Source organism: Pseudomonas sp. NPDC087612 (assembly GCF_044743505.1).
Classification (GTDB): domain Bacteria; phylum Pseudomonadota; class Gammaproteobacteria; order Pseudomonadales; family Pseudomonadaceae; genus Aquipseudomonas.
Genome location: NZ_JBIUWO010000005.1, coordinates 240,689 through 350,853, shown reverse-complemented (window position 1 = coordinate 350,853; position 110,165 = coordinate 240,689). Strand labels below are relative to the sequence as shown.

113 protein-coding genes, 4 pseudogenes and 1 riboswitch (2 of these 118 running past the window's edge) are annotated in these 110,165 nt (G+C 62.7%); of the genes and pseudogenes, 78 read left to right on the top strand and 39 right to left on the bottom strand.

Features of this window, described 5'->3' with window-relative positions:
* The 4 genes from prmC to ACIOVF_RS12905 all read left to right on the top strand — a co-directional run.
* Positions 1-388 carry the end of a peptide chain release factor N(5)-glutamine methyltransferase gene (gene prmC / locus ACIOVF_RS12920; RefSeq protein ID WP_401289825.1) on the top strand. Its footprint begins 443 nt before the window's first position, so the window shows 388 of its 831 coding nt (coding positions 444-831); its start codon lies beyond the left edge, outside the window; its stop codon occupies positions 386-388.
* Positions 382-1,137, top strand: a complete 756-nt coding sequence (locus ACIOVF_RS12915; protein WP_195885663.1) for a molybdopterin-synthase adenylyltransferase MoeB — start codon at positions 382-384, stop codon at positions 1,135-1,137. The genes prmC and ACIOVF_RS12915 overlap by 7 nt, the downstream gene beginning before the upstream one ends.
* Positions 1,130-1,930: a glutamate racemase gene (gene murI, locus ACIOVF_RS12910; RefSeq protein ID WP_045195986.1), complete on the top strand. Its 801-nt coding sequence runs from the start codon at positions 1,130-1,132 to the stop codon at positions 1,928-1,930. The genes ACIOVF_RS12915 and murI overlap by 8 nt, the downstream gene beginning before the upstream one ends.
* A gap of 115 nt (positions 1,931-2,045) precedes the next feature.
* Positions 2,046-2,564, top strand: coding sequence for an acyloxyacyl hydrolase (locus ACIOVF_RS12905; RefSeq protein WP_045195988.1), 519 nt, complete (start codon positions 2,046-2,048; stop codon positions 2,562-2,564).
* Between the two features lie 24 nt (positions 2,565-2,588).
* Here the strand turns inward: ACIOVF_RS12905 and ACIOVF_RS12900 are convergent, their stop codons facing one another.
* From ACIOVF_RS12900 to ACIOVF_RS12880, 5 genes are all read right to left on the bottom strand, one after another.
* Positions 2,589-3,311, bottom strand: a complete 723-nt coding sequence (locus ACIOVF_RS12900; protein WP_045195990.1) for an SDR family oxidoreductase — start codon at positions 3,309-3,311, stop codon at positions 2,589-2,591.
* Complete coding sequence (gene phrB / locus ACIOVF_RS12895) at positions 3,308-4,750, bottom strand: deoxyribodipyrimidine photo-lyase (RefSeq protein ID WP_045195993.1); 1,443 nt, start codon at positions 4,748-4,750, stop codon at positions 3,308-3,310. The genes ACIOVF_RS12900 and phrB overlap by 4 nt, the downstream gene beginning before the upstream one ends.
* Positions 4,751-4,759: 9 nt before the next feature.
* The gene (locus ACIOVF_RS12890) at positions 4,760-5,665 is read right to left on the bottom strand and encodes a MerR family transcriptional regulator (protein ID WP_045195995.1); all 906 of its coding nucleotides are present in this window, start codon (positions 5,663-5,665) and stop codon (positions 4,760-4,762) included.
* Positions 5,655-6,623 carry a DUF523 and DUF1722 domain-containing protein gene (locus tag ACIOVF_RS12885; RefSeq protein WP_045195997.1) on the bottom strand — a complete coding sequence of 323 codons (969 nt, stop codon included), beginning with the start codon at positions 6,621-6,623 and terminating at the stop codon, positions 5,655-5,657. Before ACIOVF_RS12885 ends, ACIOVF_RS12890 begins: the two co-directional genes overlap by 11 nt.
* 155 nt (positions 6,624-6,778) lie before the next feature.
* Positions 6,779-7,765 (bottom strand): NAD(P)/FAD-dependent oxidoreductase, encoded by a 987-nt coding sequence (locus tag ACIOVF_RS12880; RefSeq protein ID WP_045195999.1) that lies wholly within the window; start codon positions 7,763-7,765, stop codon positions 6,779-6,781.
* Between the two features lie 186 nt (positions 7,766-7,951).
* Here ACIOVF_RS12880 and ACIOVF_RS12875 point away from each other — a divergent pair, with 186 nt between their 5' ends.
* Together ACIOVF_RS12875 and hemH are read left to right on the top strand one after the other, a co-directional pair.
* Positions 7,952-8,857, top strand: a complete 906-nt coding sequence (locus ACIOVF_RS12875; protein WP_093387946.1) for a TIGR01777 family oxidoreductase — start codon at positions 7,952-7,954, stop codon at positions 8,855-8,857.
* Between the two features lie 13 nt (positions 8,858-8,870).
* Positions 8,871-9,884: a ferrochelatase gene (gene hemH / locus ACIOVF_RS12870; protein ID WP_045196002.1), complete on the top strand. Its 1,014-nt coding sequence runs from the start codon at positions 8,871-8,873 to the stop codon at positions 9,882-9,884.
* Between the two features lie 62 nt (positions 9,885-9,946).
* Here the strand turns inward: hemH and ACIOVF_RS12865 are convergent, their stop codons facing one another.
* A complete protein-coding gene (locus tag ACIOVF_RS12865) occupies positions 9,947-11,221 on the bottom strand; it encodes a uracil-xanthine permease family protein (protein ID WP_093387948.1) in 1,275 nt (424 codons plus the stop codon).
* A gap of 2 nt (positions 11,222-11,223) precedes the next feature.
* Positions 11,224-11,862 carry a uracil phosphoribosyltransferase gene (upp, locus tag ACIOVF_RS12860; RefSeq protein ID WP_045196006.1) on the bottom strand — a complete coding sequence of 213 codons (639 nt, stop codon included), beginning with the start codon at positions 11,860-11,862 and terminating at the stop codon, positions 11,224-11,226.
* Positions 11,863-12,026: 164 nt separating this feature from the next.
* On the opposite strand from upp, the gene ACIOVF_RS12855 reads away from it, so the two are divergent.
* The 3 genes from ACIOVF_RS12855 to ACIOVF_RS12845 all read left to right on the top strand — a co-directional run bounded on the left by ACIOVF_RS12855 (position 12,027) and on the right by ACIOVF_RS12845 (position 13,499).
* On the top strand, positions 12,027-12,584 hold the full coding sequence (locus ACIOVF_RS12855) for a hypoxanthine-guanine phosphoribosyltransferase (RefSeq protein ID WP_010225758.1): 558 nt from the start codon (positions 12,027-12,029) through the stop codon (positions 12,582-12,584).
* Between the two features lie 86 nt (positions 12,585-12,670).
* The gene (locus ACIOVF_RS12850) at positions 12,671-13,138 is read left to right on the top strand and encodes a hypothetical protein (RefSeq protein WP_045196008.1); all 468 of its coding nucleotides are present in this window, start codon (positions 12,671-12,673) and stop codon (positions 13,136-13,138) included.
* Between the two features lie 70 nt (positions 13,139-13,208).
* Positions 13,209-13,499, top strand: coding sequence for a PA4642 family protein (locus tag ACIOVF_RS12845; protein ID WP_401289814.1), 291 nt, complete (start codon positions 13,209-13,211; stop codon positions 13,497-13,499).
* A gap of 52 nt (positions 13,500-13,551) precedes the next feature.
* Here ACIOVF_RS12845 and mqo read toward each other — a convergent pair whose 3' ends face one another.
* Positions 13,552-15,057 (bottom strand): malate dehydrogenase (quinone), encoded by a 1,506-nt coding sequence (gene mqo / locus ACIOVF_RS12840; protein WP_045196012.1) that lies wholly within the window; start codon positions 15,055-15,057, stop codon positions 13,552-13,554.
* A 605-nt stretch (positions 15,058-15,662) separates the two neighbouring features.
* Positions 15,663-15,896, bottom strand: a complete 234-nt coding sequence (locus tag ACIOVF_RS12835) for a hypothetical protein (RefSeq protein WP_045196014.1) — start codon at positions 15,894-15,896, stop codon at positions 15,663-15,665.
* A gap of 174 nt (positions 15,897-16,070) precedes the next feature.
* Here ACIOVF_RS12835 and ACIOVF_RS12830 point away from each other — a divergent pair, with 174 nt between their 5' ends.
* Entirely contained in the window at positions 16,071-16,655 is a 585-nt protein-coding gene (locus ACIOVF_RS12830) for a YajG family lipoprotein (RefSeq protein ID WP_038997150.1), read from the top strand.
* 63 nt (positions 16,656-16,718) lie between these two features.
* Here the strand turns inward: ACIOVF_RS12830 and ACIOVF_RS12825 are convergent, their stop codons facing one another.
* Positions 16,719-16,925, bottom strand: coding sequence for a hypothetical protein (locus ACIOVF_RS12825; protein ID WP_045196016.1), 207 nt, complete (start codon positions 16,923-16,925; stop codon positions 16,719-16,721).
* 167 nt (positions 16,926-17,092) lie between these two features.
* Between ACIOVF_RS12825 and ACIOVF_RS12820 the strand changes: the two genes are divergently transcribed.
* The gene (locus tag ACIOVF_RS12820) at positions 17,093-17,353 is read left to right on the top strand and encodes a hypothetical protein (protein WP_045196018.1); all 261 of its coding nucleotides are present in this window, start codon (positions 17,093-17,095) and stop codon (positions 17,351-17,353) included.
* A 96-nt stretch (positions 17,354-17,449) separates the two neighbouring features.
* Here the strand turns inward: ACIOVF_RS12820 and ACIOVF_RS12815 are convergent, their stop codons facing one another.
* A complete protein-coding gene (locus ACIOVF_RS12815) occupies positions 17,450-18,613 on the bottom strand; it encodes a 1-acyl-sn-glycerol-3-phosphate acyltransferase (protein WP_045196020.1) in 1,164 nt (387 codons plus the stop codon).
* Positions 18,614-18,737: 124 nt separating this feature from the next.
* Here ACIOVF_RS12815 and ACIOVF_RS12810 point away from each other — a divergent pair, with 124 nt between their 5' ends.
* Genes ACIOVF_RS12810 through ACIOVF_RS12800 form a run of 3 tightly spaced genes read left to right on the top strand, consistent with a single transcriptional unit; the run spans position 18,738 to position 19,816 of the window.
* Positions 18,738-18,920, top strand: a complete 183-nt coding sequence (locus ACIOVF_RS12810; RefSeq protein ID WP_045196022.1) for a CPXCG motif-containing cysteine-rich protein — start codon at positions 18,738-18,740, stop codon at positions 18,918-18,920.
* A complete protein-coding gene (locus ACIOVF_RS12805) occupies positions 18,920-19,180 on the top strand; it encodes a putative signal transducing protein (protein WP_038997143.1) in 261 nt (86 codons plus the stop codon). Before ACIOVF_RS12810 ends, ACIOVF_RS12805 begins: the two co-directional genes overlap by 1 nt.
* 12 nt (positions 19,181-19,192) lie before the next feature.
* Positions 19,193-19,816: an SOS response-associated peptidase gene (locus ACIOVF_RS12800; RefSeq protein ID WP_045196024.1), complete on the top strand. Its 624-nt coding sequence runs from the start codon at positions 19,193-19,195 to the stop codon at positions 19,814-19,816.
* 75 nt (positions 19,817-19,891) lie between these two features.
* On the opposite strand, the gene ACIOVF_RS12795 is transcribed toward ACIOVF_RS12800, so the two are convergent.
* Complete coding sequence (locus ACIOVF_RS12795) at positions 19,892-20,635, bottom strand: methyl-accepting chemotaxis protein (protein WP_401289984.1); 744 nt, start codon at positions 20,633-20,635, stop codon at positions 19,892-19,894.
* 111 nt (positions 20,636-20,746) lie between these two features.
* A pseudogene (locus ACIOVF_RS12790) lies at positions 20,747-20,950 on the bottom strand (HAMP domain-containing protein); the annotation flags it as partial.
* 1,238 nt (positions 20,951-22,188) lie between these two features.
* Here ACIOVF_RS12790 and ACIOVF_RS12785 point away from each other — a divergent pair.
* Positions 22,189-23,004, top strand: coding sequence for a M48 family metallopeptidase (locus ACIOVF_RS12785; protein WP_045196578.1), 816 nt, complete (start codon positions 22,189-22,191; stop codon positions 23,002-23,004).
* A 111-nt stretch (positions 23,005-23,115) separates the two neighbouring features.
* Here ACIOVF_RS12785 and ACIOVF_RS12780 read toward each other — a convergent pair whose 3' ends face one another.
* The 5 genes from ACIOVF_RS12780 to ACIOVF_RS12760 form a co-directional block, all read right to left on the bottom strand.
* On the bottom strand, positions 23,116-23,703 hold the full coding sequence (locus ACIOVF_RS12780; protein ID WP_045196027.1) for a TMEM165/GDT1 family protein: 588 nt from the start codon (positions 23,701-23,703) through the stop codon (positions 23,116-23,118).
* Between the two features lie 88 nt (positions 23,704-23,791).
* Positions 23,792-23,911: riboswitch (yybP-ykoY riboswitch) on the bottom strand.
* 39 nt (positions 23,912-23,950) lie between these two features.
* Complete coding sequence (locus ACIOVF_RS12775) at positions 23,951-24,949, bottom strand: class I SAM-dependent methyltransferase (RefSeq protein WP_045196029.1); 999 nt, start codon at positions 24,947-24,949, stop codon at positions 23,951-23,953.
* A 51-nt stretch (positions 24,950-25,000) separates the two neighbouring features.
* Positions 25,001-25,963 (bottom strand): 2-hydroxyacid dehydrogenase, encoded by a 963-nt coding sequence (locus ACIOVF_RS12770; RefSeq protein ID WP_195885673.1) that lies wholly within the window; start codon positions 25,961-25,963, stop codon positions 25,001-25,003.
* Positions 25,964-25,983: 20 nt separating this feature from the next.
* Positions 25,984-26,352, bottom strand: a complete 369-nt coding sequence (locus tag ACIOVF_RS12765; RefSeq protein ID WP_045196033.1) for a MerR family transcriptional regulator — start codon at positions 26,350-26,352, stop codon at positions 25,984-25,986.
* A 12-nt stretch (positions 26,353-26,364) separates the two neighbouring features.
* Positions 26,365-26,943: an NAD(P)H-dependent oxidoreductase gene (locus ACIOVF_RS12760; RefSeq protein ID WP_401289802.1), complete on the bottom strand. Its 579-nt coding sequence runs from the start codon at positions 26,941-26,943 to the stop codon at positions 26,365-26,367.
* A gap of 179 nt (positions 26,944-27,122) precedes the next feature.
* Here ACIOVF_RS12760 and ACIOVF_RS12755 point away from each other — a divergent pair, with 179 nt between their 5' ends.
* The 10 genes from ACIOVF_RS12755 to ACIOVF_RS12710 all read left to right on the top strand — a co-directional run bounded on the left by ACIOVF_RS12755 (position 27,123) and on the right by ACIOVF_RS12710 (position 40,894).
* Positions 27,123-27,752 carry a LysE family translocator gene (locus ACIOVF_RS12755; RefSeq protein ID WP_045196037.1) on the top strand — a complete coding sequence of 210 codons (630 nt, stop codon included), beginning with the start codon at positions 27,123-27,125 and terminating at the stop codon, positions 27,750-27,752.
* A 129-nt stretch (positions 27,753-27,881) separates the two neighbouring features.
* A complete protein-coding gene (locus ACIOVF_RS12750; protein ID WP_045196039.1) occupies positions 27,882-29,564 on the top strand; it encodes a fatty acid--CoA ligase in 1,683 nt (560 codons plus the stop codon).
* A 334-nt stretch (positions 29,565-29,898) separates the two neighbouring features.
* Positions 29,899-31,797, top strand: coding sequence for a DUF1302 domain-containing protein (locus tag ACIOVF_RS12745; protein WP_045196041.1), 1,899 nt, complete (start codon positions 29,899-29,901; stop codon positions 31,795-31,797).
* A 27-nt stretch (positions 31,798-31,824) separates the two neighbouring features.
* Complete coding sequence (locus ACIOVF_RS12740; protein WP_401289982.1) at positions 31,825-33,189, top strand: DUF1329 domain-containing protein; 1,365 nt, start codon at positions 31,825-31,827, stop codon at positions 33,187-33,189.
* A 205-nt stretch (positions 33,190-33,394) separates the two neighbouring features.
* Positions 33,395-36,115 (top strand): LuxR C-terminal-related transcriptional regulator, encoded by a 2,721-nt coding sequence (locus ACIOVF_RS12735; RefSeq protein WP_401289797.1) that lies wholly within the window; start codon positions 33,395-33,397, stop codon positions 36,113-36,115.
* A 235-nt stretch (positions 36,116-36,350) separates the two neighbouring features.
* Complete coding sequence (locus ACIOVF_RS12730; protein ID WP_401289794.1) at positions 36,351-37,958, top strand: response regulator; 1,608 nt, start codon at positions 36,351-36,353, stop codon at positions 37,956-37,958.
* Positions 37,955-38,647, top strand: coding sequence for a sensor histidine kinase KdpD (locus ACIOVF_RS12725; RefSeq protein ID WP_045196047.1), 693 nt, complete (start codon positions 37,955-37,957; stop codon positions 38,645-38,647). The genes ACIOVF_RS12730 and ACIOVF_RS12725 overlap by 4 nt, the downstream gene beginning before the upstream one ends.
* 92 nt (positions 38,648-38,739) lie before the next feature.
* Positions 38,740-39,384: an MBL fold metallo-hydrolase gene (locus ACIOVF_RS12720; RefSeq protein WP_401289790.1), complete on the top strand. Its 645-nt coding sequence runs from the start codon at positions 38,740-38,742 to the stop codon at positions 39,382-39,384.
* A gap of 95 nt (positions 39,385-39,479) precedes the next feature.
* Complete coding sequence (locus ACIOVF_RS12715; protein ID WP_045196051.1) at positions 39,480-40,175, top strand: OmpA family protein; 696 nt, start codon at positions 39,480-39,482, stop codon at positions 40,173-40,175.
* Between the two features lie 413 nt (positions 40,176-40,588).
* Positions 40,589-40,894 carry a DUF3077 domain-containing protein gene (locus ACIOVF_RS12710; RefSeq protein ID WP_082075422.1) on the top strand — a complete coding sequence of 102 codons (306 nt, stop codon included), beginning with the start codon at positions 40,589-40,591 and terminating at the stop codon, positions 40,892-40,894.
* Positions 40,895-40,988: 94 nt separating this feature from the next.
* Here ACIOVF_RS12710 and ACIOVF_RS12705 read toward each other — a convergent pair whose 3' ends face one another.
* The 4 genes from ACIOVF_RS12705 to ACIOVF_RS12690 form a co-directional block, all read right to left on the bottom strand.
* Entirely contained in the window at positions 40,989-41,573 is a 585-nt protein-coding gene (locus ACIOVF_RS12705; protein WP_401289979.1) for a hypothetical protein, read from the bottom strand.
* 68 nt (positions 41,574-41,641) lie between these two features.
* Entirely contained in the window at positions 41,642-42,544 is a 903-nt protein-coding gene (locus ACIOVF_RS12700) for an acyltransferase (RefSeq protein WP_045196055.1), read from the bottom strand.
* 2 nt (positions 42,545-42,546) lie between these two features.
* The gene (gene pta / locus ACIOVF_RS12695) at positions 42,547-44,643 is read right to left on the bottom strand and encodes a phosphate acetyltransferase (RefSeq protein ID WP_045196057.1); all 2,097 of its coding nucleotides are present in this window, start codon (positions 44,641-44,643) and stop codon (positions 42,547-42,549) included.
* 31 nt (positions 44,644-44,674) lie between these two features.
* Entirely contained in the window at positions 44,675-45,013 is a 339-nt protein-coding gene (locus ACIOVF_RS12690) for a DUF3565 domain-containing protein (RefSeq protein WP_082075423.1), read from the bottom strand.
* Here ACIOVF_RS12690 and ACIOVF_RS12685 point away from each other — a divergent pair.
* From ACIOVF_RS12685 to ACIOVF_RS12675, 3 genes are all read left to right on the top strand, one after another.
* Positions 44,982-45,467, top strand: coding sequence for a peptidylprolyl isomerase (locus ACIOVF_RS12685; protein ID WP_045196060.1), 486 nt, complete (start codon positions 44,982-44,984; stop codon positions 45,465-45,467). The two genes, ACIOVF_RS12690 and ACIOVF_RS12685, sit on opposite strands and share 32 nt — an antisense overlap.
* A 155-nt stretch (positions 45,468-45,622) precedes the next feature.
* On the top strand, positions 45,623-46,105 hold the full coding sequence (locus tag ACIOVF_RS12680) for a glutathione peroxidase (RefSeq protein WP_045196062.1): 483 nt from the start codon (positions 45,623-45,625) through the stop codon (positions 46,103-46,105).
* 117 nt (positions 46,106-46,222) lie between these two features.
* Complete coding sequence (locus tag ACIOVF_RS12675; protein ID WP_045196064.1) at positions 46,223-47,326, top strand: NADH:flavin oxidoreductase; 1,104 nt, start codon at positions 46,223-46,225, stop codon at positions 47,324-47,326.
* Here the strand turns inward: ACIOVF_RS12675 and ACIOVF_RS12670 are convergent.
* Positions 47,295-48,512, bottom strand: a complete 1,218-nt coding sequence (locus tag ACIOVF_RS12670) for a glycosyltransferase family 1 protein (protein WP_195885679.1) — start codon at positions 48,510-48,512, stop codon at positions 47,295-47,297. The genes ACIOVF_RS12675 and ACIOVF_RS12670 overlap by 32 nt on opposite strands.
* A 177-nt stretch (positions 48,513-48,689) precedes the next feature.
* Between ACIOVF_RS12670 and ACIOVF_RS12665 the strand changes: the two are divergent.
* Both ACIOVF_RS12665 and ACIOVF_RS12660 read left to right on the top strand, forming a co-directional pair.
* Positions 48,690-49,415, top strand: a pseudogene (locus tag ACIOVF_RS12665) (PAS domain-containing protein); the annotation flags it as partial.
* Positions 49,416-49,574: 159 nt separating this feature from the next.
* Positions 49,575-50,006, top strand: a complete 432-nt coding sequence (locus ACIOVF_RS12660) for a methyl-accepting chemotaxis protein (RefSeq protein ID WP_401289976.1) — start codon at positions 49,575-49,577, stop codon at positions 50,004-50,006.
* Between the two features lie 39 nt (positions 50,007-50,045).
* Here ACIOVF_RS12660 and cysZ read toward each other — a convergent pair whose 3' ends face one another.
* A complete protein-coding gene (gene cysZ / locus ACIOVF_RS12655) occupies positions 50,046-50,774 on the bottom strand; it encodes a sulfate transporter CysZ (RefSeq protein ID WP_045196071.1) in 729 nt (242 codons plus the stop codon).
* A gap of 271 nt (positions 50,775-51,045) precedes the next feature.
* Here cysZ and ACIOVF_RS12650 point away from each other — a divergent pair, with 271 nt between their 5' ends.
* Positions 51,046-51,645, top strand: a complete 600-nt coding sequence (locus ACIOVF_RS12650; RefSeq protein WP_038993853.1) for a peroxiredoxin — start codon at positions 51,046-51,048, stop codon at positions 51,643-51,645.
* 135 nt (positions 51,646-51,780) lie between these two features.
* Positions 51,781-52,743 (top strand): thioredoxin-disulfide reductase, encoded by a 963-nt coding sequence (trxB, locus tag ACIOVF_RS12645; protein ID WP_045196073.1) that lies wholly within the window; start codon positions 51,781-51,783, stop codon positions 52,741-52,743.
* 62 nt (positions 52,744-52,805) lie between these two features.
* Here trxB and nadC read toward each other — a convergent pair whose 3' ends face one another.
* Complete coding sequence (gene nadC, locus ACIOVF_RS12640; RefSeq protein WP_045196075.1) at positions 52,806-53,654, bottom strand: carboxylating nicotinate-nucleotide diphosphorylase; 849 nt, start codon at positions 53,652-53,654, stop codon at positions 52,806-52,808.
* Positions 53,655-53,907: 253 nt separating this feature from the next.
* Between nadC and ACIOVF_RS12635 the strand changes: the two genes are divergently transcribed.
* The 8 genes and pseudogenes from ACIOVF_RS12635 to ACIOVF_RS12600 all read left to right on the top strand — a co-directional run bounded on the left by ACIOVF_RS12635 (position 53,908) and on the right by ACIOVF_RS12600 (position 62,974).
* Positions 53,908-56,106 (top strand): DUF1631 domain-containing protein, encoded by a 2,199-nt coding sequence (locus ACIOVF_RS12635; RefSeq protein WP_401289781.1) that lies wholly within the window; start codon positions 53,908-53,910, stop codon positions 56,104-56,106.
* A 79-nt stretch (positions 56,107-56,185) separates the two neighbouring features.
* Positions 56,186-56,752 (top strand): 1,6-anhydro-N-acetylmuramyl-L-alanine amidase AmpD, encoded by a 567-nt coding sequence (gene ampD, locus ACIOVF_RS12630; RefSeq protein ID WP_093387983.1) that lies wholly within the window; start codon positions 56,186-56,188, stop codon positions 56,750-56,752.
* Entirely contained in the window at positions 56,749-57,582 is an 834-nt protein-coding gene (ampE, locus tag ACIOVF_RS12625; protein ID WP_401289777.1) for a regulatory signaling modulator protein AmpE, read from the top strand. Before ampD ends, ampE begins: the two co-directional genes overlap by 4 nt.
* Positions 57,583-57,768: 186 nt before the next feature.
* Positions 57,769-58,911: pseudogene (locus ACIOVF_RS12620) on the top strand (HAMP domain-containing protein); the annotation flags it as partial.
* 282 nt (positions 58,912-59,193) lie between these two features.
* Positions 59,194-59,766: pseudogene (locus ACIOVF_RS12615) on the top strand (methyl-accepting chemotaxis protein); the annotation flags it as partial.
* A 171-nt stretch (positions 59,767-59,937) separates the two neighbouring features.
* Entirely contained in the window at positions 59,938-61,152 is a 1,215-nt protein-coding gene (gene fabV / locus ACIOVF_RS12610) for an enoyl-ACP reductase FabV (protein ID WP_213602410.1), read from the top strand.
* Positions 61,153-61,333: 181 nt separating this feature from the next.
* Positions 61,334-62,020 carry a GNAT family N-acetyltransferase gene (locus ACIOVF_RS12605; protein ID WP_045196087.1) on the top strand — a complete coding sequence of 229 codons (687 nt, stop codon included), beginning with the start codon at positions 61,334-61,336 and terminating at the stop codon, positions 62,018-62,020.
* 9 nt (positions 62,021-62,029) lie between these two features.
* Entirely contained in the window at positions 62,030-62,974 is a 945-nt protein-coding gene (locus ACIOVF_RS12600) for an alpha/beta fold hydrolase (protein ID WP_045196088.1), read from the top strand.
* Here the strand turns inward: ACIOVF_RS12600 and ACIOVF_RS12595 are convergent.
* Genes ACIOVF_RS12595 through ACIOVF_RS12580 form a run of 4 tightly spaced genes read right to left on the bottom strand, consistent with a single transcriptional unit; the run spans position 62,958 to position 64,936 of the window.
* Entirely contained in the window at positions 62,958-63,299 is a 342-nt protein-coding gene (locus ACIOVF_RS12595; protein ID WP_045196090.1) for a HopJ type III effector protein, read from the bottom strand. The genes ACIOVF_RS12600 and ACIOVF_RS12595 overlap by 17 nt on opposite strands.
* A complete protein-coding gene (locus ACIOVF_RS12590; RefSeq protein WP_045196092.1) occupies positions 63,292-63,588 on the bottom strand; it encodes a DUF1244 domain-containing protein in 297 nt (98 codons plus the stop codon). The genes ACIOVF_RS12595 and ACIOVF_RS12590 overlap by 8 nt, the downstream gene beginning before the upstream one ends.
* 24 nt (positions 63,589-63,612) lie before the next feature.
* Entirely contained in the window at positions 63,613-64,311 is a 699-nt protein-coding gene (gene folM / locus ACIOVF_RS12585; RefSeq protein WP_401289770.1) for a dihydromonapterin reductase, read from the bottom strand.
* A 55-nt stretch (positions 64,312-64,366) separates the two neighbouring features.
* Entirely contained in the window at positions 64,367-64,936 is a 570-nt protein-coding gene (locus ACIOVF_RS12580) for an antibiotic biosynthesis monooxygenase (RefSeq protein WP_045196096.1), read from the bottom strand.
* A 238-nt stretch (positions 64,937-65,174) separates the two neighbouring features.
* On the opposite strand from ACIOVF_RS12580, the gene ACIOVF_RS12575 reads away from it, so the two are divergent.
* Entirely contained in the window at positions 65,175-66,125 is a 951-nt protein-coding gene (locus tag ACIOVF_RS12575) for a MerR family transcriptional regulator (RefSeq protein WP_401289767.1), read from the top strand.
* Here the strand turns inward: ACIOVF_RS12575 and ACIOVF_RS12570 are convergent.
* The gene (locus ACIOVF_RS12570; protein WP_093387998.1) at positions 66,110-66,727 is read right to left on the bottom strand and encodes a hypothetical protein; all 618 of its coding nucleotides are present in this window, start codon (positions 66,725-66,727) and stop codon (positions 66,110-66,112) included. The genes ACIOVF_RS12575 and ACIOVF_RS12570 overlap by 16 nt on opposite strands.
* 68 nt (positions 66,728-66,795) lie before the next feature.
* Positions 66,796-67,257 (bottom strand): PAS domain-containing protein, encoded by a 462-nt coding sequence (locus ACIOVF_RS12565; protein ID WP_045196101.1) that lies wholly within the window; start codon positions 67,255-67,257, stop codon positions 66,796-66,798.
* 142 nt (positions 67,258-67,399) lie between these two features.
* Here ACIOVF_RS12565 and ACIOVF_RS12560 point away from each other — a divergent pair, with 142 nt between their 5' ends.
* Positions 67,400-67,855 (top strand): flavodoxin, encoded by a 456-nt coding sequence (locus ACIOVF_RS12560; RefSeq protein WP_401289763.1) that lies wholly within the window; start codon positions 67,400-67,402, stop codon positions 67,853-67,855.
* 3 nt (positions 67,856-67,858) lie between these two features.
* On the opposite strand, the gene ACIOVF_RS12555 is transcribed toward ACIOVF_RS12560, so the two are convergent.
* Entirely contained in the window at positions 67,859-68,743 is an 885-nt protein-coding gene (locus ACIOVF_RS12555) for a LysR substrate-binding domain-containing protein (RefSeq protein ID WP_401289760.1), read from the bottom strand.
* A 96-nt stretch (positions 68,744-68,839) separates the two neighbouring features.
* Between ACIOVF_RS12555 and ACIOVF_RS12550 the strand changes: the two genes are divergently transcribed.
* The 6 genes from ACIOVF_RS12550 (at position 68,840) to ACIOVF_RS12525 (ending at position 76,021) form a co-directional block, all read left to right on the top strand.
* Positions 68,840-69,226 (top strand): CidA/LrgA family protein, encoded by a 387-nt coding sequence (locus tag ACIOVF_RS12550; protein WP_093388007.1) that lies wholly within the window; start codon positions 68,840-68,842, stop codon positions 69,224-69,226.
* Complete coding sequence (locus ACIOVF_RS12545; RefSeq protein WP_045196108.1) at positions 69,216-69,902, top strand: LrgB family protein; 687 nt, start codon at positions 69,216-69,218, stop codon at positions 69,900-69,902. Before ACIOVF_RS12550 ends, ACIOVF_RS12545 begins: the two co-directional genes overlap by 11 nt.
* Positions 69,903-70,088: 186 nt before the next feature.
* On the top strand, positions 70,089-70,994 hold the full coding sequence (locus ACIOVF_RS12540; protein WP_093388012.1) for an alpha/beta fold hydrolase: 906 nt from the start codon (positions 70,089-70,091) through the stop codon (positions 70,992-70,994).
* Between the two features lie 129 nt (positions 70,995-71,123).
* Positions 71,124-72,032 carry an SDR family oxidoreductase gene (locus ACIOVF_RS12535; RefSeq protein WP_401289755.1) on the top strand — a complete coding sequence of 303 codons (909 nt, stop codon included), beginning with the start codon at positions 71,124-71,126 and terminating at the stop codon, positions 72,030-72,032.
* Positions 72,033-72,107: 75 nt separating this feature from the next.
* Positions 72,108-72,461: a hypothetical protein gene (locus ACIOVF_RS12530; protein WP_045196112.1), complete on the top strand. Its 354-nt coding sequence runs from the start codon at positions 72,108-72,110 to the stop codon at positions 72,459-72,461.
* A gap of 503 nt (positions 72,462-72,964) precedes the next feature.
* Complete coding sequence (locus ACIOVF_RS12525) at positions 72,965-76,021, top strand: hypothetical protein (RefSeq protein ID WP_401289751.1); 3,057 nt, start codon at positions 72,965-72,967, stop codon at positions 76,019-76,021.
* 10 nt (positions 76,022-76,031) lie between these two features.
* Here the strand turns inward: ACIOVF_RS12525 and ACIOVF_RS12520 are convergent, their stop codons facing one another.
* Positions 76,032-76,811 carry an IclR family transcriptional regulator gene (locus ACIOVF_RS12520; RefSeq protein ID WP_045196116.1) on the bottom strand — a complete coding sequence of 260 codons (780 nt, stop codon included), beginning with the start codon at positions 76,809-76,811 and terminating at the stop codon, positions 76,032-76,034.
* A gap of 173 nt (positions 76,812-76,984) precedes the next feature.
* Between ACIOVF_RS12520 and hmgA the strand changes: the two genes are divergently transcribed.
* Genes hmgA through maiA form a run of 3 tightly spaced genes read left to right on the top strand, consistent with a single transcriptional unit; the run spans position 76,985 to position 80,221 of the window.
* Positions 76,985-78,286: a homogentisate 1,2-dioxygenase gene (gene hmgA / locus ACIOVF_RS12515; protein WP_045196118.1), complete on the top strand. Its 1,302-nt coding sequence runs from the start codon at positions 76,985-76,987 to the stop codon at positions 78,284-78,286.
* A 3-nt stretch (positions 78,287-78,289) separates the two neighbouring features.
* Positions 78,290-79,582, top strand: a complete 1,293-nt coding sequence (gene fahA / locus ACIOVF_RS12510) for a fumarylacetoacetase (RefSeq protein WP_045196120.1) — start codon at positions 78,290-78,292, stop codon at positions 79,580-79,582.
* 12 nt (positions 79,583-79,594) lie between these two features.
* Positions 79,595-80,221 carry a maleylacetoacetate isomerase gene (maiA, locus tag ACIOVF_RS12505; protein WP_045196122.1) on the top strand — a complete coding sequence of 209 codons (627 nt, stop codon included), beginning with the start codon at positions 79,595-79,597 and terminating at the stop codon, positions 80,219-80,221.
* A 28-nt stretch (positions 80,222-80,249) separates the two neighbouring features.
* Here maiA and ACIOVF_RS12500 read toward each other — a convergent pair whose 3' ends face one another.
* Positions 80,250-81,056, bottom strand: coding sequence for a SirB1 family protein (locus ACIOVF_RS12500; RefSeq protein WP_213602399.1), 807 nt, complete (start codon positions 81,054-81,056; stop codon positions 80,250-80,252).
* Positions 81,057-81,181: 125 nt separating this feature from the next.
* On the opposite strand from ACIOVF_RS12500, the gene ACIOVF_RS12495 reads away from it, so the two are divergent.
* The gene (locus ACIOVF_RS12495; protein WP_045196126.1) at positions 81,182-82,201 is read left to right on the top strand and encodes a Glu/Leu/Phe/Val dehydrogenase dimerization domain-containing protein; all 1,020 of its coding nucleotides are present in this window, start codon (positions 81,182-81,184) and stop codon (positions 82,199-82,201) included.
* Between the two features lie 7 nt (positions 82,202-82,208).
* Here ACIOVF_RS12495 and ACIOVF_RS12490 read toward each other — a convergent pair whose 3' ends face one another.
* Positions 82,209-82,472, bottom strand: a complete 264-nt coding sequence (locus tag ACIOVF_RS12490) for a YebG family protein (RefSeq protein ID WP_045196128.1) — start codon at positions 82,470-82,472, stop codon at positions 82,209-82,211.
* Between the two features lie 226 nt (positions 82,473-82,698).
* On the opposite strand from ACIOVF_RS12490, the gene ACIOVF_RS12485 reads away from it, so the two are divergent.
* The 18 genes from ACIOVF_RS12485 (at position 82,699) to ACIOVF_RS12400 (ending at position 101,388) form a co-directional block, all read left to right on the top strand.
* On the top strand, positions 82,699-83,205 hold the full coding sequence (locus ACIOVF_RS12485; RefSeq protein ID WP_045196130.1) for a disulfide bond formation protein B: 507 nt from the start codon (positions 82,699-82,701) through the stop codon (positions 83,203-83,205).
* Between the two features lie 565 nt (positions 83,206-83,770).
* Positions 83,771-84,715 (top strand): ubiquinol oxidase subunit II, encoded by a 945-nt coding sequence (cyoA, locus tag ACIOVF_RS12480; RefSeq protein WP_045196132.1) that lies wholly within the window; start codon positions 83,771-83,773, stop codon positions 84,713-84,715.
* A gap of 3 nt (positions 84,716-84,718) precedes the next feature.
* Complete coding sequence (cyoB, locus tag ACIOVF_RS12475; RefSeq protein ID WP_045196135.1) at positions 84,719-86,737, top strand: cytochrome o ubiquinol oxidase subunit I; 2,019 nt, start codon at positions 84,719-84,721, stop codon at positions 86,735-86,737.
* Between the two features lie 3 nt (positions 86,738-86,740).
* A complete protein-coding gene (locus ACIOVF_RS12470; protein ID WP_026001353.1) occupies positions 86,741-87,370 on the top strand; it encodes a cytochrome o ubiquinol oxidase subunit III in 630 nt (209 codons plus the stop codon).
* Positions 87,371-87,703, top strand: a complete 333-nt coding sequence (gene cyoD / locus ACIOVF_RS12465; RefSeq protein WP_038997063.1) for a cytochrome o ubiquinol oxidase subunit IV — start codon at positions 87,371-87,373, stop codon at positions 87,701-87,703. It begins immediately after the preceding gene.
* 11 nt (positions 87,704-87,714) lie between these two features.
* Complete coding sequence (cyoE, locus tag ACIOVF_RS12460; RefSeq protein ID WP_038997062.1) at positions 87,715-88,602, top strand: heme o synthase; 888 nt, start codon at positions 87,715-87,717, stop codon at positions 88,600-88,602.
* Positions 88,603-88,796: 194 nt separating this feature from the next.
* Complete coding sequence (locus ACIOVF_RS12455) at positions 88,797-89,792, top strand: isocyanide synthase family protein (protein WP_093388028.1); 996 nt, start codon at positions 88,797-88,799, stop codon at positions 89,790-89,792.
* Positions 89,792-90,496 carry an HAD family hydrolase gene (locus ACIOVF_RS12450; protein ID WP_045196140.1) on the top strand — a complete coding sequence of 235 codons (705 nt, stop codon included), beginning with the start codon at positions 89,792-89,794 and terminating at the stop codon, positions 90,494-90,496. The genes ACIOVF_RS12455 and ACIOVF_RS12450 overlap by 1 nt, the downstream gene beginning before the upstream one ends.
* A gap of 27 nt (positions 90,497-90,523) precedes the next feature.
* Complete coding sequence (locus tag ACIOVF_RS12445) at positions 90,524-92,284, top strand: L-tyrosine/L-tryptophan isonitrile synthase family protein (RefSeq protein ID WP_045196142.1); 1,761 nt, start codon at positions 90,524-90,526, stop codon at positions 92,282-92,284.
* 114 nt (positions 92,285-92,398) lie between these two features.
* Positions 92,399-93,532, top strand: coding sequence for a hypothetical protein (locus ACIOVF_RS12440; RefSeq protein ID WP_093388034.1), 1,134 nt, complete (start codon positions 92,399-92,401; stop codon positions 93,530-93,532).
* Positions 93,533-93,645: 113 nt separating this feature from the next.
* Positions 93,646-94,866, top strand: coding sequence for an alanine transaminase (alaC, locus tag ACIOVF_RS12435; protein WP_401289738.1), 1,221 nt, complete (start codon positions 93,646-93,648; stop codon positions 94,864-94,866).
* A gap of 180 nt (positions 94,867-95,046) precedes the next feature.
* Positions 95,047-95,421: a YkgJ family cysteine cluster protein gene (locus tag ACIOVF_RS12430; RefSeq protein ID WP_045196148.1), complete on the top strand. Its 375-nt coding sequence runs from the start codon at positions 95,047-95,049 to the stop codon at positions 95,419-95,421.
* A gap of 54 nt (positions 95,422-95,475) precedes the next feature.
* A complete protein-coding gene (locus ACIOVF_RS12425; protein ID WP_401289734.1) occupies positions 95,476-96,045 on the top strand; it encodes a GNAT family N-acetyltransferase in 570 nt (189 codons plus the stop codon).
* A gap of 88 nt (positions 96,046-96,133) precedes the next feature.
* Positions 96,134-96,652, top strand: coding sequence for a sigma-70 family RNA polymerase sigma factor (locus tag ACIOVF_RS12420; RefSeq protein ID WP_045196152.1), 519 nt, complete (start codon positions 96,134-96,136; stop codon positions 96,650-96,652).
* 6 nt (positions 96,653-96,658) lie between these two features.
* Positions 96,659-97,633, top strand: coding sequence for a FecR family protein (locus tag ACIOVF_RS12415; protein WP_401289730.1), 975 nt, complete (start codon positions 96,659-96,661; stop codon positions 97,631-97,633).
* Positions 97,634-97,713: 80 nt separating this feature from the next.
* The gene (locus tag ACIOVF_RS12410; protein WP_401289727.1) at positions 97,714-100,233 is read left to right on the top strand and encodes a TonB-dependent siderophore receptor; all 2,520 of its coding nucleotides are present in this window, start codon (positions 97,714-97,716) and stop codon (positions 100,231-100,233) included.
* Between the two features lie 73 nt (positions 100,234-100,306).
* On the top strand, positions 100,307-100,834 hold the full coding sequence (locus ACIOVF_RS12405; protein ID WP_052676506.1) for a hypothetical protein: 528 nt from the start codon (positions 100,307-100,309) through the stop codon (positions 100,832-100,834).
* Positions 100,834-101,388 (top strand): hypothetical protein, encoded by a 555-nt coding sequence (locus ACIOVF_RS12400; protein WP_401289723.1) that lies wholly within the window; start codon positions 100,834-100,836, stop codon positions 101,386-101,388. Before ACIOVF_RS12405 ends, ACIOVF_RS12400 begins: the two co-directional genes overlap by 1 nt.
* Here the strand turns inward: ACIOVF_RS12400 and ACIOVF_RS12395 are convergent.
* Complete coding sequence (locus ACIOVF_RS12395) at positions 101,385-101,867, bottom strand: DMT family transporter (protein WP_401289720.1); 483 nt, start codon at positions 101,865-101,867, stop codon at positions 101,385-101,387. The two genes, ACIOVF_RS12400 and ACIOVF_RS12395, sit on opposite strands and share 4 nt — an antisense overlap.
* An 88-nt stretch (positions 101,868-101,955) precedes the next feature.
* Here ACIOVF_RS12395 and ACIOVF_RS12390 point away from each other — a divergent pair, with 88 nt between their 5' ends.
* Positions 101,956-102,927, top strand: a complete 972-nt coding sequence (locus ACIOVF_RS12390; RefSeq protein ID WP_401289717.1) for a LysR family transcriptional regulator — start codon at positions 101,956-101,958, stop codon at positions 102,925-102,927.
* A complete protein-coding gene (locus tag ACIOVF_RS12385) occupies positions 102,924-103,307 on the top strand; it encodes a lysozyme inhibitor LprI family protein (RefSeq protein ID WP_093388055.1) in 384 nt (127 codons plus the stop codon). The genes ACIOVF_RS12390 and ACIOVF_RS12385 overlap by 4 nt, the downstream gene beginning before the upstream one ends.
* Before the next feature lie 2 nt (positions 103,308-103,309).
* On the opposite strand, the gene mnmH is transcribed toward ACIOVF_RS12385, so the two are convergent.
* Both mnmH and selD read right to left on the bottom strand, forming a co-directional pair.
* Positions 103,310-104,413: a tRNA 2-selenouridine(34) synthase MnmH gene (gene mnmH, locus ACIOVF_RS12380; protein WP_401289713.1), complete on the bottom strand. Its 1,104-nt coding sequence runs from the start codon at positions 104,411-104,413 to the stop codon at positions 103,310-103,312.
* Entirely contained in the window at positions 104,413-105,447 is a 1,035-nt protein-coding gene (gene selD, locus ACIOVF_RS12375) for a selenide, water dikinase SelD (protein ID WP_045196165.1), read from the bottom strand. Before selD ends, mnmH begins: the two co-directional genes overlap by 1 nt.
* Before the next feature lie 121 nt (positions 105,448-105,568).
* On the opposite strand from selD, the gene ACIOVF_RS12370 reads away from it, so the two are divergent.
* The 4 genes from ACIOVF_RS12370 to phnE are packed head-to-tail and all read left to right on the top strand — an operon-like array spanning position 105,569 to position 108,799.
* A complete protein-coding gene (locus ACIOVF_RS12370; protein WP_401289710.1) occupies positions 105,569-106,423 on the top strand; it encodes a putative selenate ABC transporter substrate-binding protein in 855 nt (284 codons plus the stop codon).
* Positions 106,420-107,214: a phosphonate ABC transporter ATP-binding protein gene (locus ACIOVF_RS12365; protein ID WP_045196169.1), complete on the top strand. Its 795-nt coding sequence runs from the start codon at positions 106,420-106,422 to the stop codon at positions 107,212-107,214. The genes ACIOVF_RS12370 and ACIOVF_RS12365 overlap by 4 nt, the downstream gene beginning before the upstream one ends.
* Positions 107,208-108,035 carry an ABC transporter permease gene (locus ACIOVF_RS12360; protein WP_045196171.1) on the top strand — a complete coding sequence of 276 codons (828 nt, stop codon included), beginning with the start codon at positions 107,208-107,210 and terminating at the stop codon, positions 108,033-108,035. Before ACIOVF_RS12365 ends, ACIOVF_RS12360 begins: the two co-directional genes overlap by 7 nt.
* Entirely contained in the window at positions 108,032-108,799 is a 768-nt protein-coding gene (gene phnE / locus ACIOVF_RS12355; RefSeq protein WP_045196173.1) for a phosphonate ABC transporter, permease protein PhnE, read from the top strand. The genes ACIOVF_RS12360 and phnE overlap by 4 nt, the downstream gene beginning before the upstream one ends.
* A gap of 14 nt (positions 108,800-108,813) precedes the next feature.
* Here phnE and ACIOVF_RS12350 read toward each other — a convergent pair whose 3' ends face one another.
* Positions 108,814-109,479 carry a hypothetical protein gene (locus ACIOVF_RS12350; RefSeq protein ID WP_045196175.1) on the bottom strand — a complete coding sequence of 222 codons (666 nt, stop codon included), beginning with the start codon at positions 109,477-109,479 and terminating at the stop codon, positions 108,814-108,816.
* 304 nt (positions 109,480-109,783) lie between these two features.
* Between ACIOVF_RS12350 and ACIOVF_RS12345 the strand changes: the two genes are divergently transcribed.
* Both ACIOVF_RS12345 and ACIOVF_RS12340 read left to right on the top strand, forming a co-directional pair.
* Positions 109,784-110,077, top strand: coding sequence for a type II toxin-antitoxin system RelE/ParE family toxin (locus tag ACIOVF_RS12345; RefSeq protein WP_045196177.1), 294 nt, complete (start codon positions 109,784-109,786; stop codon positions 110,075-110,077).
* Between the two features lies 1 nt (position 110,078).
* Positions 110,079-110,165, top strand: the 5' portion of a protein-coding gene (locus ACIOVF_RS12340; protein WP_045196178.1) for an addiction module antidote protein. Its footprint extends 213 nt past the window's final position; 87 of the gene's 300 nt are visible here — the first part of the coding sequence; it begins with the start codon at positions 110,079-110,081; its stop codon lies off the right edge, out of view.

Genomic DNA, 110,165 nt, shown 5'->3' with positions numbered 1-110,165 from the left:
CGAGCGCAACCGCCAGCGCCTGCAACTGAACAACGTCAACGTGCGCAGCAGCCACTGGTTCGATGCCCTGGCCGGCGAGCGCTTTGACCTGATCATCAGCAACCCGCCGTACATTGCCGCCGCCGACCCGCACCTGGTGGCCGGTGACGTGCGCTTTGAGCCCAGCAGCGCGCTGGTCTCCGGCGAAGACGGCCTGGACGACCTGCGCTGCATCGTCAGCCAGGCGCCGGCGCACCTGCTGCCGGCTGGCTGGCTGCTGCTCGAGCACGGTTACGACCAGGCCGCCGCCGTGCGCGAGCTGCTGGCCAGGCATGATTTCGAGCAGATCGAAAGCCGCCTCGACCTCAACGGCCACGAGCGCATCACCCTGGGGCGGCTGTCGTGCTGAGCGACCAGGAGCTGTTGCGCTACAGCCGGCAGATCCTCCTGGCGCAGGTGGATATCGACGGTCAGTTGCGGCTGAAAAACAGCACGGCGCTGATCGTCGGCCTCGGCGGTCTCGGCTCGCCAGTGGCGCTGTACCTGGCGGCCGCCGGGGTTGGCGAATTGCACCTGGCCGACTTCGATACGGTGGATGTCACCAACCTGCAGCGCCAGGTCTTGCACGACAGTGCGTCGGTAGGCCTGAGCAAGGTTGATTCGGCGCTTGCCCGGCTCACCGCGATCAACCCGCAAATCACCCTCAAAGCGCATCGCCGCGCGCTGGATGAGGACTCCCTGGCTGAAGCGGTCAAGGCCGTGGACCTGGTGCTCGATTGCTCGGACAACTTCACTACCCGCGAAGCGGTCAATGCCGCCTGCGTCGCCCACGGCAAACCGTTGGTCAGCGGCGCGGCGATTCGCCTGGAAGGGCAGTTGTCGGTGTTCGACCCGCGTAACCCGCTAAGCCCCTGCTACCACTGCCTGTACGGGCACGGCAGCGAAGCCGAACTGACCTGCAGCGAAGCCGGCGTGTTGGGCCCGCTGGTGGGGCTGGTTGGCAGCCTGCAAGCACTTGAGGCGCTGAAGCTGCTGGCCGGTTTCGGCGAGCCGCTGGTGGGGCGCTTGCTGTTGATCGATGCCCTTGGCAGCCGCTTCCGTGAGCTGCGGGTCAAGCGCGACCCGGGCTGCAGCGTGTGTGGCGAGCATCATGGCTGACGCTGCGGCGGCGCCGGTCGGCGTTTTCGATTCCGGAGTCGGCGGCCTGTCGGTACTGGCCGAGATCCAGCGCCTGCTGCCCGACGAGTCGCTGCTGTACGTCGGCGACTGCGGCTACATCCCCTATGGCGAGAAGTCGCCGGCGTTCATCCGCCAGCGCTGTCGCATGGTCGCCGAGTTCTTCCGCGAGCAAGGCGCCAAGGCCATGGTCCTGGCTTGCAACACCGCCACCGTGGCGGCAGTGGCAGATTTGCGCGAACAGTATCCGCACTGGCCGATCGTCGGGATGGAGCCTGCGGTCAAACCCGCCGCTGCCGCGACCCGCAGCGGTGTGGTCGGCGTGCTGGCCACCACCGGCACCCTGCAAAGCGCCAAGTTCGTTGCCTTGCTCGATCGCTTTGCCAACGACATTCGCGTGATCACCCAGCCTTGCCCGGGCCTGGTGGAGTGCATCGAGGCTGGCGACCTGAGTAGCCCGGTGGTGCGTGAGATGCTCCAGGGGTATGTAAAGCCCTTGCTCGACGCCGGCTGCGATACCCTGATCCTGGGCTGCACCCATTACCCCTTCCTCAAGCCTCTGCTGGCGCAAATGATCCCCGCCTCGGTGGCGATCATCGATACCGGCGCCGCCGTTGCCCGGCAATTGCAGCGCCTGTTGGGCGAGGGTGAATTGCTGGCTGCAGGACCGGCGCGCGATGCGCAATTCTGGACCAGTGCCAGCCCTGAACATTTGCGAAAGATCCTTCCAATGTTGTGGAATAAATCTGACAGTGTGCGAAGCTTTCCAATGTAAAAAAAGTGTGAAAAGCACTCAACATTGACTGAACTAACGCAACGCTGCCGATTTCTATTTATTGTCTGGTGAGACAGAAAAACCAACAACAGCATTAGGAAAAAGGACGTTTCTCATGAAGAAACTGCTTTGCTTGGCTGCTCTTGCAGCCGTTACCCTGGGGCAATCTTTCACAACTCAAGCAGCGGACGTGTCGTTATCGGTCGGGCAGACCGGCGACTCGACCATGACCTATCGCCTCGGCCTGCAATCGAACTGGGATGTCAGTTGGTGGCAAACCAGCGTAGGCCGTATCACCGGCTATTGGGACGGTGCCTACACCTATTGGGATGGCGACGAGAAGTCGAGTAACCACAGCCTGTCGTTTGCGCCGGTGTTCGTTTACGAGTTCGCCGGTGAGTCGGTCAAACCCTATATCGAAGCCGGTATTGGTGTGGCCGCATTCTCCAGTACCGAAGTTGAAAGCAACAAACTCGGCTCTTCGTTCCAGTTCGAAGATCGCATCGGCTTTGGTTTGCGCTTTGCCGGCGGGCATGAAGTCGGCGTGCGGGCGATCCACTACTCCAACGCCGGGCTGCAAACGCCCAACGATGGGGTAGAAAGTTACGCGTTGCACTACCGCATGCCGCTCTGACCTGAAAGAGCACAGCCCTGTGTTTTACACAGGGCTTGCAGGTAGTTCGGGCAGTGGCCAGAGGCTGTTGAGGTTGAGGGCTTCGAGCAGTAGCTCGGGGGCGCGCTCTGGCAAACGCTGGATGATCACATCGGCAGCAGTTTCCGGCGTCCATTGTTCAGGTCGGACCTGAACCGCCAGCAGTGGCGTTTTCAACGCCTGTGGTGCGACCACGGTCAAGGCGATGCCTTTGCTCTCGAGCTTCTGCCGCTCAGCGCGAAACACTTGTGTCAGGTTGTTGTCCGGGGTTGCCGGCTGGCTGGGCTCGTAGAGTTGCAGCGCCGAATAACGGCTGAGCACAGCCAGCACCTGTGGCGCCTGGCCTTTTTCCAGCAGCGGCACTGCCACGTTCAAGCAATGAACCGAAGCGCTCAGGTTGCTGCTGGCGATGGCTTCGAAAATGGCCGTCGGCGGCAGGCCAGGGTCCAGGTAATCGCAGGTGCCAGCATTCACCAGCAGGCAATCGAGGGCGCCCCAGTGGGCCTGGAGTTGCTGGCCAGCGTGTGCGGCCTGCGTGCCATCATCGAGATTGCCGTCAAGCAGCAGCAACTGCTCGGGGTTGAGCTGCGAAAGGCCCTTGAGCTCGGGCGAAGGACGTCCGCTGGCAGCGACTTTCCAGCCCTGCTCAAGCAGTTGTTGCACCAGCGCCAGGCCCAGGCCGCTGCTTGCGCCGGTGACCCACACCTTGCGCGCGATGGGTTCGCTCACATGACTGCCCTCTCTTCCTGCCGCGTGGGTAAATTCTTGAATGCACTCAACGCACGTTGGCGACTGCTACCGAGGTCCACAATGGGCTGCGGATAATGATTAGTAGCAAAAAGATCGCCACCTGGCACGGGATTGTGGATTTTTTTTTCATCCAGGTCGGCAAGCTCAGGCAGCCATTGCCGAATGAAATGCCCTGCGCTATCGAAACGCTGAGACTGGCTCACAGGGTTGAAAATGCGGAAATAGGGCGCTGCGTCGGTGCCGGTCGAAGCACTCCACTGCCAGCCGCCGTTGTTGGCGGCCAGGTCGCCATCGATCAGGTGGCGCATGAAAAAGCGCTCGCCCTCGCGCCAGTCGATCAGCAGGTTCTTGGTCAGGAACATGGCAACGATCATGCGCAGGCGGTTGTGCATCCAGCCGGTGGCAAGCAATTGGCGCATGGCCGCATCGATGATCGGGATGCCGGTCTGTCCTTGTTGCCAGGCCTTGAGTTCCTCCGGTGCATGGCGCCAGGGCAGGGCCTCGGTTTCCGGGCGGAAGGCACGGTGCATCGAGACCCGTGGATAGCCCACCAGGATGTGTTTGTAGAACTCGCGCCAGAGCAGCTCGTTGATCCAGGTCACCAGGCCGCGGTTGCCACTGTCGAACTCGCCGAAGTTGTGGTTCAGCGCGGCATGCAGGCACTGACGCGGCGATATCACCCCGGCGGCCAGGTAGGCTGACAGCTGGCTGGTGCCGGCGACGGCGGGGAGGTCGCGCTGATTCTGGTAGTCCTCGGCGCATTCGTCGATAAAGCGTTGCAGGCGGTGCTGTGCTTCTTCTTCACCGGCAGGCCAGAGCTCGCGCAAGGCCTGCGCAGGGTGTGGGAAACCGGCTACCTCAACGGGAACCGGATCGCTGGCGACAGCCGTCGGCGCTTGCGCCCTGATTGGGTTGACCAAGGGTGGCACGCCCAGGTGCAGGCGTTCGTAACACACTTTGCGAAACTGGCTGAAGACCTGAAAGTAGCTGGCGCTGCGGGTCAGGATGCTGCCTGGGCGGAACAGTAACTGGTCAAGATAGCCGTGCGCGGCAATACCGTGCTCGCCCAGGGCAGCCAGCACCGCCTGGTCGCGGGCGCTTTCATTAACGCCATATTCCTCGTTGAAGTGCAGCGCCTGCACCTGATGCTCCTGGCACAGCTGCAGCAAGACCTGCGGTGCCTGCTGCCAGGTGTCGGCGTGGCGGATCAGCAGGGGGATGTTCAACTGCGCCAGTGCCGCACGCAGGCTTTGCAGGTTGCGCAACCAGAAGTCGACCTTGCACGGCGCATCGTCATGGGCCTGCCACTGCCCAGGGCTGAGCAGCCATACTGCCAGGGTCGGGCCGCGTTCGCAGGCTGCTGCCAGTGCAGTGTTGTCAATTACGCGCAGGTCGCTGCGCAGCCAGATCAGTTGCATGCTGTTTGGTTACCCTTGAAGGTGAAATTCAGGCTGTTCGCCCCTGAGTTGGCGCAGGCACTGAAGCGCCGCCTGGGGCGAATCGAGGACAAACAGCGTCTCGTCCGTCCAGGCTTGCAGGGCATGCTTATGAATGCTGACTGCGCGGCCGCACAGGAGTTTCGGAATTTCGACGTCGGCCAGGTTTCTTTGTAAGCGGGCGATGTCCAGCGACTTGTCGATGCTCAGCAGCAACGCCCATGGCCGCAACTGGGCGACCGCCAGGCTCAGCTCGTTGCCCGGTGGTGGCCAGTCGAAGACCTGCACCGGGTAACCGGCATTGCTGGCCAGCCAGGCCGTCAGCCACAGCCGTGGGTCGAAGGCCAGGTCAGAGCCGTTTACCAGTAGCAAGGGGGCGCCGCCGAGCTGATGGTTGTTGTGATAGACCCGCGCCCCGAGCTTGCTGCGTAGCCACGAGAAAAAGAACACCTGCTCAAGGCCAGTGGCGAATTGGCCCTGCCAGCGCAGTTCGAGGTCGGCAAGCAGCGGCATCAACAGTTGTTCGCAGAGGGTTGCCGCCGGGTATAGGGCCATGGCCTGGTTCACCTGCTGCTCAAGCCGGCGCTCGGCGAGGGCGGCGATGGCTTCCTTGAGTTGCTCGCGCAGGGCCTGCCAGTCGCTGCCGGCCGGCGACGGTGACTCCCCCGGGCTGGCTTGCAGCAAGGCTTTGACCTGGCTGACCGCCGCGCCCCGGTCAAGCCAGGTGAGGATCTGCTGGATACGCTGGACGTCTTCCTGGCTGTAGAGGCGATGCCCCTTGCCGGTGCGTTGCGGCACGATCAAGCCGTAACGACGCTCCCACGCACGCAGGGTGACCGGGTTGATACCGGTCAGGCGCGTCACCTCGCGGATCGGCAACAGGGCTTCAGATGGCATTGCGCAGGCTCAGGTTTTCCGGGTGCGGTTGCAAGTACACCTGCTGCGCCAGGTAGGGGTCGGGATGGTTGCGCAAATGATGCTTGAGCAGGGTCAGCGGCACCACCAGCGGCACCACGCCGGCATGGTACTGGCTGATCAGTTGCTGGATTTCCTGCTTGTCGGCGCGGCTCAAGGCATCGCGCAGGTAACCGCTCAGGTGCAACAGTACATTGCTGTGGGTGCCACGGCTGGCGCAGCGGCTCAGGGCCTGGATCAACTGGCTGAAGTAACGCGGGGCGAGCAACTCGGGATCGTCGTCGCGGCCCATGCTGCCCAACAGCTTGCCCAGGACTTTGTACTGCTGCGGGTTGTGCGCCATCAGCTGGTACTTGTAGCGGGAATGAAACGCGATCAGGGCGCCGCGGCTGACGCCAGCGGCGATCAGCTGCTGCCAGTCGGCGTAGGCATATACCCGGGTGATGAAGTTCTCGCGCAGCACCGGATCACAGAGCCTGCCATCTTCTTCCACCGGTAAATCGGGACGCTGCTCACAGAAGGCGGCGGCGAACAACCCGCGGCCGCCCTCGGGCGCTGGATAGCCATTGGCCTGATAGACCTTGACTCGCTCCAGGCCGCAGGAGGGGGATTTGTGCATGAAGATGTAGCCGCAAATATCGTCGAGATCCTTGGCCATCTGCTGCCCGTAAGCGCGCAACGGGCCGGACAGATCCAGGCCGGGGTCGCGGCTGCACACGGCCTGCGGGTCGGCAGGATCACCTACCAGGCGGATGGGTGCACGTGGCACGCCCAGGCCGATGGCGACTTCTGGGCAAACCGGGACCAAATCGAAGTGTTCGCTGAGGACCTCGTTGCACAGGCGCGAGGCTTTGTGGCCGCCGTTGAAACGCACTTCCTGGCCGATCAGACAGGCGCTGACAGCAATGCGGGGCTTGCGCGGCAGGTCACGAGCGTTCATGAACAGATCCTGAAAAATATTGTACAAATAAAGTTTTATGTACAGGTAAATCCCATCATAGGGGCAAACCTGTGCAAGTCAAACCACTTGTACAACTTTTGTGCAGGATGTCGAAAATGTCAGGCGGGGCTGAACAGGAGCAGCCCCGGCAGCTGTTACTCCAGATGCTCAAGCAGCCGACGGGCCGCTTCCTGGCCGCTGAGCCAAGCGCCTTCGACCCGGCCCGACAGGCACCAGTCGCCACAGGCATACAGGCCCAGGTCAGCGTCGGCCAGGGCGCCCCATTCGTGATTGCTGGCCGGGCGGGCATACAGCCAGCGGTGGGCGAGGGAGAAGTTCGGGGCGGGCACCACGCAGCCGACCAGCTCGGCGAAATCGCCCCACAGTTGCTCGATCACCGCCTCCTTGGGCAGGTCGATGTGCTGCTTGCTCCAGCTGGAAGTGGCATGCAACACCCAGGTGTCCATGTGTTCGTCGCGCCCGGGTTTGCTCCGGTTGCGCGCCAGCCAGTCGAGGGCGCTGCCTTGTACGAAGCAGCCTTGCATCGGGGTGTCGAGCGGGGTGTCGAACGCCAGGGCGATGGCCCAGGTCGGGTCCATCTGCACGCCGGCGGCAGTGGCGGCCAGCTTGGGCGCAGCACTGAGCAACTGGGTGGCCTGAGGCGCCGGCACGGCGACTACCACCCGGCTGAACGGCCCGTGGCTGCAGCCGTCGGTGTCCTGCAGGTGCCAGTACTTCTGGCCGCGATAGACTTCGGCAATACGGCAGCTGAAGTTTACCGTGACATCCTTGAGCAGGCCGCGGGTGATGGCGCTCATGCGCGGCACGCCAACCCAGCGCGTCTGCTCGTCGGGGGAGGGGCTCAGTACGCCATCCTGATAGTGATACAGCTGCGGCTTCCATTCGGCCGCCCAACCGGCCGCTACCCATTGCTGCAACTGGTCGACAAAGCGCCGGTCGCGGGCCGTGAAGTACTGGGCGCCGAGATCAAGGGCGCCGGCATCGCTGCGTTTGCTGGCCATGCGTCCGCCGCTGCCGTGGCCCTTGTCGAACAAATGAACGGTCTGCCCGGCCTTTTGCAACGCCTGGGCGGCGGACAGGCCGGCGATACCGGCCCCGATGATGGCAATAGGTACAGTCATGATGGCCTCTTCGAACCTAATGGTTGCAGACTACGCTGCCCGGCAAACCTGTACAATGCACGAATCCTGTATAAGATGATTCCGCTCGTTACCACAGGTTGGCCTATGTTTATCCGAGAGCGATCGGTCAAAAAAGTGCCTTGTTGTTAAAAATAGACCACTGGCGCGCCATGCGAGGACACAGCCATGCATATATTGCTGACCGGCGGTACCGGGTTGATCGGCCAACACCTGTGTCAGCACTGGCTGGCCCAGGGACATCGGCTGACGGTATGGAGTCGGCGCCCTGAACAGGTGGGCAAGTTGTGTGGCTCCGGGGTGCGTGGCATAGCCCGGCTCGATGAGCTGGCCGATGACGACGGCGTGGACGCGGTGATCAATCTGGCCGGCGCACCGATTGCCGACCGGCCCTGGAGCTCCAGCCGTCGCGCCTTGCTCTGGGCCAGTCGTATCACTTTGACCGAGCAATTGCTGGCCTGGTTGGAGAAGCGTCAGCAGCGCCCCGAGGTACTGATCTCGGGTTCGGCGGTAGGCTGGTATGGCGATGGTGGCGAGCGCGAACTCACCGAGGCTTCGCAGCCGGTCAAGGAGGATTTCGCCAGCCAGCTGTGCATCGCCTGGGAAGAAACCGCCATGGCCGCGCAACCGCTGGGGATTCGCGTGGTGCTGGTGCGTACCGGGCTGGTGCTGGCGAGCGAGGGCGGCTTTTTGTCGCGCCTGCGCCTGCCGTTCAAACTCGGGCTGGGCGGGCCTATCGGCGACGGTCGGCAGTGGATGCCGTGGATCCATATACACGACCAGATCGCCCTGATTGATTTTCTCTTGCAGCACAAGGATGCCAGCGGTCCTTATAATGCCTGCGCCCCGGAGCCGGTGCGCAACCGCGAGTTCGCCAGGCGTCTGGGCCGGGCCCTGCACCGCCCGGCATTGATGCCGATGCCGGCGCTGCTGCTCAAGGCCGGGCTGGGCGAATTGTCGACCTTGCTACTGGGCGGGCAACGGGCGCGGCCGGTACGTTTGCTGGCGGCCGGTTTTACCTTCCGCTTCAATGATCTGCAATCGGCCCTGGATGAACTGTCCAGGCGCCTCTGAAATAGGACGTTGCATGACCGATCACGCTTTGCTGCTGGTCAACCTGGGTTCACCGGCCTCCACCTCTGTCGCCGACGTGCGCCGGTACCTCAATCAGTTTCTCATGGACCCCTATGTCATCGACCTGCCGTGGCCGGTGCGGCGGCTGCTGGTGTCGCTGATCCTGATCAAGCGCCCGGAGCAATCGGCCCATGCCTATGCCTCGATCTGGTGGGACGAGGGTTCGCCGCTGGTGGTGCTGACCCGCCGCCTGCAGGCCGCAATGCGCGAGCAGTGGAGCCACGGCCCGGTGGAAATCGCCATGCGCTACGGCGAGCCTTCGTTGCCGACGGTGCTGACGCGCCTGGCCAGCCAGGGCGTGAAGAAGGTCACCTTGGCGCCGCTGTACCCGCAGTTTGCCGACAGCACCGTGACCACGGTCATCGAGCAGGCGAAACAGGTGATTGGCGAGCACAAGCTGCCGCTCGAGATGGCGATTCTGCAGCCGTTCTACGACAAGCCGGAATACATCGACGCCCTGGTAGCCAGCGCGCAGCCATACTTGCAGGAGGATTACGATCACCTGCTGCTCAGCTTCCATGGCCTGCCCGAGCGACACCTGAAAAAACTCGACCCCACCGGCAAGCATTGTTTCCAGGACGCCGATTGCTGCCGCACCGCTTCGCCCGAGGTGCTTGCGGTCTGCTATCGCGGCCAGTGCCTGCGCACCGCCCAGGCGTTCGCGCAGAAGATGGGCATCCCCGACGGCAAGTGGTCGGTGTCGTTCCAGTCAAGGCTGGGGCGGGCGAAGTGGATCGAGCCGTACACCGAAACGCGGTTGGACGAGCTGGGCAAGTCAGGGGTGAAAAAGCTGCTGGTAATGTGCCCGGCGTTTGTCGCCGATTGCATCGAGACCCTGGAAGAGATCGGTGACCGCGGGCGCGAGCAGTTTGTCGAGGCCGGCGGCGAAGAGCTGGTGCTGGTGCCGTGCCTGAATGATCACCCGCAGTGGGTGCAGGCGTTGAAGGGGATGTGCGAAGAGGCTTGAGGGCCTCATCGCGGGTCTAGCCCGCTCCCACAGACTGCTTGGGAGGGGGCTAGACCTTCAGATCAAGGCAACTGATCGTCCAGCGCCTTGTTCTTCCAGCTGTCGTTACCCGGCAGCAGCAGGTTCAAGGCAATAGCCACCACCGCGCACAGGGCGATGCCCTTCAGGCCCCAGTCATCGGGGCCTGTGCCGCTACCGATCAGCACGCCGCCGATACCGAACACCAGGGTTACCGACACGATCACCAGGTTGCGCGCTTCGCTGAGATCGATCTTGTGGCGGATCATGGTGTTCATGCCCACCGCCGCGATCGAGCCGAACAGCAGGCAGAGGATGCCGCCCATTACCGGCACCGGAATGCTCTGCAGCAGCGCGCCGAACTTGCCGATGAAGGCCAGGGTGATGGCAAAGATTGCCGCCCAGGTCATGATCTTCGGGTTGTAGTTCTTGGTCAGCATCACCGCGCCGGTCACTTCGGCGTAGGTGGTGTTGGGCGGCCCGCCGAACAGGCCGGCAGTGGTGGTGGCGATGCCGTCACCGAGCAGGGTGCGGTGCAGGCCAGGCTTTTTCAGGTAGTCGCGGCCGGTCACGCTGCCCACCGCAATCACCCCGCCGATGTGCTCGATCGCCGGCGCCAGGGCCACCGGTACGATGAACAGGATCGCCTGCCAGTTGAACGCTGGCGCGGTGAAGTGCGGCAGCGCCAGCCAGGGCGCGGCGGCGATCTTGGCGGTGTCGACCACGCCAAAGTAGAACGACAGGGCAAAGCCCACCAGCACCCCGGCAATGATCGGCACCAGGCGGAAGATACCCTTGCCGAACACCGCGACGATCAGGGTGGTCAGCAGCGCCGGCATGGAGATCATCATCGCGGTGCCGTACGGCAGCAGCTCGGCGCCGTCACCGGCCTTGCCCATGGCCATGTTGGCGGCAATCGGCGCCATTGCCAGGCCGATCGAGATGATCACCGGGCCGATCACCACCGGTGGCAGCAGGCGGTCGATAAAGCCGGTGCCTTTGATTTTTACCGCAAGGCCGAGGAAGGTGTAGACGAAGCCCGCCGCCATGACCCCGCCCATGGTCTCGGCCAGGCCGAACTGGCCCTTGGCGAGGATGATCGGAGTGATGAAAGCGAAACTCGAGGCCAGGAATACCGGCACCTGACGGCCGGTCACTATCTGAAACAGCAGAGTTCCCAAACCCGCCGTGAACAGCGCGACGTTGGGGTCGAGGCCGGTAATCAGCGGCATCAATACCAGCGCGCCAAAGGCGACGAAGAGCATCTGCGCGCCGGAGACGACCTGGCGCCAGAGCGGGTCGTTGAACTCATCCTGCATGTTCAGGCGTCCTTCTGCTTGGTACCGAAGATCTTGTCACCGGCATCGCCCAGGCCCGGGATGATGTAGCCGTGCTCGTTCAGGCACTGGTCGATCGAGGCAGTGTAGATCTGCACATCCGGGTGGGCTTTCTCGACCACGGCGATGCCTTCGGGGGCGGCAACCAGGACCATCGCGCGGATGTCCTTGCAGCCGGCCTTTTTCAGCAGGTCGATGGTGGCGACCATCGAGGCGCCGGTGGCCAGCATCGGGTCGATGATCAGCGCCAGGCGCTCGTTGATCTCCGGGGCGAGTTTTTCCAGGTAGGTGTGCGCCTCGAGGGTCTCCTCGTTGCGGGCCACGCCCACGGCGCTGACCTTGGCGCCCGGGATCAGGCTGAGCACGCCGTCGAGCATGCCGATGCCGGCGCGCAGGATCGGTACTACAGTAATCTTCTTGCCGGCGATCTTCTCGACCTGGACCTTGCCGCACCAGCCGTCGATTTCGTAGCTTTCCAGCGGCAGGTCTTTGGTTGCTTCGTAGGTCAGGAGCGTGCCGACTTCCTGGGCGAGCTCGCGAAAGTTCTTGGTGCTGATGTCGGCGCGGCGCATCAGGCCGAGCTTGTGGCGGATCAGCGGATGGCGGATCTCACGGGTAGGCATAGGGAAAAGCTCCGGGGGGCGGGCAAAAAAACCGCGCTAGATTAATCTATTCAGCCATGCATGTCCTCAGACTTACTGGACGTTAGTCCAGAAATGCTTGATCTGATGCGACGGGATGCGTACCTTTGCCCGCTTTTCTCAATTGCCGCCCCTTGGAGAGCGCCATGTCCGCCGATCTCGAGCACATCCGTCAAGTCATGCGCGAGGCTGACTGCCTGCACACCGAAGCCGAAGTCGAGGCCGCCATCGCCCGCGTGGGCGCGCAAATCACCGAGGTGCTGGCCGACAGCAACCCGGTAGTGTTCTGTGTGATGAACGGCGGCCTGATCTTCGCCGGCAAACTGCTGACCCATCTGCAATTCCCGCTGGAATCGTCCTACCTGCACGCCACCCGCTACCGCAACCAGACCAGCGGCGGCGACCTGTTCTGGAAGGCCAAGCCGGAAGTCTCGTTTATCGATCGTGACGTGCTGATCATCGACGACATTCTTGACGAAGGTCATACCCTCAGCGCAATCATCGATTTCTGCAAGCATGCCGGTGCCCGCGCCGTGCACACTGCCGTGCTGATCGACAAGGACCACGACCGCAAGGCCAGCGCCGACCTCAAGGCCGACTTCTGCGGCTTGAGCTGTGTTGACCGCTATGTGTTCGGTTATGGCATGGACTACAAAGGCTACTGGCGCAACGCTAACGGTATCTACGCTGTAAAGGGTCTCTGAGGTCCACAGGCGGGGCCGGTCGACCCGGCTTGCCCCGTTTGCCTTACCCCATGCTAGAGTGCCAGGCTGCCCCCAAGGAGCCTGACATGCGTGCGATTTTCCCCCTGCTGTTCCTGCTGAGCATGCCGCTGGCCGCGGCGCCCCTGCACAGCCAGTTCCTGCCGCCCGACGACCTCGGGCTGCGTAAGGAAGTTGCCGATTCGCAGCAGTTGCTGCAGGTCACCAGCTATTCGGTGGTAGTGGGCAACCAGCGCCAGTCCAACCAGCAACCGATTCCGGTCACCTCACCGTTGATTCTGCGCCTCAAGGGCAAGCCGCTGAGCAAGGGCGCGACCATCAGCCAGGTACTGGTCAGCTTCGATGCCGAAAGCAAAAGCCTGAAAAAGCCGGTGTTCGACGACAAAAGCAAAACCCTCACACTCAACTACCCGCTGGCCCAGTACCGGGTGATGCTCGACCTGCTGCGCAACGATACCGTCTATGTGCAGTTCCTCAGCTACCCCAACGGTCACATCTGGGCCGATCTGCATACCGGAAGCGTACGCGCGCGTTGAGTGCCGGCGTTGCCCGGGGGTAAACTGCCGGCCCGTGAAAATGTCCGTGATGGTTCAGTTGGAGTCGGCAATGCGTAAAGACAAGAAGCAAGTGATTGGTGATGAGATCAGTGACGACTACATCAAGTCGTTCCTGCAATACGAGCCGGCCGATGGCGTAACTTCGCCTTCGCATCACAAGCTGATCAAGGGCTACCGCGGCCTGCGCGTCGATGACTTCGAGCGCTATGTCGGCTTCTTCGTCGAGGCTGGTTATGACCTGGACGGCAGGAACGAGCACGGTAAGACCTTCGTCGAAGCCATCGCGGATCAGCGCAATGCGCCCGAGTACACCGAGATCATCGACAAGGCTCGCGGCTGATACCAGCGCCCATAAAAAAACGCCCCGAAGGGCGTTTTTTTATGCCGGCAGATTATGCGTAGCTCTGCGCCGGGCTGCTTTCGACCAGGCCCAGGGCCTCGTCGTTGTACGCACTGATCTTGTGGTACAGGGCAGCGTCGGTGGCCAGGACCTTTTCCCGGGCCGGGAAAATTTCCTTGAGCTTGGCCGCCCAGGCGCCCTTGGCTTGCTCGGGGAAGCAGCGCTCGATCAGATCCAGCATGATCGACACGGTTACCGAAGCACCAGGGGAAGCACCGAGCAGGGCGGCCAGGGAGCCGTCCTTGGCTGCAACCAGTTCGGTACCGAACTGCAGAATGCCGCCTTTTTTCGGGTCTTTCTTGATGATCTGCACGCGCTGGCCAGCCACTTCCAGACGCCAGTCCTCGGCCTTGGCCTCGGGGTAGAAGCGGCGCAGTGAATCCAGGCGCTGCTCCATCGACTGCATCACTTCGCTGACCAGGTACTTGGTCAGGTCCATGTTGTCGCGGGCCACGGCCAGCATCGGGCCGATGTTGCCCATGCGTACCGACAGCGGCAGGTCGAGGAACGAGCCGTGCTTGAGGAACTTGGTGGTGAAGCCTGCGTACGGGCCGAACAGCAGCGAGGTCTTGCCGTCGACCACGCGGGTATCCAGGTGCGGCACCGACATCGGTGGCGAACCTACCGCGGCCTGGCTGTAGACCTTGGCCTGGTGGCGCTTGACCACTTCCGGGTTGTCGCAACGCAGCCACTGGCCGCTGACCGGGAAGCCGCCAAAGCCCTTGCTCTCTTCGATACCCGACAGTTGCAGCAGCGGCAGGGCCGCGCCACCGGCGCCGAGGAACACGAAGCGGGCATCGACTTCACGGCTGCTGCCGCTGTTGACGTCCTTGATGCTGACGGTCCAGCCGCTGCCGTTACGGCGCAGGCCGGTGACTTTCTTGCAGTACTTGACCTGTGCTTCGGGGGCGTTGGCCAGGTGCTTGAGCAGCTTGTTGGTCAGCGCGCCGAAGTTGACGTCGGTGCCTTTCATGACGCGGGTGGCGGCGATCTGCTGGTCGGCAGGGCGACCCGGCATCATCAGCGGCATCCACTCGTTCATCACCGCCTTGTCTTCGGTGTACTCCATTTCGCTGAAGGCGTGGTGCTGCTTGAGCATCTCGAAACGCTTCTTGAGGAAGCTGATGCCCTTCTCGCCCTCGACGTAGCTCAGGTGCGGCACGGGGTTGATGAACGCCCGCGGCGAGCTGAACGCACCCTTTTTGCTCAGGTAGGCCCAGAACTGCCGGGACACCTCGAACTGGGTATTGATATGCACCGCTTTCTTGATATCGATGCTGCCGTCGGCGGCCTGTGGCGTGTAGTTCAGTTCACACAGCCCGGCATGGCCGGTCCCGGCGTTGTTCCACGGGTTGGAACTTTCCGCGGCACCCGAATCCATCAACTCGACGACTTCCAGCTTGATCGCCGGGTCGAGTTCCTTGAGCAGTACGGCCAGGGTGGCACTCATGATGCCTGCCCCTACCAGTACTACATCGACTGCTTCGTTCTGCGCCATTAACGCGTCTCCAAAATCTTCAGCACCAAATTGACAGCATAGGATCCCTGGCTTGCCAGGATCGCCATGTCCGATTATTCGCAGTTTTTGCAACTTCAGCGGACACCACCAACCGGGCTTTGCGTTGCCTATGAACGCATTTTACAGCCGGTGCGGCAATTCGACTTATGGTCAAGGTATCCGTCGTGCGTTATGGACCGGTTTCAGGCACCCATTGCAAATGAGCGCTGTTGCCAGCTGTTCAGGGCTGTTCGGGACACTTTAGGTGCTTTTGCACATGCCAGACTGTTCATTGCTCGCCACACTCTCGTGAAGTTGTGAAAACCCGTTTTTTCACGCTCTTTTGGAGACGTGAACCTCAAAATGGGCTGCGCGATGGCAGACCCGGCAGGTTCAGGCAGAGCAGATGGCCGGATGACGCAGGCACACTGGCTGGTGCAAGACCTGTGTGGAAGGCTCTCTGTGGGCGGTGCGGGGGATGCGCAATGCTGAGCATTGGCGGTACTGCGAGGCCCGATCAGGAGACGTCCTTATAATCGGGGGGAGATTATAGCGATGTCGCGGGCAGAAAAGCTCTTTATTAGCGACTTTTATTGAGGCAAAACTCAGGCGGCGAGGCTGCGTTGCAGCCAGTTTCCACTGACACGCTTTGAAACACGGGCGCTGGCGGGCAGCGGACGGTTGAGCCAGGCGAGGCGAATTTCGCTGATTTCCACCCAGCCACTGGTCGCCGGGGCCTGCGCGCACTGCTTGAAGGCCTGGCAAAGGCCGTGGGCGTCGAGGCGGGCGAAGCAGCGTTGCGGGTTGCGTTTGAACAGCAGGGCCAGGAGCGAGGACATGGCGGGTATCCCTGTGAAGAACTGAGCCTAGGATAACCGGGCAGTGATGAAACGATTGTGACAGCGAACCGGGCCCGGGGATGCCTGTCTTATTCACTAATGGCACGCCGATAGCTGGGCTGCCCCGTGCTGGTTATACTGGCGGCCTTTGCTGCCTATTCTGGAGAGATGAGCATGTTGCAACGTTTGTTGTTCGGTTTGATCGCGGTGACCAGTCTGACCCTGGCCGGTTGTGCCCACAGCCCGCAACAACTCAGCCCGCAACCGAAACTCAACGCCCAGCTGGCGCCGGTCGGTCATGGCCAGCCAGTGGTGGTCAAGGTGGTCGATGGTCGCGCTTCGCAAACCCTCGGCACCCGTGGCGGCCTGTACCCTGAAACCAGCGCCATCACCGTGACCGGCAACGACATCCTGCCAAAACTGCAGGCCCAGGCCGAAGCAGCTGTGCGCCTGCTGGGCTTTACCCCGACGCCGAACGCCTACAACGCGCCGCAGCTGACCGTGACCCTGGCCGAGCTCAAGTACCAGTCGCCCAAAGAAGGCATGTACGTGACCGAAGCCACCATCGGCGCTACCTTCAAGGCTGACGTGGCCAACGCCAACCGTCGCTACAGCGGCCGCTACGGCGCGTCGCTGGACCAGCGCTTCGGCATGGCGCCGAACCAGGAAACCAACACCAAGCTGGTGGGTGATGTGCTCAGCGATGCGCTGACCCGCCTGTTCAAGGACCAGGCCATCGGCCAGATCCTCGGCGAATAAGCCTCACCAGCAAAAAGCCCGATGTCTGCATGGCAGGCATCGGGCTTTTGTGTTTTTGCAGGTTCAGGCGGCTTCGACGTAGAAGTCCAGCACGCTGATGCCGGTAGGGCCGTCGACCTCGGGCAGGTCTTCATGGGCATGCCCGCCCAGGGCGCAGTACACCAGCCATTGGCGGTCCTGGACGTTGAACGCCAGGCCGTCGATCAACGCCTGCTGCTCATCGCTCTGGGCGATCAGGTAGAGGCGGTCCTGGTTTTCGGCGTGCAGCATGACAAGCTCCGGTGAGTGGCGACGGCCAACAGAGTGGCGTGTCTTGATGACGAGCGTGTGACGCCGGGAATTAATCGTCATTTGTCGTAAAGCACAGGCAAGGGCACGGCGCTTGGGTAGAATGCCCGCCGTGTCGAAAGTATCGATGTACTCTTTGAGGTTTTGCGATGTCGTTGCAAGTGATCTGGGGGCTGTTCGCCGCCCATCCGGCCAAGCTGATCAATCTGCTGGCCCTGCTGCTGACCTGCCCGGGCGGCCTGCTGCTGCACAGTGCCCGCCGCCGCGCGGCGCAAACCCTGGCGGGCCTGGCTGGTGATGAAGCGGTGATCGATGGCATGAGCCTGCGCATCAACCGCTTCTACTACATTCTTGGCTTTGCCTTCCTGGCGCTGGCCTTGCTGTTGTCCTGGTTCAGCACCTGGGTGTGATCGGGGCTGCTTAGCAGCCCATCGCTGGCAAGCCAGCTCCCACAGAGTGTTCCTGTGGGAGCTGGCTTGCCAGCGATGCAGGCGACGCGGTGCGACCTAAAGCGCCAACCCTGCCTTGACCCGGTACTGATTGCGTACCGGCATCGCATACTGCTGCACCAGGTACGGCCGCTGTTCGGCCGGGCAGGCGTCCAGGCGGCGCTGCCATTCGGCCTGGGCGCGGGCCAGTTCATCGGCCGCAAACACCTTGGCCGCTGCTGGCACCTCCAGCGCCGGGTCGGCATCGGCCCACTGCGCATAGGCCAGGTAATGCACCGGGAACAACCGGTAGCCGGCCAGAATCTGCCGGTCAATCTCTGCTGCCAGTTGCTTGGTGTCCTCGACGAACTCCGTCACCGGCGGGGCGAAGTTGATGTGCACGCGGCCTTTGTAGCCGGTGATGCCCTGGGCGATGCTGATGTCGTCTTCACCCGGCGCCTTGCTGTAGGTGCCGGTGGTGGCGCGAATGTACAGCTCGCGGGCCTTGGCCTGGTCGCAGGGGTCGTACTCGTAGCTGATCGACACCGGGCTCAGGTTCAGCGACTGGATCACGGCGCCAAACGGCTCGTCCTTGCGGCTCATGTGGAACATTTTCAGGATTGCCGAATCGGTACGGTCATCACCATCCTTGGCCCGGCCTTCGGCCTGGGCGATCCAGATCGACTGGCCGTCGTTACGGATCGAATGGTTGATGTAGGCCGACAGCAGCTGGTAAGCCGCGAGCTTTTCCCGCCGGCCGGTGATCGAGCGGTGCACGATGAAGCTCTTGTTCAGGCGCATCATGTCGCTGACGAACGGTTTTTGCAGCAGGTTGTCGCCGATGGCGATGCGCGGGGTCGGCAGGCCGGCGTGGTACACGGCATAGTTGACGAAGGCCGGGTCCATGACGATGTCGCGGTGGTTGGCCAGGAACAGGTAGGCGGTACCGGCCTTGAGCTGCTCGACGCCGGTGTAGGTCACGCCGTCGGTTGCCCGCTCGATGGTATGGTCGACGTAGTACTCGACTTTGTCCTGCAGGGTCGAAACGCAGGTGACCCCGGCAAACTCTTTGCGCAGGCGCCGGGCGATCAGCGGCTTGAGCAGCCAGCCGAAGGCCCCGGCCATGCGCGGGAAGCGGAAGTGGGTGAGGATATCGAGGAATGCCGGGTCGCTGAGCAGCCGTGCCAGAACGGCAGGGACTTCAGCGTCGTCGTACGGTCGGATGGCATCGAATTCGCCCATCATGCTCTCTTGTTGGAAACGGCTAGGGTAATAGGTAGGGCCGGGGTCTGAAAAACGGCTCAGACACACTCAGGGCCTGTAAATAGACCGGCAATTATACGCACAAGTCACTCGGGAGGCCGCGATGCTGGAGACAGCGCTTTACGATTGTCCTTATTGTGGTGAAGAAGTCGAGACGACGGTGGACCTGTCGGGCGGTGATCAGGAGTACATCGAAGACTGTCAGGTGTGCTGCAAGCCGATCCGTTTCGTGCTGCAGGTGCATGGCGAGGAATGGATGCTGGACGTTTATGGTGAGAATGACTGATGCAGCGAATCTACGACCCTGAAAGCCTGCTCGAAGCACAAATGCTCATCGGCATGCTCGCCAGCGAAGGCATCACAGTGCACCTGGTCGGCCGCGACCTGATGGGCGCCATGGGCGACCTGCCGATGCACGGTTTGCTCGGTTTGGCGGTGGCCGATGAGCAGGCTGCCTGCGCACGCGAGCTGATCGCCGCGTACAATAGCGCCCAGCCACTTGCCGGCGACGAACCGGAGAACATCCCCGGAACCCTGATTTGCTAGGTTTTTGCCCTCATGTGTGGACGTTATGCGCTGTTTCGCTGGTCTCCCGCCTTTGCTGCCCTGCCGGGATTTCCCAGTGACCAGCAGGCGCAATGGAATATCTCCCCCGGCGCCTCGGTGCTGATCCAGCGCCGCCTCGAGGGTGGCCAGCTGGAGCTGGCGCGGGCACGCTGGGGCCTGACCCCGGCCTGGCTCACCGACTTGTCGCGCACCCCGGCCCACGCCCGCGCCGAAACCCTGGCCGAACAGCCGATGTTCCGTGAGGCGTTTCGCCTGCGTCGCTGTCTGCTACCGGCCAACGGCTTTTACGAATGGCGCGGCACCCAGCGCAAGCGGCCGTACTGGCTGACGCCGGGGGAGGGCTCGTCGTTGTTTTTTGCGGCGATCTGGGAGGCGTATCCGGTGCAGGATCAGGTCTGGTTGAGTACCGCGGTGGTAACCCAGGCGGCGCTGAACCAGCGCCGGCCGCTGATACTCGATGAGGCCGGGCAGGCTGCCTGGCTCGATCCCGAAACCCCGCCGGCGCGCTTGTACGAGCTGCTGGCGGGCGGCCAGGCGCCGCTGCGTGAGCGGGTGCTGGCCAATATGGTCAATGATCCCAAGCTCAATGGGCCGGAGTGTTTGACCCCGGCCTAAAAGCATCGCGGGGCAAGCCCGCTCCCACAGAGAAAATGGTCAATATGTGGGAGCGGGCTTGCCCCGCGATAGGCCTTACACCCTGAACTGATTGATCAAGCGCCGCTGTTGCTCGGCCAGCTTGGTCAGCTCGGCGCTGGCGGTACTCGACTCATCCGCCCCGCCAGCCACCTCGTTGGCCACCTGGCCAATATTGATCACGTTACGGTTGATGTCTTCGGCCACCGCGCTCTGCTCTTCGGCAGCACTGGCAATCTGCGTGTTCATGTCGTTGATCACCGACACTGCCTGGGTAATGCTTTCCAGCGCCTGGGCAGCGCGCGCGGCTTGCTGCACGCTGTCGTCGGTCTTGCCCTGGCTGTCTTCCATGACCCGCACCACATCGCGGGTACCTTGCTGCAGTTGCTGGATCATCTGCTGGATTTCTTCGGTGGCCTGCTGGGTTTTCTGCGCTAGGTTGCGCACTTCATCGGCCACCACGGCAAAACCACGGCCCTGCTCACCGGCGCGAGCGGCCTCGATGGCAGCGTTAAGCGCCAGCAGGTTGGTCTGCTCGGCAATCGCGCGGATGGCGGTGAGGATGGCGTTGATGTTTTCGCTGTCGCGCGCCAGGTTCTGCACCACACCCACCGCTCGGCCGATTTCCTCGGCCAGGGCGCTGATCGAACTGGAAGTATCGCGCACGATCGCCAGGCCCTGGTGTGCGGCCTGGTCGGCATTGCTGGCGGCCTGGGCGGCATGGGTGGCGTTGCGCGCGACGTCCTGGGCGGTAGCGGTCATTTCGTGCACGGCGGTGGCCACCAGGTCGATCTCGGCCATTTGTTTGTGTACGCCCTGGTTGGTGCGAATGGCGATGTCGGCGGTGTGTTCGGAGGAGTCGCTGACCTTCTGCACCGAGGCCACCACCTGGCTGATCATCGCCTGCAACTTGCTCAGGAAGGTGTTGAAACCCTTGGCGATCGAGCCCAGTTCGTCGGCGCGGTCGCTGCTCAGGCGGCGGGTCAGGTCGCCTTCGCCCTGGGCGATGTCATCGAGCATCGCCACCATCTGCCGCAGTGGCCGGGCAATGCCGTGGGCCAGCAGCCAGATCACCAGCAGGCCAAGGGCGGCGATACCCAGGCCGACCACGGTCATGCCGGTGATGTCGGTGCGGCGCTGGTCGCTGAGGTCGCTTTGCAACTTCTGCACATCGGCCATCACCGCGCTGATCGGCAGTTCCAGCAGCAGGGTCCAGCGCGCGTCGGTATTGGCGATCTTGAACGGCAAGTACAGCTCGATGCGGCCTGCGCCCTGGTCGACTTCGTAGTGCAGGTTCTCGCCGCTCAGTTGCGCCAGGGTGGCGGCGGCATTGGCGTCGAGGACGTCGCTGGCTTTCTCGCCGAATTTGCCCGGGTCTTTGGTAAAGGCCACCAGGCGGCCGTTGCCGGACACCAGTGCCAGCTCGCCGGCACCGTCATAGAGCTGGCGGTCGGCGGTATTGAGCAGTTCCTGGATGAAGTTCACCGACAGGTCGGCGCCGGCAATGCCCTGGAACGTGCCGTCGATCATGATCGGCTCGACGAACGAGGCGAGCATCACCACTTTGTCGCCTACCTTGTAAGGTGCCGGGTCGATCACGCAGGCTTTCTTTGATTCCCGCGGGCACAGGTAGTACTCACTGGCGCGCACGCCGGTGGCGAGGACGGTCTGGTCGTTGACGTCGGCCAGTTTGTCCAGGCCCAGGCTGCCGTCTTCGTTGCGGAACCACCAGGGCAGAAAGCGCCCGCTGGCGCTGTCGATACCGGTGATCGAGGTGCCGACGAAGCGCGCGTCGTCGTGGTCCAGGGCGTTGCTTTCCCAGCCCAGGTAGGTGCCGAGGATCAGCGGGTTGGTCAGTGCTGTCTGCTTGAGCAGGGCGATCATTTGCTGGCGTTCGATCTTCAGCAGCGGATTGCCGCTGGCGTCCTGCATGCCGAGCATGGCGTTGCTGGTAGCCAGGCCCCTGGCAATCAGTAGCGGTGCTTCCAGGCCGCGCTGGATCTCGCTGACCTGGGTCCGCGCCAGGGCGGTCAGGCGCTGCTCGATCACCGCCTCGAACTGCTGCTGGGTGCGGCTTTGCACCAGCTCCTGGGTACGTTCGCCGGAATACACGGCGTACAGCACCAGGGCGGCGACAATGCTCAGGACAATGGCGCCGGCCAGGGCGGCGACGGAAAACTGGATCGACCGGAACTTCATGAGGGGGCTCCAAGCGCAAGGAAAGGCGTCTGCTTTGCGTTATCGGCCCGGCCGGGCGAAAGCATGAGCACCGTCTGGAGAATTCTTCGTCAGGGATATGGCGGGCTCAACGGAGTCGGCCTAGGATACGCGGCATGTTCGAAGGGAGTGTTTTCATGCGTAAGTCATTTGTAATCGGTGCATTGAGCGCCAGCGTCCTGCTCGCTGGCTGCCAGGCGGTGAACACCACCAGCGGCGGCGCCGTGGGTGTCGAGCGTAAGCAATACATGTTCAGCATGCTGTCGACCGATGAGGTCAACCAGATGTATGCCCAGTCCTACCAGCAAACCCTGGGCGAGGCATCCAGCAAGGGTGTGCTCGACAAGACCAGCAACAACGCCAAGCGCGTGCAACTGATCGCTGACCGCCTGATTGCCCAGGCCCCGCAGTTCCGCCCGGACTCGGCGCAGTGGAACTGGGAAGTCAACCTGATCAAGAGCGACGAGCTCAACGCCAACTGCGGCCCGGGTGGCAAGATCTTCGTCTACAGCGGCCTGATCGAAAAACTCAAGCTGACCGACGACGAGCTCGCGGCGGTCATGGGCCATGAAATTGCCCACGCCCTGCGTGAGCATGGTCGTGAGGCGATGTCCAAGGCCTATGGCGTACAGATGGCTCGCCAAGGCGCCGGTGCCCTGCTGGGCCTGGGCCAGGACAGCATGGCGATCGCCGACACGGTGGTGCAGTACAGCATGACCCTGCCCAACAGCCGCGCCAACGAGAACGAAGCCGACCTGATCGGCCTGGAGCTGGCCGCCCGCGCCGGCTACAACCCGAATGCGGCGATCAGCCTGTGGGACAAGATGGCCCAGGCCTCGGGTGGCTCGCAGCCGGAGTTCATGAGCACTCACCCGGCGTCGGCCAGCCGTCAGGCTTCGTTGCAGGCGGCGATTCCGAAGGTGATGCCGTTGTACGAGCAGGCACGCAAGTAAAGGGTAACCGGGGCCGCGTTGCGGCCCATCGCCGGCAAGGCCGGCTCCCACAGGGGCCTGTGTATACAAGGCCTGTGGGAGCTGGCTTGCCAGCGATGAAGTCACCACCGATCAGCCGATCCAGCCACTGACCTGCATCGCCGAATACACCGCCACCGCGGCCAGGACGAAGAATGCAGCCGACGCCAGGCGGCGGATCAGGGTCAGTGGCAGTTTCTCTGCAGCAAAATTACCCGCCAATACCACCGGCACGTTGGCAATCAGCATGCCCAGGGTGGTACCGATAATGACCATGATCAGGTGCGGATACTGCGCCGCCAGCATCACCGTGGCGACCTGGGTCTTGTCGCCGATTTCCGCGATGAAGAACGCGATCAGGGTGGTCAGGAACGGGCCGAAGCGCCGTGCGGTGCTGGCTTCGTCATCGTCCATTTTGTCCGGGATCAGCGTCCACAGCGCCGTGGCGGCAAAGCTTGCGGCGAGAATCCAGTGCAGGGTGGCGGCGGAGAAGAAGGTGCTGAACCAGGCGCCGACGGCACCGGCCGCGGCATGGTTGGCCAGGGTAGCGGCAATGATACCGGCGATGATCGGCCAGGGCTTGCGAAAGCGCGCGGCAAGGATCAGCGCGAGCAATTGGGTTTTGTCGCCAATTTCGGCGAGGGCCACGATCGCGGTGGGGACGAGCAATGATTCCAGCATCAGGATTCCTACGGGGGCGGGTCGACACGGCTATGACACGTACAGCCTTCCCGCCCCGGGTAAGGTGTTCGTGTCATAGGTCTTGTCAAACCCTGGGTCCGTCTGTGCGGACCGTGGGTCGCACGCGCCATGGTCTGTGGACCAAGTATGTTGACGCGTACCGGGCGAGCTGGGTGCTCGCGGGAGACTACTCCCCTAGGACGGAGCGGATTCTGCCTAGGCAAATCCGTTTCGGCAAGCGCTCTTTTTAACCGCGTGTTGCCTGGTAGATGCGAAAGCCTTGGCCCTCGTCGCGGATCCGGCAGTTGCCCAGGGCCGCTTCAATCAGCGGCTGGTAGCGCAGGAAGCTGTTTGCCACCAATCGCATTTCGCCGCCTTTTTTCAGATGATCGGCTGATTTTCGCAGCAGGTTTTCCGAGGCCTGGTAATTGGTGTGAACACCTGTGTGGAACGGCGGGTTGCTGATGATCACGTCCAGCTCGCGCGGCGCGGCATCGATGCCGTCGCCGCAGATCACCTCGCCTTCCAGACCATTGGCGGCCAGGGTCAGGCGGCTGCTGGCCACGGCAAAGGCGTCGACATCAAGCAGGGTGATGCGGTTTTGCGGATAACGGCGTTTGATCGCCGCCCCGAGAACACCCGCGCCACAGCCAAAATCCAGCACGTGGCCGGTTGGCAGCTGGTCGAGGTTTTCCAGCAGCAGGGCGCTGCCGCGATCCAGGCGCCCATGGCTGAATACGCCCGGTAGGCTGACGATCTGCAGCGGGCCATCGGCCAGCTCCAGCTGGAAATGCTCGGCCAGGCTTTCCAGCGGCCTGGCTTCAGGGGCGTGCTCGACGGTGACCTGCCACAGCTGGCAATGGCGGGCGCTGTCGAGTTTGCGCGGCTTGCCGAAGGCGTGCAGTTGTTTGGCCGCGCCTTCGATGCCGCCGCGTTTCTCGCCGACCAGGTACAGCTGGCGACCGGCCAGGCGCGAGGCCAGGGCGTTGAGCAGGTAATTGGCCAGGTCCCGGGATTTGGGCAAGAACAGCACGGCGGCGTCGAAAGCCTGGGCCGGTGCGTTTACATCGAAGTGGCTGCGCCCGGCGAAGCGTGCCTCGAGCGCCGCCTGGTCGCCGGCGTGCCAGCTCCAGCCATGGGCCGCCGGCAACTTGCCGAGCAGGTCGTCGGCAGGCAAACCGGCCAGCAACAGCGAGCCCTGGAAAAGATCGGCCTGACGAAGCAACACTTCACTGCGCGGGTCCATGGACGGCGACTCCTGAAAAAAGTGGCGCAGTTTACCAGAGCCTGGCCGGGCTTAGACCTGGCGGCGCGGGCTGCCGGCAAAAAACGCCTCGGCGTTCTCGCTCAATTGCTCGACGATACGCTGGCGTGACTCGACCGCGCCCCAGGCGCTGTGCGGGGTGACGATCAGCCGCGGGATATCGGCTGCCAGCAGCGGGTTGCCGTTGACCGGTGGTTCGACACTCAGCACGTCGGTAGCCGCGCCGCCCAGGTGGCCGGCGCGCAGGGCATCGGCCAGGGCCTGCTCGTCGATCAGGCCGCCGCGGGCGGTGTTGATCACAAAGGCGCCGGGCTTGAGCAGGTCCAGTTGACGGGCGCCGATCAGGTTGCGGGTGTGCTCGTTGAGCGGGCAGTGCAGGGTCAGCGCGTCGACCTGCGGCAGCAGCTCATCCAGGGCAATACGGTCTTCGCGGGGCGGGCGCCCGGGCAACTGGCCAAGCAGTACGCGCATGCCGAAGGCTTCGGCCAGGCGTGCTACGGCGCCACCCAGCTCGCCATGGCCGAGCAGGCCGAGGGTCTTGCCCTCCAGCTCGACGATGGGGAAGTCCAGCAGGCAGAACTGTTTGGCCTGGCCCCACTGGCCATTGGCGACGGCCTTTTGATAGTCGCTCAGGCGCGTGGCCAGGGCCAACAGCAAAGCCAGGGTGTGCTGGGCCACCGACGGCGTGCCGTAGCCCTGGCAGTTGCTGACCACCACGCCCTGGGCGCGGGCGGCCTGCAGGTCGACATTGTTGGTGCCGGTGGCGGCCACCAGAATCAGCTTCAGCTCGGGGCAGGCGGCGAGGGTGGCGGCGTCGATCATGACCTTGTTACTGATCGCCACGCTGGCGCCCTGCAGGCGTTCGGCGACCTGCCCGGGGGCGCTGGCCGGATAGAGCTGCAGCTCATCGAAACAGGCCTTGAGGCGATCCAGCGCCAGGTCACCGAGGTCCAGGGAGCTATGGTCGAGAAACACGGCGCGACGGGAGATGGACATAGGGTGGCTCCAGTAAGGGCTCAAGCGTTGTAGGCGAAGCAATCGTAATGGCTGTGCTCAAGGCTGCTTTGCAGTTCAAGCAGGCCTTGCTGTTGCTGCTGCAGTGCCTGGATCTGCGCCTGCAGCTGGGCGCTTTTGCCGGCAATCGCCTGGCGCACCCGCTCGATCGGCAAGCCGGCCTGATCATCACTCACCAGCGCTTGCATCTCCTTGAGGCTGAAGCCGAGCTTTTGCGCGCACTTGATCAGGCTCAGCAGGGCGACGCTGTGTTGGTCATACAGGCGATAACGGCCCTGGCGCCTGGGCGCCGGCAGCAGGCCGATGCGCTCATAATGGCGAATGCTTTTGATGGTTGCCCCGGACAGCTGCGCGGCTTTGCCGATGTACATCGAACGTCCTTGTTAGTGCCGGTGAGCCAGCCTGCGCGCCTGCTGCAGCCAGGCATCGCGCTGGCCTGCGCTCGAGCTGATGATGGGGCCAAACGTTAACGTCTTTTGCGTCCTGATTCCACAGAAGCCCAGGGTAGTGCGGCGCATCTGCTGCAGCGCCGGCATGCGGTAGACCCAGCGGTAGTACCAGGGCGGGGTGTCCATGCTCACCAGCAGGTCGGCGCTGCGGCCTTTGAGCAACTGTTCGGGGAAGGGCGAGTTGTTGCGGTACTTGAAGGCAAAGCCGGGCAGCAGGATGCGGTCAAAGAAACCCTTGAGCAATGCCGGAATCCCGCCCCACCACACCGGGAAGACGAAGACCAGGTGTTCGGCCCAACTGATCAGTTGCTGGGCGTGCAGCAAGTCCGGCTCCAGGGGTTGTACCTGTTGAAAGCCCTCGCGCAGGATCGGGTCGAAGGCCAGGTTGCCGAGTTCCAGCAGGCAGACGCTATGGCCCTTGTCGCGGGCACTGCTGATGTAGCTGTCGCTCAGTGCTGCGCAGAAACTGTTACGCGAAGGGTGGCCGAGTATCACCAGGATTCGTTTGCTCATCGAAGGCAGGTCCAGGGGCAAAAGCGCTGAGGTTAACGTCTGCCCTTAGGAGGAGAGTCAAGCCTGTCTTTGGCTGTGGGAGCGGCGTCGCACCGCCACTCCCACCAGAGACTGTTGCCGGAACGGACGAAAGCGTAATGTAGCGCCCCCGATTGCCTTCTTTGCCGCAAGGAGCCCCCATGTACTGGGCCGAATTTCTAACTGTCGCCTTGATCCACCTGCTGGCTGTAGCCAGCCCCGGCCCGGACTTTGCCGTGGTGGTGCGCGAGAGTGTTACCCACGGCCGGCGCGCCGGTACCTGGACGGCCTTTGGCGTCGGTACCGCGATTTTCCTGCATGTCGGCTATTCGCTGCTGGGTATCGGCCTGATCGTGTCGCAGTCGATCATGCTGTTCAATGCGCTGAAATGGCTGGCTGCCGCCTACTTGCTGTACATCGGCTTCAAGGCCCTGCGCGCCCGCCCGGCCGCGCCTGGCAGCGACGCCGTGCAAGCCTCGACGGTCGAGCGCACACCGCGGGCGGCCTTTGTCGCCGGCTTCATGACCAATGGCCTGAACCCCAAGGCGACGCTGTTTTTCCTGTCGCTGTTCACCGTGGTCATCAACCCGCACACGCCGCTGGCGATCCAGGCCGGTTACGGGTTGTACCTGGCCGTGGCCACCGGCCTGTGGTTCTGCCTGGTGGCCATGCTGTTCAGCCAGCAGCGGGTGCGCGCCGGCTTTGCGCGCATGGGTCACTGGTTCGACCGCACCATGGGCGCGGTGCTGATTGCCCTGGGGGTGAAGATCGCTTTCACCGAAATGCACTGACAATGATGTTCAAACGCCACTAATCCCTGCAGCGGTCAAATCATTCCTTTGGCTGATTTGGCCGCTGTGGAGGCGTTCTAGAGTAAGGCATGTCTTGCCCAGCCTGTGCACTCTAGAAAAGGGACTCCTATGTTGCAGACTCGCGTCATTCCTCCTGCCGAGGACGCTTACCAGTTTCCGCTGTTGATCAAGCGCCTGCTGCTGTCCGGCAGCCGTTACGAGAAAACCCGCGAGATCGTCTACCGCGATCAGCTGCGCTACAGCTACCTGACCCTCAACGAGCGCATCGCGCGGCTGGCCAATGTGCTCACCGAAGCGGGGGTCAAGGCGGGTGACACCGTGGCGGTGATGGACTGGGACAGCCATCGCTACCTCGAATGCATGTTCGCCATTCCGATGATTGGCGCGGTGGTGCACACCATCAACGTGCGCCTGTCGCCGGAGCAGATCCTTTACACCATGAACCACGCCGATGACCGCTTCGTGCTGGTCAACAGCGACTTTGTCGGCCTCTACCAGGCCATCGCCGGGCAACTGACCACGGTGGAGAAAACCCTGCTGCTGACCGATGGCGAGCAGAAAACCGCCGACCTACCGAACCTGGTCGGCGAGTACGAGCAATTGCTGGCGGCGGCCAGCCCGGTCTATGACTTCCCTGATTTCGACGAGAACTCGGTTGCCACCACGTTCTACACCACCGGTACCACCGGTAACCCCAAGGGGGTGTATTTCACCCACCGGCAACTGGTGCTGCACACTCTGGCGGCTGCGACGGTCACCGGCAGTATCGACAGCGTGCGCCTGCTCGGCAGCAATGATGTGTACATGCCCATCACGCCGATGTTCCATGTCCATGCCTGGGGCATTCCCTACGTGGCGACCATGCTCGGCATCAAGCAGGTCTACCCCGGGCGCTACGAGCCGGAGATGCTTTGCGAACTGTGGCGCAACGAGAAGGTGACCTTCTCGCATTGCGTACCGACCATCTTGCAGATGCTGCTCAATGCCAAGGGTGCCCAGCAACAGGACTTCGGCGGCTGGAAAATCATCATTGGCGGCAGTGCCCTGAACCGCGCCCTGTACGAGGCGGCCAAGGCCCACGGAATTCAGCTGACCGCCGCTTACGGTATGTCCGAGACCTGCCCGCTGGTGTCCTGCGCTCACCTCAACGACGAGCTGCTGGCTGGCAGCGAAGACGAATGCATCACCTACCGGATCAAGGCCGGGGTGCCGGTGCCGTTGGTGGAAACTGCGATTGTCGATGGCAACGGCAACTTCCTGGCGGCCGACGGCGAGACCCAGGGCGAACTGGTGCTGCGCGCGCCGTGGCTGACCATGGGGTACTTCCGCGAGCCCGAGAAGGGCGCCGAACTCTGGCAGGGCGGCTGGCTGCACACCGGTGACGTCGCCACCCTCGACAGCATGGGCGTGATCGATATCCGTGACCGCATCAAGGACGTGATCAAGACCGGCGGCGAGTGGATCTCGTCACTGGAGCTCGAAGACCTGATCAGCCGCCACCCGGCGATCCGCGAAGTGGCGGTGGTCGGTGTCGCCGACCCGCAGTGGGGCGAGCGGCCATTTGCCCTGCTGGTGATCCACGAAGGCCAGAGCATCGACGCCAAGGTCCTCAAGGAACACCTCAAGCCATTCGTGGAGCTGGGGCACATCAACAAGTGGGCGATCCCCAGCCAGATCGCCCTTGTTACTGAAATTCCCAAGACCAGTGTCGGCAAGCTCGACAAGAAGCGCATTCGCCTGGACATCAGCCAGTGGCAAGCCAGTAACAGCACCTTCCTCTCGACCCTGTAATGCCGGGCGGGTCGCGCCTGAAGCGGCGCGACCCGCACGCCAGACGCATGGGCGCCTTGTCAAATGACGAAATTAAGCCATTCTTCCCCCAGCCAGCGTAGTGGCCGGTCATGCAGACCCTGCCAGAGGGGTTGGGATGCAAATCACACTTTAGAGGGATCAAGCAGTTCAACCTGCTGGCTATAGTCGGTTCAGGGGATTTTCAGGAACGGGGGATCGCACATGCATGTGCCCAGCCACTCGTTCGAGCAAAAAGGTGCGCTCACACCGCTCGAGCGATGCGTTTCTGCAAAGGACTCACTGCCATAAAAATAAAGTACATGGAGTAGCGTCGATGACATCAGCAAATCTGTTCTGGCGCCGGGCGAAACTGCCCCTGGCCGTCAGCCTCGCTTCTACGCTCGCCGGTCCTGCATTCGGCGTCAGTTTCAACATCGGTGAAATCGAAGGCTCGTTCGACTCGTCGCTGTCGGTGGGGGCGAGCTGGTCGACAGCCAGCCCGAACAAGAACCTGATCGGCGTCAACAACGGCGGCAAGGGGTTGTCGCAGACCTCCGATGACGGCCACCTGAACTTCAAGCGCGGTGAGACCTTCTCGAAAATCTTCAAGGGTATCCACGACCTGGAACTCAAGTACGGCGATACCGGGGTATTCGTCCGTGGCAAGTACTGGTACGACTTCGAACTCAAGGATGAGCATCGCGAGTTCAAGGACATCAGCGACACCAACCGCAAAGAGGGCGCCAAGTCGTCCGGCGGGCAGATCCTCGACGCCTTCGTCTACCACAACTACTCGATCGCCGATCAGCCGGGCTCGGTGCGCCTGGGCAAGCAGGTGGTCAGCTGGGGTGAAAGTACCTTCATCGGTAACGGTATCAACTCGATCAACCCGATCGACGTGGCGGCCTTCCGCCGTCCGGGTGCCGAAATCAAGGAAGGCCTGATTCCGGTCAACATGTTCTATGTGTCCCAGAGCCTGACCGACAACCTCTCGGGCGAAGCCTTCTACCAGCTCGAATGGGACCAGACCGTCGTCGACAACTGCGGCACCTTCTTCTCCCAGCCGGACATCATTGCCGACGGCTGTACCGATAACCTGCGCGTGCTCAACAGTGCCAACGCGTTGCCAGCGGCCGCCCGCGGCTTCCTCGCAAGCCAGGGTGTGGACGTCAATGGCGAAGGTGTGCGGGTCGCCCGTGGCCCTGACCGCGATGCGCGAGACAGCGGCCAGTTCGGCGTGGCCTTGCGTTACATGTACGACCCGCTGGGCACCGAATTCGGCGCCTACTTCATGAACTACCACAGCCGTGCGCCGATCTTCAGCGCCCACGGTGCCGATCCGCGGGTCTATGCCGGCCTGGCCGGGCTGCCTGCAGCCTTGCGTCCGTTGGCACCGCTGATCGTCGCCGGCAACTCCAGCTACTTTGTCGAGTACCCGGAAGACATCCGCCTGTACGGCCTGAGTTTCTCCACCACCCTGCCTACCGGCACGGCGTGGAGCGGTGAAATCAGCTACCGGCCAAACGCCCCGGTGCAGCTCAACACCACCGATATCCTCTACGCCGGCGTGCGTCCGATTGGCGGCACCCTGGCCAACGCCTCGCTGCTCAACGGTGTACCGGGCCAGGACCTGAACGGCTACCGGCGCAAGGAAATCACCCAGTTCCAGACCACCCTGACGCACTTCTTCGACCAGGTCATGGGCGCCAGCCGCCTGACCGTGGTGGGTGAAGTCGGCGTGACCCATGTCGGCGGCCTGGAAAGCGCCCACGATGTGCGTTACGGCCGCGACCCGGTCTACGGCCCAGGCCCGCTGCCGGCAACCCCGGGGGCAGGCAATCTCGATACCTGCTCGGCGATCATCAACACCGGCACCATCAACGGCGCAGGCCCTGGCGCTTCGGACGCCAACCGCAGCCGCAACTGCGAGAACGACGGTTACACCACCAGTACTTCCTGGGGCTACCGCGCGCGCGCCATCTGGGACTACCCGGATGTATTCGCCGGGGTCAACCTCAAGCCGAGCGTGGCCTGGTCCCATGACGTGTCTGGCTACTCGCCAGGCCCTGGCAGCAACTTCGAGGAAGGGCGCAAGGCGATCAGCCTGGGCCTGGATGCCGAGTACCAGAACACCTACACCACCAGCCTGTCGTACACCAACTTCTTCGACGGCAAGTACACCACCGTGGATGACCGCGATTTCATCGCCCTCAGCTTCGGCGTGAACTTCTAAGAATTCGGATTCAGGACGACCATGAAGATGAAAACAACCAAGACTCTGCTGCAAGCCGGTGTACTGGGCCTGTCCCTGTTGGCGACCAGTGTCATGGCGGCGGTTTCCGCCGACGAGGCGGCCAAGCTGGGCGCCAGCCTGACGCCGATGGGTGCTGAAAAGGCCGGTAACGCCGACGGCTCGATCACGGCCTGGAAGCCGCTTTCCAAAAGCGCCGGTAGCGTCGATGGCAAGGGCTTCCTTGCCGACCCGTATGGTAGTGAACAACCGAAGTTCACCATCACCGCGCAGAACGTCGACCAGTACAAGGACAAACTGTCCCCAGGCCAGGTCGCCATGTTCAAGCGCTACCCGGACACCTTCAAGATGCCGGTGTACCCGACCCACCGGGGCGCTACCGTACCGGACGCGGTGTTCGCGGCGATCAAGAAGAACGCCACCAGCACCAACCTGGTTGGCGGCGGCAACGGTCTGGAAAACTTCGACACCGCCGTGCCGTTCCCGATTCCGAAAAGCGGCGTCGAGGTGATCTGGAACCACATCACCCGCTACCGTGGCGGCAGCGTGACTCGCCTGGTGACCCAGGCCACGCCGCAGCAGAACGGCTCGTTCAGCCTGGTGTACTTCCAGGACCAGTTCGTCTTCCGCGACCGGATGAAAGATTACGATCCGGCCAACCCGGGCAACGTGCTGTTCTACTTCAAGCAGAAGGTGACGGCGCCAGCGCGCCTGGCCGGTACCGTACTGCTGGTGCACGAGACCCTCGACCAGGTCAAGGAGCCGCGCAAGGCGTGGGTCTACAACGCCGGCCAGCGCCGGGTACGGGCAGCGCCACAAGTGTCCTACGACGGCCCGGGTACCGCCGCCGACGGCCTGCGCACCTCCGACAACCTGGACATGTACAACGGCGCGCCGGACCGTTACGACTGGAAGCTGGAAGGCAAGAAAGAGCTGTACATTGCCTCCAACAGCTACAAGCTTGACGATCCCAAGCTCAAGTACGCCGACATCATCAAGGCCGGGCACATCAACCAGGACCTCGCCCGATACGAGCTGCGCCGGGTATGGCATGTGGTCGCAACCCTGAAACCGGGCCAGCGCCACATCTACGCCAAGCGTGACTTCTACATCGACGAAGACACCTGGCAAGCGGCGGTGATCGACCAGTACGACGGTCGCAACCAGCTGTGGCGCGTGTCCGAAGCCCACTCCCAGGACTACTACAACGTCCAGGTGCCGTGGTACACCCTGGAAGCCATCTACGACCTGCAGTCCGGTCGCTACCTGGCCCTGGGCATGAAGAACGAGGAAAAGCGAGCCTACGACTTCGGGTTCACTGCCTCCAAGGCTGACTTCCAGCCTGCAGCGCTTCGCCAGGAAGGTGTGCGCTAAGTTTCAAACCTCCGTGTGATCTCCCAGAACGCCCCGGCTTGCCGGGGCGTTTCTGTTTGCGCATCCGTGTCGGCTGAGCCTTGTCGTTTTTTGTCGTAGTCTTTTTTCCGCAAAGCGCGGCAATTGTCTTCAAATGTGCTGTTTAACCCGCTAGTCTGCGCTGATCCGTACTGCCGACGATTCCCTAACTAAAAACGAGCCGGCCATGACTGATCTGTCCCGTACGCAAGGGTTCGCCAGCCAGGCCATGAGCGTCCTGGAGGGCCGTTTCTTTCGCCCGCCGCTGCCCGAAGGCCATGTGCCGCGGGCGCGTTTGTGCCAGCGTTTGCAGGCGGGGCTCGGCGGGCGCTTGCTGCTGGTCAATGCACCGGCGGGTTTCGGTAAAAGTTCGTTGGCGGTGGAGTTCTGCCAGGGCCTGCCCAACCACTGGAGCAGCCTCTGGCTGGGTTTGAGCCGGCGCGACAACGACCCCGGGCGCTTCCTCGAGCGCCTGCTCGAAGGCTTGCAGCAATACTGCCCGGCCCTCGGCGGCCAGGCCCTGGGCCTGCTGAAGATGCGCCAGCGGCACCAGCCGTTTGCCTTCGAAGAGTGGCTCGACGGCCTGCTCGATGAACTGGCCCGTCACCTGCAGCCACACAACCCCTTGCTACTGGTGCTCGACGACTACCACCTGGCCCAGGGGCCGGTGCTTGACCGCTGCCTGCAGTTTTTCCTCAATCACCTGCCGCCCGGCCTGGTGTTGCTGGTCACCAGCCGCCAGCGGCCGGACTGGCACCTGGCGCGCCTGCGTCTGTCGCGCCAGTTGCTTGAACTCAACGAGCAGGACCTGCGCCTGACCACCGATGAGTCCCTCGCCGTGCTGGGCCAGCAACCGACGGTGTTGCGCGGCCAGGCGCTGGACAACCTGATCCAGCGCAGCGATGGTTGGGTCGCCGGCTTGCGTTTCTGGCTGCTGGCGGCCAACGAGGCCGGTGCCGACAGCGCCTTGCCCCAGGCCCTGCACGGTGGCGAGGGGCTGATTCGCGACTACCTGCTCGAAGAAGTCATCGAGATGCTGCCCGCCGAAGTGCAGGGCTTTCTCTACGACACCGCCTGCCAGGAGCGCTTTTGCGCCGAGCTTTGCGATGCCCTGCGCGAAAGCCACGACAGCGCCGAGATTCTCCGTTACCTGCAGGCCCACCAGGTGTTCCTGGTGCCGCTGGACGAACATGGGCGGTGGTTTCGCTATCACCATTTGTTCTCCGACCTGCTGCGTACCCGCCAGGCCAGCCTGCCGCTGTCGAGCCTGCATTTGCGTGCCTGTCGCTGGTTCCATGGCCAGGGCCTGCTCGATGAAGCCGTTGAGCAGGCCTTGCGCGCCGGCCACCTGGACGTGGCCGCCAACCTGGTGCAGAACCTCTCCGAAGAGCAACTGCTGGCCGAGCAGAACGTCGGCATGCTGCTGCGCTGGAAGATGGACCTGCCCGACAGCCTGCTGATCAGCACACCGCGGCTGATCGTGCTGTACAGCTGGGCCCTGGGCCTGGCCGGGCAGCTGGATGCCGCCGAAGAACTGGCCAGCCACCTGAGCCGCTTCTTGCCGGCGCCTTCGGCCACCGCACAGAAATCCATGCTCGCTCAGTGGCTGGCGCTCAGCGGGGTGATCGCCCGTGGTCGCGGCGACCGCCAGCGTACCCTCGAATATTGCTCCGAAGCGCTGCACAGCTTGCCGTTCAAGCGTTACGGGCAGCGCCTGGTGTGCCTCTCGACGTTGTCCAACCTGGCCATCGCCGATGCCGATTTCTGGCGTGCCCGCGGCTGGAATCGCGAAGCACTGGAGCTGGCCCAGCGGGTCGGCAACCCGTTGTTCGAAGCCCTGGCCCATTACGACCGGGCACGGGTGCTGCACGCCCGTGGCGAGGTGTTGCGCGCCCTCGATGAAGTGCGCCAGGGCCAGCAGCGCCTGCAGGGTTTGTCGGCGCAACGGTTGTACGCGGCGCGGGCACGCCTGACCCTGTACGAAGGCTACCTGCTGGCGGCCCGGCTGCAACCGGAGGCCGGCCGCAGTCGCCTGCGGGCCGGGTTGATCGAGGCGCGCGCCTGTCGCGATATCAGCGTACTGATCGGCCACTGCGTGATCGCTTCGCTCGATGGCCGTGAAGGGCGCTTTGCCGAAGCCTTTGCCGAGCTTGCTGAAGCCGAACGGCTGATGCACATCTGGGACGTGCCGCCGATTTTCTATCTGGCGATGATCACCCTGGTCAAATGCGAGCTGTGGCTGGCCCAGGGACGCACCGACCTGGCCGAGTCCTGGCTGCTGCGCCTGGGCCAGACCTACGGGGGCGAGCAGGCGGCGGCCGCCCCGGAGTTCCACCCGTTGCTGCCGCTGCATATCGAATTGCAGCAGGCCTTGCTCGAACGCACCCAGGGCCGCCTGGAACAGGCCGCAAGGCGCTTGCAGGCACTGGTGGAGCGCGGCCAGGCCAGTGGCGGGCAGATGCTTTGCGTTACTGCGCTGTGCCAGTGGACGTTGCTGCTGCTGGCCAACAACAACGAAGCCCAGGCGCGCGGCCTGCTGGCGCTGGCGCTCGATTGCGCGCGCGGCGGCGTCCTGCAGCCGTTCCAGCGGCTGTTGCAGGATCACCCGCAATGGCTACGAGAGCAGTTGCTGCTGCAACCCCAGGGGCCTGCGCAAAGCAGCTTGCTGGCGCTGTTGCCCGCGCTTGAATCGACTGAAGCGGGCGGTAGCGGCGAGGCCTTGAGCGCCCGGGAAATGGCTGTGCTCGAACTGATCGCCCAGGGCTGCTCGAACCAGGAAATCAGCGAGCGCCTGTTCATCTCCCTGCACACGGTGAAAACCCACGCCAGCCATATCAACAGCAAGCTCGGCGTCGAGCGACGCACCCAGGCGGTGGCCCGGGCCAAGGCATTAGGCATGCTGCACTAGCTTTGACTCGGCGGTGAACATCCTCGATGATGGCTCAATGCCATTATTTGTTCCGTTGCTGGTACTTGCGTCCAGCAAATATGCGCTCTGTACGCCTCAAGCTATCGCCCTGTGTGGCCGATACTCTGCGAGTGCGGCCCGATTAAGCGCCGCAGCGAATCTACCCGCGAAGCCGAGCCTGTCCGTGAAGGTGTCTCTGCGTCTATTTTTTTATTTGCCATGACAGGTTTCGTGGATGCAGGTCTACAGCCAAAAAAGCTTTCTGATCGTCGATGATTTCTCCGATTTTCGCAGTTCGGCCCGCTCGATGCTGCGCGAGCTTGGTGTGCGTGATGTCGATACCGCCGACAGCGGCGAACAGGCGCTGCGCATGTGTGCGCAAAAACGCTATGACTTCATTCTTCAGGATTTCCACCTGGGTGATGGCAAGAAGAATGGCCAGCAGGTGCTCGAAGACCTGATCCTCGACAAGCTGATCAGCCATGAGTGCGTGTTCCTCATGGTCACCGCCGAAAGCAGCCAGGCGATTGTCCTCAGTGCCCTGGAGCATGAGCCCGACGCTTACCTGACCAAGCCGTTCAACCGCATCGGCCTGGCCCAGCGCCTGGAAAAACTGGTGCAGCGCAAGACCCTGCTCAAGCCGATCCTCCAGGCCCTGGACCGCGGCCGCCCGGCCGAGGTGCTGGCGGCCTGCGCCGAGCTGTGCAAGAAGGACCCGCGCTTCGCCCCGCTGTGCCTGCGCTACCGCGCCGATGCTCTGCGCGACCTGAACCGCTTCGATGAGCTGGAGAAATTTCTCACCACCATCATCGCCAGCCGGGCCACGCCCTGGGCCTATGCCGCCCTTGGCGGCCTGCTGTACAAGCGCAACCAGCTGACCCAGGCCCAGGGTGTGTACGAGCAGGCGCTCAAGGCCTTCCCGATGATGCCCGGCCTGTACGACGGCCTGGCCGAAGTGCTGGTGGCCCAGGGCGAAAGCAAGCGTGCCCAGGGTGTGCTGGAAGAGGCCGTGCGCCTCTCGCCCTTGGCCGTGCGCCGGCAGATGATGCTGGGCAAGCTGGCCCTGAGCAACGATGACTACGACACTTCGTCCAAGGCCTACCGGCATGCGGTCAACCAGGGCCAGAGCTCGCGCTACAAAGACCCGGAAAGCAACCTCGGGCTGGTCCAGGCATTGATGAACAAGAACGCCGGCAACGGCCTGGATGCGCGCACCCGGGTCGAGATCAACACGGTGCTCAGCGAAGTGGCCAAGGAGAACGTCGAAGACCAGGGCCTGCAGGTGCGTGCGCGGCTGATGAAAGCCGCCAGCCTGCAGCAGGCCGGCGACGCCGAAACGGCTGCCAAGCTGACCGAGCAGGCCATGGCCCGGCTGGAGAAGATGGATCAGTTTTTCTCGGTCGAGGCGGCGCTGGTGGTGGCTACGCAATTGCAGAAACTCGGCCAGGAATCTGCCGGTACCGCGATTCTCAAGGGCTGCGTGGAAACCTACGGTGACGACCCTAAAGTCATGCAGAGCGTGGCGCAACTGACCGATGACCCGAGCGTGCTCGGCGCGGTGACCGAAGCGGTCGACCTCAACCGCCAGGGCGTGCGCAGCTACCAGGCCGGCCAGCTCAGCGAAGCCCTGGCGCAGTTCCGCCGGGCACTGACGCTGCAGCCGAAGAACATCAGTATCGCCCTCAACACCGCCCAGGCGCTGTTGCGCATCGGTGGTGAGACACCGCCAGCGGCGATCATGGACGAATGCCGCGCGTGCCTGGGCAGCGTCACCGGCATCCCGAAAAGCGATAACCGTTATGATCGCTACCGCAAACTGCACATCCGGGCTTTCGGCGCATGAACCAGGACAATCAGGGGCTGGATTTCTCGACGGTGATCGCCTCCACCGTGCACGACATGAAAAACTCCCTCGCCGCCTTGACCCAGGCCCACAGCCAGTGGCTGGCGCGCCTGCCCGAGGCGCTGCGCAGCGGCAGCGAGCAAGGGGTGATGGAGCATGAGTTCAGCCACCTCAACGGCATGCTGGTGCAGTTGCTGGGGCTGTACAAACTGGGCGTCAACCAATTGCCCATGTGCCCCGACTACCACGAGCTCGACGACTTCATCGAAGCCCAGCTGGCGGCCCAGCAGAACCTGCTGCAGCATCGCGACATCCTCGCCAGCTGGCGCATCGAAACCGCCAGCCCGCTGGGCTTTTTCGACCGTGAACTGGTCGGTTCGGTGGTCGCCAACATCCTCAACAACGCCATTCGCTACGCTGGCCACACCTTGCTGATCAGCGTCAATGACGAGGGCGAGCAACTGGTGCTGAGCATCAACGATGACGGCCCGGGCTTCCCGGCGCGCATGCTCGAGCGCCAGCAGGAATATGTGCAGGGTATCGATGGCCAGAGCGGCAGTACCGGCCTGGGTTTGTACTTTGCCGCACGGATTGCCGGCCTGCATGAGCGCAACGGGGTCAAAGGGCGGATCGAGATTGCCAACGGCGGGGTCCTGGGCGGCGGGCTGTTCAGGCTGTATCTGCCGTAACGCCGGGCGAGGCGTGGTTGGGCTGACGAGCGTCGTCGCAGGCTGTGCCGGCCTGTGCGACACTCCGTCATTTGCTCCACAGGACTGCTGCGATGAACCCGGCCAAGCCCACCCTGATCCGCGAAACCTTCCCCGTCGGCCCGCTGCAGTGCAATTGCACGATCATCGGCGACCCGATCAGCAAAAAGGCCATCGTCGTCGACCCGGGCGGCAACCCCGAGCAGATCCTCGCCCGCCTTGATGCCCATGGCCTCAAGGTGGTGAGCATCATCCATACCCACGCGCACCTGGATCACTTCCTCGCCTCCGGGCAGTTGAAGGAGATGACCGGCGCCACCTTGCACCTGCACAAGGACGACCAGTTCCTCTGGGACAACCTGGAAATGCAGTGTCAGATGTTCGGCGTGCCCTACACCCCGGTTCCGCCGCCGGACCGCTGGCTGGCCGACGACGAAGCGCTGGCCTGCGGCTGTGGCGTGGCCTTGCACACGCCGGGGCACACACCGGGCTCGATGAGCTTCTGGTTCGCCGAGGCCAAGCTGTTGATTGCAGGCGATACGCTTTTTCGTCGTGGGATTGGTCGCACCGATTTGTGGGGTGGCGACCAGGCGACTATCGTTCGTTCCATCAAGCAGCGCCTGTACAGCCTGGATGAAGAGGCTACGGTGGTCACCGGCCATGGCCCGGACACCCGCCTGGGGGATGAGATGCGCCAGAACCCGTTTGTGCGCGCCTGAGATTCCAGGGAATTTTTCTGCTTTGCTGCAATCCAAGGCTGGCATAGATCCGAATCAGATCCGCTGCACTTTCGAATTACAGTAGGAGCTTGTCCATGTTCACCATGCGTCGTTTGATTATCGTCGCTACCGCTGCCGCGCTGATGTCCGGGTGCGCCAGCCCCAACCCGTATGACAGCCAGGGTCAGGCGCAGCAGGGTTCCACAGGGATGAGCAAAACCGCCAAGTATGGCGGCCTGGGTGCGCTGGCCGGTGCCATCGCGGGCGCCGCCATCGACCATAACAACCGCGGCAAGGGTGCGCTGATCGGCGCTGCCGCCGTCGGTGCTGCCGCAGCAGGTTATGGCTACTACGCCGACAAACAGGAAGCCGAATTGCGTGCAAGCATGGCCAACACCGGTGTCGAGGTGCAGCGCCAGGGCGACCAGATCAAACTGATCATGCCGGGTAACATCACCTTTGCCACCGACTCGGCCAACATCGCGCCGAGCTTCTACTCGCCGCTGAACAACCTGGCAAACTCCTTCAAGCAGTTCAACCAGAACACCATTGAAGTGGTCGGCTACACCGACAGCACCGGCAGCCGCCAGCACAACATGGACCTGTCCCAGCGTCGTGCACAATCGGTGGTTACCTACCTGACTTCCCAGGGCGTCGATGGCAGCCGCGTCAGCGCCCGCGGCCTGGGCCCGGACCAGCCGATCGCCAGCAACGCCGACGCCAACGGCCGCGCGCAGAACCGTCGGGTAGAGGTCAACCTCAAGCCGATTCCTGGGCAGCAGTATCAGTAAATTGAGGGTGTAAAAAAGGGGAGCCAGGCTCCCCTTTTTTTTGTGCCTGTAACGGCCTCATCGCTAGCAAACCAGCTCCCACAGAGGCCTGGCTAGCATCCTGCAACAGCCTTGTGCTGGTGGTTTGAGTGTCCTAGGACCTATCCTACGAATTCTGTCGCCCTGCAGAGGATTGCTCCGGGGGAAGTACGCCACTAGGCTCACCGGGTCGCTGAAGTATCAGCGATCGGGTTTGGCGACCCGAGTACATCATTCTGCTTCCATGACGTCAGTCGTTATGGCAGTTGTGCGCGGGAGGGCTTCGGCCCTGCCGGGTTGTCCTGATGTCTCGGTTCGCCAACCTGCGTACAGCTGCCACCATTTCTGTTTGGCGACAGAGGTGGTGCAGCTCCCTTCACATCAGGAGCTTCCTCATGAAAAAGATCGTTCCAGACCCACCTGAATTCCACCTTCTCGAAACCACAGAAACCCCATTCGGCCTCTGCGATGTCGGTCATCCACAGTTATTCGCCGTGCGCGCCGGGGTCAATGTCGAAGATGCGCTGGTGCATGCATCGCTGTATTTGAAGTGCGCGAGCCTGACCGGGCCGCTGGCGGTTGAGCATACCCGTGAGCCGGGGCGAGGGCTTCTTCAGGCGACCCTGCATTCCCATGAAATGGCCAAGGCATTGATCGATGCCTTGCTCGATGGGCTGGAGAGCCGGGCAATCAAGGCTTGAGGCGGCTGATCGCGGGGCAAGCCCGCTCCCACAGAGACAGCACAAAATCCTGTGGGAGCGGTGGTGCGACGTCTCGACTTGACCCGCGATTTACTTAGCTTGGGCTTTTGGTGGTGACTTTCAGCACATCGGTAAACACGATGACCACAGACTGGCCGACCTTGAGTTTTTTCATGCGTTTCTGAAGGTCAGGATCTTCGACCTTCACGACCTTTTGCGGGCCTTCAGGCGGCATCAGCGTGACTTCGTGGGTTTTCAGGTCGATCTTGGTGATCTTCGAGGTGACCTTGATCTGCCGGAATGCCTCACCACCCGGGTTGGGGTTGTCCTTGGTGGCACGGATGACGCCAGCGTCCTTGCTGATACCCGGGGCCTTGGTAAGGTCGGTTTCGAGCACGGTAGCAACCGAGCGGTTGACGGTGATGTTGACCAGGTCGCCGACCTTGAGGTTATGCAGGTCCTTGGCCTGTTCGCTCAGCTGGATCGGCACCTCGGAGTTCTTAGGGCCAGCCACCGTAACGATGCGCTTGGTCTGGTCGATGGCAAGGACTTTGGTATCCACCATATCTTGTGTAGCGACAGCGTCGATCAGGATGTCTTCTGCCTGCACCGTGAAACTGGCTGCAGACAGAAGCGAAACGACAGCAACAGCATGGGCGAAGCGGCGCAGCGGTTTCATAGGCTTACGTTCCTTGTGATTGCTAGTGAAATCATCGTAGGAAGTGAGCATAGATGCTGTCTGGCAAATTACCCGTCGGCGTTTTGTCGCAGCCGTTCCAGCAAGGCGTCCTTGTCGCTCCACAGCTGGTTGATCCATTGCTGGAAAGCCAGGCGGTAGGTTTCATCCTGGTCGTAGTTCCTGCCGAGGAACTCGGCCGGAATCGCCAGCTCCTCGAAGTGCACGACAATGTGCCTGACCCGCCCGCACAACAAGTCCCAGAACCCTGGCGCACCGTTCGGATAATGAATGGTGACATTGACGATCGACTGCAATTGCTCGCCCATGGCATCAAGCACAAAGGCAATGCCGCCGGCCTTGGGCTTGAGCAGGTGTTTGAACGGCGACTGCTGCTGGCGATGCTTGGCTGCGGTGAAGCGCGTGCCTTCGGCGAAGTTGAAGATCGCCGTCGGCTTGCCGCGGAACTTGGCGCAGGTGCGGCGAGTGGTTTCCAGGTCCTTGCCGGCCTTTTCCGGGTGCTTGGCCAGGTATGCCTTGGAGTAGCGCTTCATGAACGGGAAGCCCAGCGCCCACCAGGCCAGGCCAATCACCGGCACCCAGATCAGCACCTGCTTGAGGAAGAACTTCAGCGGGCGGATACGCCGATTGAGCACGTATTGCAGCACCAGGATATCGACCCAGCTCTGGTGGTTACTGGTGACCAGGTAGCTGTGCTGGTAATCCAGCCCGGCCAGGCCCTCGACCTGCCAGCGGGCCTTGCCCAGCAGGTTGATCCAGGCATTGTTGTTGCTGATCCAGGCCTCGTGAATGTGGCGCATCAGTTCATCGGTGAGGCGCTGCGCCGCGGCGAACGGCAGCAACAGCTTGAACAGGCTGACGATGAACAGCGGGGTGCAGCAGACGATGGTGTTGAGCCCCAGCAGCAGCGAGGCGATAACCCCGCGCAGTGGCGCGGGTAGCAATCCGAGCATGTTCAACTATCCAGTGAGCGGTTGGCCTGAATGGCGGTCAGGGCGATGGTGTAGACGATGTCGTCGACCTGGGCGCCGCGCGGCAGGTCGTTGACCGGCTTGCGCAGGCCTTGCAGCATCGGCCCCAGGCTGACGCAATCGGCGCTGCGCTGCACGGCCTTGTGGGTGGTGTTGCCGGTGTTCAGGTCGGGGAACACGAATACCGTGGCGCGGCCAGCAACCTGGCTGTTGGGCGCCAGTTGCCGGGCGATCTCCAGGTTGGCGGCGGCATCGTATTGCAACGGGCCGTCGATCAGCAGGCCGCGCTGGGTTTCCTGGGCCAGCAGGGTGGCTTCGCGAACCTTCTCGACCTCTTCGCCAGTGGCCGAATCACCGCTGGAGTAGCTGATCATCGCCACCCGCGGGGCAATGCCGAAGGCTGCGGCGGAATCGGCGCTCTGCAGGGCGATTTCCGCCAGTTCATTGGCCGTCGGGTGCGGGTTCATCACGCAGTCGCCGTACACCAGCACCTGCTCGGGAAAAAGCATGAAGAACACCGATGACACCAGGCTGCAGCCGGGGGCGGTCTTGATCAGTTGCAGGGCCGGGCGGATGGTGTTGGCGGTGGAGTGCACCAGGCCCGAGACCAGGCCGTCGACCTCGTCCAGGGCGAGCATCATGGTGCCGATCACCACCGGGTCTTCCAGTTGTTGCTCGGCCATCGGTGCATTGAGGCTTTTGCTCTTGCGCAGGCTGACCATTGGCTCGACGTAGCGCTCGCGGATCAGGTCCGGGTCAAGAATCTCCAGGCCCTCGGGCAAGGTGATGCCCTGGGCGCGGGCCACGGCCTGGACGTCGTCGGGCTTGGCCAGTAACACGCAGCGGGCGATGCCGCGAGCCTGGCAGATGGCGGCGGCCTGCACGGTCATCGGTTCTGCGCCTTCGGGCAGGACGATGCGTTTGTTGGCCTGTTGGGCGCGCTGGATCAACTGGTAGCGGAACACCGCTGGCGACAGGCGCAGTTCGCGCGGGGTGCCGCAGCGCTGGTGCAGCCAGTCGGCGTCCAGGTAGCTGGCGACGAAATCGGTGATCAGCTCGGCGCGCTCACGGTCATCCACCGGGATTTCCTTGTTCAGGCCATTGAGCTGGTTAGCGGTGTCGTAGGAGCCGGTGCTCACCGAGAGGATCGGCAAGCCGGCCAGCAGCGCGCCCTGGCACAGTTCGAGGATGCGCGGGTCGGGCTTGCTGTCGCTGGTCAGCAGCAGGCCGGCCAGCGGTACGCCGTTGATCGCCGCCAGGCTCACGGCGAGGATGATGTCGTCGCGATCACCCGGGGTCACCACCAGGGTGCCGGGCTTGAGCAGCGGCACGGTGTTGGCCACGGTCCGGGCACAGATGATGATCTTGTTCATGCGCCGGGTTTCGTAGTCACCGGCGTTGAGCACCTGGGCACCGAGCAGCTCGGCGACGTCGCGGGTGCGCGGGTCGTTGAGGCCGGCCTGGAACGGGATGCAGCCGAGCAGGCGGAAGTCGCCGCCACGCAGCAGCGGCGAATGCTCGGTCAGGCGCGCGGCGAAGGCGTTCATGTCTTCGTCGGTGCGCACCTTGTTGAGGATCACCCCAAGCACTTTCGGGTCGCGCGGGCCGCCGAACAACTGGGCCTGCAGCTCGACGCGCCCGGACAGCTCGGTGAGCACTTCGTTTTCCGGCGCCGAGACCAGGATCACCTCGGCATCCAGGCTCTTGGCCAGGTGCAGGTTGACCCGCGCGGCGTAGCTGGCGTGGCGGGTCGGGACCATGCCTTCGACCACTACCACGTCCTTGCCGACGCAGGCCTGCTGGTACAGGGTGATGATCTCCTCGAGCAGTTCATCCAGCTGGCCATCGCCGAGCATGCGCTCGACATGGGCCAGGCTCAGCGGCTGGGGCGGCTTCAGGCCATGGGTGCGGGCAACCAGTTCGGTGGAGCGTTCCGGGCCGGTATCGCCCGGGTGCGGCTGGGCGATCGGCTTGAAGAAGCCGACCTTGAGGCCGGCGCGCTCCAGGGTGCGCACCAGGCCCAGGCTGATCGAAGTCAGGCCGACCCCAAAGTCGGTCGGCGCGATAAAAAATGTCTGCATGCGAGCTTCTCGAAATGAGCTGTGCAAAGAATCAATTGCCAAGGGTAGCGCTATCGGCCCCCTGAGCGCACCAGCCACAGGCAAATGCCTGGCCGATGCGTTGCTGGCGTTGCTCGGGGTCGAGCACCCAGCTGCGTGATTGCCAGGGCGGTTGATGGCGCAGGTGCTGGGTGTGTCCGCACGACAGCTCGACCACCCAGTGGCCGTCCTCGTCCTGATGGAAACCCAGCACCTGGCTGAAGTATCCGGCAACCCGTTTGTCCGGGTTGCGTTCGCTTTCAGGCGATGCCTTGGTTACACTTGTTCGTTCTACATTCTTATGCAAAAGGTCTCGCCCCATGCTGATCGCCGCCAACAAGGCTGTCTCCATCGACTATACCCTCACCAACGACGCTGGTGAGGTCATCGACAGCTCCGCCGGCGGCGCTCCGCTGGTCTACCTGCATGGCGCAGGCAACATCATCCCGGGCCTGGAAAAAGCCCTGGAAGGCAAAACCACCGGTGACGAGCTGGACGTTGCCGTCGAGCCGGAAGACGCCTACGGCGAATACCTGGCCGAGCTGGTCAGCACCTTGAACCGCAGCATGTTCGAAGGTGTCGACGAGCTGGAAGTGGGCATGCAGTTCCACGCTTCGGCGCCGGATGGCCAGATGCAGATCGTCACCATTCGCGACCTGGACGGCGACGACGTCACCGTTGATGGCAACCACCCACTGGCTGGCCAGCGCCTGAACTTCAAGGTCAAGGTCGTCGATGTTCGTGATGCCAGCGAAGAAGAAATCGCTCATCGCCACATCCATGGCGAAGGTGGCCATCACCACTGATTTTCTGCGCTAAGCTCAGAGAGTCGCGAAGGCGCCCGGGCAAGTCCGTCGCACTCCAGCAGGGGAAGACGGCTTGGCAGGGCGCCTTTTTAATGGGCTGGTTTTATTGATTGCAGCCCGCAGCGACAACCGGGATCTGGAAAGGGGAGTACGTCATGAGTGCATTTCACGACCTGAAGTTGCAGGCACTGGATGGCCAGGAGTTGCCTCTGGCGCCGTTCAAGGGCCAGGTGGTGCTGGTGGTCAATGTCGCCTCCAAGTGTGGCCTGACCCCGCAGTACGCGGCGCTGGAAAACCTCTATCAGCAGTACAAGGGCAAAGGTTTCAGCGTACTGGGCCTGCCGTGCAACCAGTTTGCCGGGCAGGAGCCGGGCACTGAAGAAGAAATCCAGAAGTTCTGCAGCCTGAACTACGGCGTGACCTTTCCGTTGGGCAGCAAGCTGGAGGTCAATGGTCATGACCGCCATCAGTTGTACCGTTTGCTGGCCGGTGAAGGTGCCGAGTTCCCTGGCGATATCACCTGGAACTTCGAGAAGTTTCTGGTTGGCAAGGACGGCCGGGTATTGGCGCGCTTCTCGCCGCGTACCGCGCCGGATGATCCGGCGGTGGTGCAGGCGATCGAGAAGGCCTTGGCCTGATCGGTTGATCGCGGGGCTAGCCCCGCGATGCTGTTTAATCACCCAGATCAATAGTACTGGGCCACCCGAACGGCTCACCCTATCCTCAGGCGCATTCCCTCTTCCCAGGAGCGCCGCATGTCCGCCACCGCACTGTTCAAACCCTTCCAATTGGGCGCCCTCGAGCTGCCAAGCCGCGTGGTCATGGCACCGATGACCCGCACCTTCTGCCCTGGCGGCGTGCCCCACGCACAAGTGGTCGAGTACTACCGCCGCCGCGCCGCTGCCGGCGTTGGGTTGATCATCACCGAAGGCACCACCGTCGGTCACCAGGCTGCCAACGGCTACCCGAATGTGCCGCGTTTTTACGGCGACGACGCCCTGGCTGGCTGGAAGAATGTCGTCGATGCCGTGCACGCCGAAGGCGGGCGCATCGTGCCGCAGCTCTGGCACGTGGGCAGCGTGCGCCGCCTGGGCACCGAGCCGGACGCCAGCGTGCCGGGTTATGGCCCGAGCGAGAAGCTCAAGGATGGCCAGGTTGTGGTGCACGGCATGAGCAAGGCCGATATCCGCGAAGTGATCGAGGCGTTTGCCCAGGCCGCTCGCGATGCCCAGGCCATCGGCATGGATGGCGTCGAGATCCACGGTGCCCACGGCTACCTGATTGACCAGTTCTTCTGGGAGGCCAGCAACCAGCGCACGGATGAGTACGGCGGCGACCTGGCCGGCCGTTCGCGTTTTGCCATCGAACTGATCCAGGCGGTGCGTGCGGCGGTGGGCCCGGAATTCCCGATCATTTTCCGCTTTTCGCAGTGGAAGCAGCAGGACTACAGCGCCCGCCTGGTACAGAGCGCCGAGGCCCTCGGCGCCTTCCTGCAGCCATTGGTAGACGCCGGTGTGGATATCTTCCACTGCTCGACCCGGCGCTTCTGGGAGCCGGAGTTCGAAGGCTCGGACCTCAACCTGGCCGGCTGGACCCGCCAGCTCACCGGCAAGCCGACCATCACCGTCGGCAGCGTCGGCCTGGATGGCGAGTTCCTGCAGTTCATGGTGGCGACCGACAAGGTGGCGCAACCGGCCAGCCTTGAGAACCTGCTCAAGCGCCTGAACAACGATGAGTTCGACCTGGTGGCGGTGGGCCGGGCGCTGCTGGTCGACCCGGAGTGGGCCGCCAAGGTGCGCGATGGCCGCGAGCAAGACATCCTGCCGTTCAGCCGTGAGGCGTTGACGACCCTGGTTTGATCGCAAGCGTCGCCGGGCCTGGGCGCGCAACGCTGCCCTGGCTCTGGCGACAGGCTGCCAGCAGGTGCGCCTCGAACTGCTCGACAATCGCCGGCCAGCCCTGACGGCTGGCATGCTGGCGGGCATTGAGGCGCACCCGGCGCAGAGTTTCCGGCTCTTCCAGCAACCAGCAGGCGGCATCGATAAAGGCTGCTGCATCCCCCGGCATGGCCAGCGCACCGCTATGCCCGTGGCGAATGTGCTGGGCTGCCGCGGCTTGATCGTAGGCGACCACACCCAGGCCTGAGGCCAAGGCTTCTAGCACGACGTTGCCGAAGGTTTCGGTCAGGCTGGGAAACACAAAAATATCCCCTGATGCATAGTGTTCAGCCAGGCTTTCGCCGCGCTGGGCGCCGCAGAATATTGCGCCCGGCAGGCGTTGTTCGAGCACGCTGCGTTGCGGCCCGTCACCGACCACGATCAATTTGATGCGCCGTTGCGGATACTGCTGTTGCAGGGCGTCCAGGCAAGGTTGCAGCAAACCTAGGTTCTTCTCGGCGGCCAGGCGTCCGACATGCAACAGGGCAATATCATCGGCGCCCACCCCCCATTGCTCACGCAGCGCCTGGCTGCGCCGCGCCGGGTTGAACAACTGGCTATCGACTCCCCGGGCCATCAGGCTGAGGTTGTCGAAGCCGCGCCGTTCCAGCTCCAGGCGCTGGCTTGGGCTGGGCACCAGGGTGCTGTGGGTGCGCCGGTGGAACCAGCGTAGGTAGTGGGTCAGCAGGCGCGCCAGCAGGCCCAGGCCGTATTCGCTGGAGTACTGCTGGAAATTGGTGTGAAAACCGCTGACCACGGCGATCCCCAGGCGCCGCGCCGCGCGCAGGGCGCTCAGGCCCAGCGGGCCTTCGGTGGCGATGTACAGTACGTCCGGGCGCTGCCGGCGCCAGCGGCGCAGCAGCTTGTGCATCGACACCTGGCCCCATTGCAAACCCGGGTACCCCGGCAACGGCCAGCCGCGGCACAGCAGCAGGTTGTCGTCGCTGGCCGAGGGCAGTTCGGCCGCTTGCCGCGGGCGCACCAACTCGACCCGATGGCCGCGCGATCGCAAGCCATCGCTGAGGCGGCCAAGGGTGTTGGCCACGCCGTTGATCTCGGGTGGGAAGGTTTCGCTGATCAGGGTGACATGCAGGGGCGGTGTGCTCATGAAGCCAGTTTCGACCGTGCCGATTGCCGCTCTATGACCGCAAAATGACAGATCGATGACGCCTGATTACTGGCGATTACAGGTGCGCAAATATTTCCCAGCAAGTGACTCAAGATTGCAGGTCCGCCAGCCGATGCAGAAGCATTCGAATGACTGATTTCGCTCCGGGAGAGCGTCATGTTCAACAGCAAACTCAAGCAAGAAATCCTCCGGCTGCGCGAAGAACTGCAATCAGTGGAGCAAGTAAAGTGCAGCCTCGACAGTGAGATGCTGGTGCTGCAGCTCGATCCGCAGGGGCGCATCGAATCGGTCAACAGCAATTTCGAAAAAGAGATGCTCTACAGCAGCCATCAACTGATTGGCCGCAACATCGAGGAAATCGTCCCGGCGCACGTCAAGCAACTCGACTTTTACCAGCGCATGAAGCACGCCATTGCCCGTAGCGAGCATCTCAATGGTGCTTTCCGCCTGCTGCGGGGCAATGGCGAAGAGGCCTGGCTGCGCTCGATCCTGCAGCCGGTGAAAAACAGCGAAGGGCGCATCAAGTATTTCACCCTGCACTCCAGCGACCTGACCCGCACCATCGAAACCTCCCGCGAGCACGAGAGCCTGATCAAGGCGCTGATGCGCTCCACGGCGGTGATCGAGTTCAACCTCAACGGTGAGGTGCTGGCCGCCAACGAGCGCTTCCTGCAGACCATGGGCTACAAGCTCGACCAGGTGGTAGGCAAGCATCACCGTCTGTTCTGCGAGCCGGAAGAGTACAACTCGGTGGGCTATCACGCGTTCTGGGACAAGCTGCGCCGTGGTGAATTCGTCGCCGAACGCTTCAAGCGCATTGATGCCCATGGCCGCGTGGTGTGGCTGGAGGCGTCTTACAACCCGATCATCGATGCCCACGACGTGCTCTACAAAGTGGTCAAGTTCGCCACCGTGATCACCGATCAGGTCAACCAGGAAACGGCCGTGGCCCAGGCCGCCGACATTGCCTACACCACCTCGCTGGAAACCGACGCCTGTGCGCGCAAGGCCACCGAAGTGGTGACCCAGACCGTTGACGTCATGCGCGGCCTGGAAACTTACATGCAGGAGGCTGCCGAAGGCATCGAGGCGCTGGACAAGCAGTCGCAGGTGATCGGCTCGATCATCAAGACCATCAGCGACATTGCCGGGCAGACCAACCTGCTGGCCCTCAACGCCGCCATCGAGGCCGCACGTGCCGGTGAGCAGGGCCGCGGCTTTGCCGTGGTCGCCGACGAGGTCCGGCAACTGGCCTCGCGCACCAGCACCGCCACCGAGGAAATCGCCCGGGTGGTGCAGCAGAACGAACAACTGGCCAAGGCGGCGGTGGACATCATCGACAGCAGCAAGCGCCAGGCCGAGCAGGGCCTGTCACTGGCCGGGCAGACCGGCACGGTGATCGTCGAGATTCAGGACGGTGCACAGAAGGTGGTCAACGCGGTAGGGCAGTTTTCCAACCAGCTGTCGAGCTGATGGTAGTGCCGCGTAGCCGGGCGGCTACGCGGCGCTGCTTCAGGTACGCTCGCGGACCCAGAACAGCGTGGCGCCAGCCACTGCTGCCGGCATCATCAGGATGTTGAGAAACGGCACCAGCAGCACCAGGTACACCGAGCCACCAAAACCCAGGCTCTGCCAGCGCTTTTCGCGCAGCCAGGCAAGCATGTCCTGCCAGCTCATCTTGTGGTTGTCGGCCGGGTAGTCGATGTACTGGATGGCCATCATCCAGATCCCGAACAGCAGCCACAGCGGCGCGGCGATGATGTTCACCACCGGGATCAGCGAGAGGATGAACAGGCCAATCGCCCGTGGCAGGAAGTAGCCCAGCTTGCGCGCTTCGCGGCCCAGGGTACGGGGCACCATGGCGGTGAGTTCGGCCCAGCTGAAGGCCGGAAAGTCATCGGTACCGCGCACCACCACTTCGACCTTTTCCGCCAGGAAACCATTGAACGGCGCGGCAATGATGTTGGCCAGCATGGTGAAGGTGAAGAACACCATCAGCCCCACCAACACCACGAACAGCGGCCACAGCACGTAGTTGAGAAAACTCAGCCAGCTCGGCAGGCTGGGCATCAGCGAGTCGACCCAGAGGCTGAACTGGTGGCCGGCCAGGTAGATCAGGCCGACGAACAGCAGCAGGTTGACTGCCAGCGGCAGCAACACGAACAGGCGCAGGCTCGGGCTCAGGACCAGTTTCAGCCCTTCACGCAGGTACTGTGGGCCAGAGAGGACAGGGGCTTGCATATAAGGGAAGGCTCCGGGTAAAGGCAAACGCGCTGACCTTACCGAGTTTGCGCGACGGGCGAAAGCGCGGCGCAGAGCGAGAAACGGGCTGTAACAAAACCTCGGCAGCATCTGCGGCCAGGGCTCATAGATAAACCGCGCGCGCCTTTGCTGATGAATAGAGCCGGCCTATAAGGTGGATTGTCTAAGGATATTTCCTTAATCTCTGCCACCTCGCTAAAGTGCGCACATCTTTTCAACGCCTTCGAATTCTGACTTTCAAGGAGTTTCCATGAGCATTCTGGTCAACAAGCAAGCCCCTGATTTCGACGCGGCGGCAGTGTTGGGCGACGGTTCGATCGTCGACAGCTTCAAGCTTTCTTCCCTGCGCGGCAAGTACGTCGTGCTGTTCTTCTGGCCGCTGGACTTCACCTTTGTCTGCCCGTCGGAAATCATTGCTCACAACAACCGCATGGACAAGTTCCGCGAGCTGGGTGTGGAAGTGGTCGGTGTTTCCATCGACTCGCAGTTCACCCACCACGCCTGGCGCAGCACGCCGGTGGAGAAGGGCGGTATCGGCGCGGTCGAGTTCACCATGGTCGCCGACGTCAAGCACGAGATCACCCGTGCCTACGGTATCGAGCACGATGACGGCGTGGCCCTGCGTGCCTCGTTCCTGATCGACCAGCAAGGCGTTGTCCAGCACCAGGTGGTCAACAACCTGCCGCTGGGCCGTGAAGTCGACGAGATGATCCGCCTGGTCGAAGCCCTGCAGTTCACCGAACAGCACGGCGAGGTCTGCCCGGCCGGCTGGCGCAAGGGCCAGAAAGGCATGAAGGCCGACGCCAAGGGCGTTGCCGACTACCTGGCAGAGAACGCCGCCAGCCTGTAAGGCTGTGGCTTAACGCTTTTCAGGACCTGCGACCCAAAGCCTTCCCCAAGTGCTTCGCAGGTTCTTTTTTATTCCAGCCGGCGATCCCGGCAAAACGATGCTGGCCAGCAAGTGCCAGCTCGACAGGAGTGTGACATGTCTGAAGTACGCCATTCGCGAGTGATCATCCTCGGTTCCGGCCCTGCCGGTTACAGCGCCGCCGTCTATGCCGCGCGCGCCAACCTCAAGCCCCTGCTGATCACCGGCATGCAGGCCGGCGGCCAGCTGACCACCACCACCGAAGTCGACAACTGGCCGGGCGACGCCCACGGCCTGACCGGCCCGGCGCTGATGCAACGCATGCAGGAACACGCCGAGCGTTTCGAAACCGAAGTGGTGTTCGACCACATCAACGCCGTTGACCTGGCCAGCAAGCCGTACACCCTCAAGGGCGACAGCGCCACCTACACCTGTGACGCGCTGATCATCGCCACCGGCGCCAGCGCTCGCTACCTGGGCCTGCCATCGGAAGAAGCGTTCATGGGCAAAGGCGTTTCCGCCTGCGCGACCTGCGACGGTTTCTTCTACCGCAACAAGCCGGTCGCCGTGGTCGGTGGTGGCAACACCGCCGTCGAGGAAGCCCTGTACCTGGCCAACATCGCCAGCAAGGTCACCCTGGTTCACCGCCGCGAGACCTTCCGTGCCGAGAAGATCCTCATCGACAAGCTCAACGCCCGCGTGGCCGAAGGCAAGATCGAGCTGAAACTCAATGCCACCCTGGACGAAGTGCTGGGCGACGACATGGGCGTCACCGGTGCGCGCCTGAAGAACAACGACGGCAGCTTCGACGAAATCAAGGTCGACGGCGTGTTCATCGCCATCGGTCACACCCCGAACACCTCGCTGTTCGAAGGCCAATTGACCTTGAAAGACGGCTACCTGGTAGTCAACGGCGGCCGTGACGGCAACGCCACCGCGACCAACGTTGAAGGTGTGTTCGCTGCCGGTGACGTGGCTGACCACGTGTACCGCCAGGCCATCACCTCGGCCGGTGCCGGCTGCATGGCCGCGCTGGATGTCGAGCGTTACCTGGATGGGTTGCAGAACGCAGCGCTCTGACAGGTTTGATGGTGAACAAAAAACCGGCCTGATGGCCGGTTTTTTTGTCTCTGCATTCTGCCTCAGAGGCTCAGGCGCATGGACAGGTCCACCGCTTTTACATCCTTGGTCATCGCCCCGATGGAGATGTAGTCGACACCCGTTTCGGCGATTACCCGCAAGGTGCTTTCCGTCACCCCGCCGCTGGCTTCCAGCTTGGCTTTGCCGGCATTCAGGCGCACCGCTTCGCGCATGTCATCCAGGCTCAGTTCATCAAGCATGATGATGTCGGCGCCCGCTTCCAGCGCTTCTTTGAGCTCATCCAGGCTTTCGACCTCGATTTCTACCGGCTTGCCCGGGGCAATGCGGTGCGCGGCGCTGATCGCCTGGGCGATGCCACCGCTGGCGGCGATATGGTTTTCCTTGATCAGGAAGGCGTCGTAGAGGCCGATGCGGTGGTTATGGCAGCCGCCGCAGGTGACCGCGTACTTTTGCGCCAGGCGCAGGCCGGGCAGGGTCTTGCGAGTGTCGAGCAGTTTGACCTGGGTGTCGGCGACCTTGTCGGCGAGGAACTGCGCGTGGCTGGCAACGCCCGAAAGCATCTGCAGGAAGTTCAGCGCCGAGCGCTCGCCACTGAGCAAGGATCGGGCCGGGCCTTCGAGGTGGAACAGTACCTGGTTGGCGCTGGCGCGCTCGCCATCAGCGACCTGCCAGTGCACCGCAACCCGTGGGTCGAGTTGGCGGAACACCGCGTCGACCCAGGCCGTGCCGGCAATCACGCAGTCATCGCGGGTAATGATGGTGGCCTTGGCCAGGCGCTCGGCCGGGATCAACTGGGCGGTGATGTCGCCACTGCCGATGTCTTCAAGCAACGCACGGCGCACGTTGGCTTCGATTTCGGCGGTCAGGTCGGCGAGGCGTAAATTCGGCATGGCGGGCTCCACAAGCTAAGTGCTGGCGATTATAGGGCAGGGCAGCCCGCGCTTGCAGCAAACACTGTAGTGGCGGCCAAAGCTTGACATTTGGTCAGGCCAACTGAGCTTTTTGTCCGGGCACCGGTCTATCAGCAGCGGCATGTGCGCACTGGCGAGCAGGAGGTTTTTACTCGATAATGCGCCTTGTATTTGGCGTCATAGCTTTGACGACCGCTAAAAAGCTCAAAATCGAACCTGCAAGGAGACCAGGATGCACAACGACGGGAAGGTGGTGCCGATCAAGGCCATCACCGATCAGGCGCACACAGCGCCCCTCGCTCGTCTGCCGGTGGTGCTTCTGCAGGTACGTGACAAGGCCGCGCTGCAACTGCGCCAGGGCCTGCAGGCGTTGTTCGACAACGCCGACGACACCCTGTTCGAGATGGCCGACAAGGCCGCGAGCAACGTTGAACAGAACATCCTTTTCGAAGCCATGCGCGACCTGCGCCTCAAGCGCAAGAACATCGAGCGCGGTTACCTCGACCATTTCTATGAAGCGTTCGTGCAGATCGGCCAGCCCGATGCCCTGCCGGCCCTGCACAGCCATGGCTACGACCGCCTGGCGCTGGTGGCCAATGACGAGCTGGAACGTACCGTGGCCCTGGATGCCATGGTTGCGCGGGTGCTGGCCCGCGACGGTATCGCCCTCAACCAGTTGACCTTGCGCTTCAGCGCCCTGGTCGGCCAGGCCCTGGACGATCCGCGCAACCCGCTGGGCCCGGCGATGCTGTGCGATTATTTTTTGCGCGCCGGGCGCAGCCTGGGCGTGGGCATCAAGGTCAAGCTGATCATCCTCAAATTGTTTGAGCGCTATGTGCTGCACGATGCCGACCAGTTGTACGGCGAGGCCAACCAGTTGCTGATTGCCACCGGCGTGTTGCCCGAACTCAAGGCCGTGCCGCGACGCCGCGCCCAGGACCGCCCGCCGGCTGAGCGCGAGGCTGCGGCCAGCACAACCGACCAGCAATCGCCCAGTGATCCGCTGGATGCCAACGGCCAGGCGGTATTTGCCTCGTTGCAGGCGCTGCTGTCGCCGGTGCGCGGGCGAGTTGCCCCGCGCCTGGAGGCCTGTGAGCAGGTCCAGGCGATCAGCACCCGTGACCTGTTGCGCCTGCTTTCGCACCTGCAGCATTACGTGCCGCCGACAGCGCAGACCGATGACTTCGACCTGCACCAGCAGCTTGAACAGTTGCTGACCCGGGTCAGCGTAAAGAGCGGCACCTACCGCAAGATCGAGGTGGTCGACGAAGATGTCATCAACCTGATCGCCATGCTCTTCGAGTTCATCCTCGCCGATCGCAACCTGCCGCGTTCACTGCGCGCCCTGATCGGCCGCATGCAAATCCCGATGCTCAAGGTCGCGGTCCTCGACAAGAGTTTTTTCAGCCGCAGCAGCCACCCGGCCCGGCGCCTGCTTAACGAGATCGCCACGGCGGCCATGGGCTGGGGCGCCAGCGATGATTGCCAGCGCGACAGCCTGTACCTGCGGGTAGAAAAAATCGTCCAGCGCCTGCTCAGCGACTTTGTCGACGACCCGGCGATATTTTCCGAACTGCTCGCCGAATTTCTCGCCTTCAGCAGTGATGAGCGACGTCGCAATGAGCTGCTCGAACAACGCACCCGCGACGCCGAAGAAGGCCGCGCACGTACTGCCTTGGCCCGTCAGCGGGTGCAGCAGGAGCTCAACCGGCGCCTGCTCGGCCGCTCGCTGCCGCGGGTGGTGGTGCGCTTGCTTGAAGAGGCCTGGAGCCAGGTGCTGTTGCTGGCCTGCCTCAAGCATGGCGACACCTCCAGCCAGTGGCTCGAAGCCCTGGAGACCATGGATGAGCTGATCTGGAGCGTGCAACCGCACACTGAAGACGCAGCGCGCCTGCGCCTGCTGGAGCTGGTGCCGGGCCTGCTCAAGGCCTTGCGCGATGGCCTGGCCAGCGCCGCGTTCGATCCGTTTGCCACCAGCGAATTCTTTGCCCAGCTTGAAATTCTCCATGTGCAGATGTTCGATACGCCGGTGGTCGGTGGGCGGGTGGTGCCCAACGACGTCAGCGAGCGGGTGCTGGTGCTTGATGAAATCGTCCTGCGCGCGCCTGAGGCCGGCGAGCCGCAAGCAGCCCAGGTACGCCTGGCCGATGACGACCCGGCATTGCTGCAGGTCGAGCGCCTGCGCATCGGTGCCTGGGTCGAGCTGCTCGATGAAGACGAGGTGCAGCGCTGCAAGCTGATTGCCCAGATCGACAGCACCGACCGTTTCATCTTCGTCAACCGTACCGGCCTCAAGGTCCGCGAATGGTCGCGCATGGCCCTGGCCGTGGCCTTGCGCCGCGGGCATGTGCGCCAGCTGGACGACACCCTGCTGTTCGACCGGGCCCTGGACTCTGTGCTCAGCCAGTTACGCCAGGCGCAGGCACGCTAGTTTCCTGCGCGTTTTAACGATGCATCCCGCGTCACCACGGGGCATACTGAGCCAGTGCCCCCGTGTCTCAGGATTTTCTATGCAACTGGACCGCGCTACTGGCTGGTTCGCCGGCGTTTGCCACTGTCCCTCGCCCAACTGCAATGCCCGCGCCGAGGGCGAAGTCATCTCCCTGCTGGTTATCCACAACATCAGCTTGCCGCCAGCGCAGTTCGGTACCGGCAAGGTCCAGGAATTTTTCCAGAACCGCCTGGATGCCAGCGAACACCCGTATTTCGAAGGTATCCAGCACCTGCGCGTGTCGGCGCACTTTCTCATCGAACGTGACGGCAAGGTCACTCAGTTTGTCTCTTGTCTGGACCGCGCCTGGCATGCCGGAGTGTCCTGTTTCGACGGGCGTGAGGCATGCAACGACTTTTCCATCGGTATCGAGCTTGAAGGCACTGATGAATTGCCTTTCACCGATGCCCAGTATCAGGCGCTACAAACATTGACCCGGCAGATCCAGGCTGCCTGGCCAGCCATTGGCACTGAACGGATTCAGGGCCACAGCGACATTGCCCCGGGACGCAAGACCGACCCTGGTGATGCATTTGACTGGCCGCGCTACCGCGCCGGCCTCAAGGACAAGGAGGAACACCCATGAGTTTTCTGGTGCTGTTGCTGGTGCTGTGGTTCGAGAAGTTCTCGGCCCTGCGCCAGCGCCTGCAACGCGACGGTTTTTTCGTCACCGAGCTTGCGCGCCTGGAGCGTGACGGCAGACGCCACCCCTGGTGGGTGTTGGGCATCCTGGTGTTGCTGCCGGTGGGCCTGCTGGCCTTGCTGCTGCACGTGCTGGAGCCGGTGGCCTACGGTTTGCTGGCCTTGCCGGTGCACCTGCTGGTGCTGATCTACAGCCTCGGTCGTGGCGACATCAAGGCCGCGCAAGGACCGTTTCGCGATGCCTGGCGCCGTGGTGACGAGCAAGCGGCGGTGCATGTCGCCGAACGCGACCTGGGCCTGACCGCCGACGATGCCCTGGCATTGCTGGAGCGGGTGCAGGGCAACCTGTTGTGGCAGGCCTACCAGAGCTTTTTCGCGGTGATTTTCTGGTACTTCCTGCTCGGCCCGGCGGCTGCCCTGGCCTATCGGCTATTGGCGCTGACCGCCGAACATGGGCGCACCCCTGCGTTGCGCGAGCATGCCTTGCAACTGCGCCACGCCTTTGACTGGGCGCCGGTGCGCGTGCTGGGCGTGAGTTTTGCCCTGGTTGGCAACTTCGTCGCGGTCAGCCGGGTGATGCTGCACGAACTGCTCAACTGGCACATCAGTGCCGCCGGCTTGATCAGCACAGTTGGCCGTGTAGCCGGTGATTTGCCGGCCAGCACGTCGGCAGGCCCCGATGGTCTGCTCGGGCTGGATAACCTGTGGGAGTTGCTGCTGCGCTCGGCAGTGCTCTGGTACGCCTGTTTCGCCCTGTGGACCGTGCTTGGCTAAGAGTCGTGACGGAGCGGCCGTTGGTCGCTCCGCAGCCGGTTAACCTTAAGTTACAAACCCCCGATCCGATATGCGCTATACAGGTGCTGCTGAATACACTCAGTGGCCTTGTGCCACTGTGCGCAGAACAATAAGAATCGGAGGGCGCCACCTGTGAACAGCCTGTTGTATCCGGCCATCGCGTTGATGAACCGACTGAGCTTCGGGATGAAGTTCAGCTTGATCAGTATCCTGTTTTTCCTGCCCATGCTGGTGACCAACTACTACCTGGTCCGCGATTCCTATGCGCAGTTCCACGCCACCCGCACCGAGCTGCAGAGCCTGGAGTTGCTGGCCAGCAGCCTGGCCCTGCGCGGCGAGGTGGAAGCCCTCGGCAACCTGGTGCAGATCAATGCCGTGCTCGGCCAATCGGGCAAGGCCGCGGATCTCGAGACGCAGATAGCCGGCGTCGAGCAACAGGTGCAGCGGCGCCTGTCCGCCTTGGCGGCAATGAGCGGCGATGAAGCACAGGTCAAGGCTTTTGATGACAAGCGCAGCGAGATGCTCGAGACCCTCAAGGCGGCCCAGGGCGAGTCTTCGCTGTCCAGCAAGGTGGCGTTTTTCGACAAGCTGCTGGGCCAGGCCCAGGTGCTCAGCAAAGTGGTTGCCAGCCAGGCCGGGCTCAGCCAGGACAGTGACTCGGCGATTCGCCAGCTCAGTGAACTGATGACCACGGTCACTGCGCAGGTGACCCAGACCCTCGGCGAGGGACGGGCGATCGGCTCGTATTCGCTGGGCCAGGGCTTTGTCAATTCGGCGTCCAGCGCACGCTTCGATGACCTGCTGCAGAAGCTGGAAAAACTCGGCGCCGACTACGCCATCCGCCTGGATGAAGCGCTGGCTACCGAGCCCGGCGCGCAAGCGCGGCTGGGCAGCCTGGCCAGCAGCAGCCAGGCGTCGCTCAAGCAGGCCAGTGAACTGATCGAGGAGCAGGTCGTGGTCGCCGACACCCTCGACGCGCCCTGGCCGGGGTTCTACAAGCAGTTCAGCGGTTTGATCGAGCAGACCTACACGCTCAACAGCGCCGTTGGCGAGTTCCTCGGCCACCAGCTCGAGCAACGCCTGGCGGAACACCGCTCGCACATGATCCTGCAGGTCTGCGCGCTGGCCGCGGTGTTCCTGCTGATTGTCTACCTCTACAGCGGCTTCTACGCCTCGACCCGCAACACCCTCAAAAGCCTCGGCGCGGTGATGGACAAGGTCGCTGCCGGTGACATGACGGTGAACTTCCAGGCCAGCAGCCGCGATGAGCTGGGCGAGTTGGGCCAGGTATTCAACGGCACCGTGCGGCGCATTCATGACCTGATCGAACAGGTCGGCCACACCGTCGCCGAGGTCGAGCGCCAGGCCGAGCAGGTGCACGCGGTGTCGGCGCGCAGCAACCAGGCGGTCAGCGGCCAGCGTGGGCAGATCGAACAGGTGGCCACGGCCATGAACCAGATGTCGGCCACCGCCCAGGAGGTAGCGCGCAGCGCCGCGGCGGCAGTCAGCAGCGCCCACGGCGTCAACCGCGAAACTGTCAGCGGCCGCGGCCTGGTGCAAACTCAGCAGGGCAATATCGCCCGCCTGGCCGGCGAAATCGACCAGTCGGTGGCGGTGATCAACCAGCTGGCCAGCGACAGCAAGGCCATCAGCCGGGTGCTGGAGGTGATCAAGAGCATCGCCGAGCAGACCAACCTGCTGGCCCTCAACGCTGCTATCGAAGCGGCCCGGGCGGGTGAGCAGGGTCGTGGCTTTGCCGTGGTCGCCGACGAAGTGCGGACCCTGGCCAAGCGCACCCAGCACTCCACCGAGGAGATCGAGCAGATGATCTCGCGCCTGCAAGGCGGGGTAGGGGCTGCCGTCAAGGCCATGGACAGCAGCCATCAGATGGCCTCGGGCACCGTCGGCGAGTCGCAACAGGTGCAGCAGGCGCTGGAGAACATCCTTGGCGCCATCGGCAGTATCGTCGACCAGAACCAGCAGATCGCCGCCGCAGTGGAGCAGCAGACGGCGGTGGCCCATGACATCGACCAGAACATCGTCGAGATCAACCGGGCGGCGGAGAACACCACCCAGGGCGCGCACCAGACCGAGGACGCCAGCCGCCAGCTGTCGACCCAGGTGCTGGAACTCAAGCGTCTGATCGGTGCGTTCCGGGTCTGAGATCAGCGGTTGCTGAAGTTTTCCGCGCTGTGACAAAGTAGCGCCCTGCAGGATTCCAGGGAGCCGGATGTGTCGGCAACGCTGCGGGTGTAGTCTCACCCTCACAGCAAACGGAACCTCGAGTCCACGCGATTCGGCTCCCTCAGCAAATTCACTGACGAGGTACAGACATTGGCCATCATCCATCCCAAAGTCCGCGGTTTTATCTGCACCACTACGCACCCGACCGGTTGCGAGCTGAACGTACGTGATCAGATCGAAGCCACCCGCAAGCTGGGCGTGCGCGAGGATGGTCCGAAAAAAGTACTGGTGATCGGTGCATCCAGCGGCTACGGCCTGGCAGCGCGCATCACCGCAGCGTTCGGTTTCAAGGCCGACACCCTGGGCGTGTTCTTCGAAAAACCGGGCACTGAAACCAAGGCCGGCACCGCGGGCTGGTACAACGCTGCCGCCTTCGACAAGTTCGCCAAGGCCGAAGGCCTGTACAGCAAGTCGATCAATGGCGATGCCTTCTCTGACGAAGCGCGGGCCAAGGTCATCGAGCTGATCAAGAACGAAATGGGCGGCCAGGTCGACCTGGTGATCTACTCGCTGGCCTCGCCAGTGCGCAAACTGCCTGCCTCGGCCGGTGAGCGCGCAGGCGAGCTGGTTCGCTCGGCACTCAAGCCAATCGGCCAGCCGTACAAGTCGACCGCCATCGACACCAACAAGGACACCATCATCGAGGCGTCCATCGAGCCGGCTAGCGAACAGGAAATTGCCGACACCGTCACCGTCATGGGCGGCCAGGACTGGGAGCTGTGGATCGACGCCCTGAACGCCGCCGGTGTTCTGGCGCCGCAAGCGCGCACCGTGGCCTTCAGCTACATCGGCACCGAGATCACCTGGCCGATCTACTGGCACGGTGCCCTGGGCAAGGCCAAGCAGGACCTGGACGAAACTGCCCTGCGCCTGAGCAAAAAGGTCGGTGGCAGCGCCAACGTGGCGGTGCTCAAGTCGGTGGTTACCCAGGCCAGCTCGGCCATTCCGGTAATGCCGCTGTACCTGTCGATGGTCTTCAAGATCATGCAGGAAAAGGGCGTTCACGAAGGGACCCAGGATCAACTGGATCGCATGTTCCGTGACCGTATGTACCGTGCGGACGGTGCCCCGGCGCAGCTGGACGAGAAAGGCCGCCTGCGCCTGGACGACTGGGAACTGCGTGACGACGTACAGGATGCCTGCAAGGCCCTGTGGCCGCAGGTGACCACCGAGAACCTGTTCGAAATGACCGACTACGCCGGTTACAAGAAGCAGTTCCTCAACCTGTTCGGTTTCGAGCGTCAGGATGTTGACTATGACGCCGATGTGGCGACCGACGTACGGTTCGACTGCGTCGAGCTGTAATTAGGCGTTGCTAACTCTTTGTTGTCGCACCTGTTTTTCCTCGGGTGCGGCAACAGTTTCAAACTCGAAACACAATTTGAAACAAGTATGTCAGTGGCCTTTTGCTACCCCCTCCTCGGCACTGATCTATACCACTCATTCAAATGCCCTTTAAACCGTCAAGGTTTCGACAGGAGGCACCATGAGTGGACTGCAAAAACTAAAAGAGCGGATCAGGCAAAAGGGTCTGCAAAAGGTCCTCAAAACCCTGTGTGAGCGCTACATCTTCTTCCATTGGGAGTTGCTGTGGATGGAGCGCGACCTGATCAGCCCGGTACCGCCGCACAACCTGCGTGAGCATCCTGCGGTGCGCCTGGTGCAAATCACCACGGACAACGCCGATGCCTTCGCCCGCTATTTTGGCGACCGCGTGCAGACCATGCGCGAACTGGCCGCCGAAGGTCACACCGGGCACATGTACCTGGACGAGCAGGGCGACGCCGTGGCGTTTATTTTTGCCAGCATGCGCGACTATCACGACCGTCATTACTACGGCTGCACCTTCCCGGTGAAGCCCGGCGAGTTCTTTGAGTTCGGCGGCGAGATGACCCGTGCCTTCTTTGGCACCCGGCTGTCGGTGGATGCCCAGGTCAATTTGTGGGAAGCCATGCGGGAAAAGGGCTGCCACAAGGTGGTGGACGTCTGCGAAACCCACAACATTCCGGCGCTCAAGCTGCATCTGCGCATGGGCTATCACGAGCAGGGGCGGGTGATGCACGTGTATGGCCTATTCGGACGCTGGCGCCTGTTCCGTGAAACCCGCTACGATGGCTCGCGACTGAGCGGTTTGCGCAAGGTCCCTGCACCGCGGGTAGCGGCTTCGGCATGACAGAGGTCGATGAGCAGTCTCGAAGCATTCCCGGCTTTGCCCGTTGCCAGCAACCGCGGCGAGGCCTTTCGTGAGATCACCGCCGATGGCTTTGCCCTCGGCGGTTTCTGTTGGCGCCAGCAGGTGCCGGACGCCACGCGCCCGCTGGTGATCATCAATGCCGCCACGTCGGTGCGCTGCAGCTACTACGCGCGTTTTGCCCAGTACCTGTTCGGCCATGGCCTGGATGTCATCACCTATGACTATCGTGGCATCGGTGAGTCGCGTCCGGCGTCCATGCGCCATTTCCAGGCGTCCTGGAGCGACTGGGGCGTGCTGGATTTCGAAGCCATCCTGCAACGTGCCCAGCGCGAGTTCCGCGGCCAGCCCATCGATGTGGTCGGCCACAGTTTTGGCGGTTGCGCGGCGGGGCTGGCGCCTTCGGCGGGGCAATTGCGCCGGCTGGTCACAGTGGGCGCGCAGTTTGCCTACTGGCGCGACTATGCCGCCGACAGCCGCTGGCAACTGTTCGGCAAATGGCACGTGCTGATGCCGTTGCTGACCCGCGTGTTCGGTTACTTTCCCGGCAAGCGCCTGGGCTGGCTGGAAGACACCCCGGCCGGGGTGGTGCGCGACTGGAGTACGCGCACGGCGGCGTATGAGCAGCGCCCCAGTGGCCGGGCGCTGGGTGAATTGCCCTTCGCCCGGGTCAGGGCGCAAACCCTGGCCATCAGCCTGAGTGACGACCCGTTTGGCACGGTGGCGGCGATCGAGCGCTTACTGGCGTACTTCGAGGCCAGTGAGCGCAGCCATCTGCGCATCGCCCCGGGGGATATCGATGAAAGCCGGATCGGTCATTTCGCCTTTTTCCACAGCCGCTTCCAGGACCGGCTGTGGCCAATTGCCCTGCACTGGTTGCAGCACGGGCAACTGGCCGAAGGCACGCCAGGGCGCTTGATCAGCCCAGGCGCTTGAGCGGCTGGGCGGCGAACTTGACGCCGGCCAGGCCATGCTCGATCAACGCGCGAATGTTGCTGTGGTCGCTGCCTTGCGGGGTGGCCAGCACCGAGCGGTAGTGCTCGCCAAACGCCAGCAGGGCTTCGTCATCGCTCAGGCCCTCAAGCAGGGCCAGGCCCAAGGTCTTGCACGAACCTTCGTTTTGCCCGGCTGCGTTGTCGACGCCGCCGTTGTTGAAGGCTTGTGGCTGGTAGCTGTAGTTGGCGGCGATGAAGGCCAGGGTGTCGGCGAAGGCATGTTCGCCGGATTTCAGGCTGGCGCGCAGGGTACTCAGGTCAGTCATTGGGTTTTCCTTTGGCGAACGCCGCTTGTTGTTCGGCGCTGGCTTCTTGCTGGTAAAGGGATTTCCATTCGGCGTAAGGCATGCCGTAGACCACTTCGCGGGCCTCATCCATGCTCAGCTCGATCTGCTTTTCGTCGGCGGCGGCCTTGTACCATTTGGACAGGCAGTTGCGGCAGAAGCCGGCGAGGTTCATCAGGTCGATGTTCTGCACGTCCTTGCGGCTGTCCAGGTGGGCAACCAGGCGGCGGAAGGCGGCGGCTTCAAGTTCGAGTTTCTGTTGATCGTTCATGGACGTTCTCGTGACAGCGGTAGTTCAGTCTACCGCGATGCGGTTTTTCAGGTGGCGGCCACCGTTGATGACCAGGTTGCTGCCGGTGCTGTACTGGCTGTCGAGCAGAAAACGCACGGCATCGATCAGCGGCTGGGCGCCGGGCTCGAATTCCAGCAGGGCCTTTTTCAGGGTCTGCTGGCGGTAGGCCTCGTCGCTGTTTTCCTTGAGGATCAGCAAGCCCGGGAGGATCGCGTTGACGCGAATGCTCGGCGCGTACTTGGCAGCGAACGACAGCACCATGTTCTGCAGCGCGGCCTTGGTGGCGGCATAGCCGATATGGCTGCCGCTGCCGCGCGAGGAGGTCTCGTCGCAGATATGGATGATGTCGGCTTTGTCGACTTTGGCCAGTTGCGCGCCGAGGGCCAGGTTCAGGTGGTAGGGCGCCTCGACGTGCAGCTTGAACATGGTGTTGAGGTTGGCCAGGTCATCGTCGAGCCACAACGAGGCGTTGTGCACGATCGCCCGCAAGCCGTCGTAATCGCTTTGCAGGTGCTCGATCAGGGCCAGGCGGTCGGCTTCCTGGCACAGGTCGGCCTGGAACTGGATGATGTTCGGGTGCGCGGCCTCGGGGCTTTTGCTGCGGCTGGCGCTGACCACGGTATGGCCGGCCTGCGCCAGGTTCAGGGCCAGCGCCAGCCCGACTCGCTGGCTGGCTCCGGTGACAAGAATTGGGCTGTTCATGGTGGGGGCGGTCAACTTTTACTGGTTCGCTTGGATAACCCCCAGCATACCCGAACTAAGCGGGATTGCGCGCGCCCTGCGGCCCCGGGCGGGCGGGGCTGGCGTTCAGCCAGTTGGCCAGCAGGCGGGTCGACAATGGAATAAAGAAATACACCATCAACGGCGTCAGCCCCAGGGTACTGAGAAGGATGCGCGGCACCAGCTCCAGCGCGCCCAGCCAGTGGCCGAAGATCAGGTTGAACAGCAGTGACACCGGAAAGAACGCCAGCCAGATCGCCACCGCCTGCTTCCAGCGCGGCGGGCGCTGCACCGGGTTATTGCCGAACCAGCCTTCCAGGCCGCTGACCCGCTGTTCCGATGGCTCGGCGAACAGGCCATTGCCACGGGCCAGCCAGGCCTTGCGCGAGGCCGAATGCTCCCAGGCATGCATGGTCTGCTCGTTGGCAAAGCGGAAGATAATCTGGAATTCGTCGCCTTGCGGCGGCGGCGCGAGCACGCCCGAGCCCAGGTAGCCGGGAAAGTCGGTGGCCAGCTGTTCGCCTTCGTGCAGCCAGGCCATCAGGTCCTGGTAGCGACCATCGGCGACGCGGCGGGTAACCATCAGGGTTACGGGTGGGGTAGACATGGTATATCTCCTGGCAACTGGGCGTGGCGGGTAGGCCTGCCCCTTGAACGCCGCCCGGGGTGCTGGGCGGTATTCGCTTCTGTGCAAGAATCGATGCAAGAATCGGGCGCGGATTATTCCTTAAATAAGCTGACTCGTCAGTGCTGGTACTCGCCCACCTGTTAGAAATGCCAATGGTGGTGCTGGTGATTGGCGGAGTAGAATGACAATTGGCCCATAAACCCGCGGTTTCCCGGCAATGATCGAACCAGACCAGCCTTCATTGAATTCCCGTGAGTTTGACCACGAAGAACTGTTCCCGATCCGCGAAGTATCCCGCCTGACCGGTATCAATCCGGTCACCCTGCGTGCCTGGGAGCGCCGTTATGGGCTGATTCAGCCCACGCGCACCGAAAGTGGGCACCGTTTGTACTCGCAAGCGGACATCGACGAGGTACGTAGCATCCTCGGCTGGATCGAGCGCGGGGTTGCCGTCAGCAAGGTCGGGCGCATTTTGGCCAAAAGCCAGAATCTGAAGAGCGAAAGCCAGTCACCGCGTAGCGACGAATCCCAGGCCGATTTCAACCAATGGCAAACCCAGCTGCGCCAGGCCGTGAGGGCTTTCGACGAGCGCCGCCTGGAGCGGGTATACGGCCAGGTGTTCAGTAGTTATCCACAGCTGGTGGTGTTCCAGGACATCCTTATGCCGGTCTGGCAGGAGCTGCGCAGTACCCACGAAGCTTTCGGCCAGGCCAGTGAATGGCTGTTTCTCGACAGCTTCCTGCGCGGGCGGGCGTTGCAACGTTTGCAGCTGGCGCGTGAGCAGCAGGAAGTGCGTGTGGTGCTGGCGGCGATCCCCGGCCAGTGCCGGGAACTTGAGTTGCTGGTGGCGGCGCTGTTGCTCGGCACCAGCGAAATCGCCATCAGCGTGCTCGGCCTCGGTCAGCCGCTGGAAGAGCTTGGCCTGGTCTGCGAGCGCATGACCCCGCATGCCCTGGTGCTGTTTTCCAATCATCCGCCGGCCAGTGATTTACCCAAGCGCCTGGCGCGCCTGGCGCTGGCACTGGAGTGTCCGTTGTTGCTGGCGGGAGAGGCGGCGGACCTGGCTCAGGACAGCCTGATCGGCTCGCAAGTCGCGTGTTTGGGCAGCGAAGGACGCTTGATGCGCCGGCGGCTGCAGCAGTACCTGGCCGGTCACCTGGATTCTTGAGGGTGCAACTCCGGATGGGCGCGCCGGTGTGCCTGGAGAATGTATTCGCGTAGCCGCTCGATTTCAGCCGGCAAGCTCTGGCCCAGGTTATAGGCGGCCAGGCGTTCGCCGGTGCGCCGCTGCAGGGTGCCGTGCAAGGCAATCGGGGCATCGCCGTCGGGGCTGAACCAGAGGTCAAAGTGTTTTGGTGGTTCGGGCAGCTCGCGCACTTCCAGCAACACACCCTTGAACGAGATTTCCCGCACCCACAAGCCGGTACTCAGGCCCAGCTCGTCTTCCAGTGCCACCGGTTGCTCCAGGGTCAGGCGCCAGGGGCGAACCACGGCGCCTTCTTCATAGATGTTCGGTGCACCCAGTTGCAGGTGCAGGGCATGGAACTCGTCTTCAACCAACTGCAGCGGAAAGGTCATCTGCTGGTTGTTGAACTGGGCCTGCAGGGTTACCTGCTCGTCGGCGATCAGTCGGGTCAGCAGGTTTTTGATTGCGCTGCCGCCATTGACCATCAGGCGCGACGCCGGTTCAGCCGGGATGGGCTGGGCCGCGTGCTGCATGGAGCGGATGAAGTCCAGCTCATCCTGGGTCAGAAGGGCATCTGCTTGCATGGTCGAACTCGAAGTTACAATCGTGAATGCGTTTCTTCACCGTCATGGACAACCAAACGGCGTGTTTGTTAAGACCGTTGGTCGGCTTCCAGCGCCGCGATGCGCGCGCGGGCGTCGGCCAGTTGGCGCTCAAGCTCGACTACCCGCTGTTCGGCTTCGACCTGGCGGCTGACATCCTTCTGGATGCCGATGAAATACTTGCGCTTGTCAGCCTCATTGAGCACCGGGGTAATCGACAGTTCATTCCAGAACGCGCTGCCGTCCTTGCGGTAGTTGCGCAAGATTTCCCGGCTTGGCAGGCCATCCTTGATCGCCTGGCGGATCAATACCCGGGCGCCCTGGTCGCGATCGTCGTTCTGCAGGAAGCGGCAGTCGCGATAGAGGATGTCGTTGGCGTCATAGCCGGTCAGGCGCTCGAAGGCCGGGTTGACGTAGATCAGGATGGTGTCGTCGTCGCCTTCCTGTTCGGCCACCACGATCCCGTCGTTAGAGGCGTCAATCATGCGCTGCAGCAGTGTGGCATTGATCATCTTGTTAGGTCCGCAAGGGCTGTAGATCGGGCATGCTGGCTGATTCTAGTGGATTGGCCGTCGCTGTACAGCGGCAGATTAAGGCCTTTTGCCAGTGCCTGATGCTAGTATCCTACGTTTTTACTCAGTTTCGGAAACCTCTATGAACGTCGTGATCCTTTCCGGTTCGGTCTATGGCACCGCCGAAGAAGTCGCTCGGCATGCCGAGAAGTTGCTCAAACAAGCGGGTTTCGAGGCCTGGCACGCCCACCGGGCTACCCTGCAGGACATCCAGGGCTTTGCCCCGCAGGTATTTCTGGCCGTGACCTCGACCACCGGCATGGGCGAGCTGCCGGACAACCTCATGCCGCTGTTCAGTACCATTCGCGATGCGCTGCCGGCCGAGTGGCGCGGCCTCAAGGGCGCGGTGATCGGCCTGGGCGATTCCAGCTATGGCGATACCTTCTGCGGTGGCGGCGAGCAACTGCGCGAGCTGTTCGCCGAGATGGGCCTGGTAGAGGTTCAGCCGATGCTGCGCCTGGATGCCAGCGAAACCGTTACCCCGGAAACCGACGCCGAGCCGTGGCTTGCCGAGCTGGCCAACAAGCTGCGCGGCTGATCATTACGGCTGTGGCTGCTCGCGCAGCAGCTGCAGCCAGGCCTGGGCGGCGCGCGACAGGTAGGCGCCCTGGCGCCAGATGAAGGCGATGTCCCAGCGCAGGTCGGTCGGCGCGCTGAGGGCCAGGCGCACTACCCCCGGTCGTTCCAGGCCGCGGGCCACCACACTGGGCAACAGCACCACCCCCTGGCCGGCCGCCACCAGCGCGGCGAGAAAGTCGGCCTGGCCGCTACGGCCACCCTCCCTGGGGGTGAAGCCCAATTGCTGGCAAGCGCCGAGCAATCGGTCATTGAGCACGAAGCTGCGCTGATAAAGCAGGAACGGCGTGTCGGCCAGTTGCGCCAGGCTGACCTGGCCGGCAGAGGCTAAAGGGTGCTCGGTGGGCAGCAGGGCATCGAGGGGCTCGTTGCAAAATGGCTGGTAGGCAAAGGCCGGGTCGCTGGGGGTGAGGCTGCCGCCCAGTTCCAGTTCACCGCTCAGTACGGCCTGCTCGACGCTGCGACTGCCGCCTTCGAACAGTTGAATGCTGATGTTCGGGTAGCGCCGCCGGTATTCGGCGAACAACCGTGCGAACAGCGCATCACTGCCCAGCAGTGGCAAGCCCAGGCGCAGTTCGCCGCGGGCCAGCTGGCTCAGGTCATCGAGCTCGCTGAGCAGCTCCTGGCGCAGGCGCAGCATGGCCTCGCCGCGTTCAAGCACGATCTTGCCGGCAGCGGTCAGGTGCAACTGCGAGCCCTGGCGCTCCAGCAGCGGCACGCCCAGGTCCTGCTCCAGTTGCGCAACCTGCTTGCTCACCGCCGACTGGCTGATGTGCAGGGTTTGCCCGGCCTGGGTAAAGCCGCCACGGTGCACCACTTCAAGAAAACTGCGTAGCTGTTTGAATTCCATAGCCTGAATTCCAATCTGGAATAGCTGGCAGTCTAACAATTCGCTTTTGGCGTGGGGAGCAGGCTTTTAAAATACGGGCCTGAGAGGACCCCCGCGATGAAGCCCCCTGCGTTAAACCGATTTGTCCGCCTGCTCGCCGAGCTTGCGGTGTTGCTTGCTCTTTATAAGGTCGGTGGCCTGCTGGCCGCCTGGTTGGCCTGGCCGATTCCCGGCGGGGTCATGGGCCTTGCGCTGTTGCTGCTGCTGTTTGCTTTGGGTGTGCTCAAGCCGGCCATGTTGCAGCTCGGTGCCGGGTTGTTGATGGCCGAGATGCTGCTGTTCTTTATTCCGGCGCTGATGAGCCTGCTCGATTACGGCAGCCTGCTGCGCGATGAGGGCTGGCGGATTTTGCTGGTGATCGGCGTGAGTACCCTGTTGGTGATGGTGGTGACGGCGGTGACGGTGGAGTGGATCTGCCGCTGGAGGTTGCGCCATGACGCTTGAGCCGATGCCGCTGTTCTGGCTGGCCCTGACCCTGCTGGCCTATCTTGGCAGCCGCTGGTTGTACCGGCGCACCGGGCGTTACCTGCTGTCACCGTTGATCCTGGTGCCGGCCGTGCTGCTGGCGATCGCCGTGCCGCTGCACACCGCCTATGCCGAGTACGCGCGCAACACTCACTGGCTGATGTCGGTGCTGGGCCCGGTCACGGTGGCCTTTGCCGTACCGATCTGGCAACAGCGCGCCTTGCTCGCCCGCCACTGGCCGGCCCTGACCCTCGGCATGCTGATCGGCAGTGCGGCCTCGATTGGCAGTTCCTGGGGCCTGGCGCAGCTGTTGGCACTGGACAGCTCGGTGAGCCTGTCGCTGGTGCCGCGCTCGATCACCACGCCCTTTGCCATGCCGCTGGCCAAAGACCTGGGCGGCGTGCCGGAGCTGACCGCGGTGTTCGTGATGTTCACCGGAGTGCTCGGGGCGATGTTTGGTGGCGTGCTGCTCAAGTACCTGCCGCTGCGCACGCCGTTGGCCCGTGGCGCGCTGTTCGGCGTCGGCGCCCATGGGGCGGGTGTCAGCCGCGCACATGAAGTGGGCGGTGAAGAGGGTTCGGTGGCCGGCCTGGTGATGGTTCTCACCGGCCTGCTCAATCTGTTTGCCGCGCCGTTGCTGACCTTGCTGCTGTGATTCACCTCGCTATTTTGCGCCCTGACTCCCAAGGTCAATAAGCTGGCTGCCAACGCAACTCTCGGCCAGGGCCTGCCTGACTAGACTGACGATCAATAGAGCACACGTATGTGCCGAGGTGATTGCAATGATCGCAGCCGATGCCTTGCCCAACACGACTACCTGTAACTTACCGGGACCACTGTGATGCCTTTGGCCGAGATTCCATTGTGCGTCTGGCGGACCCGGGGCCTGAATTTCTCGTTCCGTGGCCAGACCATTCGTTACTGGAGCGCAGGGCAGGGCGAACCGCTACTGCTCATTCATGGCTTTCCCACCGCCAGTTGGGACTGGCACTACCTGTGGGCGCCGTTGGCCCAGCGTTTCCGGGTGATTGCCTGTGACATGCTCGGCTTTGGCGATTCGGCCAAACCGCTGCATCATGACTACAGCCTGCTGGAACAGGCCGACCTGCAACAGGCGCTGCTGGCGCACCTGCAGGTCGAGCAGCCGGTGCATGTGCTCGGCCATGACTATGGCGGCAGCGTCGCTCAGGAGTTGCTCGCCCGCCACCATGAGGGCCGGGTGCAGATCGCCAGTTGCGTGTTCCTCAATGGCGGTCTGTTCCCCGAGCGTCATCGGCCGCTGATGATCCAGAAGCTGCTGCTCAGCCGCCTGGGCTGGCTGGTCGGGCGCTCGTTCGGGCGCGATGACCTGGTGCGCCACGTTACCCAGATCTACGGCCCCTGCACCCATCCCAGCGAGAGTGCGCTGGACGATTACTGGAGCCTGATTGCTTCCAACCGTGGCACGCGCATCCTGCACAAGCTCATTGCCTACCTGCCCGAGCGGGTCGCCCACCGCGAGCGCTGGGTTGGCGCGATGCAAGCCGAAGGGGTGCCGCTGCGGCTGATCAACGGCGCGGTCGATCCGGTGTCCGGGGCGCATATGCTCGAGCGTTACCAGGAGCTGGTGCCCAATGCCGATACGGTGATGCTCCAGGGCATCGGTCATTACCCCCATACCGAAGCACCGGTACAGGTGCTGCGCCATTACCTGGCGTTTCGTGAACAACCCTTGGTGAGTGTGCCGCAGAAAGTCGCCTGGTCCTGAGCGACCCGGCGTGCGCAATCATCGCCTGGCCTTATCGCCTGCCATTCAGCGCCTGCCCGCTTGATTGTGTGCCAGCCGCGGCTGGTCGACACTCGGGCATCCCTCCCTTGTTCTGCTGGAGAACTGAGCATGACGATTCGCTTGGACGATAAAGTGGTGATTGTGACCGGCGCTGGCGGTGGCCTGGGTCGCGCCCATGCCCTGCTGTTTGCCCGCCATGGCGCGCGAGTGGTGGTCAACGACCTGGGCGGTTCGACCCACGGCGAAGGCGCCAGCGCTTCGGCTGCCGATCGGGTAGTGGCGCAGATTCGCGAAGCGGGCGGTACGGCCGTGGCCAACCATGATTCGGTCACCGACGGCCAGCGCATTGTCGAGCAGGCCCTGGATAGCTTCGGCCGCGTCGATATCGTGATAAACAATGCCGGCATCCTGCGCGACAAGACCTTCCACAAGATGGACGACAGCGACTGGGAGCAGGTCTACCAGGTACACCTCGAAGGGGCCTACAAAGTCACCCGCGCCGCCTGGCCGCACTTGCGCGAGCAGAACTGGGGGCGGGTGATCTTCACCGCCTCGACCTCGGGCATCTATGGCAACTTCGGCCAGGCCAACTATGGCGCGGCCAAGCTCGGCCTGTATGGCCTGACCCGCACCCTGGCCATCGAAGGGCGCAAGCACGGCGTCCTGGTCAACGCCATCGCCCCCACGGGTGGCACGCGCATGACCGAAGGGCTGATTCCGCCACAGGTGTTCGAACAACTCAAGCCGGAGCTGGTCAGCCCGCTGGTGGTGTACCTGGGCAGTGACGCCTGCCAGGACAGCGGCGGCTTGTATGAAGTTGGCGGCGGCTGGGTTGGCAAGGTGCGCTGGGAGCGTAGCCTGGGTGTTGGCTTCGACCCGCGCGAGGGCTTTTCGCCTGAAGACATCGCCGCCAACTGGCAGCAGATCGGCAGCTTTGACAACGCCGTACATCCCAAGGACAGCCTCGAAGCCCTGCAACAGATGATGGCCAACCTGCAGAAGTATCCACAGGGCTGAACCTGGCCCAAGGTTGTGGTCGCCGGCTGAAGTTGCCTATGCTGGACGGCCACCTTGGTTGCAGGAGCACAGAGGATGTACGAATCCAGAACGGACGCTGTCATCTCTACCCGACAGTTCGGCTATCGCCTGATGTGGCACGGGATCGCAGCCTGCCTGTTGCTGATCGGCTCGATCCTGTTTGGCGTGGTTGGCCATCTGTACTTCGAGCCGCAAGTGCCCTGGCACGATGCCGTGTTCAACGCCACCTTGCTGCTGGGCGGGGTAGGGCCGGTGATCCTTCCCGAGTCTATTGGCGGCAAGCTGTTTTTTGCAGGTTACGGCCTGTATGTCGGCCTGGTGTTCGTCGCCAGCATCGGCCTGATCCTGGCGCCCATCGCTCACCGATTGTTGCACCGATTCCACTTTGATGACGCCGACGACGACTGAGTTGCAGGCATAAAAAAGGCCGCTGCAGTGCAGCGGCCAAGTAAGACGCAGATCAAGGAGCTTCAAAATCAACGTCGGTGAACCTGGAGAAGACGCCATCAGGCGGGGTGTGCACGCCGGTTGATGGAATGGGCTGACGCTTTGATTTGGCGTCTGCACCGTCTTGGTGTAACCAGAATAGGCGCCTGTCAGAATCGGAAAAATAGGTATTTCTGACATTCACTGTTACAACTTAGGTAACAGTCAGCCCCCAAGACAGTAACCCGCTGTTTCACGAAAGTCAGTAAGCGAGTGTAAGCAACTGTGCACACTGTCCTTTTATTCTTATATGGAAATGGGCTGTTGCTTTAGTTAGCTGTAGGGCGATTCATTGGGTTTGAAAAAACGGGAGCCTGGGCACTTTCCAGAGATAGCAACCGGGACGGGTTTCGCTGAAATTTCCCTGAAGGTGGGCAAGTCAATTAGTCGCTTTATGACTATCAACCACCAACGGACATCAGCATATGGAATCGACCCGTTCGCTTGACACACCCGCGTTGAGCTACGACGACAGTACTCTGGAGACACTGCTGCTGGAAATGACCAGTAGCACTTTTGAAATCCAGCGCCAGCTTGAGTCGGTGGCAACGCTGCAGGATGCGGCGCTGATCAGTTTCTGGGAGAGGGCACGCAAGCCGGGTACAAAGCCGCTGAGCCTGTTTGTGCACCTGACGAAATTGTTTTTTTTCGATCTGCGTTACTTTGCTTTGCGCCATCCCTGGCAGCAGCCGGAAATGGCAGCGCTGGAGGAGCAGATTTTCGATCCCGATGAGCACGTTCGCATGCTGACCCTCGATATTCAGGGACAGACGGCGATGTTGCCGTTGGCGTTTGTCATCAGCGAGTCGTTCGACCCGTCATCCACCAGCAAACTCTGGTTTTACAGCCTGCAGGAGGGGTTGCAAGCGCAGGGGGATGCGCGGCGATTCATCGACAGAATGACGCTGCGCCTGTGCGCACCGGCTGCCAAGGATCCCTTGGTGCAGCCGTTGCCGCACGGAATAAAACAACTACTTGCGCAAGGCCACACGCCGCTATTGAGCCTGGTATCGCTGAGCGAGAGTCCGTTTCGACAACAGGTAGACGATGTCCGCCAAGCCCTGCGCGGGGTTCCTGCCCACGATCTGCTGCAACAACGTCTCGCAACCAGGCTCAGGCAGCACCGCCACGCACAATTGCCTGAATGGTTACGTGTTCTTGAGGGTGAACAACGTACCGCCTTCGAGTTGCGCGAAGGCGCTGTTGCTTTGTGCCAGCAACGGGTCGATGAACACCTGCAAGGTAGGGCCAGCGTTGAGGACTATGCCGCTGCGCAGATCGCCGCTTACCTGTTGCAGGCCTTGGGTGTCGAGACAGATGCCGGGCTACTGCGCGTTCGAGTCAGGCATGCACTGGACGTCGAGGGTGAAACGATACAGGGTGAGCGCGAGATGACGCTGGTGCAGTGGGTGTTGTCCGGTGGTTACCCCGGCAGTGAGTTTCAGGCCCACGTCATCGATGACACGTTGGCGGCGCGGCTGACACCGGATGTCATTCAACGAATGATTGATGAACTTGAGGTGCGCCAGAGTTATCCGCAAGCGCTGCAGTCTTCCTACCTTGAAGGCTCTGGCCCTCAACTGATGAGCGACGTGGTCAATGCACGGTTGGCCTTGAGCGCCCTGGCCGCGCGCTACCAAGGGTTCGACCGGGAGGCTTGCGACGCTCTGGAAGCTGCTCGCAACCATACCGGCGCCCTGGCTGCGCTTGGGATCGACGCGGGTGCGGTGATCCTTGAGCCCTTGCAGTTGGCGTTCAAGGATATGCTCTACCTGAGTTTTGGCTCGCAGGACACTCATCGTTTCCTGCTCTATGCCCCTGGCGCGCCGGAGGCGGATCTGCGGGTGTTCAGCAATGTGGGGCAGCTCAGCCTGGAAATTGCCCGGTGGGCCCTGACCGACCAGGGGCAAACCTATCTGCTTGGCCAAGTGCCGGTCAACGCCAGGATGAGCTTCAGTCGGTTACTCAAGCAGACGCAAAAATTGCCGGGCACCTGGTCCCGACAAACAGTGGCACTGGAGCGCTGGCCCGATGCGAGCTGGCCGAGGGTGTTGTCGCACGTTGCTTTCAGGAAGGTCTCGGCGTTACTTGACCAACAGCAATTGGCCACGCCTCAGTGGTTCATCGATGCATCCCGAGTTCAACGCCAGCAACTGAGCCATGTTGATGCTCAACTGGGTGCGATCCAGGACGCCTACCAACAGCTCAACACTATCGAGCCCTTTGCCAAATACGCCCATCGCCAGGTGCAGGACTGGATCAAGAAGCTTCTACCTGCGTCTGATATAGACCCTGATACCGTACTGGTGGAGCTTGAGGACGGTGACATAAAGACGCTCACCCGCACGGTCATTGAAGGTTACGACAGCAGTTTCAACTTCGTCGACTTTGCCAGAATCACCTCCACCATCGGCCAGGACCTGTCGCGACTCGATCGTCTCTCTGTCGATGGCTACATTCGATCTGCCAGGCTGGGTGAGCGCTACATCCAGATGATTCGCCGGCGCCTGCTCGACCCCGTTGAGCCACAGTACAAGCGCCGTCGCCTGCTTCACCGCGAGCTGCTGCGTTTGCAGATCCGCCGCGCCTGGCTGAGTGAAAGCATGGCGGGGCGCCTGACGTCCGAGCAGAGCGGGTGGCTGGGCATTGCTGTCGACAAGCTGGTTGATCTGGAGCCTGCGGTCGTTGGCGGTGAGCGGACCTCTGGCAAGAACGGTCTGTTCCAGCTGGCCCTGAGGGGCCGAAGGGTCGAGGGTGTGTACCTGTTCAGGAACGTATCGCAAAGTGTTGTCGAAGATCTTGTCTACACCCCCGATGCGCCGGATGACCTGATCTTCCGTACGCCGCAAGCGTTGGCGCTTCAATGGGAAGCGCTGCAGGACTATTTCTACCTGCGCGTGAGCATCGATGATCAGCCGGCCATCGGCAGCCTGATCGACAGTGTTGAACGAGCAGCTGATGGTCAGGCAATGGTCCTCGAGGCGATCAGCGACTATAAGCGCGTGACCGATCTTGCCCATGAATTCGACGTGATGGTCGAGCGGATCATTGCCGATGTGGACGCCGACACCACCAGTGTGGCCAAACGAATCTGGGGCATCCTCTTCGAGGTCGCCATCGGCGTTGCGGCGATTCTTTCGATTCCCTTTCCGCCAGCCACCCTGGCGCTGAACGTGGTGCTGACCCTGCGCTCGTTCGTGCAAGGGGCGCTGGCCTACGAGGATGGCGATCGGGCTTCAGCTTTGAAGTGGTTTGTTGTCACGGCTGTGGGGGTCGTGTCGATTTCCGGCGTAGCAGGGCGCTTCGCCAGAACGTTATCGAAGCTGTCCAAGGGCCCCGGCTCGCCGACCACCGAGCTGCTGAAAAAGCTGGTCGCCGACTTTGGCAAGGCGGGTTCGGAAACAGTCTCCAGCGTCGGTGAGGCGTTGGACGATGAACTCACCTTGTTCCTCAAACACCTGGAGCGAACGGTTCCTGCCTGACGAGATGGGCTCAGGCCTCATACCCCATGCGCCAACTGATGGTCCTGGCGGTGGCCAGCAGTTGTTGCGCAGCGGGGCCCTGTTCATCCGCGTGGAAAATCGAGGTCGGGCCGACCACGGTCAGCACTGCGGCAATCTTGCCCACGGCGTTGAACACAGGAGCAGAAAGCGCATCGACTCCGGGCATCAGCAGGCCATGCACATGATGCAGGCCGCGTTGGCGGATGGTCGCAAACAATGCCTGGTATTCGTCGGCACTGTGACCTGATGCGGCCAGCTCTTGCTCGCGCAGCTCGATGGTTTCACGTTCTGGCAGGTAAGCGCCGAACACCAGGCCAGTGGAGGACGTCAGCAAGGGCAGCACCGAACCGATCTGGGTGACCACGGTAACCGCGCGCACCGCCGGCTCGATGTTGACCACAGTGGCGCCCTGGTTGCCCCACACGGCGATGAAGCAGCTTTCGTTGAGCTCGTCGCGCAGTTGCGACAGCGGCAGCGCCGCCTCTTTCAATACGTCCATCCCGCCCAGTGCCGCCAGGCCCACGCGCAGGGCTTCGCGGCCGAGGCCGTAATGGTTGGTGGCCGGGTTCTGCTCGGCAAAACCGCTGGCGATCAAGGCCTGCAGGTAGCGGTGGACCTTGCTCGCCGGCATGTCGACGTGCTCGGCCAGGCGCGACAGCGAGGTGGACGGCGATAACTGGGCCAGGGCCTTGAGGATGTCGGTGCCGACCTCGGCCGAGCGGACCTTCTGTTTGCCGGAGCTGTCGGCGGGGGAGCTGGCTTTGGCCATGGAGAAGTCGATCCGGGGAGTTAGATGGGCGTCTTTATAGCTTGACGGTCTTCACCAATCAAATTACGTTATGCGTAATGTAATTACGATAAAAATAACGCAGAAGCGCTGCCATTCCTTCAAGGCCCGCAGCCAACTGCCATTGACCGGCCTGCACTGGGCCCGGAGGCTCGATGAACCTCGATAACACCCCCGTCCTTGGCTACCAGAGCGGTTTCGGCAACGAATTCGCCAGCGAAGCCTTGCCTGGCGCGCTGCCGGTCGGACAGAACTCGCCGCAAAAAGCCCCGTATGGCCTGTATGCCGAACTGTTTTCCGGCACTGCCTTCACCATGGCCCGCAACGAACAGCGCCGCACCTGGCTGTACCGCATTCGCCCTTCGGCCCTGCACCCGCGCTTCGAGCGCCTGCAGCGTCAACTGGCCGGTGGCCCGCTGGGCCCGGTGACGCCCAACCGCCTGCGCTGGAGCCCGCAACCGATGCCGAGCGAGGCCACCGACTTCATCGACGGCTGGGTGGCCATGGCGGCCAACTCGGCAGGCGAGAAACCCGCCGGCATCAGCATCTATACCTACTGCGCCAATCGCTCCATGGAGCGGGTGTTCTTCAACGCTGATGGCGAACTGCTGCTGGTGCCCGAGCAAGGTCGCCTGCGCATCGTCACCGAGCTGGGCGTGCTGGAAGTCGAGCCGCTGGAGATCGCCGTGTTGCCCCGTGGCCTGAAGTTTCGCGTCGAACTGCTCGACGGCAAGGCCCGTGGTTATCTGGCCGAGAACCACGGTGCGCCGCTGCGCATCCCGGACCTGGGGCCGATTGGCAGCAATGGCCTGGCCAACCCGCGCGATTTCCTCGCGCCGGTGGCCCATTACGAAGAAACCGACGCCCCGGTGCAGCTGGTGCAGAAGTTCCTCGGCGAACTGTGGGGCTGCCAGCTCAATCATTCGCCCCTGGACGTAGTCGCCTGGCACGGCAACAACGTGCCGTACAAATATGACCTGCGCCGCTTCAACACCATCGGCACGGTCAGCTTCGACCACCCGGACCCTTCGATCTTCACCGTGCTGACCTCGCCGACCAGCGTACCGGGCATGGCCAACCTCGACTTCGTGATCTTCCCGCCGCGCTGGATGGTGGCCGAGAACACCTTCCGTCCACCGTGGTTCCATCGCAACCTGATGAACGAGTTCATGGGCCTGATCAAGGGCGAGTACGACGCCAAGGCCGAAGGCTTCCTGCCCGGCGGTGCCTCGCTGCACAGCTGCATGAGCGCCCACGGCCCGGATGCCGAGACCTGCAGCAAGGCTATCGCTGTAGAGCTGGCACCGAACAAGATCGACAACACCATGGCCTTCATGTTCGAGACCAGCCAGGTGCTGCGCCCGAGCCGTCATGCGCTCGAATGCCCGCAATTGCAGGCCGACTACGATAGTTGCTGGGCCTCGTTGCCGAGCACCTTTACCCCGAATCGGAGATAACCCATGAATCAGTCCGCCCTTGCCCGCAGTTGGGTAGAACACGCCAACGGCCACGGCGACTTCCCGCTGCAGAACCTGCCGCTGGGCATCTTCAGCCGCAAGGACCAGGCGCCGCGCTGTGGCGTGGCCATCGGTGATGCCATCCTCGACCTCGAAGCAGCGCTGGCCGCCGGCCTGTTCGACGGCCAGGCCCGCGCCGCAGTCGAGGCCACCCGTGGTGGTGCGCTGAACGCTTTCTTCGCCCTTGGTCGTGGCGCCCGGGTGGCCCTGCGCGAGCGCCTGCTGCAACTGCTCGGCGAGCACAGCGAGCACCAGGCCGCGCTCAAGCCGCTGCTGTATGCGGCCAGCGAGTGCCAGCTGCACCTGCCGGCGCGCATCGGCGATTACACCGACTTCTATGTCGGCATCGAGCACGCCAAGAACGTTGGCAAGCTGTTCCGCCCCGACAACCCGCTGCTGCCCAACTATAAATATGTGCCGATCGGTTACCACGGCCGCGCCTCGACCATTCGCCCCTCGGGCACCGACGTGCGCCGGCCAAAAGGCCAGACCCTGCCTGCTGGCCAGAGCGAACCAAGCTTCGGCCCGTGCGCGCGGCTGGACTACGAGCTGGAACTGGGTATCTGGATCGGCCAGGGCAACGACATGGGCGATTCGATTCCGGTGGCCGAAGCCGCCGAGCACATCGCCGGTTTCTGCCTGCTCAACGACTGGTCGGCGCGTGACATCCAGGCCTGGGAATACCAGCCGCTGGGGCCGTTCCTGTCCAAGAGCTTCATCTCCACCGTTTCGCCGTGGGTAGTCACTGCCGAAGCCCTGGAGCCGTTCCGCTGCGCCCAGCCGGCGCGCCCGGAAGGTGATCCGCAGCCGCTGTCGTACCTGCTGGACAAACGCGACCAGGCCAATGGCGCTTTTGATATCGAGCTGGAGGTGCTGCTGCTGACCGAGCGCATGCGCGAGCAGAACCTGCCAGCCCATCGCCTGACCCTGAGCAACACCTTGAGCATGTACTGGACCGTGGCGCAGATGGTTGCTCACCACAGCGTCAACGGTTGCCAGTTGCAGCCGGGCGACCTGTTCGGCTCCGGCACCCTGTCCGGTGCCCAGCCTGGCCAGTTCGGCAGCCTGCTGGAAATCACCCAGGGCGGCAAGGAACCGGTCGAACTGGCCTCGGGCGAGGTGCGCAAGTTCCTTGAGGACGGCGACGAAATCATCCTGCGTGCCCGTTGCAAGCGCGACGGCGTGGCCTCGATCGGCTTCGGCGAGTGCCGCGGCAAGATCCTGCCGGCGCACTGAGAGGGCAGGGCCATGGAACTTTTTGGTTACTACCGCTCGACCTCATCCTACCGGGTGCGCATTGCCCTGGCGCTCAAGCAGCTGGAGGTCCAGCAGGTGCCGGTCAACCTGCTCAAGGGCGAACAGCGCGAAGCACAGTTCCTGGCCCTCAACCCGCAAGGGCGAGTGCCGGCGCTGAAGATCGACTCCGGTGAGCTGCTGGTGCAGTCGCCGGCGATCATCGAGTACCTGGAAGAAGTTTATCCACAACCCGCGCTGTTGCCCCAGGACCCGCTGCGCCGGGCCCAGGTGCGTGGCGTGGCGGCGCTGATCGGCTGCGACATCCACCCGTTGCACAACGTCAGCGTGCTCAATCAACTGCGCGGCCTGGGTCATGACGACGCCCAGGTCAACCAGTGGATCGGCCACTGGATCAGCCAGGGCCTTGCCGCGGTCGAGCAGTTGATCGGTGACCAGGGCTTCTGCTTTGGCGACGAGCCGGGGCTGGCCGATGTCTACCTTGTTCCGCAGTTGTACGCCGCCGAGCGCTTCAATACCGACCTCAGTGGCTTCCCGCGCATTCGCCGGGTCGCGGCCCTGGCCGAGGCACATTCGGCGTTTGCCCAGGCTCATCCGTCGAGGCAGCCCGACGCACCATAAATCATGCTGCTCAGCCCGGAGCAGAATGTCAGTGCACCGATTGCGACGCCGGCGGCAGATGGCTCAGGCGTTCCGTCAGGCGCAAGCGCTGGATTGGATCGTCGCTGAGCAGCAAGGCGTGCTCCAGGTCGAAGCGTTCGGCCTGGGGGCACTCCAGGTGCTGATACAGGGTGGCGCGGGCCATGTAGTCGGCGGCAGTGCCAGGGCCTAGCTGCAACACCCGTTCAGCGTCCTTCAGGGCTTCGAGATGATCGTCGTGGCTGGCGTGCAGCTGGCGCAGGTTGCGTGACAGGCGCTGGAGCATCTGCAGCGGGCTGGCGGTCAGCAGGTGGTCGGCGCTCAAGGCCAGTTGCGGGCCGAACTGGCGGCCCAGCAGCTCGCGGCAATCGGCCGGGTACAGGCGTCGGCCGCCACAGGGGTCGAGCAGGTGGTCGGCACCGGGCACGCGCAAGAGAAAGTGCCCGGGGAAGTTCACTCCCTCAAGAGGGATCGACAGGCCGCGGGCCAGTTCCAGGCTCAGCAGGGCCAAGGCCAGGGGCTGGCCGCGGCGGCGTTGCATGACTTTGTCGAGCAGCGCCGCCTGGGGCCGCAGCGGGTGGTATTCGTCCTGCTGGAAGCCCAGGGCGTTGAGGCGGCGTAACAACGGCTGGGCCAGTTCGCTGAGCGGCAGCATCGGCAGCCCGGCGCTGACTTCCTGCTGCAGGGCCTGAACCTCGGCCATGACGCGCGCAGGCACCACGCTGTCATCGTGCTCGGCAGCGATCCACAGCGCCGCCTCCAGCAAGGCGACCGGGTCACGTTCAAGGCAAGCCAGGCAGGCACTACGTGGGTTCATCACAACCTCCGCTCAAGCTTCTGTTGTAGCGCTGGCGCGGCCTTTCGTCCAGTGGTCCGAGTGTTGTCATCGGGGTGTAAAGCGCGACCTATACTGGGATCAGCACCTCATCGAGGAGCCTGCCGATGTTCGCTCTCATGCAAAGCACTCGCACGCAGTCGCTGCACCTGTGCATCGACCCGCCGACCGGCCTCAAAGCAGTGGTCGCCATTCATAGCGAACACCTGGGCCCGGCCATGGGAGGCTGTCGCTACCTGGCTTACCCGGACGACGACAGCGCCATGGTCGACGCCATTCGCCTGGCCCAGGGCATGAGCTACAAGGCCGCCCTGGCCGGGTTGCCGTTGGGTGGCGGCAAGGCGGTGATCATTCGCAACCCCCATGTGGAAAACCGCGCGGCCTTGTTCGAGGCGTTCGGGCGCTTCGTCGAAACCCTGCAGGGGCGCTTCATCACGGCCGTGGACAGCGGCACCTCGACCCTGGACATGGACTGCATCGCCCAGACCACCCAACACGTCACCAGCACCACCGCTGCCGGTGATCCGTCACCCCATGCGGCCATGGGCGTGTTCGCCGGCATTCGCGCCACCTCGATGGCGCGCCTGGGCAGTGACAACCTCGAAGGCTTGCGCATCGCCGTGCAGGGCTTGGGCAATGTCGGCTACGCCCTGGCCGAGCAGCTGCATGCCGCGGGCGCCGAGCTATTGGTCAGTGACCATGACCCGGGCCGGGTGCAACTGGCGATCGAGCAGTTCAATGCCCGGCCGGTGGCCAATGAAATGTTGATCAGCACGCCCTGCGACATTTTTGCCCCGTGCGGGGTAGGGCCGATACTCACCGGCCAGAGCGTGATGCAGTTGCGCTGTGCGGCGGTGGCGGGGGCGGCGAACAATCAGCTGACCACCCTGCAGGTGGCCGACCAGCTGGAAAGCCGCGGCATTTTGTATGCGCCCGATTACGTGATCAACGCCGGCGGGTTGATCTATGTGGCGCTCAAGCACCGTGGCGAGGACCTGGGCACCATTACCGCGCACCTGGCGCGCATTCCCTCGCGCCTGACCGAAGTGTTCGCCCACGCCCAGGCGGAAAAACGCTCGCCGGCGCGAGTGGCGCAGATGCTCGCCGAGCAGATGATCTACAACTGAACGGCGCCTACTCGGCGGCGCCCTCGGCGAGCAGCTCGGACAGGGCGTCGGGCTGGCTCTTGAAGGCCTTGGCGAACACGTCACGGTTTTTCGCCATATAGATACCGGCATCCTCGACCTGCTGTTCGCTCAGCGACGGCACGGCTTTTTTCAGGACCTCGGCCAGCAGCTCGGCCAGCTCCAGCATCTTGTCGTGACGGTCTGCTTCGGCTTTATCCATGAACAAGCGCTCCAGGTCGCGGCTGCTGCGGTATACCACTTCGACGGCCATTCATCACCTCACATGCCTTTGGTAATCGATGTATTCGATACTGTTTATTTGTACAGTGTTAATGATAGGGTAATCCACAGGACTAAGATAGTGGCAAATCAGTATTCTGCTGTTGCCCATTCTTCACCAGGGCCTGGGACGGCACTTTTGCCGCTCTCTATGGTCTGCTTCAGCGTGTAGAATTGCGCATCGGCAGTCGAGCCATCCAGTCTACGAAGGAACAGCAATGAACGAGCAAACATCGCGCCTGAATCGGGAACGGCGCTTTCTGGTACTGCTGGGGGTGATCTGCCTGGCGCTGATCGGCGGTGCGCTGTACATGCAGATCGTGCTCGGCGAGGCGCCATGCCCGCTGTGCATCCTGCAGCGCTATGCGTTGCTGCTGATCGCCGTGTTTGCCTTCATTGGCGCAGCCATGCCCGGCAAGCGCAGCCTGACCCTGCTCGAAGGCCTGGTGGTGCTCAGCGCCATTGGTGGCATCGCCGCTGCCGGTAACCACGTGTACATCCTCGCCAATCCGGCGGTCAGCTGCGGCATCGACACCTTGCAACCGATCGTCGACGGCCTGCCGCTGGCCTCGGTGCTGCCGCTGGTGTTCCAGGTCGATGGCTTCTGTTCCACGCCGTACCCGCCGGTCATGGGCCTGTCCCTGGCGCAATGGGCACTGGTAGCCTTTATACTGACCGCCGTACTGGTACCCCTGGGTATCTACCGCAACCGCCGTCAGGCTTAGACAAAAGTCATGTATTGACGCAAGCCTGTTGTGCAATCAGATTTGCAAAGTTTGTCGCACCAAACTTGATCCTGATCAAGTTCTAACCCTTGTAGAACGGGCGTTCCAGGGGTATTGAAAGGGGTGCGACAAACTGTCGCGAAACTGATTTTTCGGGCGCGATTGTTACACAATTGGTAAAGGACTGTTGCTCAATAAGTCATAGTCAACGATAGGTTACCTATCTACAATCGCCCCCAATTTCCGTTCGGCACCGCTTGCGAGTCGCAGGATTAAAGGAGCTCCAGGGCTCTTTTCGCTGACTCTGACGAGCATCGCCTGCGGCGATGCCGGGCTGACCCCCCTCCGTGATTTCCCGCACCAAATGGAATTGGTCTGAACACAGGCCTGTTGCCTACTGAAGTCAAAATAATAAACACCGCAATACCCGGTTTATGCCGAGCCGCCGCAGCTGGCCTCAAGGTATGACCGTATTCGATCCCATAAATGCTGACGCTTGGCAGGACGAAGTGTTGGCGACCAAAACACAAATTGCATTGAAGCAAGCTGCTCTAGAGGTCGTGAGATGAGTAAAAAGCGTTACCCCAGACTGTTTGGCATTCTGCCCTTTTTAGGCATGCTTTTACTCAGTGGGTGCAACTGGACCCTGCTCGACCCGAAGGGCCAGGTCGGCATTGAGCAAAAGAACCTTATCCTGATCGCTACCGGCTTGATGTTGCTGGTGGTGATTCCTGTCATTTTCATGACCCTGGCGTTTGCCTGGAAGTACCGCGCTTCCAACAAGGCAGCCACCTACACCCCGGACTGGTCGCACTCGACCAAGATCGAAGTGGCGGTCTGGACCATCCCGGTGCTGATCATCATTGCCCTGGGTTACGTGACCTACAAGACCACCCATGAGCTGGACCCGTATCGTCCGCTGGTTTCCGACGTGAAGCCGGTGCAGATCGACGTGGTCGCCCTGGACTGGAAATGGCTGTTCATCTACCCGGAACAAGGCATTGCCACGGTCAACAAGATCGTCTTCCCGGCCAACACCCCGGTCAACTTCCGCGTGACCTCGGACTCGGTGATGAACTCCTTCTTCATCCCGGGCCTGGGCGGGCAGATCTACGCAATGGCTGGCATGACCACCAAACTGCACCTGATCGCCAACGAGAACGGTGAGTTCGACGGTATCTCCGCCAACTACAGCGGTGCTGGTTTCACCGGTATGAAGTTCAAGGCAACCGCCACCTCCCAGGCCGATTTCGAAGCATGGGTGAACGAAGTCAAGCAATCGCCTAAAAAGCTGGATGCCGCTGAATACGCAGCATTGGCCAAAACAAGCGAAAACAATCCAGTCGCGCTGTACAGCGTGGCCTCGCCTGAGCAGTTCCAGTCCATCGTCGACAAGTACGAAGGCATGAACCGCGGCCGGCCGGTCCACGAACAAGAGCAGAGCAAAGAAGCGGCCGGTACCGAAGGGATGGACGTGAGTATGCATTCAGCTGCTGGGGCAGAGGAGTAAGAGATGTTCGGTAAACTAAGTCTGGATGCGATTCCGTATCACGAGCCGATAGTCATGGTGACGCTTGCCATGATCGCGCTCGGCGGTCTCGCGCTCGTTGGTGCTATCACCTATTTCAAGAAGTGGACCTACCTGTGGTCCGAGTGGCTGACTTCGGTCGACCACAAGAAGATCGGGGTGATGTACATCATCGTCGCGATGATCATGCTGCTGCGCGGCTTTGCCGACGCCATCATGATGCGCACGCAGCTGGCCATGGCCACCGGCGGATCCGAGGGCTACCTGCCGCCCGAACACTATGACCAGATCTTCACCGCTCACGGTGTGATCATGATCATCTTCATGGCAATGCCATTCTTCACCGGCCTGATGAACCTGGCCCTGCCTCTGCAGATTGGTGCGCGTGACGTTGCCTTCCCGTTCCTCAACTCCCTGAGCTTCTGGCTGCTGGTGTCCGGCGTCGTGCTGGTCAACGTCTCGCTGGGTGTTGGTGAGTTCGCCAAGACCGGCTGGGTCGCTTATCCACCGTTGGCGGGTATCCAGTACAGTCCTGGCGTGGGTGTCGACTACTACATCTGGGCGCTACAGCTATCGGGCCTGGGTACGACGCTAACGGGTGTCAACTTCCTCGCCACCGTGCTGAAAATGCGCGCGCCTGGCATGAAGCTGATGGACATGCCGATCTTCACCTGGACCTGCACCTGGGCCAACGTGCTGATCGTCGCTTCGTTCCCGATCCTGACCGCTGCACTGGCTCTGCTGACCGTTGACCGTTATCTGGACTTCCACATTTTCACCAACGAGCTTGGTGGGAACCCGATGATGTACGTCAACCTGTTCTGGGCCTGGGGTCACCCTGAGGTTTACATCCTGATCCTGCCGGCCTTCGGCGTGTTCTCGGAAGTCACCTCGACCTTCGCCGGCAAACGCCTGTTCGGCCACAAGTCGATGATCTACGCTTCGGGCGCGATCGCGGTGCTGGGCTTTGCGGTATGGCTGCACCACTTCTTCACCATGGGTTCGGGCGCCAGCGTCAACACCTTCTTCGGTCTGGCGACCATGCTGATCTCGATCCCAACCGGGGTGAAGCTGTTCAACTGGCTGTTCACGATCTACCAGGGCCGTCTGCGCTTCACCGCGCCGATCATGTGGACCCTGGGCTTCATGGTGACCTTCTCGATCGGTGGTATGACCGGCGTACTGCTGGCTGTTCCAGGTGCTGACTTCGTTCTGCACAACAGCCTGTTCGTAATCGCTCACTTCCACAACGTGATCATCGGTGGTGCGGTATTCGGCTACATCGCCGGCTTCGCCTTCTGGTTCCCGAAAGCCTTCGGTTTCACCCTGAACGAGAAGTGGGGCAAAGCTGCCTTCTGGTTCTGGATCTCCGGTTTCTACGTGGCCTTCATGCCGCTGTACGCACTGGGCTTCATGGGTATGACCCGTCGTCTGAACCACTCCGACAACCCACTGTGGGAACCCTACCTGTACGTAGCCGTTGTCGGCGCCGTGCTGATCCTGTTCGGTATCGCTTGCCAGCTGATCCAGCTGTACGTGTCGATCCGCGACCGCAAGGACAACATGGACGTGACCGGCGACCCATGGGGCGGCCGTACCCTGGAATGGTCGACTTCGTCGCCACCACCGTTCTACAACTTCGCCACCATGCCTGAGAAAGTCGGCCTGGATGCCTGGCACGAAGCCAAGGAAGCCGGTGTTGCCTACAAGGTTCCAGCCAAGTACGAAGCGATCCACATGCCGAACAACACCTCTACCGGTGTGTTCATGGGTGCCTTGCTGACCGTGTTCGGTTTCGCCTTCATCTGGCACATCTGGTGGCTGGTCGGCGCAAGCCTGATCGGTACCATCGCGGTCTTCGTCGCCCACGCTGCTCGTGACGACCAGGGTTACATGGTTCCAGCCGAGGAAGTGGCGCGCATCGAAGGTGAGCGCATGAAGTCCCTGGGCCTGGCTACCGGTACTCCGGTTGGCGCACGTGTCGAATCGTTTGAACGGGTTTAATCAATGTCCAGTCATGTAATTAACGCTGATACTCATGCTCATGGTCACGACCATGGGCATGACGACCACCACCACGACTCGGGCCAGATGACCGTATTCGGTTTCTGGCTGTACCTGATGACCGACTGCATCCTGTTTGCGTCGCTCTTCGCCACCTACGCGGTGCTGTCCGGCAGTTTTGCCGGCGGCCCGTCGGGTCACGACATTTTCCAGCTGGACTTTGTCGCGGTCGAAACCGCACTGCTGCTGTTCTCGAGTATCACCTTCGGCTTCGCCATGTTGCAGATGTTCAAAGGCAACAAGGGCGGCGTGCTGGGCTGGCTGGCTGTCACCTTCCTGTTCGGTGCCGGCTTCATCGCGATGGAAGTCTATGAGTTCCATCACCTGATCGCCGAGGGCTTCGGCCCGCAGCGCAGTGGCTTCCTGTCGGCGTTCTTCGCGCTGGTCGGTACCCACGGTCTGCACGTAACCGCAGGTCTGATCTGGATGGCGGTGATGATGTACCAGATCAACAAGCACGGTATCACTGGCACCGCCAAGACCCGCATGAGCTGCCTGAGCCTGTTCTGGCACTTCCTGGACGTGGTCTGGATCTGCGTGTTCACCGTCGTGTATCTGCTGGGGGTTCTGTAAATGGCTAACGCACATAACAGCCACGCCGAGGGCAACCACGGTAGCGTCAAGTCCTATGTGATCGGTTTCATCCTGTCGGTCATCCTGACAGCGATTCCGTTCGGCCTGGTGATGTTCCCGAGCATGCCCAAGGACATCACGATCATGGTCGTGGTGGCCCTGGCGGTCATCCAGGTCGTGGTTCACCTGGTGTACTTCCTGCACATGGACCGTTCCGCCGAGCAGCGCTCCAACGTGTCGACCTTCATGTTTACCGTGATGGTCATTGCACTGTTGGTCGGCCTGTCGCTGTGGATCATGTTCAGCATCCACACCAGCATGATGGCGAAGTGAGGTAAGACGACATGTCCGTTAAGCACTTTATCCAAATCACCAAACCGGGGATCATTTTCGGTAACGTGCTTTCTGTGGCAGGCGGTTTCTTCCTTGCCGCGCAAGGGCATGTCGACTTCATGCTGTTCCTGGCCACGGTGATTGGCACTTCGTTGGTGGTGGCGTCTGGTTGCGTGTTCAACAACTGCATCGACCGTGACATCGACATCAAGATGGAGCGCACCAAGAACCGGGCGATGGTCCAGGGCCAGATCTCGCTGAAAGTCGCGCTGGCCTACGCCACCCTGCTCGGGGTGGCCGGCCTTGGCCTGCTGTATGTGCAGGCCAATGCTCTGGCAGCGTTGTTCGGCCTGATCGGCTTTGTCATCTACGTGGGGTTCTACAGCCTGTACCTCAAGCGCAAATCGGTGCACGGCACCCTGGTGGGCAGCCTGTCCGGTGCCATGCCTCCGGTGATCGGCTATTGCGCGGTAAGCAACAGCTTCGACCTGGCTGCACTGACCCTGCTGGTGATGTTCAGCCTGTGGCAAATGCCGCATTCCTACGCCATTGCGATTTTCCGTTTCAACGACTACCTGGCCGCATCGATTCCGGTGCTGCCGGTCAAGCGCGGGATTCTGGTGGCCAAGAAGCACATCCTCTGGTACATCGTGGCGTTCCTGGTAGCGACCCTGATGCTGACCCTGGGTGGCTACGCCGGCATGAGCTACATGGCCGTAGCCGCGGCCATGGGCATGTACTGGCTGTACATGGCCTGGACCGGCTACAAGGCTGTCGATGACCGCCTGTGGGCACGCAAGCTGTTCGTGTTCTCGATCTTCACCATCACTGCCCTGAGCGTGATGATGTCGCTGGACACCAAAGTGCCGACCGAGCTGCTGCTGACTTACGCGCACTGATTCATCAGCGTGTAATGAAAACGCCCCAGGCTGCGAAGCCTGGGGCGTTTTTGTTTGTGCGGCGTTTCTACAAACGACCGAAACTGCTGTTGACAAGTACCCCGTGTTTGCCGGATTTTATCGCCGCGCAGGTAAGGAGTATCTGCGCAGGGCCAGAGGATGCTGGCCGTGATTCATCACACAAGGGACTGTTCATGACCGAGCCAAACGCCGTTGCTCAACGGGCGTGCCTCGCGCTGTTGCGCGAACGCCACACTTCCGCTCATTTCGACACCGCCTTGCAGGTGCTCGATTGCCTGTTCCGTCGTCGCAGCCTGGCGCCCGGGCAGGATGACGAGCTGTCGGCCGAGGTGCTCGAACCGCATCTGGATAAAGTCCTCACCGCCATCGAAGCCGGCCAGCGCATCGAGATGGTTCTGCCGGCCTTCCCGGGCAAATCGCCGAACCGGCAGAAAACCCTCAGCCACCTGCCAGACCTTGCCGAGCGCCACGCCATCGACGAGCTGCAGCAGCTGTGCGCGGAAATCCAGGCCCTGTACGCACCGGGTGCGTTGATTCACATCTGCTCCGACGGCTATGTGTTCTCCGACCTGGTGCGCGTGCCGGATGAGCACGTCAAAGCTTACACCGACGAGATCCAGCGCTACGCCGAGCAGCACTACCCGAACAGCTTCGCCCTGTTCGATCTCAAGGATGCCTATCCGCAACTGGGTTGCCTGGACTCCATGCGCGAAGAGCTGATGATCGAGTACGGCCAGTCGCTGATTGCGCTGGGCCAGCGCTTTCAGGACGAGCCACACATGATGCTGATGTACTGCGGCATCCACCGCTTTCTGTCCGAGGATTACTCAGGCCTTGGCGAGTTCGCCGGCATGAGCCTGAACGCGGTGAAGAAGATCGCCAAGCCGGCCTCGCAACGGGTGATCCAGCGCAGTGAAGCCTGGAGTGCCTTGCTGCAGGCGCGTTATCCACAGTGCCTGCGCCTGTCGATCCACCCGCAGTTGGCGGTATCGGCGAAAATCGGCATTCGCCTGGTGCCTACCAGCGACCTCTGGCGTACGCCCTGGCACTCGGTGGCGATCAAGCGTAGCGGGGTGGTGATGCTCGACAAGCGCAGCAACATCGATGAGCGCTACAGCCGCCTGGTGTTCCGCCAGGGCCGTCCTTGCCACTACGCCAGTGCGCAATGATGCCGGTAGCGCTGGCGGCTGATGCGGTGATCTTCGACCTCGACGGCACCCTGGTCGACACCTTGCCCGATATCGTCTGGTGCCTGAACCACGTGCTGCAAGAGCAGGGCTACCCGCCGCTGTCACTGGAGACCATCAGTGCCTACGTAGGCGGCGGTACCGGGGCGATGCTCGAGCGGGTTGCTGCGCGCCTGGGGATTGTCGACGACAAGGCTCTGCATGAGCACTACATCGCCTGCTACCAGCAGCACCTGGTGCAGTTCTCGCGACCGTTCGATGGCGTGCCGGAGCTGCTTGAAGGCTGTCGCAGCCTGCAACTGCCGATGGCCGTCGTCACCAACAAGGCCCATGACATGGCGCTGCAGGTGGCTGCGCAGCTGTTCCCGTCGGGTACCTTCGAGCTTGTCCTTGGCCAGCGCCGCGGCCACCCGCTCAAGCCGCAGCCTGACGCGGCTCTGGAGGCGGCCCGCTACCTGGCCGTCGAGCCCGCGCGTTGCCTGTTTGTCGGCGATACCGTCATCGATCTGATGACCGCGCGGGCGGCCGGCATGCACTGCGCCGCCGTGACCTGGGGCTATGGCCCGGTCTATGCCTTGCAGGCACAGGCGGCGGATCTTTACTGCGAGCAGCCGGCAGAGCTGTTGCGGGCCCTGCAACAGGCACTCACTTCTTGCATGGCTGGCACTCTCGCCAGCCAGCGTTGAAACACCACCTCTCAAGGAAGAAAGGTCATGCAACACAAGGACACCTGGATCAAGGCGGTCAGCGACGTGCTGGCGGGTTATCTGCTCAAGGACAATGACGATCGCTTCGACGCGGCGGGCAGGGCCAATCTGGCCGTCAGCCTGGCCCGCTTCTACGATCAGCAGGCGCCGGTGCGTCTGGTGCTGCCGGGCTTCCCGTGCAAGTCGCCGAACGCCCGCGACCAGACCTTCGGCACGATGCCGGATTACGGCGAAGCCATGGCCATCGAGCGCCTCGACCAACTCGGCCAGGACATTGCCGCGCTGCACGCGCCGGGCTGCGTGGTGTCGATCCTCAGCGATGGCACCACCTTCAACGACATCGTTGGTGTACCTGATGACCTGCGCAAAGCCTACAACCAGGCCTTGCGCGAGTTGTGCACCACCCACACGATCAACTGGGTGAGCATGGAAGACCTGTTCCCCCAGGCCAGCAGTGCCGATGCCGTACGCGCGACCCTGGTCAAACAGGCACGTTTGCCGTGGAAGAACGTCGAGGCACTGATCGAGCAGAGCCGCCATGATGAAACCCTCAGCCACGCCCACGACAAGCTCTGCAGCCACCTCTACAACGACTTGCGCCTGTGCCGCGAAGCTGGGCAGAGCGAAGACGAGCACCTGCAGCAGATCGGCTACAAGGCCTACCAGATGATGTTCCGCGGCCAGGCGTTGAACGCTGCGGTCAATCGCTTCTTCCCCGACGACATCCGCCTGTCGGTGCATCAGTACGACAATGCCGGGCCAAAATTCACCGTGGCCCTGGCCGACGGTCTGACCCGGGTGTCCAGCCCCTGGCATGCGGTGCCGGTGCGCCACCTGGATGGCAGCCAGACTCTGCGCGGCCGTGCCGAGGTGGACATCGACAAGCATGTGCTGGTGCAGTACCAGGGGCGCCCGTGGCTGTACCACGAGAGCACCGGCGAAGCGCTGCAGGGCTTCGAGTTCGAACTGCAGAAGCGTCCGTTGTTCGGCTTGGTGGTACGTGACCCGTTGGGGCTGGGCTTCGAACGTTTTTCGACGCAGCTGCTCGAAGCGCTGGTGGAGACCTTCGGCTTTGTCTGCCTGCGTGGCTGCCGCTTCGAAGACCGCGACAGCTTTGCCCGCGACTGCGAGCGCTTTGGCACCATCTACCAGTGGGCGTTCGGCAAGGTGCATGTGGTCAAGCCGGCGGACAAACCCGAAGGCGTGGTGCACTCGCTGGAAAAGACTCCATTGCATTGGGACCTGAACATGCTGCCGGACAGCGATGCTCAGGTTCAGCGCGATCCGAAGTTCTGCGCAAGCAAGTTCATGCTCTATTGCAAGACTGCGCCGCAACCGGGGGAAGGGCAGACCACCATCGTCGACAGCCGCAATGCCTTGCGCAAGGTTGGCAACCAGGTGGCGCGGTTGTGGCAGGCGGTTGATATCACCTATTACACGCGTATGACTTACTTTGGTGGTTCGCCGCGTCACTACAGCCTGGTCGACCTGCACCCGCGCACCGGCGAACGCATTCTGCGCTATCAGGAAGGCACCGACTCCAGCCTGCAGACCTTGAGCCAGGAGGTGCAAGGCTTCGAGGCGCAGGCCCAGCAGGCCCTGCTTGAGCAGCTCAATGCCCTGGTCTACGACGATGAATGCCTGATCGCCCATGACTGGGTCGAAGGTGATCTGGTGCTGATCGACAACTACCAGACCCTGCATGGCCGCTTGCCTATGTCGCCGGCCTCGGCCTCCCGTGAGCTGTGGCGGGTTCAGGTGTACTGAGCCGAACACTCCCTGGCAGCGGCTCGGTGCCCGCTGCCCGGGAGGCTTTCCGCCTGCCGCGGGTGCTGTGCCGGCGGTAGCGTGTCGTGATCTTCAACCTGACAGGATCATGGCATGAGTGTTTTGACCGTGTATTTTTGCGGCACCGGGTCGCACCGATTCGACGACAACAACCCCAACTTCTGGAATGGCGAGCTGGTTTCGACCCTCGCTTCAAACGACCAGGGCAAGGAGTATGCCCACTGGATCGCCGTCGATGGCCCGGGCAGTGGCAACCTGCAAGCCGATGAACTGTTCGTCGAACCCGGTGGTTATTACAACTGGAACCAGACCTTGTTCGGCAAAGGCTGGGAGGAGAACGTCCAGCACGCACTGCAGATCATCAAGGGGCAGAGCAACTGGCAGCGCACGGAACTGAGCGAGGAGGAGTATCAGCGCCTGAAGGCTGCTGGCATCCCTATCCCCAACTCGACCGCTACGGCGTCCTGGTTCTGGCGCACCTACAACTACGGCAATCGCAAGATTACCCCGCAGTTGCTCCAGGAGCAGATCATCAAGCAGTTTCGCAAGGAAGGCGTCATTCCCACCCAGGTCAACCTGGTGGGGTGGAGCAGGGGCGCCGTCAGCTGCCACATGCTGGCCAATGCCATGCTTGGCGACAGTGAGCTGAAAAAGCTTCCAGTGAACATATTCGCCATCGATCCGGTGCCGGGCATTGGTAACTTCGACCGCCATCGCGTGCAACTGGGCGAGAACGTCAAACAGTACGTAGGTTTCTTCTCCCGCGACGAGCGCTCCAAGGGCTTTGCCTGCGTAATTCCCAAAACCCATGACGCCACCCGTTGCCATGTCTACCCGATGCCAGGGCGCCACGCCACACTGGTGGGCAACGCGGCCGCCGACGGCGCCGCTGGCGGCAAGGTACTGGCCGAGCCCGGGCTGATCGTTCGCCATTTTGCCGAAGTCTGCCTGACCCGCTGGGGCGTCAAATTGCAGAAGATGCTTAACCTCAACGAACGTGACTTGCAGGCCTATCATCAGGTGCTTGAGCGTGACGAAAGCAAGTACCAGGCAATGCGCAAACATTCCTATACCTTGCTGACCGAAGCTGAAAAGGGTGAGCGCGCCGTTTCGCTGGGCAACCAGGGTACGGGTTTTTCAGCGGTGAAAGGCAGCGGTCTTATGCCTACCGAGGGCCTGGCTGCAGCTGTGAAATGGCAGGCATCGTCCTACAAGGAAATCCGTTAACGCCTGTTTTTGTGCTGGACAGCGCGGCGGTCGAGGCCCTATCTTCTGCTTCGGCCACCGCAGTGGCCAACGTCGCTCGGACGGTTCCGGGCGCTTACGTCTTCGAGGAAGCCATGGCTGACCAAGGTTCGCCGCGCCGCTTTGCGCGCATTGATCGTCTCCCCCCCTACGTCTTCAACATTACCGCCGAGCTCAAGATGGCTGCACGCCGTCGTGGCGAAGACATCATCGACCTGAGCATGGGCAACCCCGACGGGGCCACGCCGCCGCACATCGTTGAGAAACTGGTGCAGGTCGCCCAGCGCGAAGACACTCACGGCTATTCGACGTCCCGCGGCATCCCGCGCCTGCGCCGGGCGATTTCGCGCTGGTACAAGGACCGCTACGAGGTCGAGATCGACCCGGAAAGCGAAGCCATCGTCACCATCGGCTCCAAAGAGGGACTGGCGCACCTGATGCTCGCTACCCTCGACCATGGCGACACTGTGCTGGTACCCAACCCCAGCTACCCGATTCACATCTATGGCGCGGTGATAGCCGGTGCCCAGGTGCGTTCGGTGCCGTTGGTTCCGGGCGTGGACTTTTTTAATGAGCTGGAGCGGGCGATCCGCGAATCCATTCCGAAACCGAAGATGATGATCCTCGGCTTCCCGTCCAACCCGACCGCGCAGTGCGTCGAGCTGGACTTCTTCGAGCGGGTGGTGGCCCTGGCCAAGCAGTACGACGTGCTGGTGATCCACGACCTGGCTTACGCCGACATCGTCTACGACGGCTGGAAGGCGCCGTCGATCATGCAGGTGCCGGGGGCCAAGGACATTGCCGTGGAGTTCTTCACCCTGTCCAAGAGCTACAACATGGCCGGCTGGCGAATCGGCTTCATGGTCGGCAACCCCGAGCTGGTCAGCGCCCTGGCCCGCATCAAGAGCTACCACGACTACGGCACCTTCACCCCGCTGCAGGTCGCGGCCATTGCTGCCCTGGAAGGCGATCAGCAGTGCGTGCGCGATATTGCCGAGCAGTATCGCCAGCGCCGCAACGTGCTGGTCAAGGGCCTGCACGAGCTGGGCTGGATGGTCGAGAACCCCAAGGCGTCGATGTACGTCTGGGCGAAGATTCCCGAAGAGTATGCACACCTGGGCTCGCTGGAGTTCGCCAAGAAGCTGCTGGCCGAGGCCAAGGTCTGTGTGTCGCCGGGCATCGGCTTTGGTGACTATGGCGATGATCATGTGCGCTTTGCGCTGATCGAGAACCAGGACCGTATCCGCCAGGCGGTACGCGGTATTCGCCAGATGTTCCGGGCTGATGGCGTGGGCAGCAAGCCGGCCCAGAAGTAAGCGCTGACCCGGGCGCGGGTCAAACCTGTTCCTACAGATGGAGCAGGTTTTTCCCGCGAAACAACCGTCCGTCAGCGGCGATTTATTTCTGCATTACCCCCCTTCTCAAACACCCGGCAAAGCATAGAATGGCGGCGGGTTTCTCCCTATAACGATAATCAACCTCCCCCCCTTCTCATCATGTCCGAACATAATCCTTGTTTGAACTGCGGCGCCTGCTGCGGGTATTTCCGTGTGTCTTTCTTCTGGGGTGAGTGCACGTCGGCGGGTGGTGTCGTGCCCGACGATCTGGTGGTCCAGATCAGCCCCAGCCGCGTTGCGATGATCGGCACCGACAGCAAGCCCTGTCGCTGCATCGGGCTTGAGGGCGAGATCGGCAAAGGGGTCAGCTGCAGCCTGTATGAACAGCGCTCAACCCCTTGTCGCGAGTTCGATGCGGCCTGGGTCAATGGCGAAGCCAACCCCAGCTGCGATGCCGCCCGTGCCGCCTATGGCCTGCCACCGCTGGAGGCCAACGAGCCAATCTGGCCGGACGAGGGCGCCGAAGTCGCCTGAGGCGCGACTTGAAGGTTACACTGCCGGGTTGATGAATCGGACAGGAGGTCCCGCGTGACCCGCATGTACAGTTTTCCCGCTGACCTGTGCCTCGAAAGCCCGCGCCTGCAACTGCGCCCGATGGTGGCCGAAGATGCTGCGGCGTGGTTTGCCATCATGGCCGATCCGCAGGTCATGCGTTACTGGAACCACGGCCCCTGGCAAGTGCTGGCAGAGGCCCGGGCAGCGCTGGCCGAAGACCGCGACGCGTACGCCGCCGGGCAGATGCTCAAGCTGGGAATCTATCGGCGCGACAATGGCGAGCTGATCGGCATGACCCAGCTGTTCAACCTGGAGCCCACCTCGCGCCGTGGCGAAATCGGCTATTGCCTGGCCAGCTGCGCGCAGGGCCGTGGCTACATGGACGAGGCGCTGACCTGTTTCATCGATTACCTGGCCCATGGCCTGCACCTGCGCCGGCTGGAGGCCGAGATCGACCCGCGCAACCAGGGCTCGGCGCGTACCCTGGAGCGCCAGGGTTTCGTCCTTGAAGGGCTGTTGCGCCAGCGCTGGTGCGTGGCCGGAGAGCTTTCGGACTCGGGGCTGTACGGGCTGCTGCTCGATCAGGCGCCGCTGGACGGTTGAACCCTCACCGCTGCCTGGCGGTTGCGTTGCGGTCGGGCATCTGGATATTATTCGGAACAATTCTCACTTACACACTTGCGAGTGCGCCATGTCCGTCGCCGAGCCGCCGCTGCAACGCGCGATCCACACGCTGTATTGCGAGCACCATGGCTGGTTGTTCAACTGGCTGCGGCGCAAGTTGCGCTGTTCACAGCATGCGGCGGACCTGGCACAGGACACCTTTGTACGCATCCTCGGCTCGCGCGACACGCTCCTGGGAATTCGCGAGCCGCGTGCCTTCCTCAGTACCACGGCGCGACGCCTGATCATCGATCGGGCACGTCGCCAGCAGATCGAAGACGCCTACCTGCGCGAACTGGCCCTGACTGTCGAGGTCATGGAGGGCCATCAGTCGCCCGAGCAGATCCTCCTGACCCTGGAGGCGCTGGAGCAGATTACCTTCATGCTCGAGGGCTTGCATGAAAAGGCCCGCCAGGCCTTTGTCGACTATTACCTGGACGAGCTGAGCCAGGTGCAGATCGCCGAGCGCCTGCAGGTTTCGCCACGCATGGTGCGCAAGTACCTGATGCAGGCCCTGGTGCATTGCCACCAGGCCGTTAATGTTTGATTGCCGATGACGGCCCAAGCGTCAATCGAGCAGCACGCCGCCGAATGGATTTTGCGCCTGGGTGAGGGTGAGCTGAGTGAGGCAGAGCGCCAGGCGCTGGATGCCTGGCGTCGGCAGGACGCTCGCCATGAAGCCACCTTCACTCGCATGCAGGCGATCCTCGAACAGATGCACAGCCTGCGCCCGCAACGCCAGCCGGTGCGCGCCGCACTGCGCACGCCTGCAAATGCCCAGCGGCGCGCGCAGTACCCACGACGGGTGCTGTTGGGCCTGGCTTTGCTGGCAGCACTGGGCGTGCCCCTGAGCCTGTCCGGCTGGCATCCGCCAAACCTGCTGGCCGACCTGCACACCGCGCCAGCGCAATGGCAGAGCCACACGCTGAGCGACGGCACGCGGGTCATCCTCGAAGGCAACTCGGCCCTGGACTTGCGCTTCAGCGCCCACGAGCGACGTATCGAACTGTTGCGCGGCAAGGTGCTGGTGGATGTCGCGCACGACAGCAGCCGGCCTTTCGTGGTGGCCACCGCCGACGGCACGTTCCAGGCCCTGGGCACGCGCTTCGTGGTTGCCCGTGGCGGTGCCGGCAGCGAACTGACCATGCTCGAATCCCAGGTGATGGTGCGCAGTGCCGAGCAGGACAAGTCGCTGGCGGTGGGCAAAGGCGGGCGGGCCTGGGTTCGCCGGGATGACCTGGGGCTGCTGGCCAGTATTGATCCGGCCAGTGTTGACCAGGCCTGGCAGCGTCATCAACTGGTGGTTGAGCAATCGCCGCTGGTGGATGTCCTCGATGCCCTGGCCCGCCAGCGCCGCGGCCATCTGAGCTTCGACCGCAAGGCGCTGGCTGATCTGCGGGTGTCGGCAGTGCTGCCGCTGGACGACAGCGAGCGGGCCCTGCAGTTGCTGGCTGAAGTGCTGCCGATATCGATTCATTCGCATACGGCCTGGTGGACGCGTATCGAGCGCCGCAGTGCTGATAAGTAATTGTTCGCGACTGGTTCCTCATTCTCATCTTGGCCCGTCCTTCTAGAAGCCAACATGATTAAACAAGGAGCCTTTTCACCATGCGCCGATTTACTGGCCGCCCCGTTTTGAGCCCTCTGGCGCTCTGTGTACAGCTGGCCTGCAGCGGCCTGCTGCTGACTGCAGTCGCTGTGCCAGCAATGGCCCAGGGTCAACAACAGCGCTTCGACGTGCCTGCCGGTGCGCTGAGCACAGCGCTCAACCGCTTCGCCCAGCAAGCCGGCGTCGCCCTGGCCTTCGATCCGGCTGATTTGGCGGGGCGTAACACAGCCGGCCTGCAGGGCAGCTTCGCCCTTGAAGACGGTTTTGCCCGCTTGCTCGAGGGCAGCGGCTACCGTATTGCCCAGGGTGACAACGGTTATGTGTTGCTACCGCAAGCCGCTGCACCGGCAGCCCAGGTGCTGGAGCTGGGGGTCACCACGGTGGCCGGCCAGGGCATGGGCGAAAGTACGGAAAATACCGGCTCCTATGCGCCGGGGCTGATCAGCGTAGGCTCCAAGTCACCGACCAGCCTGCGCGAAACGCCGCAGTCGGTGGCGGTGATCACCCGTCAGCTGATCGAAGACCAGCAGCTCACCGACATCAACGAAGCGATGAAGGCGACACCGGGAGTGATTACCCAGAGCACGACTTTCCGCATCCAGGATTTCATCTCGCGCGGCTTTTCCATCCAGAACCTGCAGATCGATGGCGCCGCCCCGCAGGCGCTGGGCACGGCCATGGGCTCGTTCTATTCGTCGAACATCTTCGACCTGGCCGAGTTCGACCACGTCGAGGTGCTGCGTGGTAGCGGGGCCTTGTTCGGCGGCTCGGGCGACCCGGGCGGGATCATCAACATGGTGCGCAAGCGGCCGATGTCCGAGAACCAGCTCAAACTGAGCCTGTCGGCCGGCAGCTGGGACAACTATCGCCAGGAACTCGACATCACCGGGCCCATGGGCTGGGACGGCCGCTTGCGTGGGCGCCTGGTGGTGGCCAACACCGACCGCCAGTACTTCATCGACAAGCGCAGCACGGAAAAGCCGCTGGTGTACGGCGTGATGGAAGCCGACGTGAGCGATGACACCATGCTCACCTTCGGCGTGCGCTACAACAAGTCCCATGAGAACGGCACCAACGCCGCTGTGCCGCGCTACAGCAATGGTGCCGATCTGGGCCTGCCACGGCACACCGGCCTGACCCAGTCCTGGGCATTCACCGACACCACGGCGCGCGAGTATTTCGCCAAGGTCGACCATCGCTTCAACGACGACTGGAAACTCAACCTGTCGTACACCAACATCTGGGATGTGTCCTGGTTCAAGACCGCGTCGACCCTCAATGCGGTTGACCCGATCAGCGGCAGCGGCGTGACCTGGTACGGTACCCAGAGCCGCCAGGAAAACGAACAGCACCTGTACGACGTCAACCTGGCCGGCAATTTCCAGGTCTTTGGCCTGGATCACCAGCTGATACTGGGGGCTGACTACCAGCGCATCGACAGCCGCTGGCTGGGCACCGCGCCACATCCCGGCTTTGGCGGGCCGGTGAATGTCTTCGACCCCGACGCCACGCCCTGGCCGGAGCCTGCCAACCACACCGACTACAGCCGCGACTACAACCCCAACGCCCAGCGTCAGTACGGCCTTTACTCCAGCCTGCGCCTGCAACTGGCCGAACCGCTGCACCTGATCCTCGGTGCCCGCGCCCAGCGTTACCACTTCGAGCAGATGTACCAGACCCGCACCGGCGAGCAATGGAACGTGGCTTCGCAAGTCGACCAGCGCATCGGCACCAAGCTCACGCCGTTTGGTGGCGTGGTCTATGACCTTGATGAGCAGTGGTCGGCCTACGCCAGCTACTCGCAGATCTACAAGCCGCAGGCCAACAAGCTGGCCGGCCCGCAACCGGGCAGCCCGTTGCAGCCGATGACCGGCAAGACCTACGAGACCGGCCTCAAGGGCGAGCTGTTCGACGGCGCGTTGAACACCAACATTGCCTTGTACTACACCACCCGTGAAAACGAAGCGGTGCGTGACCCGCGCTTCACCTCGGCGAGCAATCTGTTTGCCGGCAGCTGCTGCTACCTGGACAACGGTGAAGTGGTCAGCAAGGGCATCGATATCGAAGCGTCGGGGGAACTGCTCCCGGACTGGATGCTGATCGGTGGCTATACCTTCAACCTCAATCGCAACCGCAGTGCCAATACCTCGCTGAGCACGGTGATGCCCAAGCACCTGTTCAAGCTCTACACCACTTACCGGCTGCCGGGTGTGCTGCAGGACTTCAAGGTTGGTGGCGGCGTGCAGGCGCAGAGCGCGACTTACGTATCCGGCACCACCAACCGTTTCAATGGCGATGGTTCGATCGCCGAGCGTGATGTGCCGTTCGACTTCACCCAAGGGGGGTATGCGACCTGGAGTGCACTGGTCGAGTACAAGGTCGACGAGCACTGGGACCTGACCCTCAACGGCAACAACCTGTTCGACAAGAAGTACTACCAGACCGTGGGAACCTCCACCTATGGCAACTACTACGGCGACCCCCGCAACTTCATGCTGACCCTGCGCGGCACCTACTAAGCGCCGGGCGACTTTGCGCAGGCCACCGGTCTGCGCTATTGTCGCGCGCTCTTTTACCAGCAAGGATTGCCTGGTGCCGTTCAATTATCTGACCTTAAGCCTGGCCTGCTACCTCACCAGCCTGTTCCTCCAGGCCTGCGCCCGTGAGCACGATGTAATGCGCGGCATGCACGCCCTGGCCCTGGGGGTGTTGAACGGGTCCTTCTGGTTTGCCAACCCACTGTATTTCGCCGCCCTGGTGATGCATCGGACCAAGCCGCAGGTAGCCCTGTACCTGGGCTGCGCGGCGTTGGCGCTCAGTGGCCTGATGGTGCCGCTGGGCTGGCTCGGCTTGACCCCGGTGCCTGATTCGGCCAACGGACCGGGGCTGCTGATCGGTTACTACGTGTGGCTGCTGGCGATGCTGGTGTTCATTCTCGGCCAGTGGCGTTACCGCCACGAACCTGCGGACAGCAGCAAGGTGCCGCTGCTGGGCTGGCCGGCCTGGGGGCTGGTCGCCGGCATCGTGTTGACCGTGCCGCTGGCCTTCACGCCCTGGAGTAAAGTGCCGTTTCGCTCGGCCCCCGAGCCAACCTCGTGCATTGAATGTGGAGGCAATTGATGGCCCGCTTTTACGTTGCGATCACCCTGGCGCTGTACCTGCTGAGCCTGAGTTGCAAGGCCATCCACCTGTCGGCCGATGGCTCTTTGCATGCCCTGCAGGTGCTGTTGCTCGGGCCTTGGGGCATCGTCATGCAGATCTACGGCTGGTTTGCCAACCCGTTGCTGGGGCTGGCGATCCTTGTGCACCGGCGCTGGCGCTGGCTGGCCCTGGTGCTTGGCCTCGGCGCCCTGTACCTGGGCCTCAGTGCCTTGATGGTGGAGCGCCTGCCCGACAATCACAGCTACAGCTTTCTCGACGTAACCGGTTTTGGCCCGGGTTATTACCTCTGGTTGCTGTCGATCAGCTTTTTCTGCGTCTTGCAGGCCTGGTGGTGTCGGCAGGGGCTCAAGGGCGCGCAGCTACCCGGTTGGAATTGGCTGGATGGCGGCCTGGCAATCGTATTGAACATTGTCATCGTCTACGCCATCCAGACCCCCAGCCTGCACTTTCAGATAAAGAAAGTGATCGAACCGCCGCCGCCACCGATCGAGATCGACAAGGACGCCATCTAGCGGGCGGACGCCGAGGTTCCCCACTGCACTACCAGCATGCCGACCACGATCAGCCCGACCCCGGCCAGGCGCAGGCCGTTGACCGGGCGTTCGGGCAAACCCATCAGGCCCCATTGGTCGATGATCAACGACGACAGCACCTGCCCGGCAATTACGCAAACGATGAAGCCGGCGGCGCCCAGCCTTGGCGTCAGCACCAGTGCGGCGGTGATGTAGGCAACCCCGGCAACGCCGCCCAACCAGGCCCACCAGGGCGCTTGGGCCAAGGCATTGAGTTGTGGCAGCGGCGCCCGCAAAACCAGCAATGCCGGGATCACCATCAGCACACTCACCGCCAGCGACACCAGCGACGCCCACAACGGGTGCCCGAGCAGGCGGCCGAGCGCTGCGTTGCTGCCGGCCTGGAAGGGCACGGCGGCGCCGGCCAGCAGGGCGATAGTCAGGGGCAGCAAGGTGGCGGCAATAGCGGGCAGGTTCATGGCATGGCTCTCAAAAGTGGCTTGCCAAAGTCTTTGCTATCCATCCCAATAATGGAAATTCGAATGCTGCACAGGAGTTATTCGTCTGATGGATGATCTGCGCCGGATCGACCTCAACCTGCTGTTGACCCTGCACGCGCTGCTGGCCGAGCAGCATGTCTCGCGCGCGGCCTTGCGCCTGCATCGTAGCCAGCCGGCGGTCAGCCATGCCCTGGCGCAACTGCGTGAGCTGTTCGGTGATCCGTTGCTGGTGCGTCGCGGTGGTCGTCTGCACGCCACGGCGCGCGCCCAGGCACTGATCGAGCCTTTGCAGCAGGCGCTGGAGCAGCTCGACGGCTTGCTCGGCAGCCCCGGTTTCGACCCGCGTCGGGCGCAGCGCAGTTTTCGTCTGGCGATGTCGGATTACGGCGCGCGGGTGGTGTTGCCCGGGTTGATGCGCCTGCTACGCGAAGAGGCGCCGGGGATTGATCTGATTGTCACCCAGGGCAGCCGTGAGGCCATGCTCGGCCAACTGTTCGACGGCGAGGCCGACCTGGCTCTGGCGGTGTTTCCGCAAATGGCCGAGGAGCTGCGGGCGCAGACGCTGTTTGAAGAGTCCTTCACCTGCATCGCCGATCGCAGCAGTTTGCCTGTGCGGGGTGGCCTGAACCTGGAGGCGTGGCTGGCACGGCCGCATGTGCTGGTGGCAGTGCGTCCGGGCATCGACAACGAGATTGACCTGGCGCTCCAGGGCATCGGTGCCCGGCGCCGGGTGGCGCTGGCCTTGCCCCATTGGACCGCGGCCCAGGAAGTGATTGCCGGCACCGACCTGATCCTGACCGTGGCCCGCCGCAGCCTGGACAGCGGTGCGCTGGATTCACGCCTGCGCAGGTTTGCGCCACCATTGGCAATCAAGCCCTTTGCCTTCCAGCAGGCCTGGCATCAGCGCCGCGAAGGGGAGGCGGGGCATCGCTGGTTGCGCGAGAAGGTGATGCAGGTGTGTCAATATGGCCGGCCTGATCGCGGGGCGAGTCGAGGCGTCGCACCGCCGCTCTCACCCAAGAAGGAGTCCGCAGAATGAAACATCCATTTTTGCTTGTCGGCCTGTTGGTCTGTTGTTCTTCAATAGCCCAGGCCCAGGACGAATACTCACAGGCCTACAGCGCCTGCATGAAAACCGCCGAATCCACCCTGGCCATGAACAACTGCAACGGCGCCGAGATCAAGCGCCAGGACAGCCGCCTCAACAGTGCCTACAAAAAGGCCATGGCCGGCCTCGAAGGGCCGCAGCAAACCCAGCTGCGTGAAGCCCAGCGGGCCTGGATCAAGTACCGCGACGCCAACTGCAACCTGTATTACAGCCTCACCGGCGGCACCATGGATCAGCTCAATGGTGCCGGTTGCATCCTCGGCAGTACCCGCGACCGCGCCGATGAACTGCAGGCCTTGCTGCAGCCTTGAGGTCAGCGCCGGGTGGCGCGAGCACGCAGGTACTCGCGCACTTCGCGCTGGTCGCCGGCAAACTCGATACGCTCGGCCTTGCTCTGGCGCTGGTAGGCGTACATCGGGTCGTAGTACTCGTTGAGCAGGCCGCTGATCCAGGCTCGGTGCAGGTCCACCTCACCCGTGTGAAGCTGCTCTTGCAGCGCTTGCTCGAGTAACGCCGACAACCGCTGATAACGCTCGCCGCCGAGGCGCTTGAGGATGTTGGCCATGCTTTGGGTCAGGCGTTCGGCAAACTGCGTCAGGCCGTTTTCATCCCCGTGCAAGGCAACGAACTCGGCGCTCAGGTCGATCACGTAATCGCGCAGAATCCGCTCGACCCGGTTGTCAAAGCTGTCTTCCAGCCACACCAGCGGGTAGTGCTGCATGCCCTGGTAAAGCTCCAGCGGCAGGGTGCAACTGCCGACGATGCGGCCTTCATCTTCGAGTACAAATTGCTCGACGCCGCGTGCGCGTTTTTTCAGTACGTCGATGGCCAGCTGGTTCTCGAAGTCGATCTGCGCCGGCTGGCCGGTAGCGCGTTTGCCGAAGCTTGAGCCGCGGTGATTGGCGTGGCCTTCCAGATCAAGCGCATTGTCCAGCGTTTGCAGCACCTCGGTCTTGCCGGTGCCGGTGAGGCCGCCGATCAGCACGAAGTCACAGTCGGTTACCGCTTGCTGGGTGGTATGCAGCAGGAAGTTGCGCATCGCCTTGTAGCCGCCGACCACCTTGGGGTAGTGGATGCCGGCTTCAGACTTGAGCCACTGCTGGGCGATCTGCGAGCGCAGGCCGCCGCGAAAGCAGTAGAGGTAACCCTCGGGGTTGGCCCGGGCGAAGGCCGCCCAGGCGGCAATGCGTTGGTCCTTGAGCGGGCCGCTGACCAGTTGATGGCCGAGGGCGATGGCGGCCTGCTGGCCCTGCTGCTTGTAGCAGGTGCCGACCTTCTGCCGTTCAAGGTCGTTCATCAGCGGCAGGTTGATTACGTGGGGGAAGGCGCCCTTGCTGAACTCGACCGGGGCGCGCATGTCCATCATGGCTACATCGTTAAGAAACAGCTGGCGGTAGTCGGTGCAGTTGTCGCGCATCAAAGCACCTCAACTGCATGGCTCTGTCGCTCGACCAGCTCGCCGATTGGCGCCAGGTTCAGGCCCAGTTCGCCGGCCACGGCGAGAAACTCCGCTTCACCCTCTGGCGCCACCGCCACCAGCAGGCCGCCGCTGGTTTGCGGGTCGCACAGTAAGTGCTTTTGCTCGTCGCTCAGCGCGGCGATTTTTTCGCCATAGCTGTCGAAGTTGCGCAGGGTGCCGCCCGGGACGCAGCCCTCACTCAGGTAGTGCTCAACGCTCGGCAGGCGGGGCACCGCGCTGTAGTTCAGGCGGGCGCTGAGGCCGCTGCCGTCGGCCAGTTCCACCAGGTGGCCGAGCAGGCCGAAGCCGGTGACGTCGGTCATGGCCTTGACCCCGGCCAGCTTGCCGAAGCGGCTGCCCGGGGTGTTCAAGGTGCACATCCAGTCGCGGGCCAGGCCCTTGTCCTGGTCGCGCAGCTTGGCTTTTTTCTCGGCGGTGGTGAGGATACCGATGCCCAGCGGCTTGGTCAGGTACAGGCGACAACCGACGGTGGCGGTATCGTTGCGCTTCATGTGGCGCTTTTGCACCACGCCGGTCACGGCCAGGCCGAAGATCGGCTCGGGGGCATCGATGGAGTGGCCCCCGGCGAGTGGAATACCGGCCTCGGCGCAGACGGCGCGGCCGCCACGGATCACTTCACGGGCCACTTCCGGGGCCAGCACGTTGACCGGCCAGCCAAGAATGGCGATGGCCATCAGCGGGTCACCGCCCATGGCGTAGATGTCGCTGATGGCGTTGGTGGCGGCGATGCGGCCAAAGTCATACGGGTCATCGACGATGGGCATGAAAAAGTCAGTGGTCGAAACCACGCCGCGTTCGTCATCGAGGGCGTAGACGGCTGCGTCGTCGCGCGAGGCGTTGCCGACCCAGAGCTTGGGGTCCAGGGCCTGGGTGCCGCTTTCGGCGAGGATCACCTCGAGCATCTTCGGAGAGATCTTGCAGCCACAGCCGGCGCCATGGCTGTACTGGGTCAGGCGAATCGGCTCGCTCATACGCACCTCGAAAATTGGTGAAGGCCCGAGTGTAGCAAAGCTGGTCTTTACGCCGATGCCTCTTATAATTTCCGGGGTGGCCCGTGTGGCCCTTTCCCCGCTATTGAACCGGAGAATCCCCATGCTCAAACGTCCCCTGGCGCTGTTTGCCGGCCTGGTATTGTCGTGCTCGTCCTACCTGGCCATGGCGGCCGACACACTGCGAGTCAGTGCCATCCCTGACGAAGCGCCGACCGAACTGCTGCGCAAGTTCAAGCCATTGGGCGAGTACCTGGAGCAGAAGCTGGGGATGAAGGTCCAGTTTGTGCCGGTGGCCGACTACCCGGCGGTGGTCGAGGCGCTGGCCACCGATCGCCTGGATCTGGCCTGGCTCGGCGGCTTTACGTTCGTCCAGGTACATCTCAAGGACCCGACCGCCACGCCTTTGGTGCAGCGCGAACAGGATGCCAAGTTCACCAGCAAATTCATCACTGCCAATCCTGATGTGAAGAGCCTTGCCGACCTCAAGGGCAAGACCTTTGCCTTCGGTTCTGTTTCGTCCACCTCGGGCAGCCTGATGCCGCGCTACTTCATGCTCAAGAATGACAACATCAAGCCGGAGAGTTACTTCAGCCGCGTTGCCTATTCCGGTGCCCACGACGCCACTGCCGCCTGGGTCCAGGCCGGCAAGGTCGACGCCGGCGTGCTCAACGCCAGCGTCTGGGACAAATTGGTGGCCGCAGGCAAGGTCGATACCAATAAGGTCAAGGTGTTCGCCACCACCCCAAGCTACTACGACTACAACTGGACCGTGCGCGGCAGCCTCGAGCCGGCACTCAAAGTCAGGATCAAGCAGGCCTTCCTCGACCTTGATCCGGCCAAACCTGACGACAAAGTCATCCTCGACCTACAGGCTGCGAGCCGCTTCATCGAAACCAGCCCGGATAACTACAAGGGCATCGAAGAGGCCGCGCGCGCCGCCGACTTGCTGAAATGACCATCCGTTTGCGCGGCGCCAGCCTGCGCCACGGCCAGGTCCAGGCGCTGCACGGCATTGACCTGCAGGTTGGCGTCGGCGAGCGGGTGGCGATCATCGGCCCGTCGGGCGCGGGCAAGTCGAGCTTGCTGCAACTGCTGGGCACGGCCATCGCGCCCAGTACCGGCAACGTAGAGCTGCTCGGCGTGACGCCCTGGCGCTTGTCGGCCGCTGCGCTTCAGCGCCTGCGCGCGCGTATCGCCCTGATCCACCAGACGCCGCCGTTGCCACCACGCCAGCGGGTGGTAACCGCAGTACTGGCCGGGCGCCTGGGACAGTGGAGCACCTTGCGCGGGCTGCTCAACCTGCTGCACCCGACGGATGTCGCCGGTGTGCGCGAGGTGCTGACGACCCTTGGCATGGCCGAGAAGATTTTTGTCCAGTGCGGGCAATTGTCCGGTGGCCAGTTGCAGCGGGTCGGCATTGCCCGCGCGTTGTACCAGCAACCGCAGATTTTGCTGGCTGACGAACCGGTCTCGGCGATGGACCCGGTGCTCGCCGAACACAGCCTGAAAACCCTCAACCAGCATGCCAGCGAACGCCGCGTGACCCTGATCGCCAGCCTGCATGCGGTAGAGCTGGCGCTGGCGCATTTTGCGCGGGTTATCGGTATTCGCGAGGGGCGCATCGTCTTTGACCGCCCGGCGAGCGAGGTGTCCAGCGCCATGCTCGATGCCTTGTATGCCAACGAGCAACTGCTGCCGCCGGCGTTACCGCTGCCGGCCTTGAACCTGCAGATTCCCCGATGCTGAAGGCCGATCGCCGTGACCCGGCGGCGTTGCCCAGGCTATTGTTGGCGCTGCTGGCGATAGCCTTGCTGTGGCCGGGTATCCGCCTCAGCGAGCTCAACCCTGGGGTGCTTCTGCAGGCCGATAACCGCCGGGAGATGGGTAATTTTGTCAGCGCCTTCTGGCCGCCAGCCCATGAAGCGGACTTTCTTCGGCTGCTGCTTGAGGCCACCTTGCAAACCCTGGCCGTAGCCACCGCCGGCATGACCCTGGCGTTGCTGCTGGCGATCCCGGCCAGCCTGCTGGCCAGCCGGGCGCTGTCGTTGCGCGCCGCTTCCCGTGGCGGTCGCCTGGGATTCTGGTCGCGGACCCTGCGTCTGCCGGTGCGCGGCCTGTTGATCTTTTTGCGCAGCGTGCCGGAGATCGTTTGGGCGCTGCTGTTCGTGCGTGCCGTGGGCCTGGGCCCGACCGCCGGGGTGCTGGCCATCGCCATCACCTACAGCGGCATGCTTGGCAAGGTCTATGCCGAGATTTTCGAATCGATCGACCAGCGCCCGGCGCATGCCTTGTTGCAGACCGGCAGCAGCCGCTTGAGCGCGTTCTGCTACGGCATCCTGCCGACTGCGGCGGCGGAGCTGGTGTCTTATACGGTGTACCGCTGGGAGTGTGCGATCCGTGCCTCGGTGGTGATGGGTTTTGTCGGTGCAGGGGGGCTCGGCCAGCAGATCGACCTCTCCATGCGCATGTTCGCCGGCGCCGAGGTGGCGAGCATGCTGCTGACATTTCTGTTGCTGGTATGGCTGGCCGACCAGCTCAGCCGCCTGCTGCGCGGGAGGTTGGCATGAGAGTGCTGATCAATACCGCGCTGGTGCTGGCACTGGTGGCGGCGGTGGCAGCTTCGTTCGCTTACTTGAGCCTTGATCTGCAGGCGCTGTTTGGCAACGGCGGGTTAGGGCAGATGGGCGCTTATGCGCTGCGCTTCCTCAGCCCCGAGCTGAGCCCCGAGCACCTGCGGGCGGTCGCCAAGGGCGCATTGGAAACCCTGGCCATGTCGGGCCTGGGTACTTTGCTAGCGGTGGTGCTCGGGCTGATGCTGGCCTTGCCGGCCGCCGGGCGGTTCGGCTGGCCGCTGCAAGGCGTTGCGCGCCTGCTGCTTAACGCCCTGCGCGCGATACCAGAGCTGGTGTGGGCGGCCTTGACCGTCCTGGCCGCGGGCCTTGGGCCCAATGCCGGGACCCTGGCCCTGGCCTTGCACACCTCAGGTGTTCTCGGCCGGCTGTTCGCCGAGGCACTGGAAAACGCCCCGCCAGAGCCGGCTGCGGCCATTCGTCTGCAAGGCGGCAGCCAGGTCACTGCATTCTGCTTCGGCACCTTGCCTAACCTCTGGCCGCAGATGCTTGCCTACAGCCTGTACCGCTGGGAAAACAACATCCGCATGGCCAGCGTGCTGGGCTTTGTCGGTGCCGGCGGCCTGGGGCAGATGCTCTACACCACCCTGAGCCTGTTCCAGGAAGCCCGGGCCAGCACGGTGATCATCGCCATGCTGGTGCTGGTGCTGCTGGTCGATGCCTTGAGCGATGTGCTCCGGCAGCGCTTTGTGCGGGCTTGAAAGCCGCAGGATGATCAGGGCTTGGGCAGATCATGGCTGGCCCATTCCAGGTAGCGGATGATCCGCTCCTTGTAGTGCAGGTGATCACGCACCACCATCAAGCCGAACCACAGCACCAGCAACACGGCGAAGGTCAACAGGATGACCAGGTTGCCTTTGCCGAACGCCCACAGCTCGGTGAGCTTGGCCTTCTCGGCGGCGATGGTGGCGAGGAAGGTGATGATCGCCACGAACATCGCGTTCTGGGTCAGGTTCAACGACTTGGGCGGGTTTTCGGAGATCTTCGCAAACGCCGCGATCTCGCCAGCCTGGGCTGCACTGACAGCGTTCTGCTCAAGCATCTGCAGGAAATGCGCGTAGCGCAGGTAGCTGTCGCGCTGCAGCAGCGGCTGGCTGGCGATGGCATGGCGTTGATACAGCCTTTTGAACTGCTCGGCGACAAAGTACTCACGGGCCAGCAACATCGCCCACATGCACAGGCTGGTGCTGAGCATCACCGTGACCGGGCCTAGGGGGTGCTGTTGCACGCTGAACGAGGCGCTGACCACCAGGACGGTTGCCAGCACCACCAGCCAGGTCGGCAACAGGTGCGGGGCCAGCGGATTGTTGCGGATGGCGTGCCAATAGTTCGGACGGCTGCGTTTGTAGAGCTGCAGCATTTCGCTCCATTGTTGAAACATCGTTACCTCATGGGCAGGGGCTTACCATGAGGATAACGGCCGCGCCGGGGAAATCATCACTGGGTTTTGGTTGGTGCGTTCTTAGGGAGCGCTCGTAATCAGTGGCCCCGGGCACAGACGAGGGTTGCGCTTGAGAAATGGGCTACGCGAAACAGCGAAGCAGCCGTACCCAGCCACCTCTCTCTTAGTGTCATTGTGCGATCTTCAGGCATCTGCATACCCGGACCAAACTTCTGGCCAGGTGATGAGAGGTGTGGATTGCTGATTGCTTGTTTGTATCCAAAGGGATACATTGGTGTGAGCCTTGAAATATAGTGTTTTGCAGACACCCAGATTTACCTCGTGGTTAGTTTCTGTGCGCGACCTCCGTGCAAGGTTGGCCATCGCACGGCGAATAGAGCGTGCAACGGCAGGAAACCTGGGGGATGTGAAGTCCGTCGGTGGCCAGGTTTCCGAGATGCGCATCGATGTGGGTGCGGGTTATCGGGTGTACTTCACGGTTCGGGACGGGATGGTCATTGTTTTGTTGGCAGGGGGTGACAAGTCATCTCAATCTGCTGATATCCAACTAGCCAGGAAGTTGGCCAAGGAAATCTGATATGAGCTTGTCACTCACCACCTTTGATATGGCAGCCTTGCTCGATAGTGATGAAGCTATCAGCGAGTACCTTTCCCAAGTTCTGGCG

Coding starts and splice junctions, on each gene's coding strand:
- murI (WP_045195986.1), top strand. CDS start 1,130: ATGGCTGACGCTGCGGCGGCGCCGGTCGGCGTTTTCGATTCCGGAGTC.
- ACIOVF_RS12905 (WP_045195988.1), top strand. CDS start 2,046: ATGAAGAAACTGCTTTGCTTGGCTGCTCTTGCAGCCGTTACCCTGGGG.
- phrB (WP_045195993.1), bottom strand. CDS start 4,750: ATGCAACTGATCTGGCTGCGCAGCGACCTGCGCGTAATTGACAACACT.
- ACIOVF_RS12890 (WP_045195995.1), bottom strand. CDS start 5,665: ATGCCATCTGAAGCCCTGTTGCCGATCCGCGAGGTGACGCGCCTGACC.
- ACIOVF_RS12885 (WP_045195997.1), bottom strand. CDS start 6,623: ATGAACGCTCGTGACCTGCCGCGCAAGCCCCGCATTGCTGTCAGCGCC.
- ACIOVF_RS12880 (WP_045195999.1), bottom strand. CDS start 7,765: ATGACTGTACCTATTGCCATCATCGGGGCCGGTATCGCCGGCCTGTCC.
- ACIOVF_RS12875 (WP_093387946.1), top strand. CDS start 7,952: ATGCATATATTGCTGACCGGCGGTACCGGGTTGATCGGCCAACACCTG.
- hemH (WP_045196002.1), top strand. CDS start 8,871: ATGACCGATCACGCTTTGCTGCTGGTCAACCTGGGTTCACCGGCCTCC.
- ACIOVF_RS12865 (WP_093387948.1), bottom strand. CDS start 11,221: ATGCAGGATGAGTTCAACGACCCGCTCTGGCGCCAGGTCGTCTCCGGC.
- upp (WP_045196006.1), bottom strand. CDS start 11,862: ATGCCTACCCGTGAGATCCGCCATCCGCTGATCCGCCACAAGCTCGGC.
- ACIOVF_RS12855 (WP_010225758.1), top strand. CDS start 12,027: ATGTCCGCCGATCTCGAGCACATCCGTCAAGTCATGCGCGAGGCTGAC.
- ACIOVF_RS12850 (WP_045196008.1), top strand. CDS start 12,671: ATGCGTGCGATTTTCCCCCTGCTGTTCCTGCTGAGCATGCCGCTGGCC.
- ACIOVF_RS12845 (WP_401289814.1), top strand. CDS start 13,209: ATGCGTAAAGACAAGAAGCAAGTGATTGGTGATGAGATCAGTGACGAC.
- mqo (WP_045196012.1), bottom strand. CDS start 15,057: ATGGCGCAGAACGAAGCAGTCGATGTAGTACTGGTAGGGGCAGGCATC.
- ACIOVF_RS12835 (WP_045196014.1), bottom strand. CDS start 15,896: ATGTCCTCGCTCCTGGCCCTGCTGTTCAAACGCAACCCGCAACGCTGC.
- ACIOVF_RS12830 (WP_038997150.1), top strand. CDS start 16,071: ATGTTGCAACGTTTGTTGTTCGGTTTGATCGCGGTGACCAGTCTGACC.
- ACIOVF_RS12825 (WP_045196016.1), bottom strand. CDS start 16,925: ATGCTGCACGCCGAAAACCAGGACCGCCTCTACCTGATCGCCCAGAGC.
- ACIOVF_RS12820 (WP_045196018.1), top strand. CDS start 17,093: ATGTCGTTGCAAGTGATCTGGGGGCTGTTCGCCGCCCATCCGGCCAAG.
- ACIOVF_RS12815 (WP_045196020.1), bottom strand. CDS start 18,613: ATGGGCGAATTCGATGCCATCCGACCGTACGACGACGCTGAAGTCCCT.
- ACIOVF_RS12810 (WP_045196022.1), top strand. CDS start 18,738: ATGCTGGAGACAGCGCTTTACGATTGTCCTTATTGTGGTGAAGAAGTC.
- ACIOVF_RS12805 (WP_038997143.1), top strand. CDS start 18,920: ATGCAGCGAATCTACGACCCTGAAAGCCTGCTCGAAGCACAAATGCTC.
- ACIOVF_RS12800 (WP_045196024.1), top strand. CDS start 19,193: ATGTGTGGACGTTATGCGCTGTTTCGCTGGTCTCCCGCCTTTGCTGCC.
- ACIOVF_RS12795 (WP_401289984.1), bottom strand. CDS start 20,635: ATGGCCGAGATCGACCTGGTGGCCACCGCCGTGCACGAAATGACCGCT.
- ACIOVF_RS12785 (WP_045196578.1), top strand. CDS start 22,189: ATGCGTAAGTCATTTGTAATCGGTGCATTGAGCGCCAGCGTCCTGCTC.
- ACIOVF_RS12780 (WP_045196027.1), bottom strand. CDS start 23,703: ATGCTGGAATCATTGCTCGTCCCCACCGCGATCGTGGCCCTCGCCGAA.
- ACIOVF_RS12775 (WP_045196029.1), bottom strand. CDS start 24,949: ATGGACCCGCGCAGTGAAGTGTTGCTTCGTCAGGCCGATCTTTTCCAG.
- ACIOVF_RS12770 (WP_195885673.1), bottom strand. CDS start 25,963: ATGTCCATCTCCCGTCGCGCCGTGTTTCTCGACCATAGCTCCCTGGAC.
- ACIOVF_RS12765 (WP_045196033.1), bottom strand. CDS start 26,352: ATGTACATCGGCAAAGCCGCGCAGCTGTCCGGGGCAACCATCAAAAGC.
- ACIOVF_RS12760 (WP_401289802.1), bottom strand. CDS start 26,943: ATGAGCAAACGAATCCTGGTGATACTCGGCCACCCTTCGCGTAACAGT.
- ACIOVF_RS12755 (WP_045196037.1), top strand. CDS start 27,123: ATGTACTGGGCCGAATTTCTAACTGTCGCCTTGATCCACCTGCTGGCT.
- ACIOVF_RS12750 (WP_045196039.1), top strand. CDS start 27,882: ATGTTGCAGACTCGCGTCATTCCTCCTGCCGAGGACGCTTACCAGTTT.
- ACIOVF_RS12745 (WP_045196041.1), top strand. CDS start 29,899: ATGACATCAGCAAATCTGTTCTGGCGCCGGGCGAAACTGCCCCTGGCC.
- ACIOVF_RS12740 (WP_401289982.1), top strand. CDS start 31,825: ATGAAAACAACCAAGACTCTGCTGCAAGCCGGTGTACTGGGCCTGTCC.
- ACIOVF_RS12735 (WP_401289797.1), top strand. CDS start 33,395: ATGACTGATCTGTCCCGTACGCAAGGGTTCGCCAGCCAGGCCATGAGC.
- ACIOVF_RS12730 (WP_401289794.1), top strand. CDS start 36,351: ATGCAGGTCTACAGCCAAAAAAGCTTTCTGATCGTCGATGATTTCTCC.
- ACIOVF_RS12725 (WP_045196047.1), top strand. CDS start 37,955: ATGAACCAGGACAATCAGGGGCTGGATTTCTCGACGGTGATCGCCTCC.
- ACIOVF_RS12720 (WP_401289790.1), top strand. CDS start 38,740: ATGAACCCGGCCAAGCCCACCCTGATCCGCGAAACCTTCCCCGTCGGC.
- ACIOVF_RS12715 (WP_045196051.1), top strand. CDS start 39,480: ATGTTCACCATGCGTCGTTTGATTATCGTCGCTACCGCTGCCGCGCTG.
- ACIOVF_RS12710 (WP_082075422.1), top strand. CDS start 40,589: ATGAAAAAGATCGTTCCAGACCCACCTGAATTCCACCTTCTCGAAACC.
- ACIOVF_RS12705 (WP_401289979.1), bottom strand. CDS start 41,573: ATGAAACCGCTGCGCCGCTTCGCCCATGCTGTTGCTGTCGTTTCGCTT.
- ACIOVF_RS12700 (WP_045196055.1), bottom strand. CDS start 42,544: ATGCTCGGATTGCTACCCGCGCCACTGCGCGGGGTTATCGCCTCGCTG.
- pta (WP_045196057.1), bottom strand. CDS start 44,643: ATGCAGACATTTTTTATCGCGCCGACCGACTTTGGGGTCGGCCTGACT.
- ACIOVF_RS12685 (WP_045196060.1), top strand. CDS start 44,982: ATGCTGATCGCCGCCAACAAGGCTGTCTCCATCGACTATACCCTCACC.
- ACIOVF_RS12690 (WP_082075423.1), bottom strand. CDS start 45,013: ATGGAGACAGCCTTGTTGGCGGCGATCAGCATGGGGCGAGACCTTTTG.
- ACIOVF_RS12680 (WP_045196062.1), top strand. CDS start 45,623: ATGAGTGCATTTCACGACCTGAAGTTGCAGGCACTGGATGGCCAGGAG.
- ACIOVF_RS12675 (WP_045196064.1), top strand. CDS start 46,223: ATGTCCGCCACCGCACTGTTCAAACCCTTCCAATTGGGCGCCCTCGAG.
- ACIOVF_RS12670 (WP_195885679.1), bottom strand. CDS start 48,512: ATGAGCACACCGCCCCTGCATGTCACCCTGATCAGCGAAACCTTCCCA.
- ACIOVF_RS12660 (WP_401289976.1), top strand. CDS start 49,575: ATGCGCGGCCTGGAAACTTACATGCAGGAGGCTGCCGAAGGCATCGAG.
- cysZ (WP_045196071.1), bottom strand. CDS start 50,774: ATGCAAGCCCCTGTCCTCTCTGGCCCACAGTACCTGCGTGAAGGGCTG.
- ACIOVF_RS12650 (WP_038993853.1), top strand. CDS start 51,046: ATGAGCATTCTGGTCAACAAGCAAGCCCCTGATTTCGACGCGGCGGCA.
- trxB (WP_045196073.1), top strand. CDS start 51,781: ATGTCTGAAGTACGCCATTCGCGAGTGATCATCCTCGGTTCCGGCCCT.
- nadC (WP_045196075.1), bottom strand. CDS start 53,654: ATGCCGAATTTACGCCTCGCCGACCTGACCGCCGAAATCGAAGCCAAC.
- ACIOVF_RS12635 (WP_401289781.1), top strand. CDS start 53,908: ATGCACAACGACGGGAAGGTGGTGCCGATCAAGGCCATCACCGATCAG.
- ampD (WP_093387983.1), top strand. CDS start 56,186: ATGCAACTGGACCGCGCTACTGGCTGGTTCGCCGGCGTTTGCCACTGT.
- ampE (WP_401289777.1), top strand. CDS start 56,749: ATGAGTTTTCTGGTGCTGTTGCTGGTGCTGTGGTTCGAGAAGTTCTCG.
- ACIOVF_RS12605 (WP_045196087.1), top strand. CDS start 61,334: ATGAGTGGACTGCAAAAACTAAAAGAGCGGATCAGGCAAAAGGGTCTG.
- ACIOVF_RS12600 (WP_045196088.1), top strand. CDS start 62,030: ATGAGCAGTCTCGAAGCATTCCCGGCTTTGCCCGTTGCCAGCAACCGC.
- ACIOVF_RS12595 (WP_045196090.1), bottom strand. CDS start 63,299: ATGACTGACCTGAGTACCCTGCGCGCCAGCCTGAAATCCGGCGAACAT.
- ACIOVF_RS12590 (WP_045196092.1), bottom strand. CDS start 63,588: ATGAACGATCAACAGAAACTCGAACTTGAAGCCGCCGCCTTCCGCCGC.
- folM (WP_401289770.1), bottom strand. CDS start 64,311: ATGAACAGCCCAATTCTTGTCACCGGAGCCAGCCAGCGAGTCGGGCTG.
- ACIOVF_RS12580 (WP_045196096.1), bottom strand. CDS start 64,936: ATGTCTACCCCACCCGTAACCCTGATGGTTACCCGCCGCGTCGCCGAT.
- ACIOVF_RS12575 (WP_401289767.1), top strand. CDS start 65,175: ATGATCGAACCAGACCAGCCTTCATTGAATTCCCGTGAGTTTGACCAC.
- ACIOVF_RS12570 (WP_093387998.1), bottom strand. CDS start 66,727: ATGCAAGCAGATGCCCTTCTGACCCAGGATGAGCTGGACTTCATCCGC.
- ACIOVF_RS12565 (WP_045196101.1), bottom strand. CDS start 67,257: ATGATCAATGCCACACTGCTGCAGCGCATGATTGACGCCTCTAACGAC.
- ACIOVF_RS12560 (WP_401289763.1), top strand. CDS start 67,400: ATGAACGTCGTGATCCTTTCCGGTTCGGTCTATGGCACCGCCGAAGAA.
- ACIOVF_RS12555 (WP_401289760.1), bottom strand. CDS start 68,743: ATGGAATTCAAACAGCTACGCAGTTTTCTTGAAGTGGTGCACCGTGGC.
- ACIOVF_RS12550 (WP_093388007.1), top strand. CDS start 68,840: ATGAAGCCCCCTGCGTTAAACCGATTTGTCCGCCTGCTCGCCGAGCTT.
- ACIOVF_RS12545 (WP_045196108.1), top strand. CDS start 69,216: ATGACGCTTGAGCCGATGCCGCTGTTCTGGCTGGCCCTGACCCTGCTG.
- ACIOVF_RS12540 (WP_093388012.1), top strand. CDS start 70,089: ATGCCTTTGGCCGAGATTCCATTGTGCGTCTGGCGGACCCGGGGCCTG.
- ACIOVF_RS12535 (WP_401289755.1), top strand. CDS start 71,124: ATGACGATTCGCTTGGACGATAAAGTGGTGATTGTGACCGGCGCTGGC.
- ACIOVF_RS12530 (WP_045196112.1), top strand. CDS start 72,108: ATGTACGAATCCAGAACGGACGCTGTCATCTCTACCCGACAGTTCGGC.
- ACIOVF_RS12525 (WP_401289751.1), top strand. CDS start 72,965: ATGGAATCGACCCGTTCGCTTGACACACCCGCGTTGAGCTACGACGAC.
- ACIOVF_RS12520 (WP_045196116.1), bottom strand. CDS start 76,811: ATGGCCAAAGCCAGCTCCCCCGCCGACAGCTCCGGCAAACAGAAGGTC.
- hmgA (WP_045196118.1), top strand. CDS start 76,985: ATGAACCTCGATAACACCCCCGTCCTTGGCTACCAGAGCGGTTTCGGC.
- fahA (WP_045196120.1), top strand. CDS start 78,290: ATGAATCAGTCCGCCCTTGCCCGCAGTTGGGTAGAACACGCCAACGGC.
- maiA (WP_045196122.1), top strand. CDS start 79,595: ATGGAACTTTTTGGTTACTACCGCTCGACCTCATCCTACCGGGTGCGC.
- ACIOVF_RS12500 (WP_213602399.1), bottom strand. CDS start 81,056: ATGAACCCACGTAGTGCCTGCCTGGCTTGCCTTGAACGTGACCCGGTC.
- ACIOVF_RS12495 (WP_045196126.1), top strand. CDS start 81,182: ATGTTCGCTCTCATGCAAAGCACTCGCACGCAGTCGCTGCACCTGTGC.
- ACIOVF_RS12490 (WP_045196128.1), bottom strand. CDS start 82,472: ATGGCCGTCGAAGTGGTATACCGCAGCAGCCGCGACCTGGAGCGCTTG.
- ACIOVF_RS12485 (WP_045196130.1), top strand. CDS start 82,699: ATGAACGAGCAAACATCGCGCCTGAATCGGGAACGGCGCTTTCTGGTA.
- cyoA (WP_045196132.1), top strand. CDS start 83,771: ATGAGTAAAAAGCGTTACCCCAGACTGTTTGGCATTCTGCCCTTTTTA.
- cyoB (WP_045196135.1), top strand. CDS start 84,719: ATGTTCGGTAAACTAAGTCTGGATGCGATTCCGTATCACGAGCCGATA.
- ACIOVF_RS12470 (WP_026001353.1), top strand. CDS start 86,741: ATGTCCAGTCATGTAATTAACGCTGATACTCATGCTCATGGTCACGAC.
- cyoD (WP_038997063.1), top strand. CDS start 87,371: ATGGCTAACGCACATAACAGCCACGCCGAGGGCAACCACGGTAGCGTC.
- cyoE (WP_038997062.1), top strand. CDS start 87,715: ATGTCCGTTAAGCACTTTATCCAAATCACCAAACCGGGGATCATTTTC.
- ACIOVF_RS12455 (WP_093388028.1), top strand. CDS start 88,797: ATGACCGAGCCAAACGCCGTTGCTCAACGGGCGTGCCTCGCGCTGTTG.
- ACIOVF_RS12450 (WP_045196140.1), top strand. CDS start 89,792: ATGCCGGTAGCGCTGGCGGCTGATGCGGTGATCTTCGACCTCGACGGC.
- ACIOVF_RS12445 (WP_045196142.1), top strand. CDS start 90,524: ATGCAACACAAGGACACCTGGATCAAGGCGGTCAGCGACGTGCTGGCG.
- ACIOVF_RS12440 (WP_093388034.1), top strand. CDS start 92,399: ATGAGTGTTTTGACCGTGTATTTTTGCGGCACCGGGTCGCACCGATTC.
- alaC (WP_401289738.1), top strand. CDS start 93,646: ATGGCTGACCAAGGTTCGCCGCGCCGCTTTGCGCGCATTGATCGTCTC.
- ACIOVF_RS12430 (WP_045196148.1), top strand. CDS start 95,047: ATGTCCGAACATAATCCTTGTTTGAACTGCGGCGCCTGCTGCGGGTAT.
- ACIOVF_RS12420 (WP_045196152.1), top strand. CDS start 96,134: ATGTCCGTCGCCGAGCCGCCGCTGCAACGCGCGATCCACACGCTGTAT.
- ACIOVF_RS12415 (WP_401289730.1), top strand. CDS start 96,659: ATGACGGCCCAAGCGTCAATCGAGCAGCACGCCGCCGAATGGATTTTG.
- ACIOVF_RS12410 (WP_401289727.1), top strand. CDS start 97,714: ATGCGCCGATTTACTGGCCGCCCCGTTTTGAGCCCTCTGGCGCTCTGT.
- ACIOVF_RS12400 (WP_401289723.1), top strand. CDS start 100,834: ATGGCCCGCTTTTACGTTGCGATCACCCTGGCGCTGTACCTGCTGAGC.
- ACIOVF_RS12395 (WP_401289720.1), bottom strand. CDS start 101,867: ATGAACCTGCCCGCTATTGCCGCCACCTTGCTGCCCCTGACTATCGCC.
- ACIOVF_RS12390 (WP_401289717.1), top strand. CDS start 101,956: ATGGATGATCTGCGCCGGATCGACCTCAACCTGCTGTTGACCCTGCAC.
- ACIOVF_RS12385 (WP_093388055.1), top strand. CDS start 102,924: ATGAAACATCCATTTTTGCTTGTCGGCCTGTTGGTCTGTTGTTCTTCA.
- mnmH (WP_401289713.1), bottom strand. CDS start 104,413: ATGCGCGACAACTGCACCGACTACCGCCAGCTGTTTCTTAACGATGTA.
- selD (WP_045196165.1), bottom strand. CDS start 105,447: ATGAGCGAGCCGATTCGCCTGACCCAGTACAGCCATGGCGCCGGCTGT.
- ACIOVF_RS12370 (WP_401289710.1), top strand. CDS start 105,569: ATGCTCAAACGTCCCCTGGCGCTGTTTGCCGGCCTGGTATTGTCGTGC.
- ACIOVF_RS12365 (WP_045196169.1), top strand. CDS start 106,420: ATGACCATCCGTTTGCGCGGCGCCAGCCTGCGCCACGGCCAGGTCCAG.
- ACIOVF_RS12360 (WP_045196171.1), top strand. CDS start 107,208: ATGCTGAAGGCCGATCGCCGTGACCCGGCGGCGTTGCCCAGGCTATTG.
- phnE (WP_045196173.1), top strand. CDS start 108,032: ATGAGAGTGCTGATCAATACCGCGCTGGTGCTGGCACTGGTGGCGGCG.
- ACIOVF_RS12350 (WP_045196175.1), bottom strand. CDS start 109,479: ATGTTTCAACAATGGAGCGAAATGCTGCAGCTCTACAAACGCAGCCGT.